Here is a 115,343-nt window from a genome sequence, read left to right as displayed (position 1 = left end):
TGTGCAGCGCCAGACGGCAGCGCTAACGATAGCAAGATTTCAGACCAATACTGCTGGTCGCTGAAAAATAAAACGGCTGGGCAATGTTATGGCCGCCAACCCCGGTGTTAGCGGCGACGCCTGAAACATTTTCCGGGGAAAGCACCCGTGTTTGGCCGAAGAATTGCTTGAACGAGTGCGCGCTGGCACAGGCTTCCGGCACGGCTTAAACCTGTGATGCTGAAAAAAACAGCAAGGGCGGACCAGATAAATTTCCCTGTCAGTCGTAAAGCAGGTAAAATACGCGCACCAATTTTTCGGGTACTTGCGGTGGGGCACTACAGGCGGGTACACATTTACACTTCACTAAGCGAGTACCAAATAAATGTCTTATGATATCAGCAAGTTGCGCAATATCGCCATTATCGCGCACGTTGACCACGGTAAAACTACACTTGTTGACAAATTACTGCAACAGTCCGGCACCTTCGATGCCCGCGCGAAATTGCAGGAACGGATGATGGATTCAAACGCGCAGGAATCTGAGCGCGGCATTACCATCCTGGCGAAAAACACTTCAGTACGCTGGAATGGCTATCAGATCAACATCCTGGATACTCCAGGCCACGCCGACTTCGGTGGTGAAGTTGAACGTGTTCTGTCGATGGCAGACTCAGTGCTGTTATTAGTCGATGCGGTTGAAGGCCCAATGCCACAAACCCGCTTCGTGACACAAAAAGCTTTTGCGCACGGTTTAAAACCAATTGTTGTTGTGAACAAAATTGACCGCCCGGGCGCCCGTCCGGATTGGGTTATTGACCAGGTATTTGACCTGTTCGACAACTTAGGCGCCACTGACGAGCAATTAGATTTCCCAATCGTTTACGCATCAGCCATCAACGGCTGGGCGACTTTGGATTACAACGAGCCAAAAACTGACATCAACGACCTGTTTGCAGCTATCGTTGAGCACGTGGCACCACCACAAGTGGAACTGGATGGCGACACACAAATCCAGGTATCTCAGTTAGATTACTCCAGCTACCTCGGCATTATCGGTATCGGCCGCATCAAACGCGGTACTTTACGTGTGAACCAGCAAGTCACCGTATTAGGTGCTGACGGTTCGAAGCGTAACGGTAAAGTCGGTCAGGTCTTCACTTATTTAGGTCTGGAACGGATTGACACTCAGGAAGCAAACGCCGGTGACATCATTGCCTTCACCGGTTTAGGCGACCTGAAAATTTCTGACACTATCTGTGCCCCAACCACGCTGGAAGCCTTACCACCATTGCAAGTGGATGAGCCGACAGTGACCATGACTTTCCAGGTCAACACCTCACCGTTTGCCGGTAAAGAAGGTAAGTTCGTGACGTCACGTCAGATCCTGGAGCGCTTAAACCACGAACTGAAACACAACGTGGCACTGCGTGTTGAAGAAACTGAAGACGGCGACAAGTTCAAAGTGTCTGGCCGTGGTGAACTGCACTTAGGTGTTTTAATCGAAAACATGCGCCGTGAAGGTTTCGAACTGGCCGTATCTCGTCCTGAAGTCATCATGAAAGTGGTTGATGGCGAGAAAATGGAACCAATTGAAAACGTCACCATCGACGTGGAAGAGCAGCACCAGGGCTCTATCATGGAGAAAATGGGCGAGCGTAAAGCTGAAATGACCAACATGCAGCCAGACGGTAAAGGCCGGATCCGGATGGATTTCCAGATGCCAAGCCGCGGTCTGATTGGTTTCCGTACTGAATTTATGACGCTGACTTCAGGTACAGGCCTGATGTACAACAGCTTCGACCATTACGGCCCACATAAAGGCGGTAATATCGGTCTGCGCATGAACGGCGTGCTGATTTCTAATGCGATGGGTAAAGCCGCTGGTTATGCGATTTTCTCACTGCAGGAACGTGGCCGGATGTTTATCGGTCATGCCGACGAAGTGTATGAAGGTCAAATCATCGGTATTCACAGCCGTAGCAACGACCTGACAGTGAACTGCTTAAAAGGCAAACAACTGACGAACGTGCGTGCTTCAGGGACTGACGAAGCCATCAACTTAGTGCCGCCAATCCGCTATACGCTGGAACAGGCGCTGGAGTTTATCGATGACGACGAGCTGGTTGAAGTGACGCCACAGTCTATCCGGATCCGGAAACGTCACCTGACCGAAAACGACCGTAAACGCGCCAGCCGCGCTTAATACCGGTTGTTAGAATCCAAACCCGCGCTTGTCGCGGGTTTTGTTTATCTGCCGCCGGCTGTTTCAGCATATCAGGGACAAAGATCTGGCGGCGGTAATAAATGCTGTGTATCTTGCAGCACGGATGCCCAGAAGTTGAATGGAGTCATAGCGCCATGACGTCGCGCCGGTCATTTTATAAAAACAAAACCGTTCTGGTCGTGGACGACTCTGACCAAATCCGCAGTTATTTCAAAAGCATGCTGTTGCTTATCGGCTTCGATGACGTCACGCTGGCCCGTGATGCTGACATGGCTTTATCTTGTTGTCGGCGTATTCCCTTCGATTTTATTCTGTGTGATTTTCATCTGGGTACAGGCCGGGACGGCTATCAGCTGTTTGAGATCCTGCGTACTGAGCAACTATTAAAACCCGAGAGTTGTTTCCTGGTGGTCAGTGCAGAGCGCCAGCGCCAGGCCATTTATGGCATTATCGAATTCCAGCCGGATGATTATTTATTAAAACCTTTCAGTTATGCCGAACTCGAACGACGTATTACCCGCGCTTATCATATTAAACAGGCACTGAAACTGGCGTATCAGGCCATTCATCAGCACGACTTCGCCGATGCCGTATTGGCCTGTGACCATGTGGTGGACCACCGCAGCCAATATGCCATGCACGCAACCCGGCTGAAGGCGGAGCTGCTGGTCAGGCTGGAGCGTTTTGATGAAGCCGAACATCTGTATCAGTGGGCTTTAACAGTGCGGGACTTTGCCTGGGCGCGGTTGGGGCTCGCCGTCACCTATGGCTATCAGGGCCGCAGTAACGAGGCCGAAGCGCTGTTGCAGGAGTTGTCGGGGCAGGCGGAGACGCGGATTGAAGCGCTGGACTGGCTGACGCGGCTTTACATCAGCCAGCAAAATCCTTCTGCGGCTTTAACGGCCGTCGAGCAGGTGGCAAAATCCTCGCCACGTAATTACCTGCGTCAGCATGTGCTGGCGACGCTGGCAGTGATTGAAAACCGCAAGGATTTGTCGGTACAGGTGCATCAGCGGCTGCTCAATGCCGCGCGTTATTCAATGTACGATACCGCCGACAATATGCTGAATTTCGCCCGCGCTTTAATTGAGCAGGCGAAAGATCAGGACGCCAAGGCCCGCAAAGAAACGCTGCTGCGCTTAGACAGCTTTTTGATGACTATTAAAAAACGTTTTCATCCGGCGAGCTATGAACACGACCGGTTAGTGGTCGATGCCCGCATCGCGATGCTGGAAGGCCGGACCAAAGACGCCTTGCGGGTACTCGAGCATAGCGAACAGCTCAGTCTGGAAAGACATTTATCGCCAGCGGGCATGCTGGACCGTGCCCGGGCTTATTTTGAAGCAGGTAATCTGGCGATGTGTGACCACTATATGGCCGCTTTATCGGCGCTGACGCAGGACGACAATCTGTACTGCAGCGCTATTGGTCTGATGATGCAACATGAACAGAAAAAACATCAGGAATTGCGCCAGCAACTGATGGACCGCAATGCCGCCGGCATGCAGGCTTATGGCAGTGGCGATTTCTCGATGGCGATTGATTATTTCCGCACTGCTTTGGAATCGATGCCGGCCAACGTCAATATCGCGCTCAATCTGTTGCAAGCTTTGAGTATGCGCGACGAGCTGAACAGTGATTTAACCGCCCTGGCGCGCCATTGCATCAGCCTCATTGAAGCCGGTCAGCTGCCGGTCGATCAGCAAAAACGTTATCAGGTTTTACTGAGCCACCTGGACCTGTGATGCTGACTGGCGTTTCAGCCCCGCTTTGATTACACTGCGCCGGTTTTCCTGCAAAGAGAGCCTGCCATGTCTGTTAAAACCGCTTTGTCTGTCCGTTTGTTGCCCTGGTTTTTCACACCGTTTTTTTTACTGAGCTGCACTCCGGCCGATCCACTGCAACACTTCTCCGGCCCGGCGCAAGGTTCGACCTATAACATCACTTATTGGACAGAGGCTGATATCAAAGCCACTGATTTACAAAAACAAATCACAGCAGAATTGGACCGTATCGATGTGGTGATGTCCAATTACCGGCCCGATTCGGTCATCGAACAATTTAACAGCAATAAAGTCAGCACAGCCCAGCAAGTTGGTGCTGAGTTGGTCGCTTTGGTCGAAGATGCCCGTCAGGTCACTCAGGCCAGTCATGGTTGTTACGATTTAACCGTGAAGCCGCTGTTTGAACTCTGGGGTTTTAAGGCAGACAAATTTAACCAGCCAACGCCAGAGCAAATCGCTGAGACCATGCAGTTGGTTGGTATGGCCAAAATCAGCACCAGTAACGACAATATGAGCAAAGCCAATCCGGAAGCGCGGGTTGACGTGTCGTCGATAGCACAGGGTTACACGGTGCGACAGCTGGCGCTGTTGATGGAAAAGGCCGGGATCAACAATTATCTGGTGGAAGTTGGCGGCGAATTACAGGTGCGTGGTAAAAAGCCGGCCGGTCAGCCGTGGAAAGTTGCCATTGAAAAGCCGTTACCTGGTGATCAACGTCTGCAAAAAATCATCGAAGTCCAACAGGACGAACCGCTGGCTATTATGACCTCCGGCACCTACCGGCATTATTTTGATGCAAATGGTCAACGTTTCAGCCATGTGCTTGATGCCCGGCACGGCGCACCGGTGCGGCATAACACGGTGTCGACCACGGTGCTGATCGACAATGCCACCTTTGGTGATGCCTGGTCGACGGCGTTTTTGTGCCTCGGCAGTGCAGATGGGTTGAAGGTCGCGGATGCACTGGGGCTGAAAGTGCTGTTTATTGATCAGGACGGCGATAATCTGCAGGAAAAATCCAGTCAGGCGCTGGCACAAAGCAAAGCTGTAGTACTGCGCTAATTACTGCAATTGCCGTGAGCGGTCAGCTTTGTGATAGGCTGCTGCTTCCGGCACCGCAGACGGTGCCAGTTCAGGACAGGATGATGCCCGAATTTATTGTAAACAGCTGGCGTTTTTGCCGGCTTTATCTGCAACGTTGTCAGCATGACCAGATTGGTATGATCGGTGGTTATCTGGCTTATATCTCAATTTTGTCGCTGGTGCCGCTGGTCGCCGTGGCTTTTTCGGTACTCAACGCCTTTCCGATGTTTGCCGGCTTACGCGGCGAAATCGAAGCTTTTGTTTACGCCAATATTGTGCCCTCGCGTGGCGAAGAAATTCAGAGTTATATCAACGGCTTTGTTGAAAATATCGGCCAGATGACCACAGTTGGTGTGTTGTTTCTGGTGCTCGTCGCACTGATGCTCATCCACAACATTGACAAAACCCTGAACAAAATCTGGCGGGTGCAAAAACGGCCACGACTAGTGATCTCCTTGTCGATTTACTGGATGATCCTGACGCTTGGCCCCATTTTGCTCGGCAGTTCCATCGCGCTGACCTCTTATCTGGCGTCTTTAAGCCATCTGGCCGACGATTACACGCCGGGTTTGTCAAATTTCCTGCTGTCCTTTACACCTTATCTGATGTCGTTGCTGGCGTTTTTTATGCTGTATCAGTTGGTGCCGAATATTAAAGTGCGTTACGGCCATGCGGTGTGGGGCGCTTTGTTAGCCAGTATTCTGTTTGAAATGCTGAAAAATGGTTTTGCCTTGTATATCCAGCACTTCCCGTCTTATCAGGCGATTTATGGCGCCTTAGCGCTGGTGCCTATTCTGTTTGTCTGGATTTATTTATCCTGGTTGGTGGTGCTGATAGGCGCTGAGCTGACGGCATTATTGCAGGAACAACATTGCCGGGCTTTGCAACTGGCGCAGCATAAAGCGCAACGTGACAAACAACAGCACGCTGCTGTTTCTCCGGAGTCATCTGATGTACCGCACTGAACCTGTGGAAAGTTATTACACCGGCTGGCTGGACCGGCCGCATGGCCACCGGCTCTATCTGGAACAAAGCGGCAACCCGAATGGCATTCCGGTGCTGATGTGTCATGGCGGTCCTGGTGGCGGTAGCTCGCCGTTTCAGCGCACGCTGTTTGACCCGCAGCAATACCGGATAGTGTTGTTTGATCAGCGCGGTTGCGGCCAATCGACGCCTTTTGCCTGCATCAGCCACAACACCACGGCAGATCTGATTGCCGATATTGAATCGATTCGCCAGCTGCTTGGCATTGAGCAGTGGGTCGTGGCGGGTGGCAGCTGGGGCAGTACTTTGGCGCTGGCGTACGCGCAGCAGTATCCACAGCGTTGTCTGGGTCTTATCCTGCGCGGTATTTTCCTCGGCCGGCCGGAAGACATTGATTGGTTGTACCGGCCCGGTGGCGGCGCCAGTCAGTTGTTTCCGGATTATTATGCTGACTTTTTTGCCCCGGTCGCTGACCAAAAGGGCCTGGATATTCTGGTGGCTTACCAGCAACTGCTGCAGCATCAGGACGCAGCCATTCAGCTCCAGGCGGCAAGGGCGTGGAGCCTGTGGGAAGCGCGGGTTGCCACCTTACTGCCCAATACTGCGATGCGGGATGGCGCGCTGGAGCCGGAGTCGGCGTTGCCGCTGGCGCGCATCGAAAACCATTATTTTTTGCACCACTGCTTTTTGCGGCCCAATCAGCTGCTGGAAGATTTAGCCCTGGTCAAACATCTGCCTTGTTATATCGTGCATGGACGTTATGACAGCGTCTGCAAAATGGAAAATGCCTGGACCTTGCACCAAGCCTGGCCAGATTCAGTACTGACGATTGTCAGCAATGCCGGTCATTCCGCCAGTGAAACTGGCATCAGCCGGGCTTTGTACGAAGCATCGCTGCTGTTAGCCAGTCGTCTTGGAGATTCATGTTGATTGCTTTAATTCAGAGAGTCCGCCGCGCTGATGTCACGGTCTCAGAAAAAGTTGTTGGTGCTATAGGTCCTGGCATGTTGGTATTGCTTGGCGTGGAAGCCGGTGACAGCAGCGCCGAATTACACAAGCTGGCAGACAAAGTACTGAAATACCGCTTGTTCAGCGATACGGCCGGCAAAATGAATCTGAATCTGCAGCAATCAGGGGGCGAGATGTTAGTGGTGTCGCAGTTTACGCTGGCGGCAGATACCAATTCAGGCCTGCGCCCCAGTTTCACGCCGGCGGCGCGGCCTGAGCTGGCTGAACCGATGTATCTGCAGTTTGTCGACTATTGCCGGGCACAGGGCGTGACGGTCGCAACCGGTCAGTTTGCTGCCGACATGCAGGTCAGTCTGGTCAACGACGGCCCTGTCACTTTTTGGCTGCAAGTTCCGCCCGCATCGGCTTAAGCCAGAGGTTATCTGCATGAACTATCAGGTTATCATCCCGTCCACGGCCCAAGAATGGCAGGGGTATTATCAGCTGCGTTATCAGGTGCTGCGTCAGCCCTGGGGTCAGCCGCCCGGTTCCGAGCGCGACGAGCTGGAAGCCGACAGTGCGCACCGGATGGTGCTGGCTGCAGACGGCGCCGTGCTGGCGGTCGGGCGTATTCATCAGCTGGCCGATGGCTGGTGTCAGGTGCGTTATATGGCCGTCGCGGAAGCGGCGCGTGGCAAGGGGTTAGGTGCTTTAGTACTGAAGTCACTGGAGCTACAGGGGCTGGCGTGGGGTTGCCGGCAACTGACATTAAATGCCCGCGAAAATGCCTTTGGCTTTTATCAGAATCTTGGTTATCAGGCCGGTCGTCCGCTGGAACCTTTATATGGCATCGCCCATCAGCAAATGACCAAACGCCTGCGGCTGGATGGCACTGCGCCCGAGTGGCTGCAGTGGTGTGGCAGTTTGCAGCAGACCTGGCATCAGACTATTCCGTTGTCTGGTTTTATGCAGCTGACCGTAGACCAGTTTGATGGGCATTTATTGGCTTGCCGGGCACCGTTACCCCCAAACAAAAATCTGCATCACAGCATGTTTGCCGGCAGTATTTATAGTCTGCTGACCTTAACGGGCTGGGGATTGGTCTGGTTACAGCTACAGGCGCTAGGGCTGCACGGTGACATTGTGTTGGCGGATGCCGATATCCGTTATCTGGCGCCGGTGCGGCAAGACGCGCGGGCGGAAGTACTGCTTACTGAAGTGCGTGGTGATTTAGTCAATATACGGCATGGCCGCAAAGTCCGTCAGCAGTTAACAGTGCGTCTGGTCCACTCCGGCCAGGTGCTCGCTGAATTCCACGGTCGTTTTGCTGTTTTGCCGGTGCAACCGGCAGCTTCTGAGGCTTAATCATGGCTACAGTGCTGATTTTCGGCTGTGGCTGGTTAGGCAGTCAGCTTGGTATGGCATTGGCTGAGGCAGGACATCAGGTCTATGGCAGCCGGCGCAGCACACAAAGCCTGTTGACATTACCACCACAAATCCAACCGCTGTGTTGGGATGGCCAGAGCCGGTTTGACAGTTCTGTTCAGGCATTGTTGTCAGACAGCTGGGTGATTCTGGCGATGCCGCCGGCTGCACAACGTGATGGCGGCAGCGCTTACCTCGACAGTTTACAGCTGGTGCTGAGTCAAAGTAGCAGGGCAAAAGGGCTGATTCTCTGTTCTTCAACCGGTGTCTATGCCGGGCTGGCTGGTCACATTCATGAATCGGCTGCTCCAGGTCCTGAGCCGCGTGCGGCGATATTGTGGCAGGCAGAGCAGCTGGTGCAGCAGCATCCGGCACATTTTATTCTGCGGCTGGCTGGTTTAGTTGGCCCCGGCCGCCATCCGGCAGCCTTTACCCGGCGCGGTGTGATGGCTGGTCCTGAGCAACCGGTTAATCTGGTTCATAGTGCTGATATTTGCCGTTGGGTTTGTCAGCTCTTGGCGGCGTCAGGCCAAGGCTTTCCGCAAGTTGTTAATTTGTGCGCGCCTTTGATTGCTGCCAAAGCCGAATTTTATACCGCTGCCTGCGTCCGGGCTGCAGTCCCTGTGCCGGAGTTTGTGGCGGCTACTGAACCCGGTCGTACTGTCGATGCCAGCCTGAGCCAGCGCGATACCGGTTTTGTATATCTGCATCACGACATCAACAGCCTGTTGCTTTAAGGCCAGCACAAGCCGCGCAGACACAGCAATATCATAAATTTATCAAAGCTTGGTTGGCTTTTTCCAGACGGATGCCGGCAGCATAGCCATGATAGGAACATGGCTCAGGAATCTGCGATTGGATCTCAATAAATGGCTACTCGGATCAGGCTGTTGCACCGCGTTGAGCGTCGCAGCAGGTTTTATTTATCTCTACGGTAATCCTTCCGACTCGAACCTGATTAACCCACAATGGTATCAACAACCGCTGTTGCTGTTTTTCACCGGAATGTTGTTATTGGCATTAGTGCTGAATGTGCTGGCGGTGTTTGGTGTTGAATTTCGCCGCTCCCCGGTGCTGCCGTTGCAACCAGAGCCAACTGCGCAGCACAATTTTAACCGGTTGGCATTACAGTTTTTGCAGCAACAGTCGGCGCAGCGCCTGCAAGGTGCAGAAAATTACTATCTGAAGCCTGACTATGGCGTGCTGTATTACTTGCAGTCACCGGCTGATGGGCCGCTTGATATCATCCAGCTCCGGCAGATTTTCCAACAGATGCTTCGACATCAGTGCCACAGTGCGTTGGCGATAGTACCGGAGCGGATCGAAAGTCCGGCACAAATCTTTGCGTTGGAAGCCAACATCCGGGTGCTGGATACTCTACAACTACGGAACTGGTTAAAAGCCTGAAAATTTGCCGTGTTGGGAACAATATCAAAACTCCGTAAGGTTTTTTTGTCTCTATTTTGGCAATTTAATTGGGCGTATAACGCAGAGGGATCGCCACAAATACCCGGGATTGGGTAGAAACACCGCCTGCCTGGCTGGACTTGTTCCAGCCTTTTTTTTGCGCTGTCTTTTGTAAGTGGCTGCAGCCGAATGACCGCTATTTGTCAGGATAAAAGCTGCCGCGCAGAGCTCGGGATAGCACGGCAGCGCTAAGCCGGTGCTGTGGCGATATGTGCTGTGATGTTATGTCAGGGAAGCTGGGCGACAGACCCTGCACAACAGGGTCCGCCTATGGCAGTTAAATCTTAAAGGTACTGATCGCAGCGCTAAGCTGGCTGGCGTTGTCGCTGACGGCAGCACTGTGCTGCAAGGTTCTGTCGGCTTTTTCTGAACTCTGGTCAGACAGCTGCACCATATCCCCCATGTGGCCGGAAATCAGATCACCCAGCGCCAGTTGTTGTTGGGTGGCACTGGCAATCGCGGTACTGATTTGATGCATCTGACTAATCGCCTGATTGACCTGACCAAGCGACTGCACCAGATCTGCCGTGTGATTGACACAGTATTCGGCATCGGTTTTGCCTCGCGTAATGGCGCTGACGGCGGATGTACTTTCCTGCTGCAGGGTTTGGATCATCTGGCGGATCTCATCGACGGCGGCCTGGCTGCGAACTGCCAGTGAGCGGACTTCATCAGCAACCACAGCAAAGCCCCGGCCTTGTTCACCGGCGCGTGCTGCCTCGATGGCGGCATTGAGCGCCAGCAGGTTGGTTTGCTCGGCAATGCCGCGGATGGTTGCCAGAATGCTGCCGATATTATTCGATTGCTCGTTCACTTTGAGCATAATAGTCGCAGTGCTGGTCAACTGTTCGGCGAGGCCACTGATTAGCACGTTGTTCTCATTCGAAATTTTATCAATCTGCTGGCTTTGCCCCAGCGCATGCTGCATTTCCTGCACTGCAAGTTGGGCCTGCTGCGCAATCTGGTGCGTGTTGTCATTGAGCTGCAAGGTGGTTTGATTGACATCGTTGATTTGGTTTTGCTGGGTTTGCAAGGCGCGGTTGATCTCCTGCACCTCGTCTCTGGAACGTTCGGCATTGTGCTGCAATTCACCGGAGCTATTGGCAATACGGTGAATGAGCTGGCTTAACGCTTCAATCAGGCTGTTCACCTTCATCGACAAGGCGCCAAACTCATCTTCGTTTTCGATGGCGAGGCGCCGTGTCAGGTCGCCGGCGGCGACTTCGCCAAGCACTTTGTTGATGCCAGCCAGCGGTTTCAGCATGGCATTAATCGTCAGATAGGCCGCAGCACCAGCCAGCGCCACCAGTACCACCATAATGATGATAGTGCGGACCTGGCCAAAGGATAATGCCGAAGACACTTCGGCCTGCAGGCTGGTAAATTGCTGATCAGCAGCCTTGAGTAGCTGATCGAGCGCGGTGATTGCCTGAGCGATGGCCGTTTCGGATTGAGTTAATTCGGTCTGGGCTTGTTGTAATGCGGTCAGTTGCTGTTGTTTGAGCCGAACCAGACCGTTTTCTGCACTGATGCGCTGTTTGACACTGCTCAGTTGCTCATTAAAGGTTTGCCATAAGTCGGTGGCATCCACTTCATCCACCAGCTTGCTGATGTAATCCAGATTACCCTGCATATCACTGATAGCAAACTCCAGGTTTTGCTGGCTCTCTGTGGTCTGGCTCAGTTCGGTGTAAGCGCCGGTTTCTTTGACGGTCTGCATAAGCGTCAGTAACTGGCCGTCGACCCGACCGGCAGCGCCCGCCAGCAGTTCCAGCTGGGCTTTTTTGCCCGGAGTTTCCAGATAAGAGATATCCACCAGTGTGGCGCCGGCATCGTCAATCAACTGCACCAGTTGCTTGACTTCAGCGGCAGCGGTCTCGGCAGTTTTCAGTGTGGTGAGTTTTGCTGCAAACATCGCATTAACGGCATTCTGGTATTGTTCGAAATGCTGTTTGGCTTGCGTCAGCGGTTGATTCAGACTGGGTTCTGCTGCTGTCAGCGTACTGAGAGCCTTGATTTGTTGTTGGTATTGCTCACTGGCGCTGGCAAAGTCGGTCTGAAACTGGCTGATGGTTTTCGGCTGATCGGCCATAAAACCCAGCGCCGATAACTTGGCCAGTTTCAACAGCTGAATTTGCGCCTGATTACTTTGTTGTTGCACCGGCACGGCGATATCGTTCACCCGACTGCCCGAGTCGGACACCACCGCAAAGCTCCACAAAGAAGATAAGCTGGCAAACAGCAGCAGTAATGCAATAAAGCCAAAGCCGAGAATGACTTTGTGAGCCACGGTGAGTTTCATGTCTAGTCCTGTTGTCTCATTTGTCTTCTTCGTCTGGATTTGTTTTAGTATTGACGAAGTTCTTTTTTGTGCAAATTTGTGCAAAGAGATTCAGGAAATTAACAGAGATACATCAGCTGGTCCAGCCAGTCTCTGCGAAAAAATGCATTTAATAAAAACAGACATTTATCGCTGATCCTGTGGCTAATAAGCAACAAATGACGGACATGCTGCAGTTGGGCGCAGCAGGTTTTGTTGCGATGCTGATACTGTCATCCGGCCGGACTGATATTTAAATGACCGCCAAGCCGGTAGCGGCTGCCGGCAGAGGTTAAAAAGGCGAAACTGACGGCGCCGCCGCGGCTGAAGGTCCGTCTGGTCAGACGCAAACATGGTTCGTGCGGCGTGAGTTTCAGATGTTTGCAGGTGAACTCATCCGGCAATACCGCTTCAACAATGTGGTCAGCTTCAGTGAGTGGCGCCACCGCACTTAAATACTCATGTGGCGTCTGGTAACGAAAGTCTTGCTGCAGATAAAGCGGGACCATTTTCGGGTTGACGTAGCGGGCTTCCAGTTGCAGCGGGGTTTGATTGTCATAATGCACAATCAGTGAAAAAAACACCGGCTCGTTGCGGTTCAGGCCCAAAGCGCCGGCAACCAGCGCCGGACAGGGCAGGCTGGTCAGCTGGACTAACTGCGCACTGTGAAAATGCCCCCGCGCCTGAATTTCGTCAGCGATGTTGCGGATCTCTAAAAGCGCCGACTGTGATTTCGGCGATGCGACAAAACTGCCGACACCCTGAGTGCGGTACAACACCCCTTGTTCGGTCAGCTCCTGTAAGGCCCGCCGCGCCGTCATCCGGCTGACCGCAAACTGGTCACACAGTGCATGCTCAGACGGTACCCGGCTATGTTCCGGCCAGTTACCACTTTCAATCTGACTGAGAATAAACTCTTTAATCGCGACAAATTTCGGCGTGCCACTGTCGTTACTACGTTGCATCCGCTGTACCTGTGCTGGTCTGAGATGTGGCAATAAATAGCGGATCTCGATTGTCTATACAAGTGAATGCGGTAGAATTTGCCGGATGACAGTGCCAGCGTTTTGCCGCGCCGGCTTGCGGATTTCTCTGCTTATTCCTACAGGACAGCTGATATGCAGCATTTTGATGCGATTTGGTACAACGTCAATCTCGCGACCATGGACCCCAGCCGGGACGGGCCTTACGGCGCTGTTACCAATGCGGTGCTCGCCGTGAAAGGTGGTTTGATTGCCTTTTGTGGCCCCCGCGCTGAATTGCCGGTTTATGACGCGCTGGCGACACCGGCTTATGACGGCCAGGGCGGCTGGCTATTGCCGGGGTTGATCGATTGCCACACACATCTGGTGTATGCCGGCAGTCGCGCCAATGAATTTGAAATGCGTCTGAATGGCGCCACTTATCAGCAAATTGCTGAAAGCGGCGGCGGTATTCAGTCCACTGTGGCGGCGACGCGGGCAGCCTCGGCAGAAGAGTTATTTGTACTGGCGAAAGACCGTTTAAACAGCTTGCTCGCGCAGGGTGTGACCACAGTTGAGATTAAATCCGGTTATGGTTTAAGTCTGGAGTCAGAGCGCAAAATTCTGCAGGTGGCGCGTTTGTTAGCAGAGCATCACCCGGTCGGGATCCAAACTACTTTTCTTGGCGCCCATGCTTTACCGGCTGAATATCGCGGCGACAGTGAGGGTTATCTGGATCTGGTGGTCGAGACAATGTTGCCGCAGTTACAGCAGGAAGGCCTGATTGACGCTGTTGATGTATTTTGTGAAGGCATCGGTTTTTCGGTGGCACAAAGCCGACGTTTATTTAGCAAAGCCCAGGCGCTGGGCCTGCCAGTGAAGGCGCATGCCGAACAGTTGTCGAGCCTGGGTGGCGCCAGCCTGGTGGCTGAATTTGCTGGTTTATCGGCCGATCATATCGAATATCTGACCGAAGCCGATGTGCAGGCGATGGCGCAGGCCGGTACTGTGGCGGTATTGCTGCCCGGTGCTTATTATTTCCTGCGCGAAACCAAAATGCCGCCGATTGACCTGCTGCGGCAATATCAGGTGCCGATAGCGGTCTCGACAGATTTAAACCCCGGTACTTCGCCACTGTGTAATCTGCCGTTGATGCTGAATATGGCCTGCACTTTATTCCGCCTGACGCCGGCCGAAGCAGTGGCTGGTGTCACCCGCCATGCCGCGCAGGCGCTTGGCCTCAGTGACCGGGGCATGCTCAAAACCGGTTTACGCGCCGATCTGGCGCTGTTTCAAATTAGCCAGCCGGCTGAGCTCTGTTATCAGTTTGGCGTCAATCCGCTGAAACAGCTGGTGGTTGGCGGCCAGACGGTGCCGCTGGCGTCGGTGCGCTGATGCCCGTGTACTGGTCAATGTGTTGACCGCGGCGCGCTGACTTTACAACGAAACAAAAAAGCGTAAGCTCAGCGCATACGCACTCCTCAGGTACTGGATCTATGCGCTGGAGTTTTGTTGTTGTCGCGTCCTTGTGCGCTGTGCCCGCCGCCGCTGCGACTCAGGCCGATGCTTTGCCCTGGTGGGTCTTTGCTGCTTTCATCGGTTTGTCGCTGCTGTGTGTTTTTATCATCATCTTGTGGTGGCGTGCGCGCCGGCCTTCCCCTGTCGCAGCGGGTCATGAACCGCCCTTTCATTTATTGCATGACGACATCAGTGGCCTGCCGAATAAATGGCTGGCGAAGCAGGATTTTCGTACTTTTATCTCCAGCCGGCCTCAGGCGCAGCTGGCGCTGGTTTTGGTCAAAATCGACCAGTTTGAACGTGTCAACCAACTGCTTGGTTACAGCCACGCCAATCTGGTGCTGAGTCAAATCGCCCGGCGACTCAATCAGGCGGCTGCGGCACATCAGGGCATTCTGGCGCTCAGCAGTGCCGATGCTTATGTGGCGCACCTTGGCGGTGTCGATTTCCTGTTATTAGTTGACCAGCAGGGCAAGCAACATCAGGCCGGCTATTTGGCGCATCAGCTGGAACAACAAATTGCCGAACCGCTGCTGTTACGCGGTTGTGCTGTCGATTACCGGATTCTGGCCGGCATCAGTTTATACCCACAACATGGCCAGGATTTCTCAGAACTGGTGGAAAAAGCCCATCTGGCGCTGCAGCAACGCTTACTGAGCGGTGCAGATTCACCGGTTTATCAGAACGAAATGTCTGCGACCACACCAGACAGGCTGGCGATGATGGCACAGCTGCAGCAAGCCATCGCTTCGCAACAGTTGCAGTTAGATGTGCAGCCGCAAGTGTTGTTGCCGGACCGGCAAGTAGTCGCTGCCGAAGTGTTATTACGCTGGGCGCATCCGGAGCAAGGGTTGCTGGCACCGAAACAGTTTATTCCGCTGGCAGAACAGATGGGGCTGATGTTTCCGCTCACCTGCTGGGTGCTACAGCAGACCATCCAGATGCTGGCCACCTTGCAAAAAGAAGGCATTTTGCTGCAGCTCGCCGTCAATATCAGCAGCAGCGATTTATTGCAGATTGAACTGGCCGAACATATTCAGCAGTTGCTTACAAAGCATCAGGTCAAGCCCGGCCAGCTGATTCTGGAATTAAAAGAAGAAGCGCTGATGACAGAGCCGCAGGCCGTGCTGCCGATGCTGCAGCGGCTGCGGGCACTTGGCCTGGTGCTGGTGTTGGACGATTTTGGCACCGGGTATACTTCGCTTGGCATGCTGCGTGAATTTCCGCTGCAACAGGTCAAAATTGATGCGCAGTTTATCAGTGGTATGCATAAGTCGGATGCACAGGTCGCTATTACCGGTGCCATTATTGATCTGGCAAAAAATCTGCGGCTGGATGTGGTGGCGGAAGGGGTCGAAGAGCAGCCAACAGCAGAAAAACTGGCACGGATGGGCTGCATCCGTGCACAGGGCTTTTTATTCAGCCAGCCGTTTGCGCTGGCCGGATTACCGGCCTGGATGCGGCAACATCAGTTTAATCAGAACGGCGGCTGACTTTTTGACCGGGCCATGCCCTAGTGATGGGCAGCTCTGGCCTGAATAAAAGCCAGTACCAGCGCGGCCAGCACTTGGCCTGCTTCATTCATGCCTGCTTTCAGCCCGGCCGGATGTTGCGCCGGAGCAGCTTCCGCCAGATGCAGGTAACGAACCCGCGCTAACTGCGCCAGTTGCCAGACATAAAACTCAGCATCCGCCACAGTCACGCCACAATTGGTATAGGCGCTGACTGGCATGCCGCTGATACTGTCGGTATCCAGTTCAATCCCCAGCGGGATGCTCTCATCGGCACCAACAAAATCAATAGCTTGCTGAATCGCCTGTGCCAACGTCAGCTGACGGCGTTGCCAAATGCGCTGATAACTGCAATAGCCGGCACCGGCCGCCGTCAATTGTTGCAAAGCGGTGGCGGAATTTTTCAGTTCGTGTAAACCCAGCACAAAATACTTCCGCAACCAGCCGGCCTTCGCGGCATAACTAAAGCCATTGCCGCTGTGCCGGCCTTCCAGCAGACGGAAATCGCAGTGCGGGTCAAGATTAATGGCATCAGCGGCCTGGCCGGCGTGATTGGCCAGTGCCTGCAAAATCGGCAGGGCATTGTTATGGCCGCCGCCGATGACAATGGGGGTCAGACCGGCATCAAAGATGGCCCGCACGACGTGATACACCCGCAGATCCAGTTCGCTGCAGAGTTGACGCAGTTGTGTCAGCTGGTCCGGATCTGCGGCATCCAGCAGTGCGGCGCGTTGTTGCAGGTCGTCGCAGGCAATAGTGCCGGCCAGCAGCAGTTCGCCAGAAGCAGCAAACTGGTTATCTTGTAAGTTGATAAATCGGCTTAAAAAGGCATTAAAACCGAGGTCTGCACCGCCATTACCCAGATTGGCCCGCGGGCCTATATCCTCCGGAATACCGAACAGAGCAAAACGGCTACCATGCTGCACAGCCGCTGCCAGCGCATCTTCCAGCGTTAACAGCGGATTCAGATAACGCAGTGCGGCACCGAGCCGCACTTCACCGGGGCGATGTTGCTGCCAGGCGGCTAAGTCAGCGCTCTGCAGCCGTTGTAGCCAGTTACTCAATGTCCAGTGGCTCCGCTGACAGGATAATACCGGTACTGTCGGCGTAGATATGATCTTCCGGCAGGAAAGTCACACCGGCGAAATTGACCGGTACGTCGGTTTCGCCAAAACCCTGATCATCGGCGCGCACCGGAATGGCGTTGACCGCCTGAATGCCCAAATCAAAATCTTCCAGCGTGTCGACATCGCGCACGCTGCCGTAACAAATAATGCCTTCCCAGCCATTTTCTGACGCCAGTGCGGCCAGCTCCGCATCAATCAGTGCACGGCGTGCCGAGCCGCCGCCGTCAATCAGCAGCACTTTGCCAACGCCGGGTTCTGCCAGCATCTGCCGGACCAGACCGTTATCTTCAAAACATTTAATAGTATGGATCACACCGCCAAAGGAACGGCGGCCGCCATAATTGGCAAAAATCGGTTCAACCACATCAATCATGTCGGCATACAGATCACATAATTCAGAAGTATTGTATTGCATGGTAATTCCCGCCTTTGGATCAATTGGTTAGGGGACAGTATAACCCTATTGTCTTCAAGCTCAAGCCTGACAGAAGCGCCGAATTATGCCGGTAACAGCAGTGCAAAACCATTTCAGCTGTGTTAGTTTTTGCTTACATATCTCGTCTCTGGTCTGTCCCCTTGAGCCTTGAACTGACACTGGCCCGCATTTCGCTGTTCCTGATCCAGGCTGGTTTATCCTGCGCGCTGAGTTTTATCCTGTGGTATTTCTTCCGGATTTATCAGCGGCATTATCTGAAATCCTGGTCCGTGGCCTTTGGCTGTTATGCCACTTATTTACTATTACTGGCCAGTCATGTGGCATTAAATCCGGCGACAGGACCGGTGTATGGCGTGTTGGTAAGTCTGGAATTTGGTTATCTGTTTGCCAGTTATGCCTTTGCCATTTATGTGCTGGTTGGTGTGCGCGAAGCTATCAGTTCAGAACGGATCTCCAGCCGGCTGGTTAATCAGTTATTGCTGCTGGTGGCGGCTTTGGCGGCGGTTTCCGTCGCCTTGTTTGTGTTTCAGGACGGGCCTTCGCTGTGGAAAACCGTGGTTCAGCTCAATCTGCGTTTGTTATTTGTTGGTGCTGCGCTGGCGGTTTCCGGCGTTTGGCTGTTTGGTCTGCCGCATCGGATTTTCATCGGCAAACTGGTGGCGATTTCGATTCTGTTGTGGGGCATCTTGCTGATAGTACTCGCTTTATTGTCAGGCTGGCTCGGTGAGGGGCAGTTGTTTTTGCGGGTATTACTGGTTGGCAAACATCTGGAATTGTTTTTCCAGACCCTGTTGGGGTTAGGGCTGGTGGTCTGGTTACAGGACGACGAACGCAGTACCAACCAACAACTGACCGCCAAAACCCGCTATCTGGATTCCCACGACCAGTTAACCGGCGCGCTGAACCGGGACGCTTTATTGCAGCAGCTGTCTGGTTTGATTCAACAACCGGCGCAACAACCTTTGCTGTTGGTGATGTTAGGGCTGGACCGCTTTAAAACGGTCAATGAAACCGTTGGCCTGAAACAGGGTGACCGTATTCTGCGTGAGGTCACCCGTCGTTTCGAAACTAGTATTCTGAAACCTTGTTTGGTCGCGCGCACCGGCGGCGATATTTTTGCGCTGGTGTTGCAGGACATTCTGACCGATAAGCAGCGGCAGTTCTGTTTGCACCATGTAGAGCAACTGATTGAAAAACCTTTTAATTTTGACTCCGGTTTATTAAAACTGACTGCGACTATCGGTGTGGCGCAATTTCCGGATCACGCTGCCAGTGCCGAATCCTTGCTGCAAAAAGCCAATATTGCCTTTCACCAGGCCAAGCGGCAGCAACAACGCTGGATCCAATACCATCAGGGTATGGAAGAGGAAACTGCCCGGTTACTGCTATTGGAAAAAGAGCTGTTACTGGCGCTGGAACAAAAACAGTTTGTGTTGTATTACCAGCCGCAATGGAATATCCGCGAGCAACGGATTGATGGTTTTGAAGCCTTAGTGCGTTGGCATCATCCGGAGCGGGGTATTGTGATGCCGGGTCAGTTTTTGCCGCAAATGGAGCAAATAGGCCTGATGCGCGAGCTGGATATGCAGCTGCTGGAACAGGCGGTTGAAACGCTGGGACGCTGGCGCAAACAGCAGGTGTTGTTGTCGGTTGCCGTTAATATGTCGCCGATCCACTTTGAACAGGCCGGTCTGAAACAACGGATCCAGCAATTGCTACAGCAATATGAAGTGCCGCCGACCATGCTGGAACTGGAAATCACTGAAAACACCGCGATGGGGGATATGGAGCAAGGCCGCAACTTCGTCACCGAACTGCAGCAAATGGGCATTCGCGTGTCGATCGACGACTTTGGTACCGGTTATTCATCATTGGGTTATTTACGCCGCATGCCGATTGATAAAATTAAAATCGACCGCAGTTTTATCATCGATATGGCCGGCAGCGATTCCGACATGATGATAGTCAAAACCATGATCACGTTGGCGCATGGCCTGGGCAAACGGATTTTGGCCGAAGGTGTGGAAGATGCCAATCAACTGTTGCTGCTACGCCACATGGCCTGCGATGCAGCCCAGGGTTATCTGATTGCCAAGCCTTTGCCGGAGGCCGATGCGCTGGCATTGTTACAACAGAAACTATCGTTCTGACGTTGTCATGCCGTTGTCATCATGGCTGATTAGGCTGGTCACAGCATACCGATGTGACCGGAGAGCGCTATGCACCGACAACGCTGGATTGAATTGGATCAACGCTGTTTTGCGCGGTTGTTTTTAGGCTTGGGACAAGGCCGCTTACGACGGTTAAGTTATTGGATCTCAAAAACAGCCGATGGCCCTCTGTATGCGTTGTTCGCGGCTGGCCTGTACTGGCGCGGCACGCATGCTGATCTGCAATTCGTCACTTTGCTGGCTTTGGCTTTTGCCATCGAATTGCCAGCTTATCTGCTGTTAAAAAACCTGTTCCGCCGGGCGCGGCCAGCGGTGGCTATGGCCGGACAATTTCAGGCGCATATCGAACCTTCAGATCGCTTCAGTTTACCGTCCGGTCATACTGCCGGCGCTTTTGTCATGGTCAGCTGTATCGCGGTGATGGCGACGGTCTGGCTGCCTTTGGTGCTGCTGTGGGGCTGCCTGGTCGGTTTGTCGCGTGTGCTGTTGGGTGTGCATTTCCCCGGCGACATTTTGGCTGGTATGTTGCTGGGGGCGAGTAGTGTGGCGCTGGCAATGCTAAGTCTCAGTTAAGCAATAAAATTTATCTGTGTTTTCCTGCGCCGCAGATTTTCTTACCTATGCTTAACCGGATACGCGGTTCAGCAGGAGGGTGGGAATGTTACGTAATCTGTCGATTAAAAACCGGTTAATGGTCAACAGTCTGGTGGTCGGAGCGGCCATGCTGGTGATGTTGTTGCTGTTAATTTTCCAAAATATGCAATTTACCGCGCTGGCGGCAATCAATGTGGAAATTGCCGCGTTGGAGCGCGACGTTCTGGTGCTGCGCCGGCATGAAAAAGATTTTCTGATGCGCAAAGACATCGCCTATCAGGACAAATTCAACAAAACCATGCAGGAGCTGAATCAGGGGCTGAATTTGCTGGAGCGTGATTTGGCAGCCCATGACATTGATACCAGCTCATTAAAAATTTTCCGCCAGCAAACCGCTTTATATCAGCAAAAATTTGAGTCATTAGTGAAAACAGCCGAGCAGGTGGGGTTAGATCCACAATCCGGTCTGTATGGCGCGCTGCGCGCCGCTGCGCATCAGCTCGAAGGCGAATTCAAACAAGTGAATAACGACACGCTGCTGGTTAGTTTGCTGCAACTGCGCCGCGCCGAGAAAGATTTTATGCTGCGCGCTGACCTGAAGTATCTCGATAGTTTTAATGCTGAATTCAGCCGGTTTAAATCCCTGTTAGCCGGGCAAAATGCCAGCACTGCTTTACAAAACGCAGCTGACAGCTATGCCGAAGCCTATCGCAATCTGGTAGCGGGCAGTCAGACCATGGGCCTGAAACATGACGAGGGCATTATGGGTGAGATGCGTAAAGCGGTACACGAAACCGAAACCAGTTTGCAGGCGATGACGGACAAAGCTAACACGGCGCTGGAAAAAGCTTCTGCGGCGGCCAAGTATCTGGCGTTCACGCTGTTTTTTATCGTGTTAGCGGTGGTGGTGGTACTGGTGCTGCTGACGTCCCGCAGTATTTTGCAGCCAATCCAGAATGTCTGCCGCACTATTGGTGTGATCCGTAAAGACAATGATTTCCGCCAGCGTGTCACTGTCGAAGGCCGCGACGAAATGACGCTGCTGGCACAGGACTTCAACGCGATGTTGTCTGACTTTCAGGATCTGGTGCGCAGTGTGAATCAGGCGCTGGAAATGTTAGATACCGCGACTGCTGAACTGGCGCAGTCAACCGCTGAAACCAGTCGGGGTATGGCGCAGCAACAGATGGAAAGCGACATGGTGGCAACGGCGGTTACTGAAATGGGTGCGACCATTGAAGAAATTGCCGGCAATACCGAAAACACTGCCAATAAAGCTGACGCCACCAATCAGAATGCGGCGGCAGGCATGAAAGAAGTGGAACAAACGGTCAGCCGCATCCGTGCTTTGTCCGACGAATTGCAGCAGGCGGCTACTGTAGTTGCGGAGCTGGAACAGGACAGCAGCACTATTGGCTCTGTGATTGATGTCATTCGCGGCATCGCCGAACAAACCAACTTACTGGCGTTAAACGCGGCCATTGAGGCTGCGCGGGCCGGTGAACAGGGCCGCGGTTTTGCTGTGGTGGCCGATGAAGTGCGCAGCCTCGCCCAGCGCACTGCGGAATCCACCCGGCAAATTGAACAAATTATTTCCGGTTTACAGGGCCGCACCCGCGCTATTGTTGGTTCGATGCAACAATGCCGCGAACGCGGGCAAAGTGGTGCGGAGCAGGCCGGTATGGCCAGTCGTCTGCTCAGCGCCATCACCGGCGACGTAACCCATATTATGGAAATGACCACACAAATTGCGACGGCAGTGGAAGAGCAAAGCCATGTGGCGGCGGAAGTGAATAAAAACGTCATCCGTATTCGGGATATTTCCGAGCAATCGCTGAAAATCGCTGAACATAACGCCCAAATCAGTGAGGAAGTTGCAGCGCAGGCGGCGCGGTTACATCAGACGGTTGACCGGTTTAAAGCATAAGCGGAAAGCGACACAGCGGCGTCAGACGCCGCTGTGAAAACGGATCTCGAGTTTCGCATCCCGCACTGCATTGGCGGCTTTTAGCCGCTGCAGATAGTCCTGCCACAGCGTGTCTTTTTGCTCGTGCAGCTGGCGTAAATAGCTCCAGCTGTACAAACCAGTGTTGTGCCCATCGTCAAATATAAGCTTCGCGGCATACTGACCGACCGGTAAAATCTGGCTGATCGCCACGTCGCGTTTGTTCGCCACCAGCACAGGCGTGCCATGCCCGCGCACTTCTGCCGATGGCGACATCACGCGTAAAAACTCGGCACTGAACTGTGCCAACACTGCGTCAGCAAACTGCACATCCAGCAGTTTTTGCTTGCGGTGATAATGCAGTTTGCTGACCTGATGCATAACGAGTCCTTATCAAGGGCTGAATTACAGAATAAACCGGCTTAAGTCTTCGTCCTGTACCAACGCATCGAGATGGCCGTCGACATAAGGGGCGTCCACCACCACCTGCTGGCCCTGATGGTCGGCGGCATCAAACGACACTTCTTCCAGTAACCGTTCCATCACAGTGTACAGCCGGCGCGCGCCGATATTTTCGGTGCGTTCATTGACCTGCCAGGCCGCGTTGGCAATACGCTTGATGCCGTCTTCAGTAAACTTTAACTGCACACCTTCAGTCGCCAGCATCGCCACTGTTTGTTCGGTCAGCGAGGCTTTCGGTTCGGTCAGAATACGCTCGAAGTCCGCAGCTGTCAGCGGTTGCAGTTCGACCCGGATCGGCAGCCGGCCTTGTAATTCCGGCACTAAATCTGATGGTTTCGCCAGCTGGAAAGCGCCGGAGGCGATAAACAGAATATGGTCAGTTTTGACCATGCCGTGTTTGGTGTTGACGCTGCAGCCTTCGATTAATGGCAACAAATCGCGTTGTACGCCTTCGCGCGACACGTCAGGCCCGCTGCTTTCACCGCGTTTGCAGATTTTGTCGATTTCGTCGATGAAAACGATGCCGTTTTGCTCGACCGCTTCTAAAGCTTTGGCTTTGAGCTCTTCCGGATTCACCAGTTTGGCGGCTTCTTCATCCACCAGCTGTTTAAACGCATCTTTGATTTTCAGTTTGCGCTTTTTGGTTTTTTCCTGGCCCAGGTTCTGGAACATCGACTGCAGCTGCTGCGTCATTTCTTCCATACCCGGCGGCGCCATAATCTCGACGCCAAGTGGCCCGGCCGATAAATCCAGTTCAATTTCTTTGTCGTCCAGCTGGCCTTCGCGCAGTTTTTTCCGGAAGATCTGCCGGGTGTTGGAGTCACTGTCGCTATTCTCGACTTCGCCCCAGTTATTGCGGGCGCGCGGTAGCAACACATCCAGAATCCGTTCTTCGGCGGCTTCTTCAGCGCGGAAACGATTACGCGCCACTTCCTGCTCGCGGATCATTTTCACGGCGCTGTCAGTCAGGTCACGAATGATGCTGTCGACTTCTTTACCGACATAACCGACTTCAGTGAACTTGGTTGCTTCGACTTTAATAAAAGGCGCATTGGCCAGTTTGGCCAGCCGGCGGGCGATTTCGGTTTTACCCACACCAGTCGGGCCAATCATCAGGATATTTTTTGGCGTCACTTCCTGGCGCAAGGCCGGGTCCAACTGCATCCGGCGCCAGCGGTTACGCAGCGCGATAGCCACAGCGCGTTTGGCGCCTTGTTGGCCAATGATATGACGGTCCAGCTCGTGGACGATTTCGCGGGGAGTCATTTCCGACATAACAGGGCCTTATTTTAATTCTTCAATCGTATGATGATGATTGGTGTAAATGCAGATATCACCGGCAATGGTCAGGGCTTTTTCCACGATAGCGCTGGCGGGTAATTCGGTGTTATTTAACAGCGCCGTGGCCGCGGCCTGAGCAAAAGGCCCGCCGGAGCCGATGGCGATCAGGTCCTGCTCCGGTTGGATCACGTCGCCGTTACCGGTAATGATCAAGGAGCAGTTGGCGTCGGCGACGGCTAATAATGCTTCGAGCTTGCGCAGCATCCGGTCGGTGCGCCAGTCTTTGGCAAGTTCCACCGCGGCGCGCATCAGATGGCCCTGGTGCAGCTCCAGCTTGGCTTCAAAGCGTTCAAATAAAGTAAAAGCATCAGCAGTGCCACCGGCAAAACCGGCCAGCACTTTACCGTGATACAGGCGGCGGACTTTTTTCGCGTTGCCTTTCATCACAGTGTTGCCCAGGGTCACCTGGCCGTCACCGCCCAGTGCAACTTCACCGTTGCGGCGTACAGAAACAATAGTGGTCATGAGTTCAGTTCTAAGAGGACGAATACGGCAGATATGGGGAGCCGGGCTGCTGATTTCAAGCGTGCGGCCCGGCGGGAAGCGCTAGATCACCCAGCAGTTGGCGATTTTTTGGTTCAACAGTTTGTTTTTGTCGTTTTGCGCCTGACGTTTGCTGACATAAGGCCCTGACACCACCCGGTATTTACCGGACGACTGACGGATCTCCGAACTGACGCCGGCAAAGGCCATTTTAGCCTTTAACTGCTGCGCGCCCTCAAGAGCTTTAAAGGTTCCGCAATACATATTGGCCGGCGCCTTGGCGGCCAGTTGTTCGGCTTCAACCTGAATTTCTTTGGTTTGCAGCTCTTTGATGTAGGTGTAAGGCTCTTTCGCCGGTTTTGGCGGCAATTCGTCTTTCACTATGGTTTCTGTGACTACTGCTTTGGCTTCCGCTGCGGCAGCTTCGGCACCGGGTCTGTGTGAGATGTGCCATAAAAAAGCGCCGAAAGCCAAGGTCAACATACTGACCACACTAATCAGCAGTATTGGTAAAGGCTTCTTTTCATTTGGTTTTTTCTTTGGACGCGGTGCTGGCCGGGCCGTTTTTACATAATCTTGATGAGGCATGCCAAATTCTTGCGGCGACAGATATGGCCTGATTGTACTGGATTTGACAGTAAAAAAGTAAGGCTGAATTTTGCCGCGTGCCGGGAGAAGCTGGATTTGGTTTAGTTCAGGTCCAGCGCATCGACATCGAGCTGCCATTTGATTTTACGCGCCAGCGGCAGATTGCGGCTTTGTTCCAGTGTGAGGTCCAGCGCCTGATGCAGCAAGCGCCGGTCCTGACAAAACAGCTGTAACTGCCAGCGGAATTTGCCGGCTTTGCGCTCCAGCGGCGGTTTCAGTGGCCCGAGATATTGCACTTGCGGGCAGTGCGTGGCGATAAGCTGCTGAATGATGCTTAAAAATGCCAGGCCATCCTGACTGTCAAAAGACTCAGTCCTGAACAAGGCCAGATGCTGATAAGGCGGCAGCCGGGTTTGCTGGCGTTCCAGTAAAGCGCTGCGGGCAAAAGAGCTGTAGCCGTTTTGAATGACATCCTGCAACAGCGGATGGCCGGGATAATGGGTTTGCAACAGCACAGTGCCGGCAATATCACCGCGACCGGCGCGACCGGCCACCTGGGTCAGCAACTGCGCTAATTGTTCGGAGGCGCGAAAATCGCTGGAATACAAAGCACTGTCGACATCGACAATCACCACCAGGCTGACATTGGGGAAATGGTGGCCCTTCGCCAACATCTGCGTACCGACGATAATCGCCGGTTGTCCCTGATTAATTTCTGTCAGTAACGCTTCGAGGCTGCCTTTACGCCGCGTACTGTCCCTGTCTAAGCGGAGCACCGGGAAATCCGGAATGAGCTGCTGCAGCTGCTCTTCCAACTGTTCCGTGCCTTGCCCGACCGGTGCGAGCTGTGTGCTGCCGCAATGGCCACATTGATGTGGCACAGGCCGGCTGGCGCCACAATGATGACACACCAGCTGGCGGCTTTGTTTGTGGAAGGTGGTAAAAGCGGCACAGCGCTGACATTCGGTCAGCCAGCCGCATTCATGGCAAATCAGCGCCGGGGCAAAACCGCGGCGATTTAAGAACAGCATCACCTGCTCGCCGCGCTGCAGTCGTTGTTTGATGTGCGCCAGTGTGCCATCGGCCAGGCCATGTTTCAGTACCTGTTGTTTTAAATCCAGCAGTTCAATTTTCGGCACTTGCTGGCTGGTGGCGCGCTCTGGCAATGGTAAATGGGCGAATTTACCCTGTTGCACGTTATACAAAGATTCGAGGCTGGGTGTGGCAGAACCGAGCACAATAGGGCATTGCGCCAGTGCGGCGCGTTTAACTGCTAAATCGCGGGCGTGATAACGAAAACCATCCTGCTGTTTCAGTGAGGCATCATGTTCTTCGTCGATGATGAGCAACCCCAGCCGGGCAAACGGTAGAAACAAGGCTGAGCGGGTGCCGATGGTAATAGCGGCGTCGCCACTCTGGCTGCGTTGCCAGGCCAGTAAGCGTTCCTGATCGGTCATATTGGAATGCCAGATTTGCAGCGGCACGGCAAATCTTTTGGCAAAGCGCGCCAGCGTCTGTGGCGTCAGGCCAATTTCCGGTACCAGCACCAGCACTTGTTCACCGCGCTGCAGCACCGGGCTTATCGCCTGCAAATAGACTTCGGTTTTGCCGGAGCCGGTCACACCTTCCAGTAAAAACCGGCTGAAACTGCCGGCCGCCTGATTAATGGCACTGACTGCAAGTGCTTGTGCCGGATTGAGCTGCAGCGGCTGTTGTCGCTCTGGCTGTGGTACAAAAGCGCTAAATGGCACTGTCTGCCATGCAACCAGGCCTTTGTCGAGCATGGCCTTAATGGTGGTACTTTCGCCGCTTAAATCATCATCGCGGACTGCGGTTTGTTGCAGGCGTTGCCATAATGCGAGCTGGCGCGGCGCCCGGGTCAGCTCTGATGCCGACAGTGCGCGGCCTTGCTCCGTCAGCTGTAACACCCGGCCATGGCCGTCGAGGACAGCTTTGCCTTCACGCAATAGCGCGGGCAGGGCACTGACCAGCACTTCGCCAAGCGGGTGATGATAATAATCGGCAGCAAAGCTGAGCAGCTGGCGGATGGCTTCGCCGAACAACGGTTGCTGGTCCAGCACCGCCTTGATAGGTTTGAGTTTGTCGGAATAGGCGTCAGGTGGGTTTAGCTGCCAGACAATCCCGACCAGTTCGCGTTTGCCAAAAGGTACCAACACCCGCACGCCGACCTGAACCTGCAACCCTTCAGGCAACAGGTAGTCAAAATGCTGGTACAAAGGCACAGGTAAAGCGACGCGGATTTGGCTCAAAAGGCTGATCGTCCTGATACAGAATGCGGCAAAGTGTAGCCAGTCTGACTTTGTCCTCACAACGCTTTTTTCGCTGGCTGCAGCTGTTGCGATTAAACCGCTGCTTTTTTCTGCGAAACCGGAATAAAAAGTTGAACCTGCAGGGCAGATCTATTAAGCTACGCGCCCTAATTTAACTGAAATGCGTATGGTGTCTGACAGTAAGCTGATCAGATAGCGATACGGCCCTAACGAGGTAAGCCATGAAACCAGGTATCCACCCGGAATACAAAGAAATCACTGCAACCTGTACTTGCGGTAATGCATTCAAAACCCGTTCAGCTCTGTGCAAAGACATCCACTTGGACGTTTGCTCAGCTTGCCACCCGTTCTACACTGGTAAGCAAAAAGTGCTGGACGTAGGTGGTCGTGTTGACCGCTTCAAAAAACGTTTCGCAGTTCTGGGCGCAAAATAATCCCAGTCGCGTTGACGAAAAAAAGCACCTTCGGGTGCTTTTTTTGTGCCTGCAGTTTGTCTTTATGCTGTTGCATAAACTGTTTGATGATTATTTACTCACTCTCGAATCCTGCCTTATTTAACTCATTTTAAATCAATCATTTAATTTCTCAGTTAGTGGCCGCTTTGCATGCAAATTCAAATGGCCTGCACGAATATCTGCGAGTTCATGACGCCTTTTTGCATCTTTAGCCAAACTCCGTCAACTGGTCTTACCTCTACTGATTTTGTCACTTGGCACCTGCCGGAAAACTTGTTATAACAATGCTGATGGCCAAAAAGTGCACAGACATTTTCCGCCGCTCCTCCACGTAAAAAAGGCAACTATTGAGTTCAACTGGTCACTCTGGACAGAGGTACAACCAGCGCGAAGTCAATAGGCATGCCGCGTCAGGCTCTTTACAATGGGCCGCCTTTTGCGCTTACCCTCGCAAAAGTATTGGCAAATAACATAAAGCCCACAGGGCTAAGCCTCAGGACTCTTACCATGTCAGACTTCAGGAAAGCAGCGCTCGATTATCATGCCAAACCGACTCCCGGCAAAATCGGCATCGAAATCACCAAACCAGCCGAAACGGTCAAAGACCTGGCGCTGGCGTACAGCCCGGGTGTCGCCGAGCCGGTGCGTGAAATCGCCGAAGACATTGATAATGTTTATAAATATACCGGTAAAGGCAATTTAGTCGCCGTGATCACCAATGGTACGGCCATTCTGGGCCTTGGCAATTTAGGGCCTATGGCCTCCAAACCGGTGATGGAAGGTAAAGCCTTATTGTTCAAGCGTTTTGCCAATCTGGATTCAATTGATATCGAAGTCACCCACCGCACTACTGAAGATTTCATCAATACGGTCGCCAATATCGCGGACACATTTGGTGGCATTAATCTCGAAGACATCAAATCACCGGAATGTTTTGAGATTGAAAAAGAGCTGATTAAACGCTGCAATATTCCGGTATTTCACGACGACCAACATGGTACTGCTATCGTTACCGCGGCTGGCCTGCTCAACGCGCTGGAAATTCAGGGCAAAGATATCCGCAAAGTCACTATCGTTTGTATGGGCGCCGGCGCAGCCGCCATTGCCTGTATGGAACTGCTGATTAAATGCGGCGCCAAACGTGAATATATCTACATGCTGGACACCAAAGGCGTGATCCATACCCGGCGTGAAGATTTAAACAAATATAAAACGCTGTTCGCCAATAACACCGACAAACGCACACTGGAAGATGCATTAGATGGCGCTGATGTGTTTATCGGTGTGTCTGGCCCGGACGCCTTGCCGCCGCAGGCGCTGAAACTGATGGCAGATAAGCCGGTGATTTTTGCCTGCTCGAACCCGGACCCGGAAATTAAACCTGAGCTGGCGCATGCTGAGCGCAAAGACATCATCATGGCGACCGGCCGTTCGGATTACCCGAATCAGGTCAACAACGTCTTGTGTTTCCCGTTTATTTTCCGTGGTGCATTAGACGTGCGCGCCAGCGTCATTAACGATGAGATGAAGATTGCAGCTGTGCATGCCATTCGCGCCATCGCCAAAGAGCCGGTGCCGGCTGAAGTGTTGCAAGCGGCGCAGGTTGCGAAGCTTGAATTTGGCGCGGAATACATCATTCCAAAACCGATGGACCCACGGTTGTTACCACGCGTGGCGAAAGCGGTGGCGGATGCTGCGGTTGCCTCAGGTGTGGCGCGGATCCCGATGCCAAAACACTATATGGAAAGCTGATTTTTCTATTACCGGAAAAACAAAACCGCGGCTAGCCGCGGTTTTTCTTTTTGCCTGTTGTTTGAATTTATTGTCGACTCTTGCTGCAACCTGTCGTTGTTGATTTTTCGGTTGCGTCGGTCTTTATTCTTCGTCTGATTCCGCTTCCTGAATATCCGGAATAGGTTTGCCCATGCTGGTCAGGATATTGCGGACTTCGATCGGTATTTGGTGCGGGTTGTCTTTGCGTAAATCTTCATCGGCCGGCAGTGGCTGACCGGTAAATGCATGCAAAAAAGCTTCGCATAATAATTCGCTGTTGGTGGCGTGGCGTAAGTTGTTGACCTGGCGGCGGGTGCGCTCATCAGTTAAAACTTTTAATACATTCAGGGGGATGGAGACGGTGATTTTCTTCACCTGTTCTGATTTCTTGCCGTGTTCTGCATAAGGGTGAACGTATTCACCATTCCACTTTGCCATAGTTGTACCTTGATTTAATTATTTGTTGTGCGTTTTGGCCCGAAATTTTATCTCTTTATACGCGCATAAACAAACGCTGCGCAAGAAATAATCATGATAGACGTCTAAATGTTTTGACATCCTTTTATGGCGCTGTATACTTTTAGCCGTCTAAACATCTAAAAGTATGAGGTTGATATGTCCACACGTCGCTCCGCCACAGTTGCAGCCCGCGCCGGTATTGCGCAGGACCCCGCTTACGGTGCGGTGACGCCGCCGATGTATCTGACCTCAACTTATGAATTACCGGCCTTTAAACAACCGGGTAAATACGATTATTCACGCTCGAACAATCCAACCCGCGACCTGCTCGGCGATGCGTTGTGTCAGCTCGAAGGCGGCGCCAAAGCCTTAGTCACTAACACCGGCATGTCGGCCTGTGTACTGGCGCTGCAGGTGCTGACGCCGGACGATACCCTCGTGATCCCACACGATTGTTACGGCGGCAGCTACCGGTTATTCACCAACCTCGCCAGCAGAAAACGCGCTTTTAAGCTGGTCATTGTGAATTTTCAGCAGGACAACTGGCCGGAGCTGGTCCAAGCCGCCAAACCAAAGCTGATTTGGCTGGAAACACCAAGCAACCCGCTGCTGCAAATCACCGATGTGCGCGCCGTCTGTGCGCTGGCAAAAACGCTGCAGGCGCTGGTGCTGGTCGACAACACCTTTTTATCGCCGGCGCTGCAAAACCCTATCGCGCTGGGTGCTGATTTAGTGCTGCATTCCACCACCAAGTATTTAAATGGCCACAGTGACATTGTCGGCGGCGCTTTGATTGTCAAAGATGCGGCGCTGGGTGACGAGCTGAAATGGTGGGCGAATTGCCTTGGCGTCACGGCCGGTGCTTTTGATTCGCACCTGACGTTACGCGGCATCCGCACTTTATTACCGCGCATCAAAGCCCATCAGGAAAACGCCGCGCTGGTGGTGGAGTACCTGCAACAGCAACCGCTGGCCGGCAAGATTTATTATCCGGGTTTAACAGACCATCCGGGCCATGCCATTGCCAAAGCGCAACAACATGGTTTTGGCGCCATGATCAGCTTTGATCTAGCCGCAGATGCCAAATACCTGGGCGTATTTTTCGAGGCATTAGAGTGCTTTACGCTGGCGCAATCCTTAGGCGGCATTGAGAGTCTGATTTGCCATCCCGGCACTATGACCCATGCATCAATGGACGCGGCGGCACAAAAAACTGCCGGCATTGGCCCGACATTAATTCGGTTGTCGGTTGGCATTGAAGATCCACGCGATTTGTTGGCTGATTTGGAGCAGGCATTTGCCGCGGTTGCAGCAGCGCTTGACGCTGATGGCGGCCAGGTGCAGACAACTAATGAGCCGGCAGCAGTGGCCGTAACCTCCGCAACCGAGAAAGTTGCCGCGGCACAACGGACTGCAGCAGCATTGGCAACAGCACAATCGGCAACCGCAACATCCGAACAACAATTCCGGCTGAATCCAGCCCTGGCCGCATTTTGGTAATAAACATGGCAGTACAACAACTTTCCGCCGATGCCGACAAGGTCATCGTGCATAAATTTGGTGGCAGCAGCCTCGCCACCGCCGAACGTTTTCATGCAGTGGCAGATATTCTGCTGCAGCAAGCGCAACAAAGCGCCTGGGTGGTAGTGTCAGCACCGGGTGACACCACAGATCATCTACTTGATTTAATCGCAGCAGCTGCTGATGCGACCAACTTTGACATTCATTGGCAGCAGTTGTCAGCACAACTGCGTTTGTTGGTCAACCGCACTTTAAGTGCGCAAACCGCGCCGCAGGCGCTCAACACACTGAATCACTGGCTGGCGCAATTACCGGCGCTGGTGCAGGCCGGTCAGCACAATGAAGTGCTGGCGACTGGCGAAAAGCTTTCCGCATTGTTGTTAAGTGCAGTACTGACCGAACGCGGCAAAGAGGCGCAAGCCATTGATGCGCGTGATTTTTTACGGCTGGAACTTCAGCCACTGGGTGATGCACAGGTGTTGTGGCAACAATCCGCCGATTTACTGGCGCCGTTACAACAAGCCGGGTTTAACGTCGTTACCGGCTTCATCGCCCGCGATACAGCGCACAACAGCATCACGCTCGGCCGCAACGGCAGTGATTATTCTGCAACTATTGTTGGCGCTTTAATCAAAGCCGATGCGGTGCATATCTGGACTGATGTTGATGCGATTTATAGCGCAGATCCGCGTAAAGTGCCGTCAGCGCGCGCGTATCGCCAGGTGCCATGGCCTTTGGCGATTCGTCTGGCCGAACTGGGTAATCCGGTGCTGCATGCGAAGACCTTAAACCCGCTGACGCAACATGCGGCGGAACTGATTGTGCGCAGCAGTTATGAGCCGCAACAGCCGGGTTGTCGCGTCAGCCGTCAAAGCGCTATCGAAGTGCAGTTTGTCACCGATTTAGCTGATGCTGTGCTTCTGACTTTACCGACGCATTGCAAAGTCAGCCCGCAACAAGCCGCCGCCGCGTTGCAGTTTCCGGTGTTTGCTGCGCCGGCAACCCACGGCAAGCAATGGCTGGTAGCGCAGAAGAATCTGGATGCTTTACTGCAATTTCTCGGGCAACAACAGATTTATCCACGCGTCAGCTCAGAGCAATTTTATGCCGTTGCCTGGTTAAAGCCAGCCGCACGTCAGCAGCGTCAGTTGCCGCTGCAAGCCGCGCACTGGCTGGAACGGCAGCAACCGGCGCATAGTTTTCAGGATGATGAACTGGCGCTGTGGTTGTTCAGCCCGGCTTTAACAGCCAACGAGTTGACCGAATTACATCAACTGTTGCTGCCAAGCACTGTGCGGCTGAACGTCGTGGTGGCAGGGACCGGCAATGTCGGCTCTGAATTTTTAAGCCTGCTGAGGAAACAGCAACAAGCCTATGCCGGCCAGATTGAATTGCGTCTGGCGGGGTTGTTTAACTCGCGTCAGGCGGTATTCAGCGACCAGATCAATGTCGCGGACTGGCAGCAGACGTTAGCGGGTGCGGCGCCATATCAGAAGCAGGATCTGCTGGATTATTTAACCGGTTTACCGGATCCAAAAGTGCTGGTCGATATCACGCCAAGCCGCAGTTTTGCCGAAGATTATGCTGAGATTGTCCGCACCGGCTGTCATCTCATCAGTGCCAATAAACAAGGCGTGACTTTGCCACTTGCGCAGTATCAACAAATTATTGCCGCAGTCGCCGAGCAGCAGGTCAGCTGGCAGGCCAATACGACGTGCGGTGCCGGATTACCGGTGCAGCGCTTGTTGCAGGAACTACAAAGCTCCGGTGACCATATTCAGCAAATCAGCGGGATTTTCTCCGGCACTCTGTCCTGGTTGTTGTGTAAATACGACGGTAGTGCGCCGTTCTCCGAGTTTGTACTGCAGGCGCAGGCCGAAGGTCTGACCGAACCGGATCCACGCGATGATCTGTCCGGCAAAGACGTGCAACGCAAACTGCTGGTTCTGGCGCGGGAACTGGGGCTGAGCCTTGATATCAATGACATCGCCTTGACGCCATTATTGCCGGCTGGTTTGGATACGCTGAGCTGGGATGAGTTTTGGGCGCGCCGCCACGAACTGGACAAGGCGCTGGCCGACACTTATGCCCGCGCTAGCGCGGCTGGCAAAGTGCTGCGTTATGTCGCAACCCTTACAGTGACACCAGAAGGCCCGAAAGCGCGGGTTGAGTTGCTGGCTGTTGCGCCTGAGCATCCACTGGCGGCTATTCAGGCCTGTGACAATGTGTTTGTCATCGAAAGTGACTGGTATCAGGCTAATCCGCTGGTGTTAAAAGGCCCGGGGGCGGGTCGTCAGGTCACAGCCGGTGGTATTCATGCCGATTTGGCCATTTTGGCGCGCCAGCAAATTGCTGCGGCGAAGGCGGCCCGGCATAGTCAGGCACAAGCGGCGGCCTGGGCCAATCCACGTGCCTGATGTTGTGTTTGAATAACCAAGACCCGGCCACTTAGCCGGGTCTGTGTTTTAGCAGCTTACGCTGTAAGGTGCGCCGGTGCATCCCCAGCAACCGCGCGGTCTGACTGATATTGCCATCCTGCTGCGCCAGCACCCGCTGAATATGTTCCCATTCCATTTGATCTGTCGATAACAACGCTTCGCTATCGTCACTGCTTGTCTCATTGGCCAGCGGCACAGCTTTATCGCCTTGCAGCGCTTGCAATAACACCGCGAAATCAACAGGTTTCGTCAGATAATCATCGGCGCCCAGTTTCACCGCCTGCACAGCCGTGGCGATGCTGGCAAAGCCGGTCAGCACCAGAATACGGCTATCCGGTAAGGCTTCCCGCAGCGGTGCAACGTAGTTCAGCCCGGATACATCGCCAAAACGCAGGTCAAGCAGCCAGACGTCGGCCGGGTCTGCGATGAGCTCAGCAAGCTGCGGCGGAGTGGCGTAGGTGCGGACCTGACAACCGGCCGCACTCAGGCGACGCTGCAAGGTGCGCAACAAAATCTCATCGTCATCTAAAATAGTCAGTTTCATCAGTGGCTTCCTGCCGGAAAGCGGATTTGGGTGATCAGGCCACCCGTTGCACCAGCGCTGCGTGTCACCACACCACCCAAGCGTTCGATACTGCTAGTGGCGAGGAACTGTCCGAGCCCCAGACCGTCAGGGCTAGGCTGCGGCAATTTACCCAACTCGCGCAGTTGCGCTGCCGGCAAACCGCAACCGAAATCTTCGATTTGCAGTACAAACAGCTGACGCTGCTGACTGAGCCTGACTGCCAGGCGGGGTTGTTGCGCGGCAATGCCGGCGTCCGCCGCATTATCGAGAATATTAAATAAGGCGGCGGACCAGGCCAGCGTATCAGCAACCAGACATTGGCTGCCATCCAACTGTTCGTCCAGAGTGAGACTAATCTCAGGCCGGCTGACCAACCAGAGTTTCAGCGCCTGTTGTACCACCTGATGGAGTGGAGCCTGCTGCTGTGGTAAGCGCAATTGCTGCGCATTCTGCCGCAGTTGCTGCACAATTTGCTGACAGCGCCGTACTTCTTGCTGCAGGTCTTTCAACAGGGTGGGGTCGGGCGGGCCATCATTGAGCTCATCGGTTAACAAAGTCAGATTTTGCAGCGGTGTGGCCAGTTCATGGGCGGCGTTGGCAGCATAAGTGGCGACCGTCAGCATTTGTTCCTGTTGTGACTGTTGTCGCTGCAATTGCATCAGTTCCCGGGATTTCTGGCGCACCAGCCTTGCTTGTGCACTGACAAAAGCAGCGATGAAAAACGCCGACAGTGTAAAGGCCCAGGCCATTTGCCACAGATGGGAGCTAAATTGCTCGGGCAGCTGTTGGTCTGGCGTAGCACCGTCAATAAACACCTGATGGCTGCGATGTGCCGCATGCGGATCATAAATTAGCTGTCCGGTCTGCGGGTCAACCGGATTAAGCGGTAACAATAGTGCCAGCGTCAGATAGCAGCTGACCGCGAGTGCTGCAGTCAGCAGGGCGATACGGCCAGGCAACAACACAGCGCTGACTGCAACTGGCAGCAATAGTAATGCAATCAAGCCATTACCTGCGCCACCTGCCAGTGCCAGCATCAGCGTAAACAAAGTCAGATCGTACAAAATAGCCACCGCAAAGACGCGCTGCGGTTGCTGATGGCTACCAGGCAACCAGGGTAACGACAGATTGGTACAAGCATATAAAGCCAGCAGCAGCAGCATTAGAGGCCAGCTGCTGACCGGGTACTGCAACCACCAGGCGGCCAAAGCAGCCAGATAGCTTGTGCCGATTAAGCCCCAGCGAAACTGCTGTAACTGTTTGATTTGCTGAAATGGATCTGAGTCGGTGCTGAAAGCGGATCGGTTCGGCAGCATAGCGGATCTCAAAAAAGCGGGCGCAGTGCGCCCGTTGCAAAAAACTGACCTCAACAGACTACGCAGTCGCTGTCGCAAAGTCACGAGACTGTGTGGATGTGCTGAGTCGGTCATCACTATAACGGCTGTAACACCTATGCGGCATGCGACATTTTGTCGCAGGGACGTGAAACGACAAAATCTTGACGCTTACCCAGCGGCAAGCAGTGGCAAACGTGGCCAGTGCCGGCGGAAATTTCTCGCCGCATCAGGTCGGATCAGCTATTCAGGATCTGCATCTTTCTTGCGCTGGAATAAGGGGTTTTGTTTAAGTATTTGTATTTTAAAGATAAAAATTAATGTTTCGCGTTTTTTTTGCATTTGGCATTGCGTTTGCAATTTCATCTTGCTCCCGGCGGATCTGCTTGATCCGGTCGGGGAATTCAAAACTCAAAACAAAATATTCTTTACAATTAAGGGATTTACTCATTATGAAATTCAATGCAAAATCAAAACTGTTTGCAGCACTGTTTCCAGTATCTAAACAAGAACAAGCCGCAGAGCTGGTTGAGCTGAACACAGCTGAACTGACCCAGGTCAGCGGTGGTGTTTCACTGAATATGGATGATGTGTCAGTTGGCACTTTCCATATTGGTGATGGAAGTGGCCCAATCTGGATCAAAAACTAATAAAAATTAAGATAAGGCTTTGTGACACAGACTAATGCATTCTTAAGAAATACAGCCGCCTTACTGATTTTTCTAATCACATGTGCGGCTGCTATTTATTTAGAGTTGTCGATCCACTTTCCTGATGTGGTAGAACGTAACAGCTTTAGCAATTCTGATGTCGTCCGATTGATCTCTTACTTTTCGTTTAGCTGTGTCGTACTGTTCAGTTTAAGAACACCTCACACCCTTCCACTGCTAACTCTTGTGTTGATTATTAAGCTGCTACAATTTCCTATTTCCTTATTCCTGAATAACGTCCAAAACGCTCTGTATTATTATCTTTGTTCAGCGCTATTAGATCTCATTATGGCGTTCTGGATTGTGCACTATCACAACGACCGAACATTATTGAAGTTCTTCAGAGCAAAAACGCAGATAAATGTCCCTCAGGTGATGCTGATGGCCTTTTTATTGGCGGTGTCTTCTTTGTTCTCTTGTCTGCAGGCTATCGAGTACATTATTTATACTCAAGATAGGTCGTTTTATGCGGATTCAATGCCGTTTCTTTACGAGCATCAGATAGCAGTCAAGCTAACGTTAAAAACATTGTTTGATGCTTGCATCTGGTCTCTACTGCTCGACCCTAACCGCTGGAAAATTCTGCAAAAGATCCAAAACAAGTTTCTGGCACCCTGATTTTATCCCTACAATAGAGTTTTAAGGTTGTGAGGTTGCCTGATGTCACACCGTGCTCATTTGTTCTCGTTACGGATTTTTCATGCGCTGCGCGAAGCGGCCGCTGAAGGTTATGGTTTTTCCTCACTCAGCAAAGACGTACTGGCCGGTATCAGTGTCGGTATTATTGCCATCCCGCTGGCGATGGCACTGGCGATTGCTTCCGGTGTGCCGCCGCAATATGGGTTATATACGGCCATCATCGCTGGCTTTCTCATTCCGCTTTGTGGCGGCTCCCGTTTCAGCGTCTCAGGCCCAACCGCCGCTTTTATTGTCATCTTGTATCCGGTCGTACAGAAATATGGCTTAAGTGGTTTGTTGCTGGCCACAGTGCTGTCCGGCGGCATTCTGGTGGCGATGGCGATGTTACGGCTTGGTCGATTTATTCAATATATTCCGGAAGCCGTCACTTTAGGTTTTACCGCTGGTATTGCGGTGGTGATTGCCACCTTGCAACTACGTGATCTGTTTGGCCTTACTGTCGTGACCATGCCTGAACATTATCTGGAAAAACTGCAGGTTCTGCTGCGGGCCGCAGATACGGCGCATTGGCCGGCGATGCTGGTTGCCGGCGTGACTTTATGGCTGATGCTGGCCTGGCCTAAGCTTGGTAGCCGCGTGCCGCCGCATTTACCGGCAGTCATTGTCGCCACTTTATTGACCTTGGCACTCAATCATTATGGTTATCCGGTGGAAACTATCGGCAGCCGGTTTCAGTACACGGCGGCTGATGGCAGTGTTGCCGCTGGGATTCCGGATATGTTGCCAAGCCTGCAATGGCCCTGGGATTTGCCGGGCGCCGACGGCCAACCGCTGCAGTGGAGCTCTGAGCTGGTCAAAGATTTACTGACCGCCGCTTTTGCCATGGCGATGCTTGGTGCTATTGAATCGCTGCTTTGTGCCATGGTGCTCGATGGTATGACGGGCCGGCGTCACAGTGCGAACAGTGAGCTGCTCGGGCAGGGGATTGGCAATATAGTGGCACCGTTTTTTGGCGGTATTACCGCGACTGCTGCACTGGCCAGATCTGCAGCCAATGTGCGGGCCGGTGCTGTATCGCCGGTTTCAGCCATGGTGCATGCCGGTGTGGTCTTGCTGGCGCTTTTTGCCTTAGCGCCGGTGCTGAGTTACCTGCCATTAGCCGGTATGGCTGCTTTGTTGCTGGTGGTGGCCTGGAATATGAGTGAAGCCCCCAAAGCGCTGCATCTGATTAATACTGCGCCGCGCAGCGACGTGCTGGTATTCGCAGTGTGTTTTTCTTTTACCGTATTGTTTGACATGGTGATTGCCATCAGCTGCGGCATTATCATCGCGGCGCTGCTGTTTGTGCGTGAAGTGGCTGAGATGACCAAAGTCGCCGACGTCAGCGAAAATCCGAAGCTGGTCAGTGAAAAACTGGCGCCTGGCCACAAGGTATTCCGCATCAGCGGGCCGCTGTTTTTTGCGGCGGCGGACAGAGTATTTGCCGAGCTTGCGCTGCTATGTAAAGAGCAGCAGCAAGTGGTGATCCTGATGGATGGCGTGACTTTACTGGACGCAGGCGGGCTTGCCGCTTTTGATAAATTCCTCACTGCGACCGCAAAAGCCGAATGTCATGTGATGTTGGTCGATTTGCAATTTCAGGTGCTGAAAACCCTGGCGAAAGCCAAAGTGCGGCCGATTGACGGCTTATTGTCGTTTTATCCGACGCTGCCGGATGCGCTGAAGTTATTACCCAAACGCCAGCCGGATGAGTTTGCCGGACTGACGGCTTTGGATAATCCCGGATTGTGACGTTGTAGGGCAGCACTACTTATCACTGCACTTCTCATCACAGCATTTAGGATCAAAGCGCGGGCGCACTGGCGCTTCGCGCTGCGGCTGCTAAATTTTCATATTCATGCATAACACAGTCTGCGACAATAGCAGCCACATCGCGCCAGGCCTTGCCGGGCGCACGTTGGCGCGTCATGCATCTTTATGCAGCAGGATAAAGTGAATTTGAATAATATAAAAATTCATAAAAACAGCATAATAATTCTTGAAAGTGCATGAAAGCCCCGATACACTGGCCGCAGTTTTTGGTGTGGCCATTTTTTATTTAGCATTTGGAGACTGACCACAAGATGTCATCACAATCTGCCACCAGTTCAATCATTCGCAGCGCAGTGTTGGGGGCCGCCGGTTATAGCGGTGCCGAACTCTGCGTGTTGTTGGCGCGTAACCCTCACTTTGCACTCTGCCATGCCTATGCCTCTGCCGGGCGGCAGGCAGAGTCTTTTTCTTCCTTGTATCCACGGCATAGAGGCCAGGTTGACCTGCTGGTTGAACCCTGGACTGATGCCGAGATCGAGAATATCAAAGGCAAAGTGGATGTCGCCTTTTTGGCGCTGCCGCACGAAGCCAGTGAAGAAGTGGCGCCAAAACTGATGGCCGCCGGCATTGTGGTGGTGGATTTGTCCGGTGCGTTCCGGCTGAAAGACCCTGATTTATATCCAAAATATTATGGTTATACCCACCAGCATCCGGAACTGATTAACGAAGCCGTGTATTCACTGATGGAATGGCTGGACCAGCCGCTGCCACAACTGATTTCAGTACCGGGCTGTTATGTCACAGCCGCATCTTTGGCGTTGTTGCCGCTGGTGAAAGCCGGTTTACTGACCGACGACAATATCCCTGTGATCAGCGCCACCAGCGGTGTATCGGGCGCGGGCCGCAAAGCGGCGTTAAGCACCTCGTTCTGCGAAGTTGGCCTCAATGCTTATGGCTTTTTTAAACACAGACACAGACCAGAAATTGAACAGAATTTAGGCCGCAAAGTGGTGTTCACGCCGCATCTTGGCAACTTCAAACGCGGCATTCTGGCCACCAGCGTGGTGACGTTAAAAAGTGGTGTCACTGCAGAGCAGGTCAAAGCGGCATTTGAACAGGCCTATACCGGCAAACCGCTGGTACGGTTATTAAGCACGTCGCCAAACGTGGCGGATGTGGCCGGCACACCGTATTGCGATATTTTCTGGCAAATTGACGGCGATCAGGTCGTCGTGGTGTCGGCGCTGGACAACTTACTCAAAGGCGCTGCAGCACAAGCGATGCAGGCCGCGAACGTCAAATTCGGCAAGCCGGAAACTGCGGGTTTACTCGGCGGCGGAGTTTGTCATGAATAAGTCACCATTAGTGTTGAAGATGGGCGGCCGGCTGTTAGAGGACATGCAGGCGCTGGATAATTTACTGACCGTCATCAAAGGCCTGTCTAGCGAATATCCACTGGTGCTGGTACACGGCGGGGGCGCTCAGGTCGACAGCTGGCTGGCAACTTTTGGCTTTGACACGCAAAAAATTGACGGTCAGCGTGTATCACCTTCCGAGCAAATGCCGGTGATCACCGGTGCTTTGGCTGGTGCTGTCAACGGCCTGATGGTGGCGCGGGCGCAGCTGGCCGGCTTAAATGCCGTAGGCCTGACACTGGCGGCCGGACAGAGTCTGAAGTTTGACGTCAACACCAAACTCGGGGCTGTCGGTATCGCCAAAGCCAACGACGGCACTTTGGTTAACACGCTGGTGCAAAACGGTTTTGTGCCGGTGTTCAGCTCCATCGGTTTAAGCGACGACGGTCAGTTACTGAATGTGAACGCGGATATCGCCGCCGCCACCATCTGCCAGCTGGTGCAGGGCACGCTCATACTGTTAACTGATGTGCCGGGCATTCTGGACGGCAACGGTCAGCTGATTAAGTCGCTGAACAGCACGCAGGCGCAGGCGCTGGTGGATAGCGGTGTGATTAAAGGCGGCATGAAAGTCAAACTCGACGCGGCGCTGGAAACGGCCGCAGCACTGCGACGACCTATCATAGTTGCGGGCTGGCAACAGCCGGAAGATTTATTAAAACTGATGCAACAGCAGGAAGTTGGCACTTGTATCAGTTGGTAACCCCACTGAGATCTGTTCACTAAAGCGCGGGCCCCTTCGATGGAACAAGGCCCGTTTGCCGGGCAGATTTCCTCAAAAAAAGGTGGCCGTACGCGGCCTTGTAGTGTGAAACATGAGTCAATTGTCGCAGTTACTGTGTTTAGCAGATTTAAGTAAAAGCCAGTTGTCGGAATTACTGACGCTGGCAGGTCAGATTAAACAACACCCTGACAACTACAGTCAGGCGTTAAAAGGCAAAAGCATTGCCTTATTATTTGAAAAACCATCGCTGCGTACCCGCGTCAGTTTTGATGTCGGTATTTATAAACTCGGTGGTCACAGTGTGTATCTGGACCAGCAAAACGGCGCCTTAGGCGTGCGTGAATCGGTGGAAGATTTCGGCTCTAACCTGGCCTGCTGGTGTGATGCTATCGTTGCGCGGGTCTATTCGCAGCAGACGTTATTAAAACTGGCGTCGAGCAGCAAAAAGCCGGTGATTAATGCGCTGAGTGACCTGTACCATCCCTGTCAGGCCTTGGCCGATTTGTTGTCGTTGCAGGAAATGCTCGGCGACTTGTCGCAAGTGCATCTGGCCTTTGTTGGTGATGGCAATAATGTCTGTCATTCACTGATGTTAGGTGCAGCTATTCTTGGCATGAGCTTAACTGTGGTGACGCCACCGGGTTTTGGTCCGGATGCGCATGTGTTGTTACGGGCGCAGGCCCTGGCGGCGCAAAGCGGCGCGAAACTGACGCTGAGTCAGCATGTGTCGGCCGCTGCCGGCGCCGATGCGATTTACACCGACACCTGGTTGTCGATGGGTAACAAAGCCGATCCGGCGCAGATTGAAAAGGTCTTTGCACCTTATCAAATCAATACCGCCGTAATGCAGCGCCTTGGCGCTAAACATTTTATGCATTGCCTGCCGGCACATCGTGGGCAGGAAGTGACCAGCGAAGTGCTGGACAGCGATTACTCTTTGGTATTGCGGCAGGCGGAAAACCGGATGCACGCGCAAAATGCCGTTTTAGTCAGTTTATTCAGTTGAGGTTTGCGTGATGAGCGAATTAAAAAAAGGTGTGAAAAAAGTCGTTTTAGCTTATTCCGGTGGTCTGGACACCTCGGCCATCGTGCCTTGGCTGAAAGACAATTATGACTGCGAAGTCATCGCCTTTGTCGCCGACGTCGGCCAGGGCGCGGAAGACTTGGAAGGCGTGGAGCAAAAAGCGCTGAATTCCGGCGCCAGCAGCTGCTATGTCGTCGATTTAAAAGAGCAATTTGTTAAAGAAGTGATTTACCCGACCATCAAAGCCGGTGCTGTGTATGAAGGCCAGTATCTGCTGGGGACTTCAATGGCGCGGCCAATTATCGCCCGCGCTCAGGTCGAACTGGCGCTGAAACTGGGTGCTGATGCGCTGTGCCACGGCTGTACCGGTAAAGGCAATGATCAGGTCCGTTTTGAAGGCGCTTTTGCTGCCTTAGCACCACAGTTAAAAGTGATTGCGCCATGGCGGGAGTGGGAATTTAATTCCCGCCAGTCACTGCTGAATTACCTGGCCGAGAAGAAAGTGCCAACCACAGCGACGGCCACCAAAATTTACAGCCGCGACGCCAACTTATTCCACATTTCACATGAAGGCGGCGAGCTGGAAAATCCATGGAACGAGCCGTCTGAACAAGTCTGGATGTGGACCAACTCTCCGGAGCAGGCGCCGGATAAAGCTGAGTATATTCAGCTCAGCTTTGAAAAAGGCGAGCTGAGCGCCATCGACGGCAAAGCCGTATCAGGCGTTGAAGCCATTGAACAGCTGAACAAAGCCGGTTCAATCCATGGCGTCGGCCGGATTGATATCGTCGAAAACCGTTTAGTCGGTATGAAATCGCGTGGCTGTTATGAAACCCCTGGTGGCACTATTATCGTGGCTGCACTGCGTGCACTGGAATCGCTGGTGTATGACCGGACTTCGCTGAAATACCGCGAAGAAGTCGGTCTGGAAGTGGCGCAGCTGGTGTATGACGGCCGTTGGTTCACGCCATTAAAAGATGCGCTGTTTGCCGCGTCCAATTCACTGGCTGAGCAACTGACTGGCGACATCGTAGTGAAACTGTATAAAGGTCAGGTCACTGTGGCGAAACGCCGTTCACCGAACAGTCTGTACTCTGAAGCCTTCGCTACTTTTGACGGTGACGAAGTGTACAACCAGAAAGATGCCGCCGGTTTTATCCGTCTGTACAGTCTGGCAAGTCGCATCCGCGCGCTGCACAGCGTGAAAGAATAATGCCGGAAAGTGTCAGAAAACGCCGGGCTTGCCCGGCTTTTGTTCATCAGATTTGTTGAGGTTGGTTATGGCGATGTGGGGCGGCCGCTTTCAGGAAGCGAGTCTGGAAGAATTCCGGGCATTTAATGATTCATTGAGTTTTGACTATCTGCTGGCGCAGCAGGATATCGCCTGTTCCCGCGCCTGGGCCGGTGGTCTGCTGGAAGGCGGCATCATCACTGCAGACGAAGCCAAAGCACTGGACCTTGCGCTGGCAGAGCTGGCCGATGAAGTCAGTGCCAATCCACAGCTACCGCTGCAAACCAGTGAAGAAGATATTCACAGCTGGGTGGAGCTGAAACTCGGTGAAAAAATCGGTGTGATCGCGAAAAAACTCCATACCGGCCGTTCGCGCAATGATTTGGTCGCGACCGATTTACGCTTGTGGAGCCGGTTGAATGCGCAGCTGGTGCAGCAGGCACTGACCGGCGCTATCGGCGCATTACTGAACTTCGCCCGTCTGCATCACGGCGCTGTGATGCCGGGTTTTACCCATCTGCAACGCGCGCAGCCAGTTTTGGTCAGTCATTGGGCGCTGGCTTATGTCGAAATGTTCCGCCGCGATTTAAGCCGGATTGAGGATGCACTGAAGCGCCTCGACAGTTGCCCGCTCGGTTCAGGCGCTTTGGCCGGCACCGGCGTAGCGATGGATCGGCAGGCGTTGGCACAGCGTTTAGGCTTTAGCCAGGCGGCACGGAACAGCCTGGATGCAGTGTCGGACCGGGATTATGTCGTTGAATTATCTGCCTGTGCCAGTATCTGTCTGACGCATTTATCGCGTTTGTCTGAAGATGTGATTTTCTTCTGCTCCGGCGAAGCGGGTTTCTTTAAACTGGGTGATGCGATTTCCAGTGGTTCATCCTTGATGCCACAGAAGAAAAACCCGGATGTGTTTGAATTGCTGCGCGGCAAAACCGGCCGGGTGCTTGGGCATCTGGTGGCCATTCTGCATATCCTCAAAGGCCTGCCTTTGGCTTACAACAAAGATATGCAGGAAGATAAACAAGGCTTCTTTGATTTGATGAACACCTGGCAGCAATGCCTGCTCGTGCTGGCGACTTGCCTGCCACATTTGTCAGTGAATGTGGAACGTTGCCGTAAAGCCGCTGAACTTGGCTACAGCAATGCCACGGATCTGGCGGATTATCTGGTCAGTAAAGGCATCGCCTTTCGTGATGCGCATGAACTGTCTGGTGAACTGGTGTTAAAAGCCGCCGCCAAACAAGTGGCGCTGGAACAGCTGAGCCTGGCGGAACTGCAGGAAGTCAGTGCGCTCATCAGTGAGGATGTGTATCCGGCATTAACCATCGAAGCCGGTATGGCGAAACGTTCAGCACTGGGCGGCACTTGCCCGGTGCAGGTGGGTCAGGCGTTGGCGGCCGCCGAAGTCTGGTTTGAGGCGTTGACCAAATAACCATTGCGCCATCCCCAAAACAACAAAGCCGCAGTGATGCGGCTTTGTTGTTTCAGTTGACTGAGTAGGTCCGGTTTAGCGGAAAATATCAATCTCTGCCGGTTTTTGCTGGTCCGGCTGCAGCGGATTCACCGGATCGGCATATTGCGTCGGCTCCGTGCCTTGCATGAAATATTCAAATTCGCTGCTGTCGTCGCTGGCCTGCGTCAGCAAACCAGTTTTACGGTCGATGCGCACTGACACAATACCGGTTGGGGTTGGCGGGAATTGTTCCGGTACATTCTCCAGCGCCAGTTCAGCAAAACTCTGCCAGCTTGGCAGGGCAGTAGTGGCGCCGGATTCACCGCCTAACGTCACAGAACGGCCCAGCACACTTTCGGAATCATCAAAACCAACCCAGCTGGTGATGACTAAATCCGGCGTAAAACCACTGAACCAGGCATCTTTGACATCGTTAGTGGTACCGGTTTTCCCTGAGATGTCGCGGCGTTTTAACGCTTTTAATTTATGCGCAGTGCCATTCCAGCCCGGGCCACCCCAAATAGCACTTTTCATCGCCTCAGAAATCAAAAAGGCATTTTGCGCTGAGATCACCCGGGGCGCATATTGTTCGGTCGGTTTAACCGGATCTGTCACTGCTGAGTCTGCAGTTGCGGTCTCTGCGGTTGAGTTATCCGTAGTAGTGCCATCCGCAGCAGCAGCGGCGTCTGATGGCGCGGTCTGCGCCGCGAGCTGTTCACACTGATCACAGACGCTGACGGCCTGATGTTCATAAATCAGATTATTCTGGTCATCCAGAATTTTGGTGATGACATAAGGTTTCACCAGATAACCGCCGTTGGCAAATACCGCGTAGCCGGTCACCAGTTCCAGCGGCGTCAGTGAGGCCGAGCCCAGCGCCAGAGTTTGGTTGCGCGGTAAATCTTTGGCGTGGAAGCCAAATTTGGCCAGATGATTGATCGTCGGTTCGATACCAACACCGCCAATCAGGCGCACCGATACGACGTTTTTCGATTTCGCCAGAGCTTCACGCAAGCGGATTGGGCCATCATATTCTTCCGGCGAATTTTTGGGCCGCCAGGCCTGGCCTGACCCTTCGTCCCATTCATGAATGGGCGCGTCGTTAATCACCGAAGCCAGGGTGTAGCCTTTTTCTAAGGCCGCCGAATAGATAAATGGTTTGATATTAGAACCGACTTGGCGATTGGCCTGCGTCACCCGGTTAAATTGGGTCTGGCTAAAGCTATAACCACCGACCAGGGCGCGGATCGCACCATCTTTTGGATTCATCGCCACTAAAGCACTGCTGGCTTGCGGCAACTGACTGAGACGCCACTGACCTTCTTGCTCCCGCACATAAATCAGCATACCCGGCGCCAGGATTTGACCCGCAGCGCTTGGCGCATTGCCCTGACGTTCGTTGCTGATGTAAGCGCGGGCCCATTTCAGCCCATCCCAAGGCAATTCAATTTTGCGGCCACCGGAGAGCATCACTTCGGCGCTTTGCGCCTGTACTTGCGTCACTACAGCCGGCTGCAGCTTCTCAATGCCGTCCTGTTCGTCCAGATAAGCCAAAATGGCCTCATCAGATAAACGTTTATCTTCTGTAAAGCTGATGCTGCCGTCGGCATTGGTCACTTTCTCGGCCGGCCAGACGATTTTGACCGGGCCGCGGAAACCATGCCGTTCATCATAAGCGTGTAAATTGGCCTGCAGCGCATTAACGGCACGAGTCTGCTGGCGGGCATCGACCGTCGTGAACACCTGGAAACCTTTGGAATAAGCTTCTTCTTCGCCATAGCGGGCGACCACTTCCTGCCGCACCATTTCCGCCAGATAAGGAGCTGAAGCCGTTACTTGAGCACCGTGTAACTTCGACACAATAGGGGCCTGAATGGCGTCGTCATATTCCTGCTGCGTGATATATTTTTCCGCCAGCATGCGGCCTAACACGATATTGCGCCGCGCCCGGGCGCGGCTGGGTGACCGTACCGGATTCAACACAGAAGGTGCTTGTGGCAAACCGGCGATAATGGCGATTTCCGACAGCGTCAGGTCCTGAATGTTTTTACCGAAATACACCTGAGCGGCTGCACCAACACCAAAAGCACGCTGACCAAGCTCAATCCGGTTTAAATACAGTTCCAAGATTTCATCTTTACTGAGCAGTTCTTCGATATGGATAGCTAAAAATGCTTCTTTTACCTTGCGGATAATTTTCTTTTCGCGGCTTAAGAAAAACAAACGGGCCAATTGTTGGGTGATAGTTGAAGCGCCCTGGCTATAGTCGCCGGTGGTAGCGACCACTGAAGCCGCCCGCATCACACCAATCAGGTCAATGCCCGGATGTTCGTAAAAACGCGAGTCTTCGGTGGCCAGCACAGCTTTGATCAGCAGAGGCGGCATTTCATTGAGTTTGAGCGGAATGCGGCGTTTTTCACCGAATTGGGAAATCAGTTCACCATCCTGGCTGAATACGCGCATCGGCGTTTGCAGCCGCACATCTTTCAGGGTTTCCACGCTTGGCAGGTCATTTTTCAGATACAGATAAGTGACGCCAACACTCAAAACACCTAAGGTCAGACACGACAACAGGATAATGACAAGTTTTTTAAGCCAAGACACTGAATAGCCCCAATTTTTGCTGCCCTTTACCAAAATAGGCTGCTAGTATAAATTCATTAGTAGTTGTTGAAGCACATCGTTTCTGGTGCAAAAACAACGCACGCCACGGCGAAAACATAATAATCATAAGTTTGAGACGGCTGCAGGACGCTATGATAAACCGGTTGTTTCGTACGAAAAATCAATTAATCCTGGGCGTCGACATTGGCGCTCATACCGTCAAGGCTATTTTGCTGAGCCAACATGGCGAGCATTATAAAGTAGAAGCCCTGGCAATAGAACCTATGATTAAAGGTTCGATGACGGACCGCGAGATCCAGGACATCGAAGCCGTTGGCACTGTTATCGCTAAAATCCGCAAGAAAATCCCGAAAAACATCAAATTTGCCGCCGCCGCAGTGTCTGGTTCCACCGTGATCACCAAAGTGATTTTTATGGACGCCAGCCTGTCGGACGACGAATTAGCCAGTCAGATTGAAGTGGAAGCGGATAGCCTGATCCCATATCCGCTCAGCGAAGTCAGCATGGACTTTGAGAAACTGGATTTAAACGTTAACGATCCTTCCAAGGTCAATGTGTTGCTTAGTGCCGCGCGGACCGAAAGCGTGCAAAGCCGCGTGTCGGCGCTGGATGCCGGCAACTTCGCAACTAAAGTGGTTGATGTTGAATCCTATTGTCTGAGCCGGGCCGCTGAACTGTGTTTCCACCAGTTACCGCCGGACGCACATGAAAAACTGATTGCCGTCGTCGATATCGGCGCCACGATGACGCTGATGAGTATTCTGGAAGGTGGCAAAACCCATTACACCCGCGACCAGATGTTTGGCGGTGAACAATATACCCGCAGCATTATTTCCTATTACGGCAAAACCTACGAAGAAGCAGAGCAGGCGAAAGTCACGAACGATTTACCACCCACCTACACCTTCGAAGTGCTGGCACCGTTCCAGACCATGATTTTACAGCAGGTGCGCCGTGGTATTCAGATGTATCTGACCACTTCAGGCCGCGAAAGCATTGATTATCTGATCATTTCCGGCGGTACCGCGTTAATTGACGGCATTGATAAACTGTTGACCGAGGAATTAGGCATTCACACTATTGTGGCGAATCCATTCCAGCACATGGAGGTTGGTTCTGCCGTTGACCGGCAGCAACTGATGCAACTGGCACCGCAATTAATGATCGCCTGTGGGCTTGCAATGCGGAGTTTCTCATCATGGCATATCTAAACCTGCTGCCCTGGCGCGAAGCCCAGAAAAAACAACAACAAGCCCGTTTTATGACCACGATGACTGCCTCTTGCGTCGGCAGTTTTCTGTTGGTGTTCATGATCAGTGCAGTCTACGGTTCGATGATTGAAGGGCAGGACGGTCGTAACAACTATTTGCAGGGCGAAATTGCCATTCTCGACCAACGGATTGCCGAAATTAAACAACTGGACGAGAAGAAAAAGAATCTGCAAAAGCGGATTGAGCTGATTGCCCAGTTACAAAGCAGCCGGAATCTCGGCACGCAAATTATGGATGAAATCGCTAAAGTCACGCCGGCCGGGGTCTATCTGACCAATCTGGAGAAAAAGGGCCCGTCTTTATTGCTGGTTGGCAAAAGCGAGTCCAACAACCGCCTATCCAATATGATCAGGGGCGTTGAGGCGTCGGAGTTGCTGTCGACACCGTTACTGGAATTTATTGAAGCCGGCAAAGATGACACTGAGCTGCTCAGTGATTTCAAAATGCACCTGATGGTAAAAGGCTTTGAAGCCGTACAAGGCGGGTCCAATCAGCCGAAACCTGCGGCGGGAGGCACCAAATGAGCCTGAATATCAATCTGGAAGAACTGAACAATCTTGATTTAGCTAATGTCGGCTCCTGGCCACCGTTTGCCAAGTCCATGCTGATCGTCGTGTTCAGCATTTTGGTCGCGGTACTCAGTTACTTTATGCTGGTCGATGAGAAAATTACCACGCTGGAAACCGCTGAAGCGCGTGAGCAGGAGCTGCGTCAGACTTACCGCGCCAAATATGCCGCAGCGGTCAACTTAGATTTGTACAAGAAACAGATGGTGGAGATGGAAGAAACTTTCTCCTACCTGTTAAAGCAGTTACCGGCTACTCATGAAACCCCGGGTCTGCTGGACGACATTACTTATGCCGGTACTTCAACAGGTCTGACTTTTGTCCGCATCAACTGGATGCCGGAAATCGAAAAAGATTTTTATACTGAACTGCCCATCCAGATTGATGTGGTCGGCGATTACCATCAGTTTGGTAATTTTGTCAGTGAAGTGGCGAAACTGCCGCGTATTGTGTCATTACACGACTTTTCTGTGACCACCGACAAAGACGAACGGCTGGTCTTTAACGTCGTTGCCAAAACTTACCGGTATAAGGAGGCGCCATGAGTCGTCAAGCCGGTCGGATTCTGGCACTGACTGCCGCATTGACGTTTTTGCAGGGTTGTAATGACTCGCTGACTGACATTCAGCAGTTTATGGAGTCGGTGAAAGCCAATACGCCGGCAGGCATTCCGCCGTTACCTAAAGCAAAACCCTTTGTGCATATCAGCTACCAGTCGGCTAATGCCCGCAGCCCGTTCAGTGCGCCGCGGCCAGAGGCAGTGCAGGAACAGTTTTCACAGTCGCAGGGCTGTCTGAGCCCGGACCCGGCGCGACGCAAAGAGCCGTTAGAAAAATTTGCTTTGGATAATCTGGCGATGCGCGGCACGCTCGGTGATGGTCATGACGTCTGGGCGCTGATCGAAGCGGCCGATAAAACCTTGCACAGAGTCAGCAAAAATAACTACATTGGTTTATTTCACGGACGGATCATTCAGGTCGATCCTAACCAGATTGAATTAATTGAATTAATCCCGGACGGCGCCGGATGCTGGAAAGAGCGGACGACCACCATGCAAATGGCCGACCCCAATGCCGCAACGCGCAAATAAGGTGTGAGCATCATATGGATCAACTAACAAATATGAAAAAACAACGATCAGCCTGGTGCCGGATAGCGCTTGGATGCGTTTTGCTGAGTCTGGGTTCAGCGACGGCAGCTCCACTTTTGTATGACGTCAGGTATTCACCGCTAAGCACCGGTGAGACTGAAATTGAATTTGTGTTTGACGAAGCGCTGGGCAGCGCGCCGGAAGTACAGATTTATAACGAACCGTCGCGAATTGAACTCGTGTTCCCGGAAGCCGAATTCGAAGAAAAGCTGACGGACGTGACCATCGACAAAGCCGGCGTGAAAAACGCCCGCACTGAATTCTGGCAAAAAGGTATTAAGACCTCGGTGTTCCTGGAACATCTGAAACTGTATAAAACCCGCCTCGAGGGCAACACTTTTTATCTGCAGGTCAGTGACAGTTCGGTCAGCAAAGCCAAACCGGACGCCAATGCTTATATCAATAAAGTTCAGGCCATCGATTTTCGCCGTGGCGAAAAAGGCGAAGGCAAAGTGCTGGTGTTCCTGAAAGACAGTTCGGCGGCAGTCGATGTGCGGGAAAATCTCGGCAAAATTGTTGTTGAGTTTCATAACACCGACATCGGCGATGACTTGCTGTACCAACTGGATGTACTGGATTTTGGTACTGTAGTCAAAGGTATTGAAACCTTTAAAGACGGCGTGATCACCCGGATGGTGATTGAACCTACTGCAGCATTTACCTTTGCTTATCAGCAAGTTGATAACATTTTTAGCCTGAGCGTGGAAAAAGACGCCAGCGCCGGCAGCTTTATGCAGGGTGGCAAAGATTATAAAGGCAAAGCGATTTCACTGAACTTCCAGGACATCCCGGTCCGGACTGTGCTGCAAATCATCGCCGACTATAATGGCTTTAACCTGGTGACCAGCGATTCTGTGACAGGTAACGTCACCTTGCGGCTCGACGGCACGCCATGGGATCAGGCGCTCGACATAGTCCTGAAAGTGCGTGGCTTAGATAAACGCATGGACGGCAATATCCTGATGGTTGCACCGACAGACGAACTGGCAGAACGGGAAGCCAAAGAGCTGCAGGCACGGCAGAAAGTTGAAGAATTAGAAGCGCTGTATTCTGAATTTATCGCGGTCAATTACGCTAAAGCGGCCGACTTAGCCAAGCTGCTGGACGGTAAAGATACCTCGTTGTTATCACCACGTGGCAATGTGTCGGTGGATGAACGAACCAATACGATTCTGTTAAAAGACACCGCCAAAGCCATTGAAAACGTGCGGCGTTTAGTCGAACGACTGGACGTGCCGGTGAAACAGGTGCTGATCGAATCCCGTATGGTCACTGTCAAAGACAGCGTGGCGGAAGAGTTAGGTATTCGCTGGGGCTTCAGCGATCAGCAGTTAAATAAAGCGGTGTCTGGCACAGCCGCAGCAGCGGAATCTCTGACCAAAGGCAATATTCCGGCGCTGGACAGTCGTTATAACGTCAATTTGCCGGTTAGTACTGATGGCGCCGGTAAAATCGGTTTCCATATTTCCAAGCTTGGTGATGGTACCTTGATTGACCTGGAATTGTCGGCGCTGGAAGTGGAAAACAAAGCCGAAATCGTAGCGTCACCGCGCATTTCGACCGCCAATCAGAAAAAAGCCCGCATCGAGCAGGGTGTGGAAATTCCTTATGTGCAGGCGGCTTCCAGCGGTGCCACTACAGTTGAATTTAAAAAGGCGGTATTAAGCCTGGAAGTCACGCCGCAGGTCACGCCGGATAACAAAATTATCCTCGACCTGACCGTGACCCAGGACACTGAAGGCAAAGTGGTGCAAACACCAACCGGGAATGCGGTGGCTATTGATACCCAGCGCATTACTACACAAGTGCTGGTCGACAATGGTGAAACCATAGTGCTGGGTGGTATTTATCAGCAACAAACCATCAATACAGTGTCAAAAATTCCGGTGCTTGGCGACATTCCGTACGCTGGTGCCTTGTTCCGCCGTTCATTGGATAAAACCGAGAAAAAAGAACTGCTGATTTTCGTCACGCCAAAAATCATTAACGAAAGCCGTTAATAGCCGAAAGCGCCGGCAAGGCCGCAAAAGGGACAGCCAAAAGCCTGTCCCTTTTGAATTTTCGCTTGCGAAGGGCGCGCCAATACTGCCATAATTCAGCGCTTAAAATTTTCACGGGAGCTTTTTGGTCCTGACATCAACCCTCTTGAGTTAGCTGAATTAGCATTACGACATATGGCAGAGAAACGCAATATCTTCCTCGTTGGCCCAATGGGCGCAGGAAAAAGTACCATTGGCCGTCACTTAGCAGAAATGCTGCACCTTGAATTTTATGATTCGGATCAGGAAATCGAACGTCGTACCGGCGCAGACATTGCCTGGGTCTTTGATCTCGAAGGTGAGGCTGGCTTCCGGGTGCGTGAAGAAAACGTCATTGAAGACTTAACAGGCATGCAGGGCATTGTACTGGCAACCGGTGGTGGCTCTGTTCTGAGCCGTGAAACCCGTAATCGTCTGTCCGCCCGCGGTATCGTGGTGTATCTGGAAACTCCAATCGAGAAACAGGTTGCCCGGACCCAGCGTGATAAACGCCGGCCATTACTGCAAACCGAAGAAGCACCAAAACATGTACTGGAGCGTCTGGCAGCAGAACGCAATCCTTTGTACGAAGAAATTGCTGATTTCACTATCCGTACTGACGAACAAAGCGCCCGTGCGGTCGCAAACCAAATCGTCGAACAACTGGGTTTTTAATTACAGAAAGGGAGCTGGCGATGGAAAAAGTTGCGGTTCAACTTGGTCTGCGCAGTTATCCCATCCTGATTGCTCCGGCGCTGTGTCAAAGCGCCGCTGAGCAGCCCGAATTCTCCACCTTGTGGCAATACAAAAAAGTAGCGGTGATTTCAAATCCACTGGTCGCTGGTTTGTATCTGGACAAAGTCCGCGCTTTGTTTGGCCATGCAGAAGTCACTGAATTGCAGCTGCCCGACGGCGAAGCTTACAAAACTCTGGCGTCTTTTGAACAGGTCTGTTCATTTTTACTGCAACAGAAGTTTCCGCGCGACGGCTTGCTGGTTGCTTTAGGCGGCGGCGTGATTGGTGACCTGACCGGCTTTGTTGCGGCCTGTTATCAGCGCGGCACCGCATTTCTGCAAATTCCAACCACGTTATTATCCCAGGTCGACTCCTCAGTCGGCGGCAAAACCGCCGTCAATCACCCGCTTGGCAAGAATATGATTGGCGCTTTTAATCAGCCGCAGGCCGTGCTGATTGATACCGATATGCTGCAAACTTTACCGGCGCGTGAGTTCGCTGCCGGCATGGCTGAGGTCATCAAATACGGTTTGCTTGGTGATGCTGACTTTTTAGCTTGGCTGGACCAGCATCAGGGGCAAATTCAGGCCAAACAGGAACCGACACTGAGTCAGATGATCCGCCACTGCTGTCAAATGAAAGCGGATATCGTCAGCCGGGATGAGACTGAGCAGGGTGAACGTGCATTACTTAATCTGGGCCACACTTTTGGCCATGCCATTGAAGCCTGGCTCGGCTATGGTAACTGGTTGCATGGCGAGGCGGTGGCCGTCGGTATGCTGATGGCTGCCCAGTTGTCTGCCGCTCGTGGCTGGCTGTCTCCGGTGGATGTCAGCCGCATCCGCGCTTTGTTAGTCGCTGCCCAGTTACCGGTAAGCCCGCCAACGGGCATGACGATCGCAGATTTCCTGCCTTATATGAAAACCGACAAAAAAGTCAAAGCCGGCCAGATGCGCTTTATCTTGTTGCAGCAACCCGGACGTGCCATCATCGTCGATGACGTGACAGAACAAGAATTAATTCAGGTATTTGGCACCTTACATGGCTGATTTACATCAAAAACTGGCGACGCTGCAGGGCTTGTTGCCTTCGCAGCGTCAGTGGCTGGAACGGCTGGTATTCCAGCTTGAATTTAATCCATACCAGTTGATTTATCTGGTTGGCGGGCCAGGCTCGGGCAAATCGACCCTGACGCTGGCGATCGCTGATTTATTGTCCGATGAATTTAATCTGGCGTTGTTAACGGTAGAGCCTGAGCTTAGCGCCGGCAAAATCCGGCAGCATTTGCTGGAGCAATGGTTTGGCCACGGCAGCGTTACGGATAAACCTTTACTGAGCCTGATTGGCGATCGCGAAAGCCGGCAGCCGCTGGCCTTAATCCTCGATCAGGCCGACTTTTTACCGCAGGAATTGTGGGCTGAACTGGCCGACGTGCCTTGTCTGGTGATTGCGGCCGCTGAGCAGGCCGATGCCCATGCCGAACTGAATTTGCCGCTGGCGCCCGTAACGATGGAAGATGCCGAAATGCTGCTGGCCGACAGCGCATTCAGCACCCTGACTATTGCTGAGCGGCTGGCGCAGGCGCAAGGTAATTTGCATGTGCTGCTCAATCCGCAGCTGGCAGCCAAAGCCACACGACCAACTCATACCACAGTGAAAACCGCTTCAATCGCCGGCCCGTTATGGGTGTTTACCATCGGTATGGCGATTATCGTTGGCGTCGTGGTGTTTTGGTTCTGGACTGAACGCCAGCTCCAGCAAGGGCCTGCCATTGGTACTCTGACTTATCTTCCGGAAGAGCAGGAAGTCGCCACAGTGGTCGCGAACGTCAAAGAAGCGCCACCACCGCCGGCGCCTGAAAAAGCTGTGGTTGAGCAACTCGTTAATCAGTTGGAAAAGGCTGAACGCGGTACTGCCGAAGTGAAAGGGCTGGAAAAACCGGTTGATTTTACTGAACAGAATGTCAGCGCCACGCCAGTGACTGAGCCGGAAACTCCGACGGCAAACGCTGTGGCTGAACCGACAGCTCAGGCCGAGAATCCGCCTGAACCTGTGGCAGAACCCCAGCAGCCTGCCTCATCTTCGAACAGCGAGCAGCAAACGGCAGCTGTGGTACAAGCACCGGTTGAAAAACCTGTTGTGGCTGAACCAGAGCCGGATGATTTGGCCGCTGAAATCAGTGCCGACAGCACAACACCAGCGACCACGACTGTCTTGCCGGCAGAAGCGAATGTCGAAGCGGAAATGGCTGCAGAGACAGTCGTTGCGGCTACGCCAAAGCCGACCGTCAGTGAGCCGGTGGAAGATTTAGCCGCGGAAGCATCACAAGAACTACAAAGTGTCACGACAACGACCAGCAAACCAACCGGTGGTTATCGTTATGCTGAGTCTGAGTTGCTGTCGCTGTCTGGCGCGCAGTTTGCGTTGCAACTGGTGGTGTTTTCCAATGATTCTGCATTACAGAGTTTCCGCCAGACCTACGGCAATCTGCAAACTTATACTTATGAACGCAGCAAAGATGGTAAACGTCAGTTAGTGGTGGTGATGGCACCGTTCACAGATGCAGCTGCTGCCAAGGCGCAGGCCGCGCAGCTGCCGGCCCCGTTGCAGCAGGGATTCGCCAAACCGCTCAGTGATATCCATAGTGAAATCAGTACTAATTAATGGGCAGCTGCGTTGACTAAAGCCGTAAAAATTGTCAAACAACGCGCTTTCCTGAAATGGGCGGGCGGTAAATACAATCTGGCAGAGGCGATTCGTCAGCATCTGCCGGAAAGCGACTTGCTGGTCGAGCCTTTTGTCGGTGCCGGATCTGTGTTCCTCAATACTGATTATCCGGCGTATTTGCTCAATGATATCAATGCTGATCTGATTGGTTTATATCGTTTATTGCAAACGAAGCCGGATATGCTGATCCGCGCTGCTCAACAGTTTTTCAGCACGGAAAATAACGACAAAGAACGTTATCTGCAGTTGCGTCAGCAATTTAATCAAAGTGTCGATCCGCTGGAGCGTTCGCTGCTGTTTTTGTATCTGAACCGGCATTGTTTTAATGGCCTTTGCCGCTATAACCAGTCCGGGCTGTTTAATGTGCCCTTTGGTAAATACAAAAAGCCGTATTTCCCCGAAGCGGAATTATGGCGATTTGCCGAAAAAGCACAAAAAGCTGAATTTACCTGCCTGAGTTATCCCGAGCTGTTTGCGCGCCTGCCCAAACCGCCTACGGTGATTTATTGCGATCCGCCTTATGTGCCGTTATCTAAAACGGCCAGTTTTACTTCTTATGCCAAAAACAGTTTCACCTTTGATGATCAGGCTGAACTGGCGAATCTGGCTGAAGCGGCGCAGGCTGCAGGCCATACGGTGGTGATTAGTAATCATGACACGCCGCTGACCCGGAAAATCTATGCCGGTGCCGAGCTCGATTCGATTCAGGTTGGCCGTTCCATTAGCCAGAAGGGCAGCAGCCGCGGTAAAGTTGCCGAACTATTTGCCATCTACCGGCAGAAGTAACAGTTCAGGCCAACACAACCCGTACTATAAGCACCAAAGTCAGCACAAAAACAAAGGTCATGACCACACCGGCGATAATGTAGGGCAGAGGGCTTTGGGCCTTGAAGTCTTGTTGACGCTGTTGTTCGGATTGCACACCGACAAAGGCGCCGAACACTGCTTTGAGGATTTGTCTGAGTCCGGGCTTCTGGCCTGTCATCAGTCTGGCGCTCTGCTATTTACTTTCTGGCTGGCTATGCAGCCGGTTCAGCAATTCCAGTAAATCAATAAAATGAAACTGTGTGGAGCGGCTTTGGCCTTGCGCCCAGCCTAACCAGCTTTGTTGTGGGGTGTGCGTACATTGCAGTTGTAAACTTTCGATGCCTGAATCAGTGACTATGCGTTGCTGCTGACAGCTGGCAACCACAGTTTCAGTTCCTGTCCACTGCGAAGCAGCAAAAGCGATTGCCAGTGGCAACAGCAATAATGCGGATTTCACGAGCGTTTTTTGTTTCATCACTTCATCCATGCCAAGTTAACTGGTCGATTTTACGTCAGTGTAGATTTTGTCGCAACAAAAAAACCGGCGGCCAAAAGGCTGCCGGTTTGGACGTGGACAAAGGCTGTTTTTATTATGATGTTTTATCTTTCTGTTATCAGAAAGTCTTGCTCAAACTCAGTACTAAGCGGCCATCACACAGATTGCAACCCGCACTGCCTTCGATATTGGTGGAAGCAAATTTCAGCTGCACGGCTGAACCTAACACAGTAGTGCCTAAACCGACACTCCAGTCGAGATAAGCATCGCCCCGCAGTGGCCCTGCAGCGACAAAAGTGTTGTACTGGGCATTGTCTTCAAATTGGTTCTGACCTAAGTGTAATAACAGGCTCAGGCTTTCATGCAGCACATAGGTGTAGTCGGCGGACAAGTAATAATATTCGTTCACGCCGGTACCAAAATAGTCGTCAGAATAAGCAAAGCCGAGGACTAAATCTTTATAAATCAGCTTGGTATAGAATTCATTGAAGTTGAATTGATCAGTTTGGTTGTCGCCGTTCGGGTAACGGTATTGCATGGCACCGACGTCGATAGTCCAGTCTTCACTGATTTTGCCGGTCCAGCCGGCCAGAATATCCAGCTCCATCGAGCCATTGCCAAATTTGATGTTGGAACCCCAGGTCGACAGATAAAAACCAGAGTCGGCAGTGACGGTGAAACCACCTTGTAACGCCATGCCTTCGTTGGTCTGAGAGATACCACGGAATAAATAATCAGACACGTAACCAACGTTACCGGTCAGCGCGACCGCTTGTGCTGAACCTGCAAAACAGCTGGCGACTAATACTGCGATAGCGCCCAGTTTTTTTCCCTGCATCAACGAACTTGTTGTTTTAGTTGCCATTGTTTTCATTTGCTTTGCCCTTATCTTTGATGGTCGTGAAAGGTAATTCCATTTTTGTGCCATCAGTGAAAACTAATATAATTCAATAAGATAGACTTTATGCTTATATTCTGCCAGCTGCCAATGAGCAATAATGGTGCAGCCTTGCTTGTTTTTTGGGCGCTGTGTTTGTCGCATCGGTAGCAAAGCGGCTGCGTTACAATGTGAAATCGGCTACAGTGACGGCTTTGTGGCAGGCCCTGTGGCGTTGTGCGGGCTTTGCGGGAAAGGAGAGACGAATGTTACCGTTTTGGATTGCACCTTCGATTTTATCAGCAGACTTAGCCCGTCTTGGTGATGATGTGGCCCGGGTGCTGGCTGCCGGCGCCGATGTAGTGCACTTTGATGTGATGGATAATCACTATGTACCGAATCTGACGTTTGGCCCGATGTTATGTCAGGCGCTACGCAATTACGGCATCACTGCACCGATCGACGTGCATCTGATGGTGGAACCGGTCGACAGCCTGGTCCCGCAATTTGCCAAAGCCGGCGCATCTATCATTACTTTTCATCCCGAAGCGTCGCGTCATGTTGATCGCACTTTACAGCTGATCAAAGACGAAGGCTGTCAGGCCGGTTTAGTGTTTAATCCGGCTACGCCACTGAGTTATCTCGATTATGTGCTGGATAAAGTCGACGTAGTGCTGCTGATGTCCGTCAATCCGGGCTTTGGTGGCCAAAGTTTCATTCCGGCCACTTTAGACAAGCTGCGTCAGGCACGCCAGATCATCGACCAGAGCGGCCGCCCAATCCGGCTGGAAGTGGACGGCGGCGTGAAAGCCGACAATATCGCCGCCATCGCAGCAGCTGGCGCTGATATGTTTGTCGCCGGCTCGGCGATTTTCAGTCAGCCAGATTATCAGCAAGTGATTGCCGCGATGCGCACTGAACTGGCCACAGTGAGGCCAGCGTAATCAGACGCCTCGCCAGACGTGGCAAAGCCGGTTGAAGCAGTTATAATCGGCGCAATTTTTTGTTCGGACTGCCTGGCAGTTCACACACAGGACCTCAGATTTCATGCAGAAGACTTCGGCCAAACCTATTGTTTTATCCGGCGCCCAGCCGTCCGGTCAGCTGACTATCGGCAATTATCTCGGTGCGCTGCGCCAGTGGGACCGGATGCAGGACGACTATGATTGCCTGTATTGCATCGTGGATTTACATGCGATCACAGTCCGGCAGGAGCCGGCAGCGCTGCGCAGTGCCTCGCTGGACTCCTTAGCTTTATATCTGGCCTGTGGCATTGACCCAAAGCGTTCGGCCGTGTTTATGCAATCGCATGTGCCTGAGCACAGCCAGCTGGCCTGGGTGCTGAATTGTTACACCCAATTTGGTGAACTGAGCCGGATGACTCAGTTTAAAGACAAATCAGAACGCCATAACAACAACGTCAATGCCGGTCTTTTTACTTATCCGGTGCTGATGGCGGCCGACATTCTGCTGTATCAGGCCAATCAGGTCCCGGTTGGTCACGACCAGAAACAACACCTGGAACTGGCGCGTGACGTGGCGATGCGTTTTAACGCCTTGCATGGCGACATTTTTACCGTGCCAGAACCTTATATTCCGCCAGTGGCTGCGCGGGTGATGAGCCTGCAGGAACCGACCAAAAAGATGTCAAAATCGGATGAAAATCCGTGGAACTTCGTCGGTTTGCTGGAAGATCCAAAGATGATCAGCAAAAAATTCAAAAAAGCCATGACCGATTCGGAAGACCCGCCACGGGTGTATTTTGATATCGACAACAAACCAGGTGTCGCGAACCTGCTGAGCATCTTATCCGGTGTCACCAATAAACCGGTCGAAGCATTGGTCAATGAATACGAAGGCAAAATGTATGGCCACCTCAAAGGTGATGTGGCAGATGCGGTCATTGCATTGCTGGAACCGGTGCAGCAGCGTTTCCACGAACTGCGCAACGACCAGGCCACTTTAACGCAAGTGATGCAAGCCGGTGCCGCGGAAGCACGCCGTCGTGCTTCGGCGACGCTGTCGAAGGTTAATGAAGCCGTTGGTTTTGTGCTGCCTTAATCGATAAGATGTAAAAAGCAAAAGCCCCGCTCGCGGGGCTTTTGTATTTCTGCGTACTACCAGGTTGCTTACAAATAGGCTTTGCTAAAAGCTTCTTTCGATTCTTTGATATAAGCCCGGGCTTTTTTCGCGTGATTCTCCCAGGCGGCTTTATCGGCGCTGTCACTAAACGGGTTTTGTTCCGGTGCTATTGAACGCTCAAAGCGGTCGTAAAAGGTCAGGGCAGCAGCAGTAACCTGATTAAACCGCTCTTTGTATTCCTGTACGCTTTCCAGTTGTTCTGAGGTTTTCAGCAAATACTGCACCAGTTCGGTATTTTGTTCCCGGTCATGCAGTTGCTGCGCATGATTGGCGACATTTCCTGCAATTTCGCTGCTGATAGCGGCGCGGATGCTGTCTTCTTTACTCATCACCCTGCCAAAGTTTTCCTGGGTGCGAGCAAGGCCAGCATGCTGAATATAACCACGCAACTGTTTGTCCAAATCCTTGCGGTAGCTTTCTACCAGCTTTTGCATAGCGCCAAGCTCATTATCCAGCGCATTGACCTGCTGAAGTTCTTTTTCCAGCTCGTTGAGGAAACGCTCAGCGTTTTCGTATATTTTCAGGCCGTTTTGCTCGGCGAATTTGCGGTCTTTGCGGCTTAAATCCGCGTTCTCATAGTTGGACTTATCAAAAGCCGCCGCCAGAAAGGATTTAAAGGGCTCGGCAAATGCCGCATAAGCGCCACCTGTTACTACACTCAGGGTTGCTGTCGCCAGGTCGCCAAAAGGCTTCACCATCGAAGTTAACCGCGCTTGCTGCAGCGGCGAAGACACGCGTTTAGTGTCACTGATAATGTTACGAAACGAGGCGTACGCCATCGGATTGGACATCTTGTTGCGTTCAGAGCTGGCCAGCACCAGCGTGATACTGGCGTAAATTGCATTGGCGTATTCCAGATACTGGCGCTGCGTGTCGAGCTGCGCGGCGTAATTCTGCCCCAGACTCTTGAACTGTTCCGCCTGCAGCTCCGGGTTTTTGTTTTGCTTCAGCCGGTCCAGAATGCCGCTGACAATACGCTGTTCGTTTTTCTGCAAAGCCACATCAAGGCCAATCCGTTCAATGCTGACATCATCCAGCGCAATACCGCCATTGCTGCTTTCAATGTCTAAGCGGATAAATTTGCGGCCCGGGTCGTCAATTGAAATGCGGTGGGCCAGATAATCCGCACTGCTGGCCGACATTTCAATCAGGCCAATTTGTTGCCAGGGCGCGTCGGCTTTTAATGAGGTTGAGCTTAGGATATTGATGCGATAGCTGGTATAGGCGTTTTCCGGTTTGACCCAAAACTCCAGCATGCCAGGTTCAGCCACCAGCGCGGGCGTCACCAGGCTGGCACTGCCCCGGCTGCAGAACAGCGCCTGTTGCCCGCTGCGGGCCAGCTCGTGCTGCAACTGACAGCCATTTAAGATGTTCCAGCCGCTGTTGCCTTCAAAATCAGCTTTAAACACCGGCTGTGCCAGTGCACTACCGGCGAATGCCACAGAACTCAGGAACAGGGGGAGTACACGCATATCATCCTCAATCAGGCCAGTGGGTGGCGACAAGCTGCAGGCTGCCAGCTGCAGACTGTACCAAAGCTGAATCAAAGCAGCCACAAGCGCTTGCAGCGTTTTGGCTTTGATACGGCCAGAAAGGCTGCGCTGACCTCTGGTGCCTGCGTTGACATCAGCCAGCGAACCCGATAGAACAGAGTGATAAAAATCAAACAAAAACAAAAACTTTCAGACGGGGACAAGATGACTACACCAATAGCACCACAAGGCTGGCCACAGCGCCTGCTGTGGCTTGGCATTGCTATCACCGGTGCTGCCGCCGCCGGTGGTATTGCGCTAAACCGCGGCGAATCTATCAATGCGATTTGGTTTATCGTCGCGGCTGTTTGTACCTATCTGATTGGCTATCGCTTTTACAGTGCCTGGGTGGCCGCCCGGGTGCTGATGCTGGATGAAACCCGCGCCACGCCTGCCGAGCGCCTTGCTGATGGCCGCGATTATGTGCCGACCAACCGCTGGGTGGTGTTTGGCCACCATTTTGCTGCTATTGCCGGCCCCGGCCCTTTGATTGGGCCGACCTTAGCGGCGCAGTTTGGTTATTTGCCGGGTACCTTGTGGATTTTGGTTGGTAGCGTGCTGGCTGGTTGTGTGCAGGACATGGTGATCCTGTTTTGTTCTATGCGCCGCGATGGCCGTAGCCTCGGCCAGATGGCGCGTGACGAATTAGGCCCGGTCGGTGGTTTCGCTGCTTTGCTGGCGACTTTCCTGATTATGATCATCCTGATTGCGGTGCTGGGCCTGGTTGTCGTCAATGCGATGAAGCATTCGCCCTGGGCCACTTCGACTGTGGCGGCTACTATTCCGATCGCGGTGTTTATCGGCCTTTATATGCGTTATTTGCGACCGGGCCGGGTGCTGGAAGGCTCGTTATTAGGTGTGGTGTTGTTGCTGTTGTCGGTCGGTGCCGGCGGCTGGGTCGACCAACAGGCTGGCTTACGCGAATGGTTTAACCATCCGGGGTTACCGCTGGCCTTTGCCGTGATTGGTTATGGCCTGCTTGCAGCAATTTTACCGGTCTGGTTATTGCTGGCGCCACGCGATTATCTGTCGACTTTTATGAAACTTGGCACTGTGATCTTGCTGGCAGTGGCGATTGTCATTCTGCAGCCGGAAATTAAAATGCCGGCGTTGACCCAGTTTATTGATGGCTCTGGCCCTATCTTTGCCGGCAGCCTGTTTCCCTTTGTATTTATTACTATCGCTTGTGGCGCTATCTCGGGCTTTCATTCGCTGATCTCCAGCGGCACTACACCAAAATTGCTGGAAAATGAACGCGATATCCGCATGGTTGGTTACGGCGGTATGGCGTTGGAATCCTTTGTCGCCATCATGGCGCTGATTGCAGCTTGTGTACTGGAGCCCGGCGTTTATTTTGCGATTAATAGCCCGGCCGGTATTGTCGGCGCGACACCAGAAGCTGCAGTTGCGACCATCAGCAGCTGGGGTTTCCCGGTGACTGTGGAGCAAATGAATCAGCTGGCGGCGACGATGGGCGAAGCCACCTTATTTGCCCGCACCGGCGGCGCGCCGTCATTAGCGGTCGGGATGGCCAGTATTTTCGCTTCGGCTTTTGGTGAGCATTTATTGGCCATGTGGTATCACTTCGCCATTATGTTTGAAGCAGTCTTTATCCTTACGACGCTGGATGCAGGCACTCGCGTCGGCCGCTTTATGCTGCAGGATATGTTGGGGAATTTCTCACCGCGGCTCGGGCAAACCAGCTGGTATCCGTCGGTGGTGCTGACATCGTCGCTGGTCGTGGCCGGCTGGGGATATTTCCTGTATATCGGTGTGATAGACCCCAATGGCGGCGTGAATATTCTCTGGCCTCTATTTGGTATTTCTAATCAGCTGCTGGCCGCTATTGCGCTGACAGTTGCGACCTCTATCCTGATTAAAACTGGTCGCATCAAATACTTGTGGGTCACGGCGCTGCCGCTGTGTTGGTTGCTGATTCTGACGACGACAGCGGTGTATGAAAAAATCAGCAGCGCGGACCCGCGTATCGGCTTCTTCGCTGCTGCCAATGATTTGCAACACAAGCTTGATGCTGGGTTGTTAGCGCCAGAAAAAGCCGCGGTCGCACCACAGCTGATTTTTAATCAGCAGCTGGATGCCTGGCTCGCGATGTTATTTGTGGTGCTGTTATATCTGGTGGTGGGCGATATGCTCAGAATGGCCTGGCGACGCCAGCGTGGGCTCAGTATTTTGCCTTCATCGGAAACGCCGTACATCTCCAAAAAACCACTCCCGGTAAATGGAGTCAGCCAATGAAAACATTTATCAAAAGATGCTGGGCACTGCTACGGCAGTTGTCTGGCGATGATGCCTACGAGCGTTATCTGCGTCATCAGGCGCTGGCGCATCCGGGCGAAACGCCATTAGATCGTAAGAGTTTTTTCCAGCGTGAGCAGGACCGCAAATGGAATGGCGTAAAACGCTGTTGTTGAAATCAGACTTGGAGAAGTGGTGGCCCCAGCTGGGCGGAAATCGCTGTTAGCAAAGCACAGCTTTGCGGCGGATGGAGCGCCGAACAGCGGTAGCTGTGAAGGCCGGAATAGTCCGCTGTGGGTTACCACGAATAAAGTGAAGCTTGATGAAGTGGTGGCCCCAGCTGGACTTGAACCAGCGACCAATCGATTATGAGTCGAGTGCTCTAACCAACTGAGCTATGGGGCCAGCGTGCAGACATGCGTCTGGTTGGTGAAGCGTTGGCAGTATATGGATTTTTTGTTGCCTTGTCACCGCACAATCGTCAGTCGAAACAGTTGATTGCTTAAATTTCCGGCAAAAAAACAGGCACCCTTGGGTGCCTGTTTTGCAAAATCAGCAGAAAGCCAATGCTATTCGTCCAGGAAGCTTTTCAGCACTTCGGAACGGGAAGGGTGACGCAGCTTACGCAGCGCTTTGGCTTCAATCTGCCGGATCCGCTCACGGGTCACGTCAAATTGTTTACCCACTTCTTCCAGCGTGTGGTCAGTATTCATGTCGATACCAAACCGCATGCGCAGGACTTTGGCTTCACGAGCCGTCAGGCCAGCCAGAACTTCGTTGGTGGCGGCTTTCAGGCTTTCCATTGTGGCTGAATCCAACGGCGATTCTGAAGAGTTATCTTCAATAAAATCACCCAGATGCGAATCTTCATCGTCGCCAATCGGTGTTTCCATCGAAATAGGTTCTTTGGCGATTTTCAGCACTTTGCGGATCTTGTCTTCAGGCATGCCCATGCGCTCAGACAGTTCTTCCGGCGATGGCTCACGACCCATTTCCTGCAACATCTGCCGCGAAATGCGGTTCAGCTTGTTGATGGTTTCAATCATGTGCACCGGGATCCGGATAGTCCGGGCCTGGTCGGCGATAGAGCGGGTAATGGCCTGACGGATCCACCAGGTGGCGTAAGTCGAGAACTTATAACCACGGCGATATTCAAACTTATCAACTGCTTTCATCAGACCGATGTTGCCTTCCTGAATCAAATCAAGGAATTGCAGACCACGATTGGTGTACTTTTTCGCAATCGAAATCACCAGACGTAAGTTGGCTTCCACCATCTCTTTTTTCGCCCGGCGAGCTTTCGCTTCACCAATCGACATCCGGCGGTTGATATCTTTGATTTTGAAAATCGACAGACCGGTTTCTTCTTCAATCTTGCGCAGTTTGTCGGTTGAACGCACCAGCTCTTCGCGCATATCAGCTAGTTTGGCTGAATATGGTTTATTCGCCGCGATTTCAGCGTCAATCCAGGCACTGTTGTTTTCATTGCCGGTAAAAGATTTCAGGAAGTTCTTCTTCGGCATTTTGGCGTATTCAACGCAATGCTTCATGACGATACGTTCCTGCACACGCACGCGATCCATCATCTCGCGCATGTTTTTGACCAGACGGTCAAATTGTTTTGGTACTAAGCGGAAGCAACGGAATACTTCGGACAGTTTGTCGATTTCGATTTTGGTCTGCGCATGTTCACGGCCGTTTTCGATGATCGATTTGCGGGTGATGTCATATTGCACGCGCAGCTCGCCGAATTTTTCCCGCGCCAGTTCCGGATCCGGACCTGTATCGGCTTCGTCAGAGTCACCGTCTTCGCTTTCTTCGTCGTCACCGGAAATATCGGCGTCTTCGTCAGCCAGTTCTTCTTCCGGTACATCAGAGCCGATGTGAGTGGCAGTTGGCGGCAGGTCATCGACTTCGTTTGGATCAACGAAAGCGGTGACGATGTCGCTTAAACGGATTTCTTCGGCTTCAAATTTGTCCCACTGTTCCAGCAGGTAAGTGATGGCTTCCGGGTATTCTGCGACCGACGTTTGCACCTGGTTGATGCCGTCTTCGATGCGTTTAGCGATGTCAATTTCGCCTTCGCGGGTCAACAGTTCTACAGTACCCATTTCGCGCATGTACATCCGGACCGGGTCCGTCGTACGACCTAACTCTTTGTCCACGCTGACCAGCGCTTGTGCGGCTTCTTCCGCGGCGTCTTCGTCAGGGGTTGCGTCTGACATAATTAAGTCATCAGCATCAGGTGCGGTTTCGCAAACCTGGATGCCCATGTCGTTAATCATGCGAATAATATCTTCGATCTGGTCAGAGTCGATGATATCTTGTGGAAGGTGATCGTTTACTTCAGCAAAAGTTAAATAACCTTGTTCCTTACCTTTTAAGATAAGAAGCTTTAATTGCGACTGAGGATTTTGCTCCATAGAGGCTGCTCTTCCACCCGATATAGTTAGTTTCAAAAATGCGAATGCGGGATTATAACAAAGCGCGGCTTTTCTAGCCAGCAAAGGCCCACTGCTTCACGGTTATTTCGTCTTAAATGCCTTTAACAACATGGCATATTCCTGACGTTCGGCCAGACTGAGTTTAGTCAGCTGGTCTTTGCGTTGTAAGGCTTCCAGCCGTTGCTGCAGATACTGGTCTTCAATAGCTCTGAAGGTGTCCAGAAAATCTGCGGTTAATTGTTCATCCGCCACCTGATGTTCCCATAACGCCAGTTTGCTCAGAATGTTGTACTCGACGGCGCCGCGCCAGTGTTCCAGTAACTGTGCTGTGGTCAGATCTGGTTGCTCCAGTAACTTGTGCTGCAGTGCCAGTAAAATTTCAATGCCCGGCAGATTGGCCTGGGCCAGTTCCGGCGCTTGTGGCATCACGGCAGCCAAAGCCGGATGCTGCAGCAGCAAAGCGATAGCGCGGCGCATTGGTGTGATTTTAGTCGCCGTCGTCACCGCCGGATTGGTTTTTGCTGTTTTTACTTGTGTCTGCGAGCTGCGTGGTCTGCCAACTAAATTTGCCAGCCGCTCCTGCAAGGTGTCGCGATAAAACTCGCTGGGAACCTGCAGGATCAGCTCGTTAGCCCGGTTCCACAACGCGGATTTGCCAGCATCGCTGTTCACGTCGATTTCAGCCAGCAAATGTTCAAACAGATAGTTACTCAGTGATTGCGCTTGCTGCAGGCGACTGACAAAGGCTTCTTTGCCTTCTTTACGTACCAGCGTGTCCGGGTCTTCGCCATCCGGTAAAAACACAAATTTCAGTTCAACGCCATCTTTCAGATGTGGCAGAGCACTTTGCAGTGCACGCCATGCGGCATCGCGACCAGCGCGGTCGCCGTCATAGCAGCACACGACGGTCGGCGTATAACGAAACATCGTTTGCATATGGTCGCCGGTCGTGGCGGTGCCAAGACAGGCAACCGCAAATTCGATACCGAATTGCGACAACGCCACCACATCCATATAGCCTTCTACGACCAGCAACATCGACAAACGTTCCTGCTGCTGGCGGGCCTCAAACAGGCCGTACAGTTCGCGGCCTTTGTGGAATAAACGGGTTTCCGGCGAGTTTAGGTACTTAGGCGTACCGTCGCCTAATACTCTGCCACCAAAGCCAATGACCCGGCCACGTTTATCGCGGATAGGGAACATCAGGCGGTCGCGGAAAAAGTCGTATTCCCGGCCGTTGTCATTGCGGTTGGTCAGTTTCAACTCAAACAACTGGTCACGGCCAGCGCGCGTCGTAGCCAGTTGTTTGAGCAGTAAATCCCAGCTGTCCGGGGCATAACCGATGCTGTATTTCTGGATGGTGTCGGCCGACAATCCGCGTTTTGCGACGTAGGCGAGGGCGTTTTCGCTATTTTGCAGTTGCGCCTGATAAATTTTTGCCGCTTTTTCCATCTGACTGTAGTCATCGGCACTGCCTTGCTGGTAGGCCTTTTGGCCACCTTCACGCGGTACTTCCAGATGATGCATTTTAGCCAGTTCTTCAATGGCCTCGACAAATTCAAGCTGTTCAAACGCCATCATAAAACTGATGGCATTGCCGTGTGCGCCACAACCAAAGCAATGATAAAACTGTTTATCCGCACTGACGGTAAAAGAAGGAGATTTTTCGCTGTGGAACGGACAACATGCCGCGTAGTTTTTACCAGCTTTTTTCAGCGGCACCCGCTGATCAATCAGCTCAACGATGTCGGTACGGGCCAACAGGTCGTCAATAAAGGGTCTTGGGATTTGTCCTGCCACCTTTTTCCTTCCTGCTCAAATGCTTATGCCAGAAAAAGACAAACCGTGCGCGAGGGCACGGTATTGCAGTTTACAGCTGAATATGGTGACAGACCTGGTTGTTTCGCGATTTAGCTTAATCGGGATTTGACTAAGCCGCTCAGCGCACCCATGTCGGTACGGCCTTGCGCTTGTGGTTTTAACCACGCCATCACTTTTGCCATGTCCTGCATCCCAGCCGCGCCAGTTGCGTTGATGGCCTGACTTAACAGGTCATCCAGCTCAGCAGCGGTCAGGGCTTGTGGCAGAAACTGCTCGATCACGGCGATTTCAGCCAGCTCAGTGTCGGCCAAATCTTGTCTGCCGGCAGCGAGAAATTGCGACGTCGATTCTTTACGCTGTTTCACCATTTTGGTTAATACAGCCAGAACGTTCGGATCGTCGGGTTGGATTTGCGCGTCAATCTGGCGTTGTTTGATCTCAGCCAGTGCCATGCGGATAGTGCCAAGACGTACTTTGTCTTTGGCCCGCATGGCGTCTTTCTGCGCTTCCTGAAGTTGCTCGAGCAGAGCCATAGTCAGCGGTAACAGGTCTTAGTAAAGCTTGATGCGACGAGCGTTTTCGCGTGACAGCTTCTTCATGTGACGTTTCACAGCAGCAGCTTTTTTACGCTTACGAACCCAAGTTGGCTTCTCAAAGAACTCTTTAGCGCGAACGTCAGCCAGAACACCGGCTTTTTCGCAAGAGCGTTTGAAACGACGTAATGCTACGTCAAACGGTTCGTTCTCTTTCACTTTCACTACAGGCATTAAAATCTCACCTCGGTTGATAGGACACCGCGACCCGGTCAGCGGCTAACCAATACGTTTAAAAATGGTGCGGCATTTTACTCAAAGAGCGACGATAAAGTAAAGCGATTTGGTCGATGACTGGTGCTGATTGGCTAAAACCGTTACAATCCGCGGCTTTGGGCCTGTTGCCAGAGGACATTCATGCGGGTTTTAGGTATTGAAACATCTTGTGATGAGACCGGAATTGCGATCTTTGACACAGAAAAAGGCCTGATGAGCCACATTGTTTACAGCCAAATTCCGTTGCACGCGGACTATGGCGGTGTAGTCCCTGAGCTGGCGAGCCGTGATCATATCAGAAAAACCCTGCCGTTAGTCAAACAAGCTTTGTCTGAGGCTGGTTGTGATGCCAGTGCTATCGATGGCGTTGCGTATACGGCGGGCCCTGGCCTCGCCGGAGCTTTGCTCGTCGGTGCTGCGATTGGCCGCAGTCTGGCCTTTGCCTGGGGCAAGCCGGCATTAGCAGTACATCATATGGAAGGTCATTTGCTGGCCCCTATGCTGGAAGCCAATGCGCCGCAGTTTCCATTTCTGGCTTTATTAGTGTCGGGTGGGCATACACAGCTGGTGCGGGTCGATGGGATTGGTCGATATCAGTTGCTCGGTGAGTCGATTGATGATGCTGCGGGCGAAGCTTTTGATAAAACCGCCAAACTAATGGGTTTGGATTATCCCGGTGGGCCATTGTTGGCCAAACTGGCAACTTTGGGCGATGCGAAAAAATACCCTTTTCCGCGGCCGATGACTGACAGACCAGGCCTTGATTTCAGCTTTAGCGGTTTAAAAACCGCAGCGGCCAATGTCATTGCTGCTGAAGGCAAAACGCCGCAGGTTCAGGCCGATATCGCAGCGTCATTTCAGCAGGCCGTCGTCGATACCCTGGTGTTAAAATGTCGCCGGGCACTAAAAGAAACTGGCCTGAAACGGTTAGTGGTGGCTGGTGGCGTCAGTGCCAATCAATCGCTTCGGCTGCAATTGGCAGAGCTGATGAAATCACAAAAAGGCGAAGTGTTTTATCCTGGAAAGGAATTCTGCACCGACAATGGCGCCATGATTGCTTATGCCGGCTGGCAACGGCTGCGGGCCGGACAAGCGCAGGATTTGTCGATTGGCGTGACGCCGCGCTGGCCGATGCAGCAGTTGCCTCCGGTCTGACCGTCAAGCTAGAAATAAAAACGCCTGCGATCACAGGCGTTTTTTACTTCAGCGTCTGATTAGCTGGTGATGTTTAACTGTCGGTTTTATTCTTTTGGCCGTTTAGTTTTATCCCAGACTTTGGATTCAGTGCCATGCCATAGCCGCAGCAAGTTTTGCCGGTGACGGAACACAATCAGAATACTGAGCATTAATACCGGGATAGTGTACAAAGGCTTGATAAACCAGGTGAAGATTGGCGCCAGGCTCACTGTGACTATAGCGGCAAATGACGAATAACCGGTCGCACCAATCAAAATGATCCAGGTGGCGATCAATAAACCTGCTAAATCCAGTCCAATCGGCATCATTGTGCCAAAAGCCGTCGCCACCGCTTTACCACCTTTAAACCCAAAAAACAGCGGATAGATGTGGCCGAGGCAGGCGCAAATCGCAATCATGCCGAGATAAAAAGCTTCGATTTTCAGGAAATAAGAACCCCAGACCGGAATAGTGCCTTTAAGTACGTCGAACACTAACACCAGCACAGCGGGCAGGGTACCGCCAAGGCGCAGGACGTTGGTTGCTCCGGGATTGCCTGAACCGTGCAGGCGCGGGTCGGGCAAGCGAAATAATTTGCTAACAATCACCGCAGATGACACTGAACCACAGAGATAGGCTAACAGCATCATCCCGCCAATCAGCGGGGTCATTAATGAAGTTCCTCAGTTATTGATTTTGCGTTAAGATCCGGCCTTACCGGCGGGGCCGGAGGCAAGGCGCTCAGATTATAGACTTTTCCTATCTTTGCCTATCCGACCAGCCTGCGAATCTCCAATCTCTTTATAACAGCGGAATAATCTGATGGATATCGTTTTTGTCAAACAACTGGCGATTGATACTGTAATCGGCGTTTACGAGTGGGAAAAAACCATCCAACAGCGGCTGTTTTTTGATTTGGAACTGACCACCGACATTCGGGCCGCCGCCAGCGACGACGATTTGCGCCTGACGCTGGATTACGCGGTGGTTTGCCAGCGCGTCACGACACTGGTGCAGGCTGAACCGGTCGAGCTGATTGAAACATTAGCAGAACGCATCGCCGCCATGTTGTTGCAGGAATTTGCCACCAGCCAGGTGCAGGTTCAGGTCGACAAACCTGGCGCAGTCCCTGCGGCTCAGACTGTAGGTGTCCGCATTCTCCGGAGCCGTCACTGATGGCCAGAATTTATATCAGTGTCGGCAGCAATATTGATCGTGAAACCAATATCCGTGGTGCAGTCCGCGAGTTGGCCCAAGCCTTTGGGCCTCTGCTATTGTCTTCTGTCTATGAAAGCGAAGCCGTTGGTTTTGTCGGCGATGCATTTTACAACCTGGTGGTTGGCGCCGACACTCATCTGGATGTCGCCGCAGTTGTCAGTTTGTGTAAGCAAATTGAGGACAATTATGGCCGGGTGCGCGATGGCGTGAAGTATTGTGGCCGCAGTCTTGACCTGGATCTGTTGACCTATGACCAGCTGATTTGTGCCGAACCTGTTGAATTGCCCCGTGCTGAGATCCTACACAACGCTTTTGTGCTGCAACCATTAGCTGAACTGGCGCCCGACACTTTACATCCGTCGCTGCAGCAGCGTTACGCTGCCTTATGGCAAGCCTACCAGGTGCCGCAAAAGCTATGGATTGTGCCTTTTGCGTTCTGACTGAGAGCAGAACCCGCCGGCCTGCCGTTACTGAATTCGAGACGCTATTAACAGCTTTTTACATTTCTGTGCCGACTTTTTGCGCGTTTCTATGTCGTGGAGTCGGACAAACCGTGTTATTTTATACAGGTGTTTTTCGGTGGTTTCCCAAGGAGTCCTGAAATCACCTGACACATCCCCCTTATAACGCAACCTTGGCTCTTAATATGAAAATCCTGAAACCTGTGTTGATGTCTCTTGTGATCACAGCTGTGCTGGTCGGCACCGTCGTGGCCGTCAAAATGGACCAGTTTAGTGTGATGGCTGCAGGTGGTGGCCAGGTCCAACCACCGGAAACTATCTCTGTCTTTGTTGCCGCTGAGCAACAATGGCCTAACACCTACACCGCCATCGGTACTGTTGAGGCGGATGAAGGTATTATGATTTCTGCGCAGGTACCGGGCAAGGTGAAGCGTATTACCTTTCAGTCTGGTGCTGAAGTCAAAGCCGGCGATGTGTTGATTGAGCAGGAATCGATTAACGAAGCGGCGCAGTTAAATGCGGCGCAAGCCCGCTTAAAGCTGGCCAAAACCAGCTATCAGCGCATCAAAGAGCTGAAAACCAACAAACTCGCCAGTCAGAGTGAGCTGGATACCGCCTTGCAACAGGTCGAATCGGCGCAGGGCGACGTAGATGATTTAAACGCCACTTTACAGAAAAAACTGATCCGCGCGCCATTTGATGGCCGGGTTGGTATCCGTCAGGTGGACCTCGGCACTGATTTGCAAGTTGGTACCGCCATTGTGTCGCTACAGGCGACAAACCGCGTGCGGGTGAATTTCCCGGTCCCGCAGGATTGGTTGAGTCAGATGAATACTGGTTTACCGGTTGAAGTGGCGACAGGTGGTCGTGATAATCAGGTGGTCAAAGGTCTCGTAACTGCCATTGGTACTGAAATCCATCCGGAAACCCGCAATGTCACAGTGCAGTCATCGCTGGATAACGCCAGCAAATCGCTGGTGCCAGGCATGGCAGTGACCACCACTGTTACCCTCAGCGATCCGCACGCAGTCCTCGCTGTGCCGGCCGCCGCCATCATTTACGCACCTTATGGCGATACCTTGTTTGTTGTCGATGAAAAGGACGGCAAACTGGTGGCGCGTCAGCAATTTATTCAGACCGGCAAAGCGCTGGGCGACTTTATTGAAGTGACCAAAGGCTTAAAAGCCGGTGAAAAAGTGGTCAGTGCCGGCGCCTTTAAATTGTTTAATAACCAGGCTGTGGTGATTGGTGGCAAACCAACGCCAGAATTCAAAGCTAATCCAACGCCCACTGACAGTTAAGGCGCCACAGGCAGGTTTTTATGAAATTTACCGATATTTTTATCAAGAAGCCGGTACTGGCTATAGTGGTCAGTCTGCTGATCCTGCTGGCTGGCATTCAGTCGCTCAGCAGCTTATCTGTGCGGCAGTACCCACGCAGCGATATAGCGGTGATCAAAATCACCACAGTGTATATCGGTGCAAACTCTGATGTGATCCGCGGTTTTATTACCTCACCGATTGAACGTGCTATCGCATCAGCGGGTGGGATTGACTACATCGAATCACAAAGCAGCATGGGCGTGTCGACTATTACGGCGCACCTGCTGCTGAACTATGACCCGTTAAAGGCAATGACGGAAATCAGCGCCAAAGTGAACCAGGTGCGGGGCGAATTACCACCAGAAGCGGAAGTGCCGTCTCTGGTGATTGAAGCCGCGGATAGCCAGTTTGCGCAGGCGTATTTAAGTTTTAGCTCCGACATTCTGGAACAAAACCAAATCACCGAGTTTTTAACCCGTTCAGTACAACCGCGTCTGATTGCGGTGAATGGCGTGCAAAAAGCAGAAATTCTCGGGGGCCGCACCTTTGCGATGCGGATTTGGCTGAAGACGGAAAAAATGGCTGCGGTGGGCGTGACGCCGGCTGAAATCCGTGCAGCACTACAAGCACAGAACGTGCAGGCGGCTATCGGTCAGACCAAAGGCAGTTATACCCAGGTCAATCTGAATGCCAATGCCGGTTTGACCAATGTCGAAGATTTCCGCCGTATTGTGGTGCGGCAAAACGCCGACGGCGTGATCCGCCTGGCTGATGTCGCCGACATTGTGCTGGGTGCAGATGATTACAGTGTAGAAGTGAATTACTCCGGCCAGACTGCAGTATTTATGGGTGTGTTTGTAGCGCCCAATGCCAACAGTCTGGAAGTCATTCGCAATGTCACAGCTGAGATGGAAAAAATCAAAGCAGATTTACCGGCAGGTTTATCCGGTGAAGTCTCTTACGATGCCACCAAATATATCGATGCCGCCATTCAGGACGTGATTAAAACCCTGGCTGAAACGCTGATTATCATCATTATTGTGATTTTCCTGTTCCTTGGCTTCAGCCGTTCAGTGCTGATCCCGCTGGTTGCGATCCCGTTATCGCTGATCGGTGCTGTGTTTATCATGCAGCTTTGCGGCTTCTCACTGAATCTGCTGACTTTGTTGTCGATTGTATTGTCAGTTGGTCTGGTTGTTGATGACGCGATTGTGATGGTGGAAAACATCGAGCGGCATATTCAGGAAGGTTTAAAACCTTTCCAGGCATCGCTGGTGGCAGCCCGTGAACTCGCAGGTCCAATTCTGGCGATGACGGTGACTTTAATGTCGGTGTATATCCCAATCGGTCTGCAAGGTGGCTTAACCGGGACTTTATTCCGTGAATTCGCCATTACGCTGGCCGGTGCTGTGACTATCTCGGCTATCGTCGCCGTGACTTTATCGCCGATGATGGCATCGCGGATGTTGTCACCGCACCGCGAAATTAAAGCGCCGCTATCGAAGATTTTTGACCGTTTTTCGGCGTTTTACAGCCGCAAACTCAATGCCACGCTGGAAAACCGCATCGGCGTTTACCTGTTCTGGGTGTTCATTTCGCTCTGTGTGGTACCGCTGTATGTGATGTCGAGCAAAGAGCTGGCGCCTACTGAAGATCAGGGCGTTATCTTTGGTATTGTCGACACGCCGGCGAACTCGACCATTGATCAGGCATCCTTTTACGGCAAGCAGGTTAATGAAGTCTTTATGGGCGTGCCTGAGACCGACTTTACCTTCCAGATCACGTTCCCGACCGGTGGTTTCAGTGGCATGGTGACCAAGCCATGGGCTGAACGTGAGCGCACCACGACGGAAATTCTGCCGGATGTGCAGCAGAAGCTCGGCGAAATTGCCGGGGTGCGTATTCTGCCGATCACACCGCCTTCATTGCCTGGCGGTGGGCAGTTCCCAATTGAGTTTGTGATCGCATCCACAGCAGACAGTCAGGAAATCTATGACTACGCCTTAAAATTGCAGCAGACGTTTACGGCGAGCGGTAAGTTTTTCTTCCCGCCGATGCTGGACATGAAAATCGACCAGCCGGAATATCAGCTGAATATTGACCGCGAAAAAGTTGCCGATTTGGGGCTCGATATGCGCACTGTGACGCAGGATTTAGGCATCCTGCTCGGCGGTGGCTGGGTCAACCGGTTTAACAAAGATGGCCTGAGTTACAAAGTGATCCCGCAGGTGAAGCGGATTGAACGGTTAACGCCGGACGATTTGACCAAGCTGTATATCACCGGGCCTGACAACAGCATGATCCGGCTGGATCAGATTGCCACATTGACGCACTCGACTGTGCCGCGTTCGATTAACCGGATGCAGCAGCTCAATGCAGTGAAAATCTCCGGGGTCGGCGCAGGCTCGCTGGATGAGACGCTGAAGTATATGGAAACTGAAGCACGCAAGATTTTACCTGCGACTTACACCATCGATTACACCGGCGAATCCCGGCAGCTGAAGCGTGAAGGCAATACCTTCCTGCCAGCGTTCCTGACCGCACTGACGATGATTTTCCTGGTGCTGGCGGCGCAGTACAACAGCTTCCGTGACCCTATTGTGATTCTGGCAGGCTCGGTGCCGCTGGCGATGTTTGGTGCGTTGATTTTCACCTTCTGGAAAATGTATGCACCTATTCCACATTGGACCGATGCCATCAGCAGTACGCTGAATATCTATTCGCAGGTAGGTTTGGTGACCTTGGTCGGCCTGATTGCCCGTAACGGTATTCTGGTGGTGGAATTTGCCAATAAGCTGCAGGAAGAAGGCCGCGCCAAAATTGATGCTATTCGTGAAGCCTCGGTACTGCGCCTAAGGCCGGTGCTGATGACCAGTATCGCGACTATTGCCGGTCATACGCCGCTGATCTTCGCTGAAGGTGCTGGTGCTGAAGCGCGCAATTCGATTGGTATCGTGCTGGTGTTTGGCATGACTATCGGCACTATCTTCACCTTGTTTGTGCTGCCGTCGATTTATGTGTTACTGGCGAAAGATCACCAGAAAGATATGATCCGTCAGGCGGAACTCGAAGCGGTTTAATCCGTGTGATGTAAAAAAGGGCAGCTCTGGCTGCCCTTTGTTTTTGCGGAGATTAAGCTGAGAAAAGCCGGTTTCCTGCTATTGGTGCCGGTTTAAACCACCGAGATCTGACGCAGATGCTGACGGATATGCAGCTGATGCGCCGCCTGAAAATCAGCATGGCTCAGCATGCCATAAGCAAAATGCGGCGCCAGTGTGGTTGCTGCAGCAAATTCGTCTAATGCCTGTAACAATCCTGCCAGCGCAACTTGCGGATCTAAGCCGGCATCCAAATCCGGCATACCGGGGATGGCTTCATCCAGTGGATGACGCATGGCTCCGGCTGCTTTAAAGCCTTGTAGTGCTAAAGGCCCGATACTGTGCACAAACCACCAGCTGCGCTGTTGCGGATAACCCTGATAAGAGCCGCGCACACTTTGCGCCAGATGCTGAAAAATCTGACTGACATTCCAAGTGCCGCTGCTGTGCAGGGTTTTACCGGTCATTTGCTTCAGTTCAGTCTGTAACGCCTTAAGGTCCGCCACAAATCGGCTGCCGGCCAAATAAAGGCCCGCCACACTGGCGGCGGTCACTGCAGTACCGGCCAGCAAAAATTTACGCCTGTTCATCAGTTTTCCTAGAATAAGAAATTTGTTGTTGCACTGCATCCAGCCGCGCTGCGGCTACTGCTTGTTTCATCGCTTCGCCTTTATGGCCGGCGGCGACCAGCGCTTTGATATCCACAGCGCGCGCTGCGGAAGCTAAGCTACGCAAGTATTCTGCTTGCGGATACTCCGCCTGCTCAAAACCGGTACGGCCGCGTAAATCAGCGATACAACAAGTCAGCAGCAACTCCAGCCGTTCGGGTTTGCGCCACAGGTCAATCCCATCAAACAGTTTCAGTACAGTCACAGCGCGCAGTTCCAATGCTTTGTGTACCAGCTGATGGTATTCACAGGCCAGCAGTGCTAAATCACGGCAATCATTGGGAATGCGCAGGCGTTGACACATAGCTTCAATCAGCGGCAAGCCAGTGTGTTCGTGGCCGTGATGTGATGGCCAGAGTTCCGGCGCTGTTAAACCTTTGCCAACATCATGACAGAGTGCAGCAAAGCGCACGTCCAACCGTGGCGATAACAAAGCGGCTTGTTGTAAAACCAGGATGCAATGTACGCCGGTATCAATTTCCGGATGCCAGCGCGGCGGATTGGGCACACCCCATAATACTGATAACTCTGGCATCAGCACTTCGAGTGCGCCCACTTGTTGTAATAATTCGAAATAAGCAGCTGGTGTGGTTTCCTGCAGAGCCCGCGCAGTTTCCTGCCAGACGCGCTCTGCGGTCAGGTGCTGTAATTCGCCGCTGCGGCTGAGCTCAACCATCAGCGCTAAGGTTTCCGGTGCCACGCTGAAGCCACGAGCGGCAAATCGTGCATAAAACCGCGCCACTCTTAACACCCGCAATGGATCTTCGACAAAAGCTGCAGAGACATGACGCAGCTTTTTATTTGCCAAGTCTTGCTGACCACCATAAGGGTCGGTGATGACACCGGTTTGCGGGTCCTGCGCCATCGCATTAATGGTCAAATCCCGGCGCAGCAGGTCTTCTTCTAAGGTCACATCCGGCGCGTAATAACAGGCAAAGCCGGTATAACCCTGACCTTGTTTGCGTTCGGTGCGCGCTAAGGCGTATTCCTGTTTGGTGGTGGGGTGGATAAACACCGGGAAATCTTTGCCGACCGCCTGGTAACCTGCGGCCAGCATTTGCTCCGGTGTGGTGCCAACCACCATAAAATCCTGGTCCTGACACGGCAGTCCCAACAAGGCATCACGCACGGCGCCGCCGACAAGATAAATCTTCACACGCTTTCCTGACAGGTGATTTTTTGCCATTATAACGCTCCAGCAACAATTGCGCTCCAGGTCTGAGCAGGAAGCCATGTACACCGCATTTTTTGGTCTGAACAGCCAGCCGTTTTCCATCGCGCCGAATCCTGAATTTATGTATCTGGGCAATCGCCACACTGAGGCGCTGGCGCATTTGCGTTATGGGTTGGGTGACGCCGGTGGCTTTGTGTTGCTGACCGGTGAAGTAGGGACCGGCAAAACTACGGTATCGCGTTGTTTGCTGGCCGAGTTGCCGGCTAATACCCAAGTGGCTTTTATTCTGAATCCGACCTTGTCCGAGCTGGAATTGTTGGCGGCGATTTGTGATGAACTAAAGATCCGCTACAAAAAAGCCGACGCCAGTCTGAAATTGCTGACCGATAAAATCACCGGCAAACTGCAAAAAAACCATCAGGCCGGCATCAATACCATTCTCATTATCGATGAAGCCCAGCATCTGCAGCCGGCTGTGCTGGAGCAGCTGCGTTTGCTGACTAATCTGGAGACCAATACCAAAAAATTGCTGCAGGTGATTTTAATTGGTCAGCCCGAACTGCAGCAGTTATTGCAGCGTCAGGATTTACGCCAGCTGGCACAGCGTATCACTGCGCGCTATCACTTAATGCCGCTGACCTTGCCTGAAGTGAAGTATTATGTCGAACACCGGTTGCAGGTCGCCGGTTGCAGCAGGCCGGTATTTACCGATGGCGCACTGAAAAAATTATTTGAATTTTCCGGTGGTATTCCACGTCTGTTAAATCTGTTGTGCGACCGCGCTTTGCTGGGCGGCTATAGTCAGCAAAAAGCTCAGGTTGATGGCCGGTTAATTGAGCTGGCCGCCACCGAAATTCTGGCGATTAAGCCGGCTGCCGCCAAAGCGGCGTTGCCGGTCTGGCTTTGGCCATTGTTGTTTGTGTTGTGTCTGGCGCTTGGCGTCAGTCTGTCGTTGTTATGGTTACAAACCTCAGTTTAACCGGAGTCCGGGTTTTTTATGTCGTTATTAATGGATGCGCTGAAACAGCAAAATCAGACCGTTGTGGACACCGCCGCACCACAGGCTGCTCCGGGGCGCGGCTGGCAGTATCTGGCCATCGCTTTGTTGGTGCTGTGTGGGTTGGGACTGGGCTTTGCGCTGGCATTTTGGCTGACGCAGCAACCTGCCGCTGAACCCAAGCCCGTTGTGGCACCAGCCCCTGTCGCTGTGGTCAGCACACCAGCCTTACCGCCGGCAAATCCTGGCCTTATCCTCAGCGATTTAACCGCAGTGCCGACCGCGGAAGAACAAGAAGAGCAACTGGTGATTTCTGCCGAGCGCGAAGCATCCCAAGGCCAGAGCCTGGACGAGCAAGTCGCAGTGCTGGAACAGTTTGATGAAGGCACGCCGATGCAGGAAGCGGACCCGGACGCTCCTGTCGCAGAACTGCCAGCACAACAAGCCGAACTCAGCGCCGACGAGGTGCCGCAGGAGTTAAAAGACAAATTCCAATATGCGCTGGAGGCAGCCAAAGGTATGCCCCGTCAGGCCAAAGTGACAGAACATGCCGCGCCGGCCCGCGACATTCGCACGCTGGATGACACACTGCAACGTCAGATAGCGCCGCTGCGCTTTGAAGCGCATGTCTATGCCACTGAACCCAAACAACGCTGGGTCAAAGTCAATGGTAAAGATTTGCAGGAAGGTCAGTGGATCACCGCGGATATCCAATTAAAAGAAATCACACCGAATTATGTGCTGATGCAAACTGGCCGGCAGATGTTCAGTATGGAAGCTTTGTCGGAATGGTCTTACCGTTTAAAATCACGGCCCTAATTTTAAAAATACTGCCGCAGGTCGAGGGCAAATTCACTGAGATCGGCGGCGCCGACAATCTGCTCTTCCGGCAATTTGGCCAAATCTAATACTTTGGCCGGCAGATGATGCCGGTGCACGCTGTGATAAAACAATTTCACTTTGGGTTTGTCGGCATACTTCGGATGATTCTCCAGCACCAGCGCCAGTTTGCCGGATTTCAGCCGCACGGCGGAACCTGGCGGATACAAACCAATACCAAGTAAAAACTGCTGCGTAAGCCTGGCATCTAAGCTCTGTCCGGCCGATTTCAGCAGTTGGGCGCTCAGTTGCGGGCCGCTGAGTTTATTTTGCTCCACCAGTTCCTGTAAGTTGGCGTAGCGGTTGACGATGGCCAGCAGCGGCGCGCCGCCAGATTGTTCAGCCAAAGGCGCCAGATGACCAGAGACTGTCTCTAAAACTTCAGCGGTGCAAGCCGATTGTTCCAATAGCGCCAGGCTATAAGGCAAAGCCGCCAGATCTGTTGGTTGCTCTTGTGGAAACAGCTGCTTTAACTGCGCTTTGCCGGCATCATGTAACAAAGCTGCAAGCGTGTATTGCTGCGCGGTGGCTTCCGGCAGTTGCAAGGTCTGACAGAATGCCGCCATCAGACAAGCACAGCGTATCGCATGGCGCAGCAGCGCATCGTCTTCTTGTAACACCTGTTGCAGGTACAACAACGCTTGCGGATTGCGGCTGCTGCTTTCCAGCAGTTTGTCGCAGTTTTGACTGGGTTGGGTCAGGTCGACGTTGTCGGCCTGCGCCATTTTCTCAAAAGTGACAGCGGTTTGCTGACGGGTACTTTGCAACGTCAGTTCCGTGCGGGCACATTCCTGCATGAAGTCGGTTCTGGGCTTGACGACCGGTGTGACGCTCTCCGCTGGCGCGGCCGGCAGTTCTTTCGGTGGCGGCAGTTGCTGCTCCGGGTCGATAAATACCGCCGAAACCCCTTTTTGTTTAAGCGTTGCAATCAGCAGTTCACTGCGCACCCAACCGGCATGTTTGATCACCACATCACCGGTTTGGCTGGCCACCCCGGTGACATAACTGCCAAGCTGAAGTTCGTCGATGGGGACCAGCTGTTTTGCCATCTAATCTGTCCTTCGCGCTGAAGTTTAAAGCATGTCACTGAACATTAAGCAAAACTTTGCCAAATTGCAAAAGCAGCCTGCTGTGGCAGGTTAATCTGGACTGTTAACAGCGTGAATTGCAGATAAAACAAGGCCCGCACGCGGCGGGCCTTCTGTATGCGCGGCTGGGAATTAAACCGCGTTGTCGCTCATCGTCATCAGCGAGGCGTTGCCGCCGGCCGCAGTGGTGTTGATAGTCACGGTTTTTTCCGTGACCAGACGGTGCAGCAGGCGCTCGTCTGCTGGTGTAGTCACCAGCGGCGAAATCGCACCATCGCGGGCGGCAATCAATTCACCGGTCAGCGCTTTGACTGCGCTGCCGGCTTCAATCACTGCGGCCGCGACCAACGGGTTGCTGATCAGGGCTTTGAGCTGAGTCAGCTTGGCTACGACAAACAGCGCTGGCTGCAGATTGGCGTTCAGCAAGACTTTACGCACAGCTTCTGCTTCGGCAAAGTCTTTGTCTTCAACTACAGCAACCACAGCGTTGCCTGCTGCTAAAGCGGTCAGTACTGACAAAATCCAGTACTTAAAGCAGGCCGATTCGTCGCGGATACAAGCCACCACGCCACGGGCTTCCAGATGCAGTTGGTTCGATTCACCAGTTGGCCCTGGCAGCTGAATAGGCGCTGCCAGTTCTTTTTCAATATGACCAATCAGACCACGTGCACTGGCCAGCACTTGCGCCAGATCGCCTTCCTGTTTGACCACGACGGCGTTGGATGCCAGCTGTGCCAGGAACTGACGCATCACCGAGCTGCGCGCTGTGATGTCTTTTTTCTGCCAGTCTACCTGAGCCCTGGCAGCCAGTTGTAGGCTTTGCTGCAGTGCATTGTCGTGACCGGCAGCCGCTAGCAGGCTGGCTTTTTTGTCGTCAGACAATGGCGCTTCAGTGACCTGCAGGTTGTCTTTAATCAGCCGCGTTAAGTAGAACGGACCACCGGCTTTTGGACCAGTGCCAGACAGGCCACGGCCACCAAATGGCTGCACACCAACCACAGCGCCAATCATATTGCGGTTGATGTAGATGTTGCCGGCTTTGACTTCCCGCGCCACCTGCGCCGTTACCTCAGCGATGCGGCTATGCACACCCATGGTCAGGCCATAACCGCTGGCATTGATTTGCGCAATCACATCATCCAGCTGTTCGGCTTTAAAGCGGATGATATGCACCACAGGGCCGAACACTTCGCGTTGCAGCACGGCCAGATTGGCAATTTCATACAGACGAGGCGCAAAGAAGAAATGACCTTCGCCGGCCGGAATTGGGCATTCGTAATGCAGTTTGGCTTTGCCTTCCAGATATTTGACGTGCGCAGTGAGGCCTGTCAGCGCTTTCTGGTCAATGACCGGGCCGACATCGGTGAATAACAACGACGGGTCACCGACGTGTAATTCTTTCATCGCGCCTTTGATCATGTGGATGATCTTGTCAGCAACGTCTTCCTGCAGGAACAACACGCGCAGCGCAGAACAACGCTGCCCCGCGCTCTGGAAGCCGGAAGAGACCACATCATCGACCACTTGCTCTGGCAGCGCGGTGGAGTCGACGATCATACAGTTCTGGCCACCGGTTTCGGCAATTAAAGGCACCGGCTCGCCGCCGCGTTCAGCCAGTTTACGCGCGATCCAGCTGCCGGTTTCAGTTGAGCCGGTGAACATCACCGCCTGAATACGTAAGTCTGGTACCACGTGCTCACCGATAATACGGCCCGGCGCAATGGTCAGTTCGACCACGCCAGCCGGCAGGCCGGCGGCACGCCACAGTTCAATGGCACGAATAGCAATTAACGAGGTTTGTTCGGCCGGCTTGGCAATCACAGTGTTACCGGCGGCAACAGCAGCCGTCACCTGACCTAAGAAAATCGCCAGCGGGAAATTCCACGGGCTGATACACTGCACCACACCACGGCTTTGCACTGGCGTGCCGGTGAACATAGCTTCAGCGCGGGCCGCGTAATAACGACAGAAGTCCACGGCTTCGCGAATTTCCGCCACGCTGTCCGGTACCGTTTTACCGGCTTCTTTGACACAAATCGCCATCAGTTCGTCACGATGCGCTTCTAAAGCATCACCTAATGCCCGCAGCAGGCGTGCGCGTTCGGCCACCGGCGTGCTGCTCCAGGCTGGGAACGCAGCTTCGGCGCGGTCAATCGCCGCTTTCATCTGTTCTGGCGTGTGGTGTTCAACATAACCGATGACCTGTGCATGATTAGCCGGGTTACGCACCGCTTTAGCGCCTTCCACCGGCGTTAATTGGGTGGCGGCGTTCAGCCATTGCTGCATGTTATTGCGCAGCGGAGTGATAGCGTCAACTTCAGTTAAATCAATGCCTTTGGAGTTTTTACGCTCATCGCCATACAAATTCACTGACAGCGGGATTTGGGTATTGCGCTTGTGTTTCCAGCTGCGCACCAACTCAACCGGGTCAGTCAGCAGACTTTCCACCGGAATGCTTTCGTCGACGATATTGTTGACGAATGAGCTGTTGGCGCCGTTTTCCAGCAGACGACGTACTAAATAAGCCAGCAGGTCTGAGTGCTCGCCGACCGGCGCATAAATCCGGCATGGTACTTTGTCTTCGGCGACGATTTGGTCATACAGCGCATCGCCCATGCCGTGCAGGCGCTGGAATTCGTAACCGGTGCGATCCGGTGCCATTTCCAGAATAGTGGCGGCGGTGTAAGCGTTGTGCGTGGCAAACATCGGGTAAATGCTGTCGCGGTAGTCCAGCAGTTTGCGCGCACAAGCCTGGTAAGACACGTCGGTCGACGGTTTGCGGCTGAACACCGGGAAGTCGTTATGGCCTTCAATCTGGCTGATTTTAACTTCGCTATCCCAGTACGCGCCTTTGACCAGACGTACCATCAGCTTGCGGCCAACGCGCACTGTCAGTTCACGCAGCCACTCGATTAATGGCAGACAACGTTTGGAGTACGCCTGAATAGCCAGGCCAAAACCTTCCCAGCCGGCTAAATCTTTGTCGGCGAATACCGCTTCGATGACGTCCATCGACAGCTCTAAGCGGTCGGCTTCTTCGGCGTCGACGGTGAAGCTGATGTCGTAACCTTTGGCGGCTAATGCCAGGGTTTTTAAGCGTGGTACCAGTTCAGACATCACACGGTCGCGGTGCGAGAAACGGTATTTCGGGTGGATCGCAGATAACTTGACGGAAATGCCCGGGCTTTTCAGCGGGCCGCGTTTTTTCGCTGCGGTGCCGATGGCATTGATGGCCATCATATAACTTTGGAAGTAACGGTCGGCGTCTTCCATGGTGCGGGCGCCTTCGCCCAGCATGTCGTAAGAATAAGTGAAGCCTTTGGCTTCCAGTTCAGTGGCGCGTTCAACCGCTTTGTCGATGGTGGTGCCCATGACAAACTGGGTGCCCATAATTTGCATCGCATAACGCACTGCCTGACGGATCACCGGCTCGCCGAGGCGGCCGCAAGTGCGTTTTAACAAACCAAACTGGTCTTTTTTGTGCTCGTCACTGTAGTTCACCAGCTTGCCGGTCAGTAACAGGCCCCAGGCTGAGACGTTGACGAATAAGGATTCGCTGTTGCCTAAATGCGAACTCCAGTCGCCATTGGATAATTTGTCGCGGATTAAACGGTCGGCAGTATGTTTGTCCGGTACCCGCAGCAGCGCTTCGGCCAGACACATCAGTACCAGACCTTCTTCGGTCGACAACGAGAATTCATTTAACAGCGCATCCACACCGCCTTTACCAATCTGTGCCTGGCGGATATTGACCACCAGCTGGCGGGCACGTTCCCAGGCGCGGGAGCGGGCCTGATCGCCGATATCGGCCAGCGGTAACAGCGTGTCCAGTACCTGGGCTTCGTCGGCACGATAAAACTGACGCAGGGTCTGACGTAATGGGCTTGGAGCGGGGAGGTCGCCGTGAAATAGCATAATTTTTATCCCGGTTGATTTAAAATAAATGCTGCATTTTAGTGAAAGCACTACCGTATTTGGTGGCTAAATTTCGATTTAAACCCTACATAATTTGGTTTTATAATGCTTTAACCAGAAAAAATACGGAAACCGCTATGAATGCCAAAGGCCGGCCGTTAGACCGCATCGACAGAACCATTTTAGACACTCTGCAAAAGGATGGCCGGATTTCCAATGTCGAGCTGGCCAAACGTGTGAACTTAAGCCCCAGCCCTTGTATTGACCGGGTGCGCAAGCTGGAACAGGAAGGGTTTATCACCGGTTATGGCGCCAAGTTATCGGCCTCAAAACTGGGGCTTGGTACTGCGGCTTTTATTCAGGTCACGCTGGACCGCACCACCGGCGCTATTTTCGACCAGTTCCGCGATGCGGTGGTGCAAATCGCCGAAGTGGCCGAATGCCACATGGTCGCCGGCGGTTTTGATTATCTGCTGAAGCTGCGGTTATCCAGTATGGAAGCCTATCGTGCGGTGCTGGGGCGGATTGTTGATTTGCCGGGCGTGCTGCAAACCCACACTTATGTGGTGATTGAGCAGGTAAAACAGGATTCCGGCTTGCCACTGGACGACAAGACCACTGACAAAACCTGAAAAGTGTCGGATGCAGTCCATGACAAATGTCATGGCTTTTGATGACAAAGCACACTGCCGCAACGTACGCATCTCCGTGATACTGAGTTCATCAACTCACGGAGGTGTGCCATGCAAAACCACAAAACTTTAGAACAACAACTGTCTGAATTCCGCAGCAAACGTTATCTGGCGATGCCGCTGTCCGGCGCCATTATCTGGGCTTTAATTGGGGCATTGTCTTTTGTGCTGACGCCTTATCAGCAAGTGCTGGCCACTTTTATCGGTACCGGCTGTATCATTTATCTGGCGATGGCGATTTCCCGCCTGACTGGTGAAAACATCAGCTTTCAGAAGAACACAGCTCGTAACTGGTTTGATTCAATTTTTCTGGCCGCAGTGGGCATGAGTTTTCTGGTGTTTGCCATCAGTATTCCGCTGTTTCTGGAAAACTATCAGGCGTTGCCTTTTGCTTTAGCAGTGCAAACCGGGTTGATGTGGCTGGTGTTTGGGGTGCTGGCCAAAGCACCGGTAGCTTATGTGCATACTGTGGTGCGGACTGTGGCTTGTGTTGCGGCTTATCTGACGGTGCCACAACATAGTTTCTGGTTACAACCGCTGATCGTGGTGCTTTGTTATGGCTTCACCATTCCGGTGTTGGAGCTGCGTTACCGGGCACAGCAGGTGATACCTGCGGCTGTCACGGCATAAAGTGCAGACAACAAAAAGGGAGCCGCGGCTCCCTCTGTTATTTCTGCTGATTAAACCAGTGCAGACATCTTACATCCAGCGATCATTGCGCCGGCGTTTTGGCGTGATCAACGGCAAAATCAGGCCAAATAAAATGCCGCCTAATAAAATACCGCCGCCAATCACCATTTTATTCTGCAGTAATTCCGGGTTTTCCTCGGCCAGGCGGGTGGTCAGTTGAGCGGCAGTTTGTTTGGCAAGCTCTGCCGCTTTGACTGCTTCGTCACGTTCTGACTGAGCTTTGCTGACTTCGGCCTGCAGCGTCTGGCGTTCCTGCTCAAACTGCGCCGCGATCATTTCTTGCTGGCTAAGCTGTTGTTTTAACGCTTCTAAGTTGGCTTTTGGACTGGCGTTATAGGTGACGTAATCGCCACTGAGCCAGCCTTCGGCGCCGGTATTATCCCGGACTTTGACAAAACCATTGGCCGGATTGTCGCCAATAAAAGTCACAGACTCGCCCGCGCGTACTGTAGAAATAGTGCGGTATTCAGCGCCGGGACCGGATCGTAACGGTGTACTTAAGCTATCAATGATAAAAGCAGGTTTTTCTGCAACCGCCGGTTTTGTGGTGGTGTCTGCCACCGGCTGAGCGGCTGCGGGTGTACTGGCCGCTGTGGTGGCCGCTGTAGTGGATTGCTCCACCGCAGCCTGCTGGGCTGAGACAACAAAACTGGCCAGCAAAGTGGCGGCAATCGCAGATTTCAGAGTAGACATAACAAATCCCGGTGGGCTGAAGCAGCAACAAGCAATAATGCGCCCGATCATAGGGAGTTGTGCCGAGGATGACAAGCAAAAACACTTGCAGCATCAAAGGGGCTGGCTTAGTGTGCCTGACAATTACTGCCGCTAAGAGTATCGGGTGTTATGTCACTGGAAGTGGAACTGAAATTATTGTTACCGGCACAGAATGCTGCTGCCGTTTTTGCAGAGGTGACGGATTATTGCCGTCAAGAGCTGGCCGCTGTTGAACCCGTTGGCAGCAAGACGCTGCTGAACGCCTATTTTGACACCGCCGACCGCTGGTTTCGCCGCCATGACAGTGGCCTGCGGACCCGGCAGAAACAAGGTCAGTTTGAGCAAACGCTGAAGCTCGCCGGTCAGCAACATGGCGCTGCGCATATCCGGCCTGAATACAATGTACCGGCCAGCGGTGTAGTGCCTGAGCTAAGCACTTTCCCAGCCGAAGTCTGGCCAGCAGGTACTGACGTCGCCGCGCTGCAACAGCAGTTGGTTGAATTATTTCGTACCGATTTTGTCCGGGAGACTTTGTTATTGCAGACCAAAGCCGGTGCCCGCATCGAACTGGTGTTTGATCAGGGTTTCGTCGCCGGTGGTGGTGCGCAAGAGAGCATTTGTGAACTGGAGCTGGAATTGCAAGCTGGCGCAGTCAGTGAAATGTTCACGTTGTGCGCGCAGCTGCTGCAGCGCTTTCCGTTAAGTCTCGGTGTGCAGTCCAAAGCGGAGCGGGGTTACCTGCTGGCACAGCAAACACCGCTGTGCTGGCAAGAATTTTCGCCGGCGGATTCAACCGCAGATCTGCTCAGCAAATTTTTACGCAATCAATTGCTGGTAAGCCGTCAGCTCGCCTCAGAAAAGCAGCTCTCGACACAATGGCAGCAGTGGCAGGCACGGTTGACTGCTGAACCTGTAGCTGCCGCTTTAGCACAAGCTGCCGCAGTGCTTGGTCCTGTGCCGCAGCCGCAAGCGCTGCAGCTATGGTTGCTGCAATACAGTATCTGGTTGCTCGACCCTGCCACTGTTCAGAGTACGTTGATCTAACCTTGTCCGGAGTGAAGCGATGGAACCCGTATCATCAGCCGCATTAACAACCTTCGCTGCAGACTTGCAGGCGCCGCTGGCGCTGCAACGTGCTCAGCTGGATTTTGAACTGGAAAAAGCACTGGAAGCCCAGCTACTGCAATTGCTCGCGGCCAGCCCCTTTATCGGCCGTTGTCTGAAGTTACAGCCACAGCTGTTGGCTGGATTTCTCAGCGGGCAGGTTAGCTTCAGCGCACCGGATTGGACACAGCCGCACACTGAAGCGCAGGCGATGGCGGCGCTGCGACGGTACCGTAACGCCAGTTTGTGTCAGTGTCTGGCTGACGATTTGTTGCGGGGTCAACCGATAGCACAGGCGCTGCAACGGGTGTCGCAGCTGGCGGACCAGCTGATTAATCTGGCCTATCAATGGGCCTGGCAGGAACTGACACCACAATGGGGTCAGCCGCTGGATGCTGCCGGACGCGCCATGCCGTTATTGATCCTCGGTATGGGCAAACTCGGCGGTGGCGAGCTGAATTTATCCTCCGACATTGACCTGATTTTTGTTTATCCGGAAAACGGCGACACCAGCGGTGGCCGGCGCAGCACTGAAAACCAGCAGTTTTATACCAAACTCGGACAAAAAATCATTCTGCTGCTGAATCAAACTACCGCGGACGGCTTTGTTTACCGGGTCGATATGCGGCTGCGGCCTTTTGGTGACAGCGGCCCGCTGGTGCTGAGTTTTGCCGCTTTTGAAGATTATTATCAGGCGCAGGGCCGTGACTGGGAACGGTACGCCATGCTCAAAGCGCGGATTTTAAACCCGGTAGCGCCTTTTGCCGCTGAACTGCAAGGCATGCTGAAGCCTTTTGTTTACCGGCGTTATATCGACTTTTCGGCGATTGAATCACTGCGCCGGATGAAGCAGCTGATTGAGCAGGAAAATCGTCGGCGCAACCGCGTCGACAATATTAAACTCGGAGCTGGTGGCATTCGCGAAGTCGAATTTATCATTCAGACGCTGCAGCTTATCCGCGGCGGCCGCATTCCGGCGATTCAGCAGCCATCGATTTTTGCCGCGATGCAGGCGCTGTGTCAGGAAGGTTTGCTGGATGTTGAAGCTGAGCAGATGCTGCGCAGCGATTACCTGTTGTTGCGTCGTGTCGAACACCATCTGCAGGGCATGGACGACCAACAAACCCAAACCTTACCGGCCGATACGCTGTGCCGGCAACGGCTGGTGCTGGCGCTCGGCGCTCCCGACTGGCCGGCTTTACAGCGACAAATTAATGCTGCCATGGCGCGTATTCATCAGCAGTTCCGCCAGGTGATTGCGCAGGAAGACAATGCTGAACCGCAGGAATTATTGTTAGGCCGCTTGCTGTGGGACAGTGAGCAAAGTGCCGCTGAGCTGGCGGAGCACCTGGACTGGCTGGATGTCGCCGCAGCTGAGTTGTTAATACAGCAAGTGCAGCAATTTAAAGCCGACAGCCAAAAACGCCAGGTCGGGCCGCGTGGCCGTGAATTACTCGCCAAGCTGCTGCCGTTGTTGCTGCATGTAGTGGCACAGGAACAGGCCGGCCCCCAAGTGCTGGAACGGGTGCTTGGCGTGCTGCGGCAAATTGTCTCGCGCACTGCTTATCTTGAACTGTTATTTGAAAATCCACCGGCGCTGCAGCAGCTGGTGCGACTCTGTGGCCGCAGCGGCTGGTTGGCCGAGCATCTGGCGCGTTACCCGATGCTGCTGGATGAGCTGATTGACCCTGAGCAGTTGTATCAGGTGGCGACTGGTGCCGATTATCGCGACCGGCTGCGTCAGCAAATGCTGCGGGTACCGGAAGATGATTTGGAACTAGTGATGGAGAGCCTGCGCCAGTATAAACAGGCACAAACGCTGCGTATTGCGGCGGCAGACATTACCGGGATTTTGCCGCTGATGAAAGTCTCTGACCATCTGACCTGGCTGGCTGAGGCGCTGGTGGAAAAAGTGGTCGAGCTGGCCTGGCAGCAAATGAGCGAAAAATACGGTTATCCGGCCGGGCTGGATGCGCACAGTGCCAAAGCGTTTGCGGTGGTGGCTTATGGCAAACTGGGTGGGCTCGAGCTTGGTTATGGCTCGGATCTCGACCTGGTGTTTTTGCATCAGTGTGATTCACTGGCAGCGACCAGCGGTGAACGCGGCATTGATTCGCGCCAGTTCTATTTAAAACTGGTACAACGCATTTTGCACTTGTGCACCACCCGCACCGCCAGTGGTTTGCTGTATGAAGTGGATACCCGATTAAGGCCGTCTGGCAATGCCGGGCTGCTCACTGTACATGTTGATACTTATGGCGATTATCTGCGCCAGGACGCCTGGACCTGGGAACATCAGGCCTTAGTGCGCACCCGGCTGATTTACGGTGACCCGGCTATCACACAGCGTTTTGAACAGATCCGCGCCGAGATTCTGGCTAAACCTCGAGATTTGGCGGCGTTACGCGCAGAAGTGCGTGATATGCGGCAGAAACTGCGCGAACATCATGGCGCCACTTCGACTGAGGTGAAACACAAAGCCGGCGGCATCGTTGATTTGGAATTTATCAGTCAGTTTCTGGTATTGGGCTATGCCGCGTTATATCCGGCACTTTACCAATACAGCGATAACATCCGTATTCTGGATGCGGCGGCCGAAGCCGGTTTGATGCCGCTGACCCAAGCGCAGCAATTGCAGCAGGCCTATCAGCAGCTGCGTGGCATCAGTCACCGCCAGACGCTGGCGCCGGCGCAAGGCGAGGCGGAAGAGGATTTATCGGTGGCCGAACAGCAAGTTCGGGATGCCTGGCAGCAGTTTGTCGCACAGGAATAACAATCAGTGCTTCATTTCTTCTGCATTCAGGTGCTGGCAGTTTTGTTCCAGAAACAGATTCGGTTTGTCAGTCAGTATCGCAGCACGTTGTTTGGGACAGAAATAAGCGCGCACCGGATTTTCAAAATCCGGTGCTATCGCTTTGGCAATATCTTTTAACGTTTTCAGATAGTCGCCTTCGCTCTGGAAATAGTGCTTCACCACGTAATCGCGCGGTAAAGTCCAATACAGTTCCATTTCTTCTTGCCGGGCAAAATTTATCATATGCTCACGCACTTTACTGCCGGGTTCAAATTTGCGGTTGGCTTTGCTGCCACTCCAGTTCGCCGGCATTTCCGGCACTGTATTGGTGCGGCTTTCCAGCGTGGTGGTCAGCTGGTCGCTGGTGTCATTGAGTTTGATGATAAATTCTTTGGATTTATCCACGCTGGTATCCAGCGAATAACGTAGTTGTTCGTAGAAGTTGGTGAATTCCATCGCGGCGGCGGTTTTAATCTGCACTTTGGCCGGTTCTGATTTTGGCAGCAATAAATCCGGATAAAACAGCAGAACTGCTGCCAGACCCAACAAAAATACCAGCGCCACTATGTGCTTAAACCAAAATCCCATCACAACTGCCTTGTAAAGTGCCGACACATCATACTAAACCTTGTGTCGGCCGGATTCCAGCTACAAATCGTGCCGGCCTGTTATGCGTCACTTTTGCTGTGATACAACGAAGGCGCGTCCGGATCTGGCCTGGTTTTAAATCGGCGGTGTACCCACATATATTGTTCCGGATGCTTCAGGATAGCTTGCTCAACCCACTGATTTACCCGGCAAATTGCCTGATAGTCGTCGTTGCCCGGAAAATCTTCCAGCGCCGGCAATGCTTCAATCTGATAACCCTGCTGGTCCGGTAATTTACTGGTATAAATCGGGATCACCACACAATTGGCCGAACGGGCAAACAGCAGTGTGCCGTTGGTGCAGGCGGTATCTGGCACGGCAAAAAATGGTGCAAAGATAGCTCTGTTACGGCCATAGTCCTGATCCGGTAAATAAAAACACACTTCGCGGTCATTCAGTGCTTTAAGCAGCGCTTTGACGTCACGTTTACCGATCATAAATTTATTGCCGCGACTGCGGCCGCGATACATAAAAAACTCCATCAGCGCATTGTTGTGTGGCCGGTAAAAACCGACGCTCGGATGCGTCAGACCAAACACGCGGCAGGCAGCTTCCAGATGCAGCATATGCGAAGCCAGCAACAACACACCTTTGCCTTGCGTTAAGGCCGCCTGAATATGTTCATAACCTTTAAAATGGGCAATGCGGCGGATGCGCCAGGTCGGCCACCACCAGCCGATCAAGGTTTCAATAGCGGCACAGCCGGTTTCTTCGGCGTTGCGCCAGACCAGCTGCTCGCGCTCCGCTGCAGGCATATCAGGGAAGCAGAGTTCAAGGTTACGTCTTGCGATACGGCCACGCGATTTCAGCAATTTAAAACTGAGCCTACCCAAACCCCGGCCCAGCGCCATCAGCCAGGAATATGGCAACCAGCTGATAAGATAGGCAATGCCAAGAGCCAGCCACAGCAACCAATAACGCGGGTGTAATAACGACAAAGTGAAAGGTGGCGCCTGATACACAAAAAGCCCTCGGAGCGGAAAACGCCGTATTGTAACCAAAAGCGGCAGGAAACAAAGCCTGCAAACAAAAAGGCCACACTGGTCTGTCCGGTGTGGCCTGTTTTAAGCAAGTGATGCTGGGGCTATTATGCGCCGAGCGCGGCATTCACTGTAGCAAGGTCGGCTTCTGTCAGCGTACCAGCTGCTTGTTTCAGCGATAACACGGCCAGGATGTAATCATAGCGTTGTTTGGTCAGATTACGGCGTGCATCAAACAGGTTACGGGTGCTGATCAGCACGTCGACGATAGTCCGGGTACCAACTTCAAAACCAGCTTCAGTGGCTTTTAACGCACTTTCCGCCGAAACCACAGCTTGCTCCAGCGCTTTAATCCCGGCAATAGCGGCGCCGACGTTGTTGTAGTTGACGCGGACCTGACGCACCACAGAGCGGTGACCCAGTTCTAAATCTTCACTGGTGGCCACGTAGTTGGCGCGTTGTTGTTCGGTAGAGGCTGTGGTTGCACCACCAGAGTAAATTGGCACATTCAGGTTCAGGTTCAGGCTTTCGGAATCCTGCTGTGGAAAGTTGCGGCTGTCAGTCAGCGTTTTAGTCGCACTCAGGCCTACAGTCGGATAGTGGCCAGCTTCAGCTAAGTCGATATTGTTTTGTGCAATTTCCACGGCCAGTTTGCGCGCTTGTAAATCCAGACTGCTACCTTCGGCCACCGCAACCCATTCCATCACATTGGCTGGTTTTGGTGCTGTTGGCTTGAACTGAGCGGTATTAAGCGGGCTTAACTGTGAATGGTATTCGCCGGTAATTTCCTGCAAAGATTCACGGGCATTTTCCAGCGCATTGGTCGCAGCAATTTCACGGGCTACCACGCTGTCAAACTGCGCTTGCGCCTCGTGCACATCGGTAATGGCAGTCAGACCGACAGCAAAACGTTGTTTGGTTTGTTCCAGCTGACGTTCCACAGCGCGTTTTTCTGCCACCACAAAAGTTAAGTCGTCATTGGCGCTCAGCACGTTAAAATAAGCCTGTGACACCCGGACAATCAGGCCCTGTAATGCAGCGTTGTAATAAATCTGGCCTTGCAGCGCAGTTTTTTCGGCGTTGGATAAACGCTCCCAATCCCCCCAGTTGAACACTGTCTGAGACAGGCTTAGGCGATTGGTGTAGCCGGTATCTGTGGCACTCATGCCAGCGCCCTGATCTTCGCGGGCTTTGCCTACTGATGATGTCAGGCTGATATCGGGCAGGAAATTCGCTTTGCTGATATCAATCCCCGCTTTAGCCGCATCGCGCTGGGCGGCCGACTTTAACACTTGCGGATCTTTCTTCAGTGCCAGCTGATAAACGTTTTGCAGGTTCTCCGCGCTGGCTTGCAGGCTGAACAAGCCGAGGGCCGCGCACACCAATGAACATAAAGCAGTTTTTTTCATAACCAGGTTCCATGGAAAACAAAATTGAACGGATATTAACGTGTTCGCGTACACTAAGTCGAACCGATAGCGTAAAAGTTGTCGCCCCAAGTGTAACAGAATGTGAGTCCTGATATGCCTGAAATCAAGGAGATAAATTATCCGACATTCACTGCGGCGGATGTCGAAATTAGCGGTGAACACACCGTTTTTCAGGGTTTTTTCACGATGAAATCCTATCAGTTCCGCCATCGTTTATTCCGCGGTGGCTGGAGTGAGACTGTTACAAGGGAAATGTTCGAACGCGGGCATGCGGTGGTGGTTTTACCTTTTAATCCGCTGACCGACGAAGTGGTGCTGATTGAGCAAATTCGCTTAGGCGCAATGCCGAGCTCTGCCTCGCCCTGGCTGCTGGAGGCCGTTGCCGGCATGTTTGGTCCAGCTGAAGATGCGGAACAAGTAGCGCGACGGGAAGCGGAAGAAGAAGCCGGGCTGGTGCTCGGTCGTTTGCTGCCAATGCTGAGTTACCTGAGCAGCCCGGGTGGCACCACAGAACGCATTCATCTGTATCTGGGCGAGCTGTGTGGCCCTGTTCAGGGCGGTGTGTTTGGTCTCGCGGAAGAACACGAAGACATTCAGGTTCATGTCATGCAGCGGCAACAGGCAGTCGCTTTACTGAATGCCGGTAAAATCGACAATGCCGCGACGGTCATTGCGTTACAATGGTTATCTTTGCACCTGGAGTCGGTACGCCAGCAATGGGCGGTACCGGCGGCACAGCCCGAAGAGGATAAATGTCAGCGATGAGTTTGGCAAAGCCGCGCCGTTACCAGCCTTATGTACCGGACTTTTTAAGTCTGTGTGAGCGCAATTACGCGCAGCTGCGGCATTTATTGCCGCGCGCCGGCCAGGTTGGCGATGCGGTACAAATTCAGGTCAGTGCCCTGGATAAGTACGAAGTGAGATTGCAGGAACTTTGCAAATTCACCAGCACAGTGCGGATTGAACATATTCAGACGCCGGCGTTGTCTGAGCGCCTGACCAGTTGGTTAAGACCACAATTTGACGTGCGGTTATATCACGACGCGCGCCTTGCTGAAGTGGTGGCCTGTCAGCAGGTGCGGCAATTTAAAGCGGTTTATGACTACCCAAATACTGACATGCTGCAACCCGACGAAAAACGGCAGATTAATTTGTTGCTACGTGACTGGCTGAGTCTGTGCCGGGCACAGGGCCTGTGCAGTGCAGTGGTGCTGTTGTGACAGATGCAGTCTTTCTCTGGTCCGCAAGTCAGGTCGTACAAATCACCGATTGCCATTTGTTAGCCACGCCGGACGCTGAGTATCAGGGCATCCGGCCTTACCGGCATTTACAGCGGGTGTTGGACGGTCTGCGTGGGGAGGCTCCGCTGTTAATTCTGACCGGAGACCTGACCGAAGATCACAGCCCGGCTTCTTATGTTTTGTTACAACAGCTGCTGGCCGACTGGCCGGCACCGGTGTTTTTATTGCCCGGCAATCACGACGAACGGGCCGCACTGCAGGCGCTTAGTCAGTTACCACCATTTCGGCCCGAGCGCCGGTTGCAGCTGCCGCTCTGGCAGTTGTGGTTATTGGACAGTAAAGGCGACACGCCGGCCGGCAATTTTCCGTCTGAACGGCTTTTAGAGCTGGAACAGTGGCTTGGCGAGAGCAGCGAGCAGCAGGTTTTCTGGTTTTGCCATCATCATCTGCTGCCGATTGGCAGTTTTATCGACCGCTTTGATCAACAGGACAAAGCTGGTTTGTTGGCGTTACTGGAGCGGGAACCGTGCCTGCGGGGTCTGGCGCATGGCCATTGTCATCATGCGTACCAGTTTATCCGGGATCATTTTGTTCAGGTTGGTTGCCCGGCCAGTTCAGTGCAATTTTTACAAACACCAGACTGGCAAACCGAAGATCAGGGCCCGCGGGGCTGTCGCTGGACTTTTCACACCAGTGGCGAACTGCAATGGGAGTTTTTAACCTTTTGACCGCCAAACATATTGTTTATTTACACGGCTTTGCCAGCTCATCACAGTCAGAGAAAGCCGTGCTGGTGCGCGATTATTTTCAGCAGCATCTGCCGCAGCATCAGTTATCGGTACCGGATTTGCCCTACACGCCAGCGGAAGCTTGGCAGGAACTGCAGCAGCTGTGTCTGCAGCGCCGGCCGGATTTGCTGATTGGCAGTTCGCTCGGTGGCTTTTTAGCCACAGCGCTGGCCGAACAGTTTGGTTGTCGCGCTGTGCTGATTAATCCGGCGGTACGGCCACATTTATTGCTACAGCAGCATCTGGGCCGTTATTACCACCCGGTGCGGATGCAACATTACGAAGTGCAGGCCGAACATCTACCGCAGCTGGAAGCGTTACAAGCCCGGCAGCTGCGTCAGCCAGCGCATTATCTGGTGTTGTTACAAAGCGGTGATGAAGTGCTCGACTATCGCCAGGCGCTGGATTTTTATCAGCAATGTCAGTTAGATGTACAAGAAGGCGGCGATCACAGCTATCAGAACCTGCAAAGCCGGCTGGCAGATATTGTCAATTTCGGCCAATTAGCGTAAAACACTGTGGATTGATACAGCTGCGGGCACAGTCCCGCGCGACCCACGCTTGAATCGCATTTCAGACTCCGGAACCTATGCATGACAGAACAACAATATAATGCCGATTCCATTGAGGTCCTGACGGGCCTTGAGCCGGTGCAACGCCGCCCGGGGATGTATACCGATACCACGCGGCCTAATCACCTGGCGCAGGAAGTCATCGACAACAGCGTCGACGAGGCTTTAGCCGGTCATGCCGATACAGTGCAGGTGATTTTGCATGCCGACCAGTCGATTGAAGTCATCGACAATGGCCGCGGTATGCCGGTGGACATTCACCCGGAAGAAGGCGTCAGCGGGGTAGAGCTGATTTTGTGCCGGTTACACGCCGGCGGTAAATTCTCCAATAAAAACTACCAGTTCTCCGGCGGCTTACATGGCGTCGGTATTTCGGTGGTGAACGCCTTATCGACCCGGGTCGAAGTGTCAGTCCGTCGCGACGGCAACGTTTATGATATGGCGTTTGAACATGGCCATAAAGTCAGCGAACTGGCCATCACTGGCACAGTTGGAAAGCGCAATACCGGTACCCGGGTGCGGTTCTGGCCAGACGCGAAGTATTTTGATTCAGCGAAGTTTTCGGTCAGCCGGCTGTTACATGTGCTCAAGGCCAAAGCCGTGTTGTGCCCGGGCCTCACCGTTAAATTCGACGACAAAGTTAACGAACAAAGCTACAGCTGGTGTTATATCGCCGGTATTCGTGATTATCTGGTTGATGCGGTCAAAGACTGTATCACGCTGCCGGAACAGCCTTTTGTCGGCAGTTTCAGCGCCAGCACCGAAGCGGTGGATTGGGCGGTGTTATGGCTGCCGGAAGGCGGCGAACTGCTGACCGAAAGTTACGTCAACCTGATCCCGACTGCGCAGGGCGGCACCCACGCCAACGGTTTACGTCAGGGTTTGCTGGAAGCGCTGCGCGAATTCTGTGAATTCCGCAATTTGCTGCCGCGTGGCATTAAACTGACGCCTGAAGATGTCTGGGACCGCTGCGCTTATATCCTGTCGCTGAAAATGCAGGAACCGCAATTCGCCGGTCAGACCAAAGAACGGCTGTCGAGCCGTCAGGCCTCGAGTTTTGTCAGTGGTGTGGTCAAAGACAGCTTCAGCCTGTGGCTGAACGAACATACCGACATCGCACAGACGCTGGCGGAATTTTGCATCAATAACGCACAAAAACGTTTACGCGCTGAAAAGAAAATCGTGCGGAAAAAAGTCACGGCCGGCCCGGCATTGCCCGGCAAACTGGCCGATTGTAGCGGCTCTGACGTCAGCCGCTCCGAACTGTTTCTGGTCGAAGGCGATTCAGCCGGTGGTTCTGCCAAGCAAGCGCGCGACCGTGAATATCAGGCGGTGATGCCGCTGCGTGGGAAAATTCTCAATACCTGGGAAGTCGATTCAGAGCAAATCCTGGCGTCGCAGGAAGTGCATGATATTTCAGTGGCGGTTGGCCTGGATCCGAACTCTGCCGACCTGTCACAACTGCGTTACGGTAAGGTGTGTATTCTGGCCGATGCCGATTCTGATGGTTTACATATTGCCACTTTGTTGTGCGCGTTGTTTGTCCGCCACTTCCGCGCCTTAGTCGAAGCGGGCCATGTGTTTGTGGCGATGCCACCGTTGTATCGCATCGACATCGGCAAAGATGTTTATTATGCGCTCGACGAAGATGAGAAAAACGGCATTCTGGACCGACTTGAAGCCGAGAAAAAACGCGGGAAAATCAACGTGCAACGCTTCAAAGGTCTGGGGGAAATGAACCCGTTACAGCTGCGTGAAACCACGATGGACCCCAATACCCGGCGTCTGGTGCAACTGACCATTGATGATGAACGCCAGACGCTGGAAATGATGGACATGTTGTTGGCGAAGAAACGCGCCAATGACCGCAAGGACTGGCTGGAGCACAAAGGCGACCGCGCTATCCTGGCCTGAGGATTGTCAGCGCGCGCCGGTCGTTATACTCTGGGCTGCGGATTTATGCACTTTGGATGAATTATTATTACTATGAAAATCTGTGCAGTGTTTTTATTCACCACCTTATGGCTAAGCGCTGCTGCAGTTCATGCGGCCGATCAGACGCAGACCGCGTTGCCGGACTGGTTGGTACAAATTCAGCAACAAAAGAACATCCGACCGGAAGCTATGCTGCAACTGGCGAAAAGCCACGAAGCTGATTTTGGCAACTGGAGTCTCGCACAACAAGCCAGTTGGCTCAGTGAACTGTCGTTGATTTATGAAGCGTTGGGACGCCACCGTGATCAGCTGGCCGCCGCTGAACGCGGTCTGGCACTGGTGCCGGACCAGCTCAGCAAAACCCATATCGAATTGCTGTACAGCATGGGTTACGCGCTGGAAATGCACCGGGAATATGCCCAGGCCAATGAATATTATAAAAAAGGCATGGCGCTGGCGACTGAGCTGAAAGACGAAAAACTGATGATCCAGGGCCAACTGAATCTGGCGGCGATGCTGGCAGAAGAAAATCAGGATCAGGAAGCGCTGCAAACCTTAAAACAAGCCTACGAACGCGCCGTCAAGCTCAATGACAAAGAGACACTGGCCAGCGTCAATGCTGAGCTTGGTCTGATGTATACCATGCTGATGAGCGATGAAGAAGCGCGTAAGCTGCTGGAAGAATCGTACCGGCTGTTTGATGAACTGGGCTGGGAAAAAAGCAAAATATCGGTCTGGTACAACCTGGCCATGACCTATCACTACCAAAGCAAACCGGAACTGGCGCTGGAGATCTTCGATAAGATGCTCAAAGCCAGCCTGCAGGCGGAAGATCCGGTGCAGACTTATTATGCCTATCTTGGTCTGGCGACCACCAATCGTGGCATGAAAAAGTACGACGCTGCAGTGTCTTATATGGAGCAGGCCGACGCTTATCTGCCGCATTTGCAGTCCACTTACCAGCTCAGTGAACATCATTTCGAAAAAGCACTGATTTATCGCGCCTTGGGCCAGACCAGTATGGCGTTTCAGGAAGTAGATCTGGCCGCTGAGCAACTGGGTAATCAGCGCAATGTCTCGGATAAGTTTTACGCTTTGCATTTCGACCGCCTGAAAGCCCGCTTGTATGCCGACAATGGCGATTTTGAAAAAGCCTATAACCTGTTTGATCAGTTCTTCAAAAATTACGTCAGCTTGCAGGATGATAAAAGAGACTTGCAGGTGCAAAAGCTGCGGCTGAGTTTTGATGCCGAGCGACAACAGGCGCAAAACGAATTACTGCAAAAAGATAACGAGCTGCAGGCGCTGCGCCTGCTGGAAATCGAACACAAACGACAGATGCAGTGGCTGTGGATTGGCCTGTTTGCCAGTACCAGTCTGATCCTGCTGATTTTATTATTATGGCAATGGCGACGCCGTCGTCAGAGTGCTGCAGCAACAGCGCAAGGCTGAACGCTGGTGAACAAGGGTAACGCATGACGGATATCATCATCAGTGCCGACGGGATAGAACAACGCCCGATGCGGCACTTCACCGAAGAAGCTTATCTCAACTATTCGATGTACGTCATCATGGACCGGGCCCTGCCACATATTGGCGACGGGTTAAAACCGGTACAACGGCGTATTGTCTATGCGATGTCCGAATTAGGACTGTCGCATGTGGCGAAGTATAAAAAGTCCGCCCGTACTGTCGGTGATGTATTAGGTAAATTCCACCCGCATGGCGACAGCGCCTGTTACGAAGCCATGGTGTTGATGGCACAGCCGTTTTCTTATCGTTACCCGCTGGTCGACGGTCAGGGCAACTGGGGCGCGCCGGATGATCCGAAATCTTTCGCGGCGATGCGTTATACCGAGGCCAAGTTATCGCGTTTCAGCGAATTATTATTAAGCGAACTGGGGCAGGGCACTGTCGACTGGACCCCAAACTTTGACGGCACACTGGACGAGCCAAAAGTATTGCCAGCGCGTTTGCCGCATATTCTGCTCAATGGCGTCACCGGTATTGCTGTCGGGATGGCGACCGATATTCCACCGCATAATGTGCGCGAAATTACCGACGCCGCCTGCCACTTGCTGGACCATCCGCAGGCCTCAGTGCCGGATTTACTGCAGTATGTCAAAGGGCCGGATTATCCGACTGATGCCGAGATCATCACGCCACAGCATGAATTGCAGGCCATCTATGAAACCGGCCGTGGCAGCGTACGGATGCGGGCAATTTATACGGTCGAAGATGGTGATATTGTCATCACCGCTTTGCCGCATCAGACCTCCGGCGCCAAAGTGTTGGAACAAATCGCCGCACAGATGAATGCGAAAAAGCTGCCAATGGTGTCGGATTTACGCGACGAATCTGACCATGAAAGCCCAACCCGGATTGTGGTGGTACCACGTTCCAACCGCATCGACGTTGAACAGCTGATGCAGCATTTGTTTGCCACCACGGATTTGGAAAAATCCTATCGGGTGAACCTGAATATTCTTGGGCTGGACCAGCGGCCACGGGTGAAAAACCTGCTGGAGATCTTGAGTGAATGGCTGGTGTTTCGCCGCGATACGGTGCGCCGGCGCCTGCAGCATCGCCTCGACAAAGTGCTGGACCGCTTGCATGTGCTGGAAGCTTTGTTGATTGCGTTTTTGAATATCGACGAAGTGATCAAGATCATCCGCGAAAACGATGAACCAAAGCCAGTGTTGATCGAACGTTTTATGCTGACCGATCGTCAGGCCGAAGCCATTCTGGAGCTGAAATTACGTCACCTCGCCAAGCTGGAAGAGATGAAAATTCGTGGCGAACAGGATGAATTAAATAAAGAACGCGAATACCTGCAAGGCATTCTTGGCAGTGAAAGCAAACTGACTAAACTCATCCGCGCAGAATTGCAGGCCGACGCGAAGAAATATGGCGATGAGCGCCGTAGCCCGATAGTACAGCGCGAAGAAGCCAAAGCGCTCAGTGAAAAAGAACTGCTGCCGAGTGAGCCGGTGACTGTCGTGCTGTCAGAAAAAGGCTGGGTGCGCTGTGCTAAAGGCCATGATGTCGACGGTAACAGTCTGCAATACAAAGCCGGCGATGGCTTTAAATCGGCAGCCAGTGGTCGCAGTAATCAGTACGCCGCTTTTATCGATTCCAGTGGTCGCAGTTTTGCCGCGGAAGCGCATGACCTGCCTTCAGCCCGTGGCCAGGGTGAGCCGTTGACCACCCGCTTTGCGCTGGTAGCCGGCGAAAACTTTGAACATGTATTAATGGCGGACAATCAGGTGCAGCTGCTCATCGCCAGTGACGCCGGTTATGGTTTTGTCGCCAGCTTTGAAGACCTGATCAGCCGGAACAAAGCAGGTAAAGCTTTGCTGAGTTTACCGACTGCTGCCAAAGTGATGACACCACAGGTGATTAAAGATCCGGCTACCGATCAGGTCGTAGCGATTTCCAACGAAGGCCGGATGCTGGTATTCCCGGTATCGGAGCTGCCGCAGCTGTCCAAAGGCAAAGGCAATAAGATCTTGAGTATCGCCTCGGCCCGCGCCGCCAGCCGTGAGGAATATCTAAAAATCCTCGCCGTGGTACCGGCCGACAGCGGCATTACGCTGGTGGCAGGCAAGCGCAAGATGACCATCAAAGCGTCTGACCTGGCGCATTACGTCGGTGAACGTGGCCGGCGTGGTAACAAGTTACCGCGGGGTCTGCAGCGCATTGATGAGCTGCTGGTTGGTGAAGTGGGAGATTAACTCTGCTTGTTGTTGATAAAAGCCACCTGCGGGTGGCTTTTGTTTGCGCAATCCGCCGCCGGATTAATCATGGTATCGCCGTACTTCAGTGCACAGTTGTGCACCCGAACGACAGTGATTTCACTGCAGTTGTGATAAAAATCGCTTCAATCCGCTCATTCAGTACAGATCAAACCAGCGTACAGCTGTAAACAGTTTATACTGCCGGCCTGATAAAAATGAGGTTGTGCCGTGTTAGCTCTGATCCGAATTCTGTTACTGGCTGGTTTTGTTGTGCTGACGACTGTCGCTGGTTTGTTGTTATGTCTGGTGCGGCCATTTCACCGCGAAAACGTCGGTGTGGTGTCGGCCTGGTACGGTAAAGCCAGTAAATTACTCGGCGTGACTGTTGAGATCCGCCGCCACCCGGCAGTGCATGCCGCGATGCCTTGCGTCTTTTTGGCCAATCACCAGAACAACTACGACTTGTTTACCATTAGTGGCGCTTTAGTACCGGGCACTGTCACCATTGGCAAAAAAAGCCTGAAATGGATCCCATTCTTCGGCCAGCTGTATTGGTTTCTCGGCAATATCCTGATTGACCGCAATAACAAAAGCAAAGCGGTCGGTACTATGCAAGGTGCTGTGGAACGCATCAGCCGTGACCAGTTATCAGTCTGGGTGTTTCCTGAAGGCACGCGCAGCCGTGGCCGGGGTTTGTTACCATTTAAAACCGGAGCTTTTCATATCGCGCAGCAGGCGCAGGTTGGCATAGTACCGATTTGTATGAGCAGTACTTCGTCGCAGATTAAATTGAACCGCTGGAACAATGGCCGGATCATCATCGAATTTCTGCCGCCGTTAAGCCCGGCCGAGCTGCACGCGCCGGTCCGCGAACTGGCAACCCGGGTGCGTGAAATGATGGCAGATAAAATTGCCCAGCTTGATAGCGAGTTACACAGCGATTACACTGCGCAGACTACAACTGTCACAGGATGATCCAGATGTCTGAAAACTGGCAAGAATTTACCGAAGAGACTGTTAATGCACTGCTGGAAGACGGCAGCGATCCGGAGGCGGAATACACAGTCGAGCACCATTTTTATCACGCCGATTTTGCACAGCTGGAGAAGCTGGCGGTTGAAGTGTTTAAATTAGGTTTTGAAGTGACAGATGCTGAGGAAGTCGAATTTGAAGATGGCGGCAGTGCCTGGGTATTCGATGCCATCCGTGAACAATCACTGATTGCTGCTGAGATCACGGCTGATGCCATCAAACTGGAAAAACTGGCGCAGAAATTCGGTATCGAATACGACGGCTGGGGCACCTACTTTGAAGGTGACGAAGAATTTGACGAGGATGACGAAGAGTAATTTCTTCTTAGTCTAAACAAGAGCCTGCGGGCTCTTTTTTTATGGCTTCAACATGCCCTGGGTAAATCAACATTAAACGTTGTTGTTTGGGGGGGCAAAAAATCGGCAACAGTCGCAGTCAGCGGCAGATTGTTGGTTATCAGCATGTGTCGATTGCTTCTTATCGTCAGAAAAATTTACACGGGCCTACAGCTATATATTCTAAATATATGAATTAGAAAGATCTTTAATGTTGGTCTGGTTCATGCTTAATCTTTGAACAGGACACCGAAGCCGTACCTTGATGTCTAATGTATTGCACTCAGCTCTCAAGGAGAAGATTATGAACAGATTACTTAAAACTACAGCGCTGGCTTGCGCCTTCATGTTGCCGCAGTTCGCTCAGGCTGGTTTGGTGACACAATGGGAATATGAAGTCGCGTCTGAGTGGACCGGTGCGACCTACGAAGCTTCAGGTGTCGGCACGACCAGCACTGGCAGTTCAGTGTTGAGCTGGGGCGCTACTGGCGGCAGTTATGATACCAATCCGAAAAACCGCAGTGCCTTGGTTATCAGTGATAGCCCAAAAAGCGGCACTGATTTGGTGACCAACAGCATGGCTTATGTGCTGACCAACGTCATTACGCACTTCAATAACATTCTGACCGGCGGCACAAAAAGCCTTGAGACCGCTCTGTTAAGAACCACTTTAAAATTGAAACCATTTTTACCTGTACCAGGCCCAGCATTGCCGGTGAAAGAACTTGATTTCACGATTCGGTTTATCGAAACACCAAACGATGCAAATTGTGGCTTTGACAGCACTTCCAACTGTGACGACATTTTTGTCATCGAAGTTGGTAGTCTGGTCAATTCATTCACTTATGATGGCTATAAGTACACCACATCTATTATCGAAACCACAGCAAGCCTGACAGGTTTAAGTCCTGCAGCTTGTGCTGAAGCAGGTGCTTTGCCTGGCTGTCTGGGTTTTAAAACCATTGAACAAGCCGCGACTGACGCTCAGTTTGGTCTGCTGATTGATGCTGTTGAAGTGTCAGAACCAGCTGGCACCGCAGCGCTGGGTCTTGGCCTGTTATCGCTGTTTATGTATGGCCGCCGCCGTGCTGGCAAATAATATTGATTGTTAAGGAAAAGCCTGCATCTGCAGGCTTTTTTTATGGCTAAAATCAGTTTGTTGTCGGAATAAAAAAGGCGCCGAAGCGCCTTTAGATCTACAAGCCGATTATTTAGACCGGCGAGCTGATAAACGTAACGCTAAAACTGAGAAGGCCAGCAAACCCAGTGTGGCTGGCGCCGGAACTGTGATTTTCTCACCTTCAATAGTGAAACCAAATTGTGCGGTGGTGTTCTGACCTTCAACAGTCTGGAAACCAACACAACCAACTGGCGCATTGGCAACAGCACATGCTGCGGCAGTTAAGGCAGTCAATGACTGAGTAGTCTCGACCAGCTTCACAGTGTATTTGTAACCGTCATAAATGAAATTGGTGACCAGGCTTGCCGGGTTGTCAATAACAAAAATGTCATCACAGGCGCCGATACTGGTGAAACCACAGCTTGCTGCCGAGCCGGTGTTCGAAGTTTCTTTAAAACGAATATCGAAGTTCAGTACTTTTGGCGGAAACATAGGGCCTACTACCGGTGCCCATGGCTGTAACACCAGTGAAGTCGTTAACACTGCGCTGGTCAGTGTTGAGTAGCCATTCAGTACGTTGTTGTAGTGGGTGATTGAGTTGGTTAATGCTGCCTGAGTATCGTTGGTATTTGCAGTAGCAGGCGCTGCCATACCACCGATTTCCAGTGCACTGCGGTTTTTGGTGCCAGCACCTTTGTAATTACCGCCAGTGGCGCCCCAGCTGATCACATCGTTTGACACTGAAGTTGTGCCATTGCCTGATGCGGTAAACACAACAGGTTGAGACCAATTTGAAGCTGCCAGATATTGCCATTGGGTCACCAGGCTGGCTGATGCTGTCATTGGGACTGTGGCGGCTGCCAGTACGGAAACCGCGATTAAATTACGCATAAGACTCTCCATGAGTATTTTGTTTTAGCCTTTAGACTTACTACATGTCCGCAGAGCTATAGGCAAATTCCGGGCCAATAGTTAACTATTTGAATATCATGGATAATTAGATTTTTTTGATGAATGGCGTGTATAAGAATTGGACATTTGTTAAATAATGTAATGGCAGTTTCTTCATCTGCTAACACGATTTACAGCAGCAGAGCTCTGTGAGCAGCATCTGAAAGGTCAGTGCTCAGCTGGAGGTTGTTTCGGCAGACTAAATGCTGCCGCGGGGTTATCACGGCCGGTAGCTTCATGCTGATGTTCTAACGCCAGTGAACTGCTCTGCAAAAGAGTCTGGTACTGGCCGAATTGGCTATCAGGCTCCGATTTACACAACTGCTGACGAAACAGCGCGTTACGGCGTAGCATGAGCTTTTTCTGTGGTGACATAATGCTGATCCTGAACATGTGAACGCTCAGCCTAGTCACAGTTGATGGCAAATTTATGACAAAGAAGGCGACCCTTGGGTCGCCTTCTTTATTACTGTTACCTTGTGATACCGTTACAGCGCAGCGATTTGTGCCTGCTGGGCCAGTAACTTGGCGACCGCAGCTTCGGCGTCGGCCAGTTTCTCGCGCTCTTTCGCCAATACCGCTTCCGGCGCTTTGGCCACGAATCCTTCGTTGGCAAGCTTGCCGGCGACACGGCTGACTTCCTGTTGCATCTTCTCCAGTTGCTTGGCGATACGGGACAACTCGGCGTCTTTGTCGATGAGGCCGGCCATCGGGATTAACAGGTCCATCGCGCCCAACAGCTGTGCAGCGCTGGCTGGTGCTGTGTCTGCTGCAGTCAGAACTGTAATACTGTCCAGCTTGGCTAAGTTCAGCAGCAGGGCACGGTTTTGTTCCAGACGACGGTTATCTTCGGCAGATAAGTTGCGCAGTAACACCGGCAACGGTTTAGTCGGGGCAATATCCATTTCGCCACGGATGTTACGAATAGCCAGAATAAAGCCTTTCACCCATTCAATGTCGGCTTGTGCTGCGGTGTTCACCAGCGCACTGTCCGCTGCCGGATAGGCTTGATTCATAATGCTGATACCGGCGCTGAAATCTCTGCACGCCAGTGGTGCAACCCGTTGCCAAATCTCTTCAGTGATAAATGGCATGATTGGGTGCATCAGACGCAGCAGTGATTCCAGCACTGTCACCAGTGTCTGGCGGGTACCGCGCTGCTGGGCTTCGTTGCCTTTGAACAGTACAGGTTTGGTCAGCTCCAGGTACCAGTCACAGAACTGGTTCCAGGTGAACTCGTACAGCGTATTGGCCGCCATGTCGAAACGGTAGCTATCCAGGTATTGACGGAACTGCGTCACTGTTTCCTGGTACTGACTTAAAATCCACTGGTCTGCCAGCGAGAGCTCGATTTCGCCACCGTTCAGGCCAGTGTCTTTGTCTTCGGTCATCATGGTGACGTAACGGCTGGCGTTCCACAGCTTGTTGACGAAGTTGCGGTAACCTTCGAGGCGTTTCATATCCCAGTTGATGTCGCGGCCAGTCGACGCCAGTGCTGCCAGCGTGAAGCGCAGCGCGTCAGTGCCGGTGGCTTCAATGCCTTCCGGGAATTGTTTCTTCGTCTGATTGCCGATTTTCTCCGCCAATTGCGGCTGCATCATGTTGCTGGTGCGTTTTTCCAGCAGATCTTCGAGGCTGATGCCGTCAATCATATCCAGCGGATCTATGACGTTGCCTTTGGATTTTGACATTTTGTCGCCGTTTTCGTCGCGGATAAGACCAGTCACATACACAGTCTTAAATGGTACCTGCGGCTTGCCGTTTTCGTCTTTGATAAAATGCATCGTCATCATGATCATCCGGGCAACCCAGAAGAAAATGATGTCAAAACCAGTCACCAGCACGTCAGTCGGGTGGAAGGTTTTTAAATCTTCGGTATTTTCTGGCCAGCCCAGCGTGGAGAAAGTCCACAGCGCGGAAGAGAACCAGGTGTCTAACACGTCATTGTCCTGGCGCAGTGACACGCTGTCATCCAGGCCATGTTTGGCACGCACTTCAGCCTCATTGCGACCGACATAGACTTTACCATCAGCGGCATACCAGGCCGGAATACGGTGGCCCCACCACAGTTGACGGGAAATACACCAGTCCTGAATGTCGCGCATCCAGCTGTAATACATGTTTTCGTATTGTTTGGGAACAAACTGAATGTCGCCGTTTTCTACCGCTTCAATGGCGGTTTTCGCCATAGGCGCCACGCGGACATACCACTGGTCGGTCAGCATTGGCTCGATCACCACGCCTGAACGGTCGCCATATGGCAGGGTGTTGGTCAGCTCTTCAACTTTGTCCAATAAACCTTGTGTATCCAATGCCGCAACAATAGCTTTACGGGCAGCGAAACGGTCAAGGCCTGCGTATTCAGCCGGAATTGGCGCTTCTAATGCAGTGTTTTCTTCACCGTTAGTAAAGAAACATTCGCCGGTGGTGCGGATAGTGGCATCCGGCGTCATCACGTTGATCATGGTCAGGCCATGACGTTTACCGACTTCGTAGTCGTTAAAGTCGTGCGCCGGTGTGATTTTCACACAGCCTGAGCCTTTGTCTTTGTCGGCATGTTCATCAGCGATGATGGTGATACGACGATTGACCAGCGGCAGCAGAATGTCTTTGCCAATCAATGACTGGTAACGCTCGTCATCCGGATTGACGGCCACAGCGGTGTCGCCGAGCATGGTTTCAGGCCGCGTCGTCGCGACCACGATGTAGTCTTTGCCATCCAGCGTTTTCACGCCATCGGCCAGCGGGTACCGCAGGTGCCAGAAGTGGCCGCGTTGTTCTTTGTTTTCAACTTCCAGGTCAGAAATCGCGGTGTGCAGTTTCGGGTCCCAGTTCACCAGGCGTTTGCCGCGGTAAATCAGGTCATCTTCATACAGGCGGACAAATACTTCCTGCACCGCATTGGACAAGCCATCGTCCATGGTGAAACGTTCTTTGTCCCAGTCGACAGAGTTGCCAAGACGGCGCATTTGTGAGGTGATAGTACCGCCAGATTCGGCTTTCCATTCCCAGACTTTTTCGATAAAGGCATCACGGCCCATGGCGTGGCGGTCCGGTAAGCCGGCGGCTGCGAGTTTACGCTCGACGACCATTTGGGTGGCGATACCGGCGTGGTCAGTACCAACCTGCCACAGCGTGTTTTTGCCCAACATGCGTTTGTAGCGGGTCAGGGCGTCCATGATGGTTTGCTGGAAGGCGTGGCCCATGTGCAGGCTGCCGGTGACGTTTGGCGGCGGGATCATGATGCAATAAGCGCCGTTGCTATTGTCACCTGACGGCTTAAAATAGCCTTTGCTTTCCCAGGCGTTGTACATCGCCTGCTCGATTTGACTCGGATTAAATGTTTTTTCCATGATATCTGCCTGATCTCATCAACAACTTATTCGGGGGTTCGCGTTTGTGGCTCGACCCCAAGCTGACGGTAATGTTTAAATTTTTGTCGCGCCGCAGCTTTGCCTTGTTCGGCTGCCGGCACAAATTCGATGATTTGACTGAAGCGGTTGGCAAAAGCGGGCACTGTGTCGGTGAGGTTAATCAGCACCTGGCGGCTGGTCCTTGGACCTTGCCAGCTGATCTCAACCGGCGCACCGCGCGCGGGGCCTTCGCCGGCCAAGTTGTGTGGCACAAAGCGTTCAGCGTCAAACTGCCATAATACCTCATCGACCGCCTCGGCGTCTTGCTGATTTGGGCAGTAGACAAAGACACGCTGATTGGCGCGGAACAAGTCGGCACAGAGCTGACAGGTCAAAGCAAAATGAGCCGGCATACCGGCCAGCTCATCTTGTTGCAGCAAATAAAATTGCACTTGCATCAAATCGCACTCTTTGACAATCGGCCAGTGAACCTCACCGACCGGCTGTTTGGGTTAATCCTGCGGATGATGACCGGCGCGGTTGATTAAAAACTGCGTCAGCATCGCCACCGGTCGGCCGGTTGAGCCTTTGTCTTTGCCGCCACTGCGCCAGGCGGTGCCGGCGATGTCCAGGTGCGCCCAGTTATATTTACGGGTAAAACGCGACAGGAAACAGGCGGCGGTGATAGTGCCGGCAGCGCGGCCGCCGAGGTTGCTGAAGTCAGCAAACGGGCTTTCCAGCTGGTCCTGATAATCGTCCCACAACGGTAAACGCCAGGCACGGTCACCACTTTGCTCGGATGCATTCAGAATCTCATGCGCCAGCGGATTGTGGTTACTGAGTAAACCCGAAGCGTGTTTACCAAGCGCAATGACACAAGCGCCGGTTAAGGTCGCGACGTCGATCACCACATCCGGGTCAAAGCGTTCGACATAAGTCAGCGCGTCACACAGCACTAAGCGGCCTTCGGCGTCGGTGTTCAGCACTTCGACGGTCTGGCCTGACATCGTTGTCAGAATATCGCCCGGCCGGTAGGCATTGCCGTCCGGCATGTTCTCGGCCGCAGCCAGCACACCGATGATATTCAGCGGCAAGCCCAGTGAGACGGCAGCCTGCATAGTGCCGAGCACAGAAGCGGCGCCGCACATGTCGTATTTCATTTCATCCATCGCATCAGACGGTTTGATGCTGATACCGCCGGTGTCAAACGTCAGGCCTTTACCGACCAGCACCACAGGCGCGCTGTTGTCACCGGCGCCCTGATAATGCACAACTGCCATCGCCGCCGGGTTTTCTGAACCACGCGCCACGGCCAGGTATGAATTCATGCCCAAAGCGGACATTTCCTGAGTGCCAAGCACTTCCACTTTGACTTTATCGGACAGCTCGGTGAGTTTTTGCGCCTGTTCCGACAGCCACAGCGGCGTACAGATATTCGGCGGCATATTGCCGACGTCTTTACATTGTTTAATGCCGGCAGCGACAGCCAGGCCATGCTCGACAGCTTTTTCGCCGATCGTCAGGTCGCGTCGGGTTGGTACATTAAAGACGATTTTGCGAAGCGGCCGGCGCGTTTCATCTTTTTTGCTTTTTAATTTGTCGAAGACGTACAGGCAATCTTGGGTAGTTTCAACGGCATGCCGCACTTTCCAGTAAGTGTCACGGCCTTTGACATGTAGCTCTGACAAGAAACACACAGCTTCCATTGAACCGGTTTCGTTCAGCGTGCTGATGGTTTTGGCGATAATTTGACGATACTGGCGCTCGTCTAATTCGCGTTCTTTACCACAGCCCACCAGCAGGACACGTTCACTCAGCACGTTCGGTACATGATGCAGCAATAACATCTGGCCCGGTTTGCCTTCGAGGTCGCCGCGGCGTAACAGGTTGCTGATGTAACCTTCGCTGATTTTGTCCAGCTGTTCAGCCACGGCAGACAGCCGGCGTGGCTCATAGACACCAACGACAATGCAAGCACTGCGTTGTTTTTCCGGACTTCCGCTTTTAACGCTGAACTCCATGGGGACTCCTGATTCTAAGAGGCAAAATGCAGCAGGGGGCCGGACCGGGCGCTATGCTTGATAAAGAGCTGGTCTGAGCCGATAAAAAAGCTCGGAATCCGCTGCAGTTTCGTTGATAATAATTGCTATAAATATCCAGTTTACTTAAAAATTGCCAGCGCGCCAGCAAAAAGACTGGTTTTTAGGGGGCTTTTTTGATTGTTTTTCGCTACTTGATTGGTGAAGTATTTAAATCTCAGCTCGCAGTATTTCTGATCCTGATCACCATCATCTTAAGCCAGCGCTTCGTGAAAATACTGGCGGACGCCTCGGAAGGGGAATTACCGGGCCAGCTGGTGCTGACGCTGATTTCTTTGAAATTACCGCAGTTGGCCGTGCTGATCCTGCCATTAGCGGCATTTTTAGGCGTTTTGGTCGCCTACAGCCGTATCTACGCCGAAAGCGAAATGACGGTGCTGCATGCCACCGGCATCAGTGAATGGTATGTGACGCGACTGACGCTGATCCTGAGCTTGCTGATGGGGCTGGCTGCGGCGGGCCTGATGATGTACTTAAGCCCTTGGGCTGCTGAGCGCGAGTACGAGATTATGGCCAAAGCCGATGCCGATTCCGGCTTGTCGACTTTGTTACCCGGCCGCTTCCAGCAAACGTCCAACGAAAAAGCCGTGGTGTTTGTGCAGGACATGAATCGCGATGGTACACAGTTATCCCGCGTCTTTCTGGCGCAATCGGCCAGTGAAGATAACTTAAGCGGCTCTGTGGTCTATGCCGAAACCGGTGCCGTCGCCGAGGACAGCAACGGCGCGCAGCGGCTGGTGCTGAGTAACGGCCGGCGTTATGCCGGTTCTGTTGATTCACCGCAGTTTGATGTGCTGGAATTTGGCCGCTACGACATTCAAATCCGAGAGCAACAAGTCGAGCAACGCCGGCGCAAACTGAGCTCGTTGCCGACCGACCAGCTGCTGGCAGTGGACAGCGCTGAAGCCAAAGCTGAATGGCACTGGCGGTTGGCGATCCCGATTTCAATCCCTATTTTGATGCTGCTTGCGGTGCCGCTCAGCCGTGTCAATCCGCGTCAGGGTAAGTTTGGTAAGTTATTGCCAGCCTTGGCCTTATTCCTGGGGTATTACATTTTATTGATTGTGTGCCGTAATCTGATTGAAAACGAAAAAATTCCGGCGGCGCTTGGCATGTGGTGGATCCACGGTCTGGCGTTGGCGCTTGGCGTGTTTTTGTTATTGCAAAGCCGCGCCGGTTATCAGCGTTTCACTGCGCGCCTGAATGGCCGGGGCCGGAGTCAGCATGCTTAAAATTATTGATGTTTATATTGGCCGGATCATTTTATCCACCACTTTACTGAGCCTGACGGTGCTTTTGGTGTTATCCGGTATGTTCCGTTTTATCGATCAGCTGCGCCTGACCGACCGTGGCGACTACACAGTATTAGTGGCGGCGATGTTCAGCCTGTTTACCATTCCCGGTGATTTGGTGACTTTTTTCCCGATGGCGGCGCTGATAGGCGGGCTGATTGGCCTGGGGATGCTCGCCAGCAACAGTGAACTGGTCGTGATGCAGGCTGCCGGCTTGTCACGGCTTAATATCATCAGTTCAGTGATGAAAACCGCCTTACTGATGATGGTGCTGGTGATGGCCGTGGCCGAGTGGGGCGCGCCGACTGCCGAGAAATTTGCCCGCGAACTCAAAGCCAAGGCAATTTCCGGTGGCGATTTGTTAGCGGCGCAGCAAGGCGTCTGGGCCAAAGACGGCGACGATTTTGTTAATATCCGCCAGGTGTCGGATGGCGGTGATTTAAAAGACATCACCATTTTTGAATTCACACCGGATTTAGCTTTGCAGGCCATTGTGCATGCGCGTGCTGCCAGTTTCTTTAATGGCGTCTGGCAGTTGCAGGACGTCAGCCGGTTGGCGTTTCGGGATGAAAAAATCGAAAAGCACCGTTGGCCTGAGCAGCGCTGGCGCTCAACTTTAACGCCGGACAAACTCGGTGTGATGTCGATTAAACCTGAGCTGCTGAGTTTAAAAGGCCTGGCCGAATACATCGAATATCGTCAGGTCAACCAGCAGGAAAGCAGCCGATATCAGCTGGCATATTGGCGCAAGGCCACCCAGCCGCTGACGATAGTGGCGATGTTGCTGTTGGCTTTGTCGTTTATTTTTGGCCCGCTGCGCAGTGTGACGATGGCGGCCCGTGTGCTGATGGGCATCCTGACCGGCTTTGGTTTTTACATGGCCAACGAAGTGTTTGGCCCCGTCGCGCTGGTGTACCAGTTGCCGCCGTGGTTAGGGGCCATAGCGCCGAGCGCGCTGTTTATTGGTGTGGCTGTTTATCTGATGCAAAAACGCGGGTAGGTCAATGCCTACCGCGCATCCCGGTGTAAATTCAAAGCGCTGCTTTGTTCTTTGGTCAGCACCACCACAATAGTGCCGGCTACTTGATCTTGCAGAGCCAGACCTTTACCCCAGCGCAGCCACAACCAAAAATTGCCAATACCACCTAATGACGTCAGCAGGCGGATAAAAGCCTGGCGCAGCGTCACCGGCTTGCCGTCGGCACTTAACAACAACAGCCGCCAGGCGCGCATGCCCAGCGTCTGGCCGGCCTTGACCCAGAAATACAGATAAAACCAGCCGATGCAGGCGCTGCTATAGAGCTGAAACCAAATCGCATGCTTCTGAATATATTCAGCTTCGTCCTGATAACCCACCAATGAAATCACACCGGTTTTGGCCAGCACGGCCACAGCGGCGAGAGCCAGCGCCATGGCAAACATCCAAATCGCACAAATGACTAAAAGGTCATACATGATGGCAGACAAACGGCGCAGCAGGCTGGCACGGGGGGCTTCGCTATACATAGAGACTCCAGTTCAGAACCGGCGGCAGTCTAACATGATGATTTGGCAGGCGTCAGCTTTGGCCTCTGATCAAACTTGCCCGCTGTGTGAAATTCAGGCAGATTGACAACGTTGTCAATTTTGCAGGAAAGCATCGATGTCGATTTTTTGTAGCGGAAATAAAATCAAATTCCACCATGTCTCTCTGATTGCCACGCTGCTGTGTGGCACTCTGACTTTCACCAGCGGTGCCAGTGCCCAAAGCAGCTGCAATAGCGCAGCGCTGCAGGGCAGCTGGGAGCTGCAGTCAGCGATTTACCGCGACCAAGGCGGTAAAGTGGTCGGCGAAATCAAAGACCAGCAAACTAAAAGCCGCAAACTAATTGCCGGCAGCCATTTCAGTTTTATCACCTGGCATCCGGACGGTAAATTTGAAGTGGCTGCCTCAGGCAGTTTCAGTGCCGATGCAAAAGGCTATCATGAGCAGGTCGACGCCACTTCGCTGCCACGGCTGCAAGGTAAAACCTATCATTTTCAGTGTCAGATTGAAGGCGACAAATGGCTGCACCAGGGCCTGGAAGATGGCATTCAGATAGAAGAGCATTGGCTGCGGGTCAGCCGCTGAGTGCAGTAACAGATGCGGCGGAATTTGCATCCGCTGCGTGTACAGCTGTCAACACTGCTGCAAAATTGTGCAATTGATTGTCAGGACTGAGATTTTACTTGCAGGGGCGGGGCGGCTTTGTATAATGCGGATGTTTACTTCAGCAAGATCCCCCCTGAATGCCTAGGTGGCGAAATCGGTAGACGCAGCGGATTCAAAATGCAAAGCGTCTGAGAAAGTGGTAGACATAACTCATTGAAACGTCTACAGTTC

99 protein-coding genes and 1 tRNA gene are annotated in these 115,343 nt (G+C 52.8%); 63 read left to right on the top strand and 37 right to left on the bottom strand.

All coding sequences use genetic code 11. The features are described from left to right. Positions 1-364 precede the first annotated feature (364 nt). From typA to ABNT34_RS02840, 9 genes are all read left to right on the top strand, one after another. A complete protein-coding gene (gene typA, locus ABNT34_RS02880) occupies positions 365-2,185 on the top strand; it encodes a translational GTPase TypA (protein ID WP_348728650.1) in 1,821 nt (606 codons plus the stop codon). Between the two features lie 155 nt (positions 2,186-2,340). Beyond that, positions 2,341-3,951: a response regulator gene (locus ABNT34_RS02875; protein ID WP_348728649.1), complete on the top strand. Its 1,611-nt coding sequence runs from the start codon at positions 2,341-2,343 to the stop codon at positions 3,949-3,951. Between the two features lie 66 nt (positions 3,952-4,017). Continuing rightward, positions 4,018-5,052 (top strand): FAD:protein FMN transferase, encoded by a 1,035-nt coding sequence (locus tag ABNT34_RS02870; RefSeq protein ID WP_348728647.1) that lies wholly within the window; start codon positions 4,018-4,020, stop codon positions 5,050-5,052. Between the two features lie 83 nt (positions 5,053-5,135). Next, positions 5,136-6,038, top strand: coding sequence for a virulence factor BrkB family protein (locus tag ABNT34_RS02865; protein ID WP_348728645.1), 903 nt, complete (start codon positions 5,136-5,138; stop codon positions 6,036-6,038). Further along, complete coding sequence (gene pip / locus ABNT34_RS02860; RefSeq protein ID WP_348728643.1) at positions 6,025-6,987, top strand: prolyl aminopeptidase; 963 nt, start codon at positions 6,025-6,027, stop codon at positions 6,985-6,987. Before ABNT34_RS02865 ends, pip begins: the two co-directional genes overlap by 14 nt. Continuing rightward, positions 6,984-7,436, top strand: coding sequence for a D-aminoacyl-tRNA deacylase (gene dtd / locus ABNT34_RS02855; protein WP_348728717.1), 453 nt, complete (start codon positions 6,984-6,986; stop codon positions 7,434-7,436). Before pip ends, dtd begins: the two co-directional genes overlap by 4 nt. A gap of 16 nt (positions 7,437-7,452) precedes the next feature. Continuing rightward, complete coding sequence (locus ABNT34_RS02850) at positions 7,453-8,370, top strand: bifunctional GNAT family N-acetyltransferase/hotdog fold thioesterase (protein ID WP_348728641.1); 918 nt, start codon at positions 7,453-7,455, stop codon at positions 8,368-8,370. A 2-nt stretch (positions 8,371-8,372) separates the two neighbouring features. Then, positions 8,373-9,167 carry a hypothetical protein gene (locus ABNT34_RS02845; protein ID WP_348728639.1) on the top strand — a complete coding sequence of 265 codons (795 nt, stop codon included), beginning with the start codon at positions 8,373-8,375 and terminating at the stop codon, positions 9,165-9,167. A 118-nt stretch (positions 9,168-9,285) separates the two neighbouring features. Next, positions 9,286-9,837, top strand: a complete 552-nt coding sequence (locus ABNT34_RS02840) for a hypothetical protein (protein ID WP_348728637.1) — start codon at positions 9,286-9,288, stop codon at positions 9,835-9,837. A gap of 337 nt (positions 9,838-10,174) precedes the next feature. On the opposite strand, the gene ABNT34_RS02835 is transcribed toward ABNT34_RS02840, so the two are convergent. Both ABNT34_RS02835 and hutC read right to left on the bottom strand, forming a co-directional pair. After that, on the bottom strand, positions 10,175-12,199 hold the full coding sequence (locus tag ABNT34_RS02835; RefSeq protein ID WP_348728635.1) for a methyl-accepting chemotaxis protein: 2,025 nt from the start codon (positions 12,197-12,199) through the stop codon (positions 10,175-10,177). Positions 12,200-12,450: 251 nt separating this feature from the next. After that, positions 12,451-13,182, bottom strand: a complete 732-nt coding sequence (gene hutC, locus ABNT34_RS02830) for a histidine utilization repressor (protein ID WP_348728633.1) — start codon at positions 13,180-13,182, stop codon at positions 12,451-12,453. Positions 13,183-13,335: 153 nt separating this feature from the next. On the opposite strand from hutC, the gene hutI reads away from it, so the two are divergent. Together hutI and ABNT34_RS02820 are read left to right on the top strand one after the other, a co-directional pair. Next, a complete protein-coding gene (gene hutI, locus ABNT34_RS02825) occupies positions 13,336-14,574 on the top strand; it encodes an imidazolonepropionase (RefSeq protein ID WP_348728631.1) in 1,239 nt (412 codons plus the stop codon). 101 nt (positions 14,575-14,675) lie between these two features. Further along, complete coding sequence (locus tag ABNT34_RS02820) at positions 14,676-16,190, top strand: bifunctional diguanylate cyclase/phosphodiesterase (RefSeq protein ID WP_348728629.1); 1,515 nt, start codon at positions 14,676-14,678, stop codon at positions 16,188-16,190. Between the two features lie 20 nt (positions 16,191-16,210). Here ABNT34_RS02820 and ABNT34_RS02815 read toward each other — a convergent pair whose 3' ends face one another. Both ABNT34_RS02815 and rraA read right to left on the bottom strand, forming a co-directional pair. After that, positions 16,211-17,272: a formimidoylglutamase gene (locus tag ABNT34_RS02815; RefSeq protein ID WP_348728627.1), complete on the bottom strand. Its 1,062-nt coding sequence runs from the start codon at positions 17,270-17,272 to the stop codon at positions 16,211-16,213. Beyond that, positions 17,265-17,750: an RraA family protein gene (gene rraA / locus ABNT34_RS02810; RefSeq protein WP_348728625.1), complete on the bottom strand. Its 486-nt coding sequence runs from the start codon at positions 17,748-17,750 to the stop codon at positions 17,265-17,267. Before rraA ends, ABNT34_RS02815 begins: the two co-directional genes overlap by 8 nt. Before the next feature lie 161 nt (positions 17,751-17,911). Here rraA and ABNT34_RS02805 point away from each other — a divergent pair, with 161 nt between their 5' ends. The 3 genes from ABNT34_RS02805 to ABNT34_RS02795 all read left to right on the top strand — a co-directional run bounded on the left by ABNT34_RS02805 (position 17,912) and on the right by ABNT34_RS02795 (position 22,463). After that, positions 17,912-19,921, top strand: coding sequence for a bifunctional diguanylate cyclase/phosphodiesterase (locus ABNT34_RS02805; protein ID WP_348728623.1), 2,010 nt, complete (start codon positions 17,912-17,914; stop codon positions 19,919-19,921). Between the two features lie 69 nt (positions 19,922-19,990). Next, entirely contained in the window at positions 19,991-20,515 is a 525-nt protein-coding gene (locus ABNT34_RS02800; RefSeq protein WP_348728622.1) for a phosphatase PAP2 family protein, read from the top strand. 85 nt (positions 20,516-20,600) lie between these two features. Continuing rightward, positions 20,601-22,463, top strand: a complete 1,863-nt coding sequence (locus ABNT34_RS02795; protein ID WP_348728620.1) for a HAMP domain-containing methyl-accepting chemotaxis protein — start codon at positions 20,601-20,603, stop codon at positions 22,461-22,463. Positions 22,464-22,484: 21 nt separating this feature from the next. Here ABNT34_RS02795 and ABNT34_RS02790 read toward each other — a convergent pair whose 3' ends face one another. The 5 genes from ABNT34_RS02790 to priA form a co-directional block, all read right to left on the bottom strand. Next, positions 22,485-22,862 carry a DUF971 domain-containing protein gene (locus tag ABNT34_RS02790; RefSeq protein WP_348728618.1) on the bottom strand — a complete coding sequence of 126 codons (378 nt, stop codon included), beginning with the start codon at positions 22,860-22,862 and terminating at the stop codon, positions 22,485-22,487. A gap of 24 nt (positions 22,863-22,886) precedes the next feature. Beyond that, a complete protein-coding gene (gene hslU, locus ABNT34_RS02785; protein ID WP_348728616.1) occupies positions 22,887-24,218 on the bottom strand; it encodes an HslU--HslV peptidase ATPase subunit in 1,332 nt (443 codons plus the stop codon). Between the two features lie 9 nt (positions 24,219-24,227). Further along, entirely contained in the window at positions 24,228-24,749 is a 522-nt protein-coding gene (gene hslV / locus ABNT34_RS02780; RefSeq protein WP_031567167.1) for an ATP-dependent protease subunit HslV, read from the bottom strand. Positions 24,750-24,830: 81 nt separating this feature from the next. Continuing rightward, positions 24,831-25,355 carry an SPOR domain-containing protein gene (locus ABNT34_RS02775; RefSeq protein WP_348728614.1) on the bottom strand — a complete coding sequence of 175 codons (525 nt, stop codon included), beginning with the start codon at positions 25,353-25,355 and terminating at the stop codon, positions 24,831-24,833. Positions 25,356-25,456: 101 nt separating this feature from the next. Further along, entirely contained in the window at positions 25,457-27,625 is a 2,169-nt protein-coding gene (priA, locus tag ABNT34_RS02770) for a primosomal protein N' (RefSeq protein WP_348728613.1), read from the bottom strand. Positions 27,626-27,867: 242 nt separating this feature from the next. On the opposite strand from priA, the gene rpmE reads away from it, so the two are divergent. Together rpmE and ABNT34_RS02760 are read left to right on the top strand one after the other, a co-directional pair. After that, positions 27,868-28,080: a 50S ribosomal protein L31 gene (gene rpmE, locus ABNT34_RS02765; RefSeq protein WP_208931970.1), complete on the top strand. Its 213-nt coding sequence runs from the start codon at positions 27,868-27,870 to the stop codon at positions 28,078-28,080. A gap of 528 nt (positions 28,081-28,608) precedes the next feature. After that, the gene (locus ABNT34_RS02760) at positions 28,609-29,853 is read left to right on the top strand and encodes a malic enzyme-like NAD(P)-binding protein (protein WP_348728610.1); all 1,245 of its coding nucleotides are present in this window, start codon (positions 28,609-28,611) and stop codon (positions 29,851-29,853) included. A 123-nt stretch (positions 29,854-29,976) separates the two neighbouring features. Here ABNT34_RS02760 and metJ read toward each other — a convergent pair whose 3' ends face one another. Next, positions 29,977-30,312, bottom strand: a complete 336-nt coding sequence (gene metJ / locus ABNT34_RS02755; protein WP_031567174.1) for a met regulon transcriptional regulator MetJ — start codon at positions 30,310-30,312, stop codon at positions 29,977-29,979. Between the two features lie 177 nt (positions 30,313-30,489). On the opposite strand from metJ, the gene metB reads away from it, so the two are divergent. Both metB and metL read left to right on the top strand, forming a co-directional pair. Further along, complete coding sequence (gene metB / locus ABNT34_RS02750; protein WP_348728608.1) at positions 30,490-31,833, top strand: cystathionine gamma-synthase; 1,344 nt, start codon at positions 30,490-30,492, stop codon at positions 31,831-31,833. Positions 31,834-31,838: 5 nt separating this feature from the next. Beyond that, positions 31,839-34,271 carry a bifunctional aspartate kinase/homoserine dehydrogenase II gene (gene metL / locus ABNT34_RS02745; protein ID WP_348728607.1) on the top strand — a complete coding sequence of 811 codons (2,433 nt, stop codon included), beginning with the start codon at positions 31,839-31,841 and terminating at the stop codon, positions 34,269-34,271. A gap of 31 nt (positions 34,272-34,302) precedes the next feature. Here metL and ABNT34_RS02740 read toward each other — a convergent pair whose 3' ends face one another. Together ABNT34_RS02740 and ABNT34_RS02735 are read right to left on the bottom strand one after the other, a co-directional pair. Further along, entirely contained in the window at positions 34,303-34,836 is a 534-nt protein-coding gene (locus ABNT34_RS02740; protein WP_348728605.1) for a response regulator, read from the bottom strand. Then, a complete protein-coding gene (locus tag ABNT34_RS02735) occupies positions 34,836-36,173 on the bottom strand; it encodes a HAMP domain-containing sensor histidine kinase (protein ID WP_348728603.1) in 1,338 nt (445 codons plus the stop codon). The genes ABNT34_RS02740 and ABNT34_RS02735 overlap by 1 nt, the downstream gene beginning before the upstream one ends. Before the next feature lie 338 nt (positions 36,174-36,511). Between ABNT34_RS02735 and ABNT34_RS02730 the strand changes: the two genes are divergently transcribed. From ABNT34_RS02730 to argH, 8 genes are all read left to right on the top strand, one after another. Further along, complete coding sequence (locus tag ABNT34_RS02730; RefSeq protein ID WP_348728601.1) at positions 36,512-36,841, top strand: hypothetical protein; 330 nt, start codon at positions 36,512-36,514, stop codon at positions 36,839-36,841. 441 nt (positions 36,842-37,282) lie between these two features. Further along, the gene (locus ABNT34_RS02725) at positions 37,283-37,519 is read left to right on the top strand and encodes a hypothetical protein (RefSeq protein ID WP_348728599.1); all 237 of its coding nucleotides are present in this window, start codon (positions 37,283-37,285) and stop codon (positions 37,517-37,519) included. 42 nt (positions 37,520-37,561) lie between these two features. After that, the gene (gene dauA / locus ABNT34_RS02720; RefSeq protein ID WP_348728597.1) at positions 37,562-39,331 is read left to right on the top strand and encodes a C4-dicarboxylic acid transporter DauA; all 1,770 of its coding nucleotides are present in this window, start codon (positions 37,562-37,564) and stop codon (positions 39,329-39,331) included. A gap of 332 nt (positions 39,332-39,663) precedes the next feature. Then, positions 39,664-40,707, top strand: coding sequence for an N-acetyl-gamma-glutamyl-phosphate reductase (gene argC, locus ABNT34_RS02715; protein ID WP_348728596.1), 1,044 nt, complete (start codon positions 39,664-39,666; stop codon positions 40,705-40,707). Further along, on the top strand, positions 40,700-41,470 hold the full coding sequence (gene argB, locus ABNT34_RS02710) for an acetylglutamate kinase (RefSeq protein WP_348728594.1): 771 nt from the start codon (positions 40,700-40,702) through the stop codon (positions 41,468-41,470). Before argC ends, argB begins: the two co-directional genes overlap by 8 nt. A gap of 112 nt (positions 41,471-41,582) precedes the next feature. Continuing rightward, positions 41,583-42,497: an ornithine carbamoyltransferase gene (locus ABNT34_RS02705; RefSeq protein ID WP_348728592.1), complete on the top strand. Its 915-nt coding sequence runs from the start codon at positions 41,583-41,585 to the stop codon at positions 42,495-42,497. A 10-nt stretch (positions 42,498-42,507) separates the two neighbouring features. Continuing rightward, on the top strand, positions 42,508-43,728 hold the full coding sequence (locus ABNT34_RS02700; RefSeq protein ID WP_031567200.1) for an argininosuccinate synthase: 1,221 nt from the start codon (positions 42,508-42,510) through the stop codon (positions 43,726-43,728). A 67-nt stretch (positions 43,729-43,795) separates the two neighbouring features. Beyond that, entirely contained in the window at positions 43,796-45,181 is a 1,386-nt protein-coding gene (argH, locus tag ABNT34_RS02695) for an argininosuccinate lyase (RefSeq protein WP_348728589.1), read from the top strand. A gap of 75 nt (positions 45,182-45,256) precedes the next feature. Here the strand turns inward: argH and ABNT34_RS02690 are convergent, their stop codons facing one another. After that, positions 45,257-47,806, bottom strand: a complete 2,550-nt coding sequence (locus ABNT34_RS02690) for a PBP1A family penicillin-binding protein (protein ID WP_348728587.1) — start codon at positions 47,804-47,806, stop codon at positions 45,257-45,259. Between the two features lie 152 nt (positions 47,807-47,958). Here ABNT34_RS02690 and ABNT34_RS02685 point away from each other — a divergent pair, with 152 nt between their 5' ends. The 9 genes from ABNT34_RS02685 to ABNT34_RS02645 all read left to right on the top strand — a co-directional run bounded on the left by ABNT34_RS02685 (position 47,959) and on the right by ABNT34_RS02645 (position 57,080). After that, a complete protein-coding gene (locus ABNT34_RS02685) occupies positions 47,959-49,038 on the top strand; it encodes a pilus assembly protein PilM (protein ID WP_348728585.1) in 1,080 nt (359 codons plus the stop codon). After that, positions 49,026-49,622 carry a PilN domain-containing protein gene (locus tag ABNT34_RS02680; protein WP_348728583.1) on the top strand — a complete coding sequence of 199 codons (597 nt, stop codon included), beginning with the start codon at positions 49,026-49,028 and terminating at the stop codon, positions 49,620-49,622. The genes ABNT34_RS02685 and ABNT34_RS02680 overlap by 13 nt, the downstream gene beginning before the upstream one ends. After that, positions 49,619-50,209, top strand: coding sequence for a type 4a pilus biogenesis protein PilO (locus tag ABNT34_RS02675; RefSeq protein WP_348728581.1), 591 nt, complete (start codon positions 49,619-49,621; stop codon positions 50,207-50,209). The genes ABNT34_RS02680 and ABNT34_RS02675 overlap by 4 nt, the downstream gene beginning before the upstream one ends. Next, positions 50,206-50,754, top strand: a complete 549-nt coding sequence (locus ABNT34_RS02670; RefSeq protein WP_348728579.1) for a pilus assembly protein PilP — start codon at positions 50,206-50,208, stop codon at positions 50,752-50,754. The genes ABNT34_RS02675 and ABNT34_RS02670 overlap by 4 nt, the downstream gene beginning before the upstream one ends. 32 nt (positions 50,755-50,786) lie before the next feature. Further along, complete coding sequence (locus ABNT34_RS02665; protein WP_348728577.1) at positions 50,787-52,814, top strand: type IV pilus secretin PilQ family protein; 2,028 nt, start codon at positions 50,787-50,789, stop codon at positions 52,812-52,814. A gap of 174 nt (positions 52,815-52,988) precedes the next feature. Further along, complete coding sequence (gene aroK, locus ABNT34_RS02660) at positions 52,989-53,507, top strand: shikimate kinase AroK (RefSeq protein WP_031567217.1); 519 nt, start codon at positions 52,989-52,991, stop codon at positions 53,505-53,507. A gap of 20 nt (positions 53,508-53,527) precedes the next feature. Further along, on the top strand, positions 53,528-54,616 hold the full coding sequence (gene aroB / locus ABNT34_RS02655) for a 3-dehydroquinate synthase (RefSeq protein WP_348728575.1): 1,089 nt from the start codon (positions 53,528-53,530) through the stop codon (positions 54,614-54,616). After that, positions 54,609-56,231 (top strand): AAA family ATPase, encoded by a 1,623-nt coding sequence (locus tag ABNT34_RS02650; RefSeq protein WP_348728573.1) that lies wholly within the window; start codon positions 54,609-54,611, stop codon positions 56,229-56,231. Before aroB ends, ABNT34_RS02650 begins: the two co-directional genes overlap by 8 nt. Before the next feature lie 30 nt (positions 56,232-56,261). Then, on the top strand, positions 56,262-57,080 hold the full coding sequence (locus ABNT34_RS02645; RefSeq protein WP_348728716.1) for a Dam family site-specific DNA-(adenine-N6)-methyltransferase: 819 nt from the start codon (positions 56,262-56,264) through the stop codon (positions 57,078-57,080). Positions 57,081-57,084: 4 nt separating this feature from the next. Here ABNT34_RS02645 and ABNT34_RS02640 read toward each other — a convergent pair whose 3' ends face one another. From ABNT34_RS02640 to ABNT34_RS02630, 3 genes are all read right to left on the bottom strand, one after another. Beyond that, entirely contained in the window at positions 57,085-57,279 is a 195-nt protein-coding gene (locus ABNT34_RS02640) for a DUF2970 domain-containing protein (protein WP_348728571.1), read from the bottom strand. A gap of 15 nt (positions 57,280-57,294) precedes the next feature. Beyond that, positions 57,295-57,576 carry a hypothetical protein gene (locus ABNT34_RS02635; protein ID WP_348728569.1) on the bottom strand — a complete coding sequence of 94 codons (282 nt, stop codon included), beginning with the start codon at positions 57,574-57,576 and terminating at the stop codon, positions 57,295-57,297. 139 nt (positions 57,577-57,715) lie between these two features. After that, positions 57,716-58,435 (bottom strand): TorF family putative porin, encoded by a 720-nt coding sequence (locus ABNT34_RS02630; RefSeq protein ID WP_348728567.1) that lies wholly within the window; start codon positions 58,433-58,435, stop codon positions 57,716-57,718. 305 nt (positions 58,436-58,740) lie between these two features. Here ABNT34_RS02630 and rpe point away from each other — a divergent pair, with 305 nt between their 5' ends. Both rpe and trpS read left to right on the top strand, forming a co-directional pair. Continuing rightward, positions 58,741-59,418: a ribulose-phosphate 3-epimerase gene (gene rpe / locus ABNT34_RS02625; protein WP_348728565.1), complete on the top strand. Its 678-nt coding sequence runs from the start codon at positions 58,741-58,743 to the stop codon at positions 59,416-59,418. 103 nt (positions 59,419-59,521) lie between these two features. Then, entirely contained in the window at positions 59,522-60,535 is a 1,014-nt protein-coding gene (trpS, locus tag ABNT34_RS02620) for a tryptophan--tRNA ligase (RefSeq protein ID WP_348728563.1), read from the top strand. Between the two features lie 68 nt (positions 60,536-60,603). Here trpS and ABNT34_RS02615 read toward each other — a convergent pair whose 3' ends face one another. After that, positions 60,604-62,088: a hypothetical protein gene (locus ABNT34_RS02615; protein ID WP_348728562.1), complete on the bottom strand. Its 1,485-nt coding sequence runs from the start codon at positions 62,086-62,088 to the stop codon at positions 60,604-60,606. Positions 62,089-62,313: 225 nt separating this feature from the next. On the opposite strand from ABNT34_RS02615, the gene ABNT34_RS02610 reads away from it, so the two are divergent. After that, a complete protein-coding gene (locus ABNT34_RS02610; protein ID WP_348728560.1) occupies positions 62,314-64,404 on the top strand; it encodes a carbon starvation CstA family protein in 2,091 nt (696 codons plus the stop codon). Then, positions 64,401-64,580 carry a YbdD/YjiX family protein gene (locus ABNT34_RS02605; RefSeq protein ID WP_348728558.1) on the top strand — a complete coding sequence of 60 codons (180 nt, stop codon included), beginning with the start codon at positions 64,401-64,403 and terminating at the stop codon, positions 64,578-64,580. The genes ABNT34_RS02610 and ABNT34_RS02605 overlap by 4 nt, the downstream gene beginning before the upstream one ends. A gap of 152 nt (positions 64,581-64,732) precedes the next feature. Here ABNT34_RS02605 and ABNT34_RS02600 read toward each other — a convergent pair. The 5 genes from ABNT34_RS02600 to rpsU all read right to left on the bottom strand — a co-directional run bounded on the left by ABNT34_RS02600 (position 64,733) and on the right by rpsU (position 69,436). Next, positions 64,733-64,809: transfer RNA gene (locus ABNT34_RS02600), tRNA-Ile, on the bottom strand. Positions 64,810-64,973: 164 nt separating this feature from the next. Beyond that, complete coding sequence (rpoD, locus tag ABNT34_RS02595; RefSeq protein ID WP_031567237.1) at positions 64,974-66,827, bottom strand: RNA polymerase sigma factor RpoD; 1,854 nt, start codon at positions 66,825-66,827, stop codon at positions 64,974-64,976. 102 nt (positions 66,828-66,929) lie between these two features. Beyond that, on the bottom strand, positions 66,930-68,648 hold the full coding sequence (gene dnaG / locus ABNT34_RS02590) for a DNA primase (protein ID WP_348728555.1): 1,719 nt from the start codon (positions 68,646-68,648) through the stop codon (positions 66,930-66,932). Between the two features lie 110 nt (positions 68,649-68,758). Then, the gene (locus ABNT34_RS02585; protein WP_348728553.1) at positions 68,759-69,202 is read right to left on the bottom strand and encodes a GatB/YqeY domain-containing protein; all 444 of its coding nucleotides are present in this window, start codon (positions 69,200-69,202) and stop codon (positions 68,759-68,761) included. 18 nt (positions 69,203-69,220) lie between these two features. Then, complete coding sequence (gene rpsU / locus ABNT34_RS02580) at positions 69,221-69,436, bottom strand: 30S ribosomal protein S21 (protein WP_031567241.1); 216 nt, start codon at positions 69,434-69,436, stop codon at positions 69,221-69,223. Between the two features lie 183 nt (positions 69,437-69,619). Here rpsU and tsaD point away from each other — a divergent pair, with 183 nt between their 5' ends. After that, positions 69,620-70,633, top strand: coding sequence for a tRNA (adenosine(37)-N6)-threonylcarbamoyltransferase complex transferase subunit TsaD (gene tsaD / locus ABNT34_RS02575; protein ID WP_348728551.1), 1,014 nt, complete (start codon positions 69,620-69,622; stop codon positions 70,631-70,633). 86 nt (positions 70,634-70,719) lie between these two features. Here tsaD and plsY read toward each other — a convergent pair whose 3' ends face one another. Then, on the bottom strand, positions 70,720-71,325 hold the full coding sequence (plsY, locus tag ABNT34_RS02570) for a glycerol-3-phosphate acyltransferase (RefSeq protein WP_348728549.1): 606 nt from the start codon (positions 71,323-71,325) through the stop codon (positions 70,720-70,722). 151 nt (positions 71,326-71,476) lie between these two features. Between plsY and folB the strand changes: the two genes are divergently transcribed. From folB to ABNT34_RS02550, 4 genes are all read left to right on the top strand, one after another. Beyond that, positions 71,477-71,830, top strand: a complete 354-nt coding sequence (gene folB, locus ABNT34_RS02565; protein ID WP_348728547.1) for a dihydroneopterin aldolase — start codon at positions 71,477-71,479, stop codon at positions 71,828-71,830. Further along, complete coding sequence (gene folK, locus ABNT34_RS02560) at positions 71,830-72,312, top strand: 2-amino-4-hydroxy-6-hydroxymethyldihydropteridine diphosphokinase (protein WP_348728545.1); 483 nt, start codon at positions 71,830-71,832, stop codon at positions 72,310-72,312. Before folB ends, folK begins: the two co-directional genes overlap by 1 nt. 230 nt (positions 72,313-72,542) lie before the next feature. Next, positions 72,543-73,634: an efflux RND transporter periplasmic adaptor subunit gene (locus tag ABNT34_RS02555; protein WP_348728543.1), complete on the top strand. Its 1,092-nt coding sequence runs from the start codon at positions 72,543-72,545 to the stop codon at positions 73,632-73,634. Positions 73,635-73,654: 20 nt separating this feature from the next. Further along, positions 73,655-76,735 (top strand): efflux RND transporter permease subunit, encoded by a 3,081-nt coding sequence (locus ABNT34_RS02550; RefSeq protein ID WP_348728541.1) that lies wholly within the window; start codon positions 73,655-73,657, stop codon positions 76,733-76,735. Between the two features lie 92 nt (positions 76,736-76,827). Here ABNT34_RS02550 and ABNT34_RS02545 read toward each other — a convergent pair whose 3' ends face one another. Both ABNT34_RS02545 and ABNT34_RS02540 read right to left on the bottom strand, forming a co-directional pair. Next, positions 76,828-77,343, bottom strand: coding sequence for a DUF1569 domain-containing protein (locus ABNT34_RS02545; protein ID WP_348728539.1), 516 nt, complete (start codon positions 77,341-77,343; stop codon positions 76,828-76,830). Beyond that, a complete protein-coding gene (locus ABNT34_RS02540; protein WP_348728537.1) occupies positions 77,330-78,577 on the bottom strand; it encodes a multifunctional CCA addition/repair protein in 1,248 nt (415 codons plus the stop codon). The genes ABNT34_RS02545 and ABNT34_RS02540 overlap by 14 nt, the downstream gene beginning before the upstream one ends. A gap of 76 nt (positions 78,578-78,653) precedes the next feature. On the opposite strand from ABNT34_RS02540, the gene ABNT34_RS02535 reads away from it, so the two are divergent. Beyond that, positions 78,654-79,574, top strand: coding sequence for an AAA family ATPase (locus tag ABNT34_RS02535; RefSeq protein ID WP_348728535.1), 921 nt, complete (start codon positions 78,654-78,656; stop codon positions 79,572-79,574). A gap of 18 nt (positions 79,575-79,592) precedes the next feature. Next, complete coding sequence (locus ABNT34_RS02530) at positions 79,593-80,411, top strand: general secretion pathway protein GspB (protein WP_348728533.1); 819 nt, start codon at positions 79,593-79,595, stop codon at positions 80,409-80,411. A gap of 2 nt (positions 80,412-80,413) precedes the next feature. Here ABNT34_RS02530 and ABNT34_RS02525 read toward each other — a convergent pair whose 3' ends face one another. Together ABNT34_RS02525 and putA are read right to left on the bottom strand one after the other, a co-directional pair. Then, on the bottom strand, positions 80,414-81,520 hold the full coding sequence (locus ABNT34_RS02525; RefSeq protein ID WP_348728531.1) for a DUF3391 domain-containing protein: 1,107 nt from the start codon (positions 81,518-81,520) through the stop codon (positions 80,414-80,416). Between the two features lie 171 nt (positions 81,521-81,691). Next, on the bottom strand, positions 81,692-85,474 hold the full coding sequence (gene putA / locus ABNT34_RS02520) for a bifunctional proline dehydrogenase/L-glutamate gamma-semialdehyde dehydrogenase PutA (RefSeq protein WP_348728529.1): 3,783 nt from the start codon (positions 85,472-85,474) through the stop codon (positions 81,692-81,694). Positions 85,475-85,611: 137 nt separating this feature from the next. Between putA and ABNT34_RS02515 the strand changes: the two genes are divergently transcribed. Next, on the top strand, positions 85,612-86,106 hold the full coding sequence (locus tag ABNT34_RS02515) for a winged helix-turn-helix transcriptional regulator (RefSeq protein ID WP_348728527.1): 495 nt from the start codon (positions 85,612-85,614) through the stop codon (positions 86,104-86,106). A 111-nt stretch (positions 86,107-86,217) separates the two neighbouring features. Further along, entirely contained in the window at positions 86,218-86,796 is a 579-nt protein-coding gene (locus tag ABNT34_RS02510) for a hypothetical protein (RefSeq protein ID WP_348728525.1), read from the top strand. Between the two features lie 69 nt (positions 86,797-86,865). Here ABNT34_RS02510 and ABNT34_RS02505 read toward each other — a convergent pair whose 3' ends face one another. After that, on the bottom strand, positions 86,866-87,549 hold the full coding sequence (locus ABNT34_RS02505) for a TIGR04211 family SH3 domain-containing protein (protein ID WP_348728524.1): 684 nt from the start codon (positions 87,547-87,549) through the stop codon (positions 86,866-86,868). Between the two features lie 150 nt (positions 87,550-87,699). On the opposite strand from ABNT34_RS02505, the gene ABNT34_RS02500 reads away from it, so the two are divergent. Both ABNT34_RS02500 and glnE read left to right on the top strand, forming a co-directional pair. After that, positions 87,700-88,614 (top strand): CYTH domain-containing protein, encoded by a 915-nt coding sequence (locus ABNT34_RS02500; protein WP_348728522.1) that lies wholly within the window; start codon positions 87,700-87,702, stop codon positions 88,612-88,614. A 19-nt stretch (positions 88,615-88,633) separates the two neighbouring features. Next, the gene (gene glnE / locus ABNT34_RS02495) at positions 88,634-91,447 is read left to right on the top strand and encodes a bifunctional [glutamate--ammonia ligase]-adenylyl-L-tyrosine phosphorylase/[glutamate--ammonia-ligase] adenylyltransferase (RefSeq protein WP_348728520.1); all 2,814 of its coding nucleotides are present in this window, start codon (positions 88,634-88,636) and stop codon (positions 91,445-91,447) included. Between the two features lie 3 nt (positions 91,448-91,450). On the opposite strand, the gene ABNT34_RS02490 is transcribed toward glnE, so the two are convergent. The 3 genes from ABNT34_RS02490 to tolC form a co-directional block, all read right to left on the bottom strand. Continuing rightward, positions 91,451-92,056: a TcpQ domain-containing protein gene (locus ABNT34_RS02490; RefSeq protein ID WP_348728518.1), complete on the bottom strand. Its 606-nt coding sequence runs from the start codon at positions 92,054-92,056 to the stop codon at positions 91,451-91,453. Between the two features lie 80 nt (positions 92,057-92,136). Continuing rightward, a complete protein-coding gene (lpxL, locus tag ABNT34_RS02485; RefSeq protein WP_348728516.1) occupies positions 92,137-93,078 on the bottom strand; it encodes an LpxL/LpxP family Kdo(2)-lipid IV(A) lauroyl/palmitoleoyl acyltransferase in 942 nt (313 codons plus the stop codon). A gap of 125 nt (positions 93,079-93,203) precedes the next feature. After that, positions 93,204-94,505, bottom strand: coding sequence for an outer membrane channel protein TolC (gene tolC, locus ABNT34_RS02480; RefSeq protein WP_348728514.1), 1,302 nt, complete (start codon positions 94,503-94,505; stop codon positions 93,204-93,206). Between the two features lie 114 nt (positions 94,506-94,619). Here tolC and nudF point away from each other — a divergent pair, with 114 nt between their 5' ends. The 10 genes from nudF (at position 94,620) to ABNT34_RS02430 (ending at position 105,265) form a co-directional block, all read left to right on the top strand. Further along, a complete protein-coding gene (gene nudF, locus ABNT34_RS02475; protein ID WP_348728512.1) occupies positions 94,620-95,291 on the top strand; it encodes an ADP-ribose diphosphatase in 672 nt (223 codons plus the stop codon). After that, positions 95,279-95,746, top strand: coding sequence for a DUF1249 domain-containing protein (locus tag ABNT34_RS02470; RefSeq protein WP_348728510.1), 468 nt, complete (start codon positions 95,279-95,281; stop codon positions 95,744-95,746). Before nudF ends, ABNT34_RS02470 begins: the two co-directional genes overlap by 13 nt. Further along, a complete protein-coding gene (locus tag ABNT34_RS02465) occupies positions 95,743-96,495 on the top strand; it encodes a metallophosphoesterase (protein ID WP_348728508.1) in 753 nt (250 codons plus the stop codon). Before ABNT34_RS02470 ends, ABNT34_RS02465 begins: the two co-directional genes overlap by 4 nt. Beyond that, positions 96,492-97,067, top strand: a complete 576-nt coding sequence (locus ABNT34_RS02460; RefSeq protein WP_348728506.1) for a YqiA/YcfP family alpha/beta fold hydrolase — start codon at positions 96,492-96,494, stop codon at positions 97,065-97,067. Before ABNT34_RS02465 ends, ABNT34_RS02460 begins: the two co-directional genes overlap by 4 nt. An 81-nt stretch (positions 97,068-97,148) precedes the next feature. Next, complete coding sequence (parE, locus tag ABNT34_RS02455) at positions 97,149-99,041, top strand: DNA topoisomerase IV subunit B (RefSeq protein WP_348728504.1); 1,893 nt, start codon at positions 97,149-97,151, stop codon at positions 99,039-99,041. A 72-nt stretch (positions 99,042-99,113) separates the two neighbouring features. Further along, entirely contained in the window at positions 99,114-100,514 is a 1,401-nt protein-coding gene (locus tag ABNT34_RS02450; protein ID WP_348728500.1) for a tetratricopeptide repeat protein, read from the top strand. Positions 100,515-100,537: 23 nt separating this feature from the next. Next, positions 100,538-102,796, top strand: coding sequence for a DNA topoisomerase IV subunit A (gene parC, locus ABNT34_RS02445; protein ID WP_348728498.1), 2,259 nt, complete (start codon positions 100,538-100,540; stop codon positions 102,794-102,796). Positions 102,797-103,027: 231 nt separating this feature from the next. After that, positions 103,028-103,774 carry a 1-acylglycerol-3-phosphate O-acyltransferase gene (locus ABNT34_RS02440; RefSeq protein ID WP_348728496.1) on the top strand — a complete coding sequence of 249 codons (747 nt, stop codon included), beginning with the start codon at positions 103,028-103,030 and terminating at the stop codon, positions 103,772-103,774. Positions 103,775-103,779: 5 nt separating this feature from the next. Continuing rightward, positions 103,780-104,148 (top strand): ribonuclease E inhibitor RraB, encoded by a 369-nt coding sequence (rraB, locus tag ABNT34_RS02435; protein ID WP_348728494.1) that lies wholly within the window; start codon positions 103,780-103,782, stop codon positions 104,146-104,148. 322 nt (positions 104,149-104,470) lie between these two features. Continuing rightward, positions 104,471-105,265, top strand: coding sequence for a THxN family PEP-CTERM protein (locus ABNT34_RS02430; protein ID WP_348728492.1), 795 nt, complete (start codon positions 104,471-104,473; stop codon positions 105,263-105,265). Between the two features lie 108 nt (positions 105,266-105,373). On the opposite strand, the gene ABNT34_RS02425 is transcribed toward ABNT34_RS02430, so the two are convergent. The 5 genes from ABNT34_RS02425 to pepA all read right to left on the bottom strand — a co-directional run bounded on the left by ABNT34_RS02425 (position 105,374) and on the right by pepA (position 111,611). Continuing rightward, the gene (locus ABNT34_RS02425; protein WP_348728490.1) at positions 105,374-106,177 is read right to left on the bottom strand and encodes a THxN family PEP-CTERM protein; all 804 of its coding nucleotides are present in this window, start codon (positions 106,175-106,177) and stop codon (positions 105,374-105,376) included. Between the two features lie 228 nt (positions 106,178-106,405). Then, positions 106,406-106,612 (bottom strand): hypothetical protein, encoded by a 207-nt coding sequence (locus ABNT34_RS02420; protein ID WP_348728488.1) that lies wholly within the window; start codon positions 106,610-106,612, stop codon positions 106,406-106,408. Between the two features lie 113 nt (positions 106,613-106,725). Further along, positions 106,726-109,590, bottom strand: a complete 2,865-nt coding sequence (locus ABNT34_RS02415; RefSeq protein ID WP_348728486.1) for a valine--tRNA ligase — start codon at positions 109,588-109,590, stop codon at positions 106,726-106,728. Between the two features lie 26 nt (positions 109,591-109,616). Further along, positions 109,617-110,048, bottom strand: a complete 432-nt coding sequence (locus ABNT34_RS02410) for a DNA polymerase III subunit chi (protein WP_208931885.1) — start codon at positions 110,046-110,048, stop codon at positions 109,617-109,619. 54 nt (positions 110,049-110,102) lie between these two features. Next, complete coding sequence (gene pepA, locus ABNT34_RS02405) at positions 110,103-111,611, bottom strand: leucyl aminopeptidase (protein WP_348728484.1); 1,509 nt, start codon at positions 111,609-111,611, stop codon at positions 110,103-110,105. A 194-nt stretch (positions 111,612-111,805) separates the two neighbouring features. Between pepA and lptF the strand changes: the two genes are divergently transcribed. Continuing rightward, positions 111,806-112,921 carry an LPS export ABC transporter permease LptF gene (gene lptF / locus ABNT34_RS02400; protein ID WP_348728482.1) on the top strand — a complete coding sequence of 372 codons (1,116 nt, stop codon included), beginning with the start codon at positions 111,806-111,808 and terminating at the stop codon, positions 112,919-112,921. Further along, positions 112,914-113,981, top strand: a complete 1,068-nt coding sequence (gene lptG / locus ABNT34_RS02395) for an LPS export ABC transporter permease LptG (RefSeq protein WP_348728480.1) — start codon at positions 112,914-112,916, stop codon at positions 113,979-113,981. Before lptF ends, lptG begins: the two co-directional genes overlap by 8 nt. An 8-nt stretch (positions 113,982-113,989) precedes the next feature. Here lptG and ABNT34_RS02390 read toward each other — a convergent pair whose 3' ends face one another. Beyond that, positions 113,990-114,487 (bottom strand): RDD family protein, encoded by a 498-nt coding sequence (locus ABNT34_RS02390; RefSeq protein WP_348728478.1) that lies wholly within the window; start codon positions 114,485-114,487, stop codon positions 113,990-113,992. A gap of 136 nt (positions 114,488-114,623) precedes the next feature. Here ABNT34_RS02390 and ABNT34_RS02385 point away from each other — a divergent pair, with 136 nt between their 5' ends. Beyond that, entirely contained in the window at positions 114,624-115,091 is a 468-nt protein-coding gene (locus ABNT34_RS02385; RefSeq protein WP_348728476.1) for a hypothetical protein, read from the top strand. Positions 115,092-115,343: the final 252 nt, after the last annotated feature.

Source organism: Rheinheimera texasensis, assembly GCF_964031785.1.
Lineage (GTDB): Bacteria > Pseudomonadota > Gammaproteobacteria > Enterobacterales > Alteromonadaceae > Pararheinheimera > Pararheinheimera texasensis_A.
This window is presented reverse-complemented; position numbering and strand designations above follow the sequence as displayed.

Bases quoted from the DNA above. Each gene is read 5' to 3' on its own strand.
- typA (WP_348728650.1), top strand. From the start codon at position 365: ATGTCTTATGATATCAGCAAGTTGCGCAATATCGCCATTATCGCGCAC.
- ABNT34_RS02875 (WP_348728649.1), top strand. From the start codon at position 2,341: ATGACGTCGCGCCGGTCATTTTATAAAAACAAAACCGTTCTGGTCGTG.
- ABNT34_RS02870 (WP_348728647.1), top strand. From the start codon at position 4,018: ATGTCTGTTAAAACCGCTTTGTCTGTCCGTTTGTTGCCCTGGTTTTTC.
- ABNT34_RS02865 (WP_348728645.1), top strand. From the start codon at position 5,136: ATGCCCGAATTTATTGTAAACAGCTGGCGTTTTTGCCGGCTTTATCTG.
- pip (WP_348728643.1), top strand. From the start codon at position 6,025: ATGTACCGCACTGAACCTGTGGAAAGTTATTACACCGGCTGGCTGGAC.
- ABNT34_RS02850 (WP_348728641.1), top strand. From the start codon at position 7,453: ATGAACTATCAGGTTATCATCCCGTCCACGGCCCAAGAATGGCAGGGG.
- ABNT34_RS02845 (WP_348728639.1), top strand. From the start codon at position 8,373: ATGGCTACAGTGCTGATTTTCGGCTGTGGCTGGTTAGGCAGTCAGCTT.
- ABNT34_RS02835 (WP_348728635.1), bottom strand. From the start codon at position 12,199: ATGAAACTCACCGTGGCTCACAAAGTCATTCTCGGCTTTGGCTTTATT.
- hutC (WP_348728633.1), bottom strand. From the start codon at position 13,182: ATGCAACGTAGTAACGACAGTGGCACGCCGAAATTTGTCGCGATTAAA.
- hutI (WP_348728631.1), top strand. From the start codon at position 13,336: ATGCAGCATTTTGATGCGATTTGGTACAACGTCAATCTCGCGACCATG.
- ABNT34_RS02820 (WP_348728629.1), top strand. From the start codon at position 14,676: ATGCGCTGGAGTTTTGTTGTTGTCGCGTCCTTGTGCGCTGTGCCCGCC.
- rraA (WP_348728625.1), bottom strand. From the start codon at position 17,750: ATGCAATACAATACTTCTGAATTATGTGATCTGTATGCCGACATGATT.
- ABNT34_RS02800 (WP_348728622.1), top strand. From the start codon at position 19,991: ATGCACCGACAACGCTGGATTGAATTGGATCAACGCTGTTTTGCGCGG.
- ABNT34_RS02795 (WP_348728620.1), top strand. From the start codon at position 20,601: ATGTTACGTAATCTGTCGATTAAAAACCGGTTAATGGTCAACAGTCTG.
- ABNT34_RS02790 (WP_348728618.1), bottom strand. From the start codon at position 22,862: ATGCATCAGGTCAGCAAACTGCATTATCACCGCAAGCAAAAACTGCTG.
- hslU (WP_348728616.1), bottom strand. From the start codon at position 24,218: ATGTCGGAAATGACTCCCCGCGAAATCGTCCACGAGCTGGACCGTCAT.
- hslV (WP_031567167.1), bottom strand. From the start codon at position 24,749: ATGACCACTATTGTTTCTGTACGCCGCAACGGTGAAGTTGCACTGGGC.
- ABNT34_RS02775 (WP_348728614.1), bottom strand. From the start codon at position 25,355: ATGCCTCATCAAGATTATGTAAAAACGGCCCGGCCAGCACCGCGTCCA.
- rpmE (WP_208931970.1), top strand. From the start codon at position 27,868: ATGAAACCAGGTATCCACCCGGAATACAAAGAAATCACTGCAACCTGT.
- ABNT34_RS02760 (WP_348728610.1), top strand. From the start codon at position 28,609: ATGTCAGACTTCAGGAAAGCAGCGCTCGATTATCATGCCAAACCGACT.
- metJ (WP_031567174.1), bottom strand. From the start codon at position 30,312: ATGGCAAAGTGGAATGGTGAATACGTTCACCCTTATGCAGAACACGGC.
- metB (WP_348728608.1), top strand. From the start codon at position 30,490: ATGTCCACACGTCGCTCCGCCACAGTTGCAGCCCGCGCCGGTATTGCG.
- metL (WP_348728607.1), top strand. From the start codon at position 31,839: ATGGCAGTACAACAACTTTCCGCCGATGCCGACAAGGTCATCGTGCAT.
- ABNT34_RS02740 (WP_348728605.1), bottom strand. From the start codon at position 34,836: ATGAAACTGACTATTTTAGATGACGATGAGATTTTGTTGCGCACCTTG.
- ABNT34_RS02735 (WP_348728603.1), bottom strand. From the start codon at position 36,173: ATGCTGCCGAACCGATCCGCTTTCAGCACCGACTCAGATCCATTTCAG.
- ABNT34_RS02730 (WP_348728601.1), top strand. From the start codon at position 36,512: ATGTTTCGCGTTTTTTTTGCATTTGGCATTGCGTTTGCAATTTCATCT.
- ABNT34_RS02725 (WP_348728599.1), top strand. From the start codon at position 37,283: ATGGCCTTTTTATTGGCGGTGTCTTCTTTGTTCTCTTGTCTGCAGGCT.
- dauA (WP_348728597.1), top strand. From the start codon at position 37,562: ATGTCACACCGTGCTCATTTGTTCTCGTTACGGATTTTTCATGCGCTG.
- argC (WP_348728596.1), top strand. From the start codon at position 39,664: ATGTCATCACAATCTGCCACCAGTTCAATCATTCGCAGCGCAGTGTTG.
- argB (WP_348728594.1), top strand. From the start codon at position 40,700: ATGAATAAGTCACCATTAGTGTTGAAGATGGGCGGCCGGCTGTTAGAG.
- ABNT34_RS02705 (WP_348728592.1), top strand. From the start codon at position 41,583: ATGAGTCAATTGTCGCAGTTACTGTGTTTAGCAGATTTAAGTAAAAGC.
- ABNT34_RS02700 (WP_031567200.1), top strand. From the start codon at position 42,508: ATGAGCGAATTAAAAAAAGGTGTGAAAAAAGTCGTTTTAGCTTATTCC.
- argH (WP_348728589.1), top strand. From the start codon at position 43,796: ATGGCGATGTGGGGCGGCCGCTTTCAGGAAGCGAGTCTGGAAGAATTC.
- ABNT34_RS02685 (WP_348728585.1), top strand. From the start codon at position 47,959: ATGATAAACCGGTTGTTTCGTACGAAAAATCAATTAATCCTGGGCGTC.
- ABNT34_RS02680 (WP_348728583.1), top strand. From the start codon at position 49,026: ATGGCATATCTAAACCTGCTGCCCTGGCGCGAAGCCCAGAAAAAACAA.
- ABNT34_RS02675 (WP_348728581.1), top strand. From the start codon at position 49,619: ATGAGCCTGAATATCAATCTGGAAGAACTGAACAATCTTGATTTAGCT.
- ABNT34_RS02670 (WP_348728579.1), top strand. From the start codon at position 50,206: ATGAGTCGTCAAGCCGGTCGGATTCTGGCACTGACTGCCGCATTGACG.
- ABNT34_RS02665 (WP_348728577.1), top strand. From the start codon at position 50,787: ATGAAAAAACAACGATCAGCCTGGTGCCGGATAGCGCTTGGATGCGTT.
- aroK (WP_031567217.1), top strand. From the start codon at position 52,989: ATGGCAGAGAAACGCAATATCTTCCTCGTTGGCCCAATGGGCGCAGGA.
- aroB (WP_348728575.1), top strand. From the start codon at position 53,528: ATGGAAAAAGTTGCGGTTCAACTTGGTCTGCGCAGTTATCCCATCCTG.
- ABNT34_RS02650 (WP_348728573.1), top strand. From the start codon at position 54,609: ATGGCTGATTTACATCAAAAACTGGCGACGCTGCAGGGCTTGTTGCCT.
- ABNT34_RS02640 (WP_348728571.1), bottom strand. From the start codon at position 57,279: ATGACAGGCCAGAAGCCCGGACTCAGACAAATCCTCAAAGCAGTGTTC.
- ABNT34_RS02635 (WP_348728569.1), bottom strand. From the start codon at position 57,576: ATGAAACAAAAAACGCTCGTGAAATCCGCATTATTGCTGTTGCCACTG.
- ABNT34_RS02630 (WP_348728567.1), bottom strand. From the start codon at position 58,435: ATGCAGGGAAAAAAACTGGGCGCTATCGCAGTATTAGTCGCCAGCTGT.
- rpe (WP_348728565.1), top strand. From the start codon at position 58,741: ATGTTACCGTTTTGGATTGCACCTTCGATTTTATCAGCAGACTTAGCC.
- trpS (WP_348728563.1), top strand. From the start codon at position 59,522: ATGCAGAAGACTTCGGCCAAACCTATTGTTTTATCCGGCGCCCAGCCG.
- ABNT34_RS02615 (WP_348728562.1), bottom strand. From the start codon at position 62,088: ATGCGTGTACTCCCCCTGTTCCTGAGTTCTGTGGCATTCGCCGGTAGT.
- ABNT34_RS02610 (WP_348728560.1), top strand. From the start codon at position 62,314: ATGACTACACCAATAGCACCACAAGGCTGGCCACAGCGCCTGCTGTGG.
- ABNT34_RS02605 (WP_348728558.1), top strand. From the start codon at position 64,401: ATGAAAACATTTATCAAAAGATGCTGGGCACTGCTACGGCAGTTGTCT.
- rpoD (WP_031567237.1), bottom strand. From the start codon at position 66,827: ATGGAGCAAAATCCTCAGTCGCAATTAAAGCTTCTTATCTTAAAAGGT.
- ABNT34_RS02585 (WP_348728553.1), bottom strand. From the start codon at position 69,202: ATGGCTCTGCTCGAGCAACTTCAGGAAGCGCAGAAAGACGCCATGCGG.
- rpsU (WP_031567241.1), bottom strand. From the start codon at position 69,436: ATGCCTGTAGTGAAAGTGAAAGAGAACGAACCGTTTGACGTAGCATTA.
- tsaD (WP_348728551.1), top strand. From the start codon at position 69,620: ATGCGGGTTTTAGGTATTGAAACATCTTGTGATGAGACCGGAATTGCG.
- plsY (WP_348728549.1), bottom strand. From the start codon at position 71,325: ATGACCCCGCTGATTGGCGGGATGATGCTGTTAGCCTATCTCTGTGGT.
- folB (WP_348728547.1), top strand. From the start codon at position 71,477: ATGGATATCGTTTTTGTCAAACAACTGGCGATTGATACTGTAATCGGC.
- folK (WP_348728545.1), top strand. From the start codon at position 71,830: ATGGCCAGAATTTATATCAGTGTCGGCAGCAATATTGATCGTGAAACC.
- ABNT34_RS02555 (WP_348728543.1), top strand. From the start codon at position 72,543: ATGTCTCTTGTGATCACAGCTGTGCTGGTCGGCACCGTCGTGGCCGTC.
- ABNT34_RS02550 (WP_348728541.1), top strand. From the start codon at position 73,655: ATGAAATTTACCGATATTTTTATCAAGAAGCCGGTACTGGCTATAGTG.
- ABNT34_RS02545 (WP_348728539.1), bottom strand. From the start codon at position 77,343: ATGAACAGGCGTAAATTTTTGCTGGCCGGTACTGCAGTGACCGCCGCC.
- ABNT34_RS02535 (WP_348728535.1), top strand. From the start codon at position 78,654: ATGTACACCGCATTTTTTGGTCTGAACAGCCAGCCGTTTTCCATCGCG.
- ABNT34_RS02530 (WP_348728533.1), top strand. From the start codon at position 79,593: ATGTCGTTATTAATGGATGCGCTGAAACAGCAAAATCAGACCGTTGTG.
- ABNT34_RS02525 (WP_348728531.1), bottom strand. From the start codon at position 81,520: ATGGCAAAACAGCTGGTCCCCATCGACGAACTTCAGCTTGGCAGTTAT.
- putA (WP_348728529.1), bottom strand. From the start codon at position 85,474: ATGCTATTTCACGGCGACCTCCCCGCTCCAAGCCCATTACGTCAGACC.
- ABNT34_RS02515 (WP_348728527.1), top strand. From the start codon at position 85,612: ATGAATGCCAAAGGCCGGCCGTTAGACCGCATCGACAGAACCATTTTA.
- ABNT34_RS02510 (WP_348728525.1), top strand. From the start codon at position 86,218: ATGCAAAACCACAAAACTTTAGAACAACAACTGTCTGAATTCCGCAGC.
- ABNT34_RS02505 (WP_348728524.1), bottom strand. From the start codon at position 87,549: ATGTCTACTCTGAAATCTGCGATTGCCGCCACTTTGCTGGCCAGTTTT.
- ABNT34_RS02500 (WP_348728522.1), top strand. From the start codon at position 87,700: ATGTCACTGGAAGTGGAACTGAAATTATTGTTACCGGCACAGAATGCT.
- glnE (WP_348728520.1), top strand. From the start codon at position 88,634: ATGGAACCCGTATCATCAGCCGCATTAACAACCTTCGCTGCAGACTTG.
- ABNT34_RS02490 (WP_348728518.1), bottom strand. From the start codon at position 92,056: ATGGGATTTTGGTTTAAGCACATAGTGGCGCTGGTATTTTTGTTGGGT.
- tolC (WP_348728514.1), bottom strand. From the start codon at position 94,505: ATGAAAAAAACTGCTTTATGTTCATTGGTGTGCGCGGCCCTCGGCTTG.
- nudF (WP_348728512.1), top strand. From the start codon at position 94,620: ATGCCTGAAATCAAGGAGATAAATTATCCGACATTCACTGCGGCGGAT.
- ABNT34_RS02470 (WP_348728510.1), top strand. From the start codon at position 95,279: ATGTCAGCGATGAGTTTGGCAAAGCCGCGCCGTTACCAGCCTTATGTA.
- parE (WP_348728504.1), top strand. From the start codon at position 97,149: ATGACAGAACAACAATATAATGCCGATTCCATTGAGGTCCTGACGGGC.
- ABNT34_RS02450 (WP_348728500.1), top strand. From the start codon at position 99,114: ATGAAAATCTGTGCAGTGTTTTTATTCACCACCTTATGGCTAAGCGCT.
- parC (WP_348728498.1), top strand. From the start codon at position 100,538: ATGACGGATATCATCATCAGTGCCGACGGGATAGAACAACGCCCGATG.
- rraB (WP_348728494.1), top strand. From the start codon at position 103,780: ATGTCTGAAAACTGGCAAGAATTTACCGAAGAGACTGTTAATGCACTG.
- ABNT34_RS02430 (WP_348728492.1), top strand. From the start codon at position 104,471: ATGAACAGATTACTTAAAACTACAGCGCTGGCTTGCGCCTTCATGTTG.
- ABNT34_RS02425 (WP_348728490.1), bottom strand. From the start codon at position 106,177: ATGCGTAATTTAATCGCGGTTTCCGTACTGGCAGCCGCCACAGTCCCA.
- ABNT34_RS02420 (WP_348728488.1), bottom strand. From the start codon at position 106,612: ATGTCACCACAGAAAAAGCTCATGCTACGCCGTAACGCGCTGTTTCGT.
- ABNT34_RS02415 (WP_348728486.1), bottom strand. From the start codon at position 109,590: ATGGAAAAAACATTTAATCCGAGTCAAATCGAGCAGGCGATGTACAAC.
- ABNT34_RS02410 (WP_208931885.1), bottom strand. From the start codon at position 110,048: ATGCAAGTGCAATTTTATTTGCTGCAACAAGATGAGCTGGCCGGTATG.
- pepA (WP_348728484.1), bottom strand. From the start codon at position 111,611: ATGGAGTTCAGCGTTAAAAGCGGAAGTCCGGAAAAACAACGCAGTGCT.
- lptG (WP_348728480.1), top strand. From the start codon at position 112,914: ATGCTTAAAATTATTGATGTTTATATTGGCCGGATCATTTTATCCACC.
- ABNT34_RS02390 (WP_348728478.1), bottom strand. From the start codon at position 114,487: ATGTATAGCGAAGCCCCCCGTGCCAGCCTGCTGCGCCGTTTGTCTGCC.
- ABNT34_RS02385 (WP_348728476.1), top strand. From the start codon at position 114,624: ATGTCGATTTTTTGTAGCGGAAATAAAATCAAATTCCACCATGTCTCT.